This is a genomic window from Pseudomonas furukawaii, from assembly GCF_002355475.1.
Taxonomy (GTDB): domain Bacteria; phylum Pseudomonadota; class Gammaproteobacteria; order Pseudomonadales; family Pseudomonadaceae; genus Metapseudomonas; species Metapseudomonas furukawaii.
This window is the reverse complement of record NZ_AP014862.1, coordinates 2265272-2378153: the sequence shown is the minus strand read 5'-3', so window position 1 is coordinate 2378153 and position 112882 is coordinate 2265272. Positions and strand designations below refer to the sequence as shown.

110 protein-coding genes, 2 tRNA genes and 3 rRNA genes (2 of these 115 cut by a window edge) are annotated in these 112882 nt (G+C 63.4%); 69 read left to right on the top strand and 46 right to left on the bottom strand.

What is annotated here, in order from left to right; all coding sequences use genetic code 11:
- Positions 1-255, bottom strand: the 5' portion of a protein-coding gene (locus KF707C_RS11135) for an IS110 family RNA-guided transposase (protein ID WP_096368014.1). The gene continues 849 nt to the left of window position 1, outside the view; only the first 255 of its 1104 coding nucleotides appear in the window; its start codon is at positions 253-255; its stop codon lies beyond the left edge, outside the window.
- Here KF707C_RS11135 and KF707C_RS29720 point away from each other — a divergent pair.
- From KF707C_RS29720 to KF707C_RS11120, 4 genes are all read left to right on the top strand, one after another.
- Positions 254-697: a DUF5666 domain-containing protein gene (locus tag KF707C_RS29720; RefSeq protein WP_331251407.1), complete on the top strand. Its 444-nt coding sequence runs from the start codon at positions 254-256 to the stop codon at positions 695-697. The two genes, KF707C_RS11135 and KF707C_RS29720, sit on opposite strands and share 2 nt — an antisense overlap.
- 4 nt (positions 698-701) lie before the next feature.
- Positions 702-1280, top strand: coding sequence for a hypothetical protein (locus KF707C_RS29055; protein ID WP_131679665.1), 579 nt, complete (start codon positions 702-704; stop codon positions 1278-1280).
- A 177-nt stretch (positions 1281-1457) separates the two neighbouring features.
- A complete protein-coding gene (locus KF707C_RS11125) occupies positions 1458-2210 on the top strand; it encodes a hypothetical protein (protein WP_036991864.1) in 753 nt (250 codons plus the stop codon).
- A 155-nt stretch (positions 2211-2365) separates the two neighbouring features.
- Entirely contained in the window at positions 2366-2713 is a 348-nt protein-coding gene (locus KF707C_RS11120; RefSeq protein WP_081608047.1) for a mercuric transporter MerT family protein, read from the top strand.
- 153 nt (positions 2714-2866) lie between these two features.
- Here KF707C_RS11120 and KF707C_RS11115 read toward each other — a convergent pair whose 3' ends face one another.
- The 3 genes from KF707C_RS11115 to KF707C_RS11105 are packed head-to-tail and all read right to left on the bottom strand — an operon-like array spanning position 2867 to position 4722.
- Positions 2867-3571, bottom strand: coding sequence for a hypothetical protein (locus KF707C_RS11115; RefSeq protein WP_036991875.1), 705 nt, complete (start codon positions 3569-3571; stop codon positions 2867-2869).
- 12 nt (positions 3572-3583) lie between these two features.
- On the bottom strand, positions 3584-4321 hold the full coding sequence (locus KF707C_RS11110; RefSeq protein ID WP_003449614.1) for a HupE/UreJ family protein: 738 nt from the start codon (positions 4319-4321) through the stop codon (positions 3584-3586).
- A gap of 47 nt (positions 4322-4368) precedes the next feature.
- The gene (locus KF707C_RS11105; protein WP_003449617.1) at positions 4369-4722 is read right to left on the bottom strand and encodes a hypothetical protein; all 354 of its coding nucleotides are present in this window, start codon (positions 4720-4722) and stop codon (positions 4369-4371) included.
- Positions 4723-4823: 101 nt separating this feature from the next.
- Here KF707C_RS11105 and KF707C_RS11100 point away from each other — a divergent pair, with 101 nt between their 5' ends.
- The 8 genes from KF707C_RS11100 to KF707C_RS11060 all read left to right on the top strand — a co-directional run bounded on the left by KF707C_RS11100 (position 4824) and on the right by KF707C_RS11060 (position 9617).
- The gene (locus KF707C_RS11100) at positions 4824-5111 is read left to right on the top strand and encodes a metal-sensing transcriptional repressor (RefSeq protein ID WP_036991877.1); all 288 of its coding nucleotides are present in this window, start codon (positions 4824-4826) and stop codon (positions 5109-5111) included.
- Positions 5112-5117: 6 nt separating this feature from the next.
- Positions 5118-6245 (top strand): nickel/cobalt efflux protein RcnA, encoded by a 1128-nt coding sequence (locus tag KF707C_RS11095; RefSeq protein WP_003449622.1) that lies wholly within the window; start codon positions 5118-5120, stop codon positions 6243-6245.
- Between the two features lie 3 nt (positions 6246-6248).
- On the top strand, positions 6249-6989 hold the full coding sequence (locus KF707C_RS11090) for a TraX family protein (RefSeq protein ID WP_051050698.1): 741 nt from the start codon (positions 6249-6251) through the stop codon (positions 6987-6989).
- A 532-nt stretch (positions 6990-7521) separates the two neighbouring features.
- Complete coding sequence (locus KF707C_RS30145; RefSeq protein WP_003449629.1) at positions 7522-7719, top strand: TlpA disulfide reductase family protein; 198 nt, start codon at positions 7522-7524, stop codon at positions 7717-7719.
- Between the two features lie 6 nt (positions 7720-7725).
- The gene (locus tag KF707C_RS11080) at positions 7726-7890 is read left to right on the top strand and encodes a TlpA family protein disulfide reductase (RefSeq protein ID WP_003449632.1); all 165 of its coding nucleotides are present in this window, start codon (positions 7726-7728) and stop codon (positions 7888-7890) included.
- Between the two features lie 66 nt (positions 7891-7956).
- Positions 7957-8298, top strand: coding sequence for a cytochrome c biogenesis protein CcdA (locus tag KF707C_RS11075; RefSeq protein WP_100244181.1), 342 nt, complete (start codon positions 7957-7959; stop codon positions 8296-8298).
- Between the two features lie 756 nt (positions 8299-9054).
- Positions 9055-9324 (top strand): hypothetical protein, encoded by a 270-nt coding sequence (locus KF707C_RS11065; protein WP_036991880.1) that lies wholly within the window; start codon positions 9055-9057, stop codon positions 9322-9324.
- On the top strand, positions 9321-9617 hold the full coding sequence (locus tag KF707C_RS11060) for a LasR-specific antiactivator QslA (RefSeq protein ID WP_036991882.1): 297 nt from the start codon (positions 9321-9323) through the stop codon (positions 9615-9617). Before KF707C_RS11065 ends, KF707C_RS11060 begins: the two co-directional genes overlap by 4 nt.
- Positions 9618-9821: 204 nt before the next feature.
- On the opposite strand, the gene KF707C_RS11055 is transcribed toward KF707C_RS11060, so the two are convergent.
- A complete protein-coding gene (locus KF707C_RS11055) occupies positions 9822-11585 on the bottom strand; it encodes a PAS domain-containing methyl-accepting chemotaxis protein (protein WP_036991885.1) in 1764 nt (587 codons plus the stop codon).
- A 427-nt stretch (positions 11586-12012) separates the two neighbouring features.
- On the opposite strand from KF707C_RS11055, the gene KF707C_RS11050 reads away from it, so the two are divergent.
- From KF707C_RS11050 to KF707C_RS11010, 9 genes are all read left to right on the top strand, one after another.
- The gene (locus KF707C_RS11050; protein WP_003449640.1) at positions 12013-12525 is read left to right on the top strand and encodes an antirestriction protein ArdA; all 513 of its coding nucleotides are present in this window, start codon (positions 12013-12015) and stop codon (positions 12523-12525) included.
- 430 nt (positions 12526-12955) lie between these two features.
- Entirely contained in the window at positions 12956-13483 is a 528-nt protein-coding gene (locus tag KF707C_RS11045) for a helix-turn-helix domain-containing protein (RefSeq protein WP_036991886.1), read from the top strand.
- Positions 13476-14741, top strand: coding sequence for a type II toxin-antitoxin system HipA family toxin (locus tag KF707C_RS11040; protein ID WP_003449643.1), 1266 nt, complete (start codon positions 13476-13478; stop codon positions 14739-14741). The genes KF707C_RS11045 and KF707C_RS11040 overlap by 8 nt, the downstream gene beginning before the upstream one ends.
- A 602-nt stretch (positions 14742-15343) precedes the next feature.
- Complete coding sequence (locus KF707C_RS11035; protein WP_192817693.1) at positions 15344-15709, top strand: helix-turn-helix transcriptional regulator; 366 nt, start codon at positions 15344-15346, stop codon at positions 15707-15709.
- A gap of 11 nt (positions 15710-15720) precedes the next feature.
- A complete protein-coding gene (locus KF707C_RS11030; protein WP_003449650.1) occupies positions 15721-16548 on the top strand; it encodes a replication initiator protein A in 828 nt (275 codons plus the stop codon).
- 244 nt (positions 16549-16792) lie between these two features.
- Positions 16793-17431 (top strand): ParA family partition ATPase, encoded by a 639-nt coding sequence (parA, locus tag KF707C_RS11025; RefSeq protein WP_003449653.1) that lies wholly within the window; start codon positions 16793-16795, stop codon positions 17429-17431.
- The gene (locus KF707C_RS11020) at positions 17428-17670 is read left to right on the top strand and encodes a hypothetical protein (RefSeq protein WP_003449665.1); all 243 of its coding nucleotides are present in this window, start codon (positions 17428-17430) and stop codon (positions 17668-17670) included. Before parA ends, KF707C_RS11020 begins: the two co-directional genes overlap by 4 nt.
- Positions 17667-18191, top strand: coding sequence for a S26 family signal peptidase (locus tag KF707C_RS11015; protein ID WP_036991890.1), 525 nt, complete (start codon positions 17667-17669; stop codon positions 18189-18191). Before KF707C_RS11020 ends, KF707C_RS11015 begins: the two co-directional genes overlap by 4 nt.
- A gap of 349 nt (positions 18192-18540) precedes the next feature.
- Complete coding sequence (locus KF707C_RS11010; protein WP_003449669.1) at positions 18541-20487, top strand: relaxase/mobilization nuclease and DUF3363 domain-containing protein; 1947 nt, start codon at positions 18541-18543, stop codon at positions 20485-20487.
- 12 nt (positions 20488-20499) lie between these two features.
- Here KF707C_RS11010 and KF707C_RS11005 read toward each other — a convergent pair whose 3' ends face one another.
- On the bottom strand, positions 20500-21354 hold the full coding sequence (locus KF707C_RS11005) for a helix-turn-helix transcriptional regulator (protein WP_036991901.1): 855 nt from the start codon (positions 21352-21354) through the stop codon (positions 20500-20502).
- Positions 21355-21510: 156 nt separating this feature from the next.
- Between KF707C_RS11005 and hemA the strand changes: the two genes are divergently transcribed.
- From hemA to KF707C_RS10960, 9 genes are all read left to right on the top strand, one after another.
- The gene (hemA, locus tag KF707C_RS11000; RefSeq protein WP_003449671.1) at positions 21511-22743 is read left to right on the top strand and encodes a 5-aminolevulinate synthase; all 1233 of its coding nucleotides are present in this window, start codon (positions 21511-21513) and stop codon (positions 22741-22743) included.
- A gap of 1 nt (position 22744) precedes the next feature.
- The gene (locus KF707C_RS10995; protein WP_003449674.1) at positions 22745-23248 is read left to right on the top strand and encodes a GNAT family N-acetyltransferase; all 504 of its coding nucleotides are present in this window, start codon (positions 22745-22747) and stop codon (positions 23246-23248) included.
- On the top strand, positions 23245-24315 hold the full coding sequence (locus tag KF707C_RS10990) for a Gfo/Idh/MocA family oxidoreductase (protein ID WP_003449677.1): 1071 nt from the start codon (positions 23245-23247) through the stop codon (positions 24313-24315). Before KF707C_RS10995 ends, KF707C_RS10990 begins: the two co-directional genes overlap by 4 nt.
- A 22-nt stretch (positions 24316-24337) precedes the next feature.
- Positions 24338-26191 carry an asparagine synthase (glutamine-hydrolyzing) gene (gene asnB, locus KF707C_RS10985; protein ID WP_003449679.1) on the top strand — a complete coding sequence of 618 codons (1854 nt, stop codon included), beginning with the start codon at positions 24338-24340 and terminating at the stop codon, positions 26189-26191.
- A gap of 86 nt (positions 26192-26277) precedes the next feature.
- A complete protein-coding gene (locus KF707C_RS10980; RefSeq protein ID WP_081608049.1) occupies positions 26278-27477 on the top strand; it encodes an MFS transporter in 1200 nt (399 codons plus the stop codon).
- A 13-nt stretch (positions 27478-27490) separates the two neighbouring features.
- Complete coding sequence (locus KF707C_RS10975) at positions 27491-28417, top strand: LysR family transcriptional regulator (protein ID WP_003449688.1); 927 nt, start codon at positions 27491-27493, stop codon at positions 28415-28417.
- Positions 28417-28683 carry a hypothetical protein gene (locus KF707C_RS10970; RefSeq protein ID WP_036991904.1) on the top strand — a complete coding sequence of 89 codons (267 nt, stop codon included), beginning with the start codon at positions 28417-28419 and terminating at the stop codon, positions 28681-28683. Before KF707C_RS10975 ends, KF707C_RS10970 begins: the two co-directional genes overlap by 1 nt.
- An 85-nt stretch (positions 28684-28768) precedes the next feature.
- Positions 28769-29176, top strand: a complete 408-nt coding sequence (locus tag KF707C_RS10965; RefSeq protein WP_036991916.1) for an antitoxin Xre-like helix-turn-helix domain-containing protein — start codon at positions 28769-28771, stop codon at positions 29174-29176.
- Positions 29170-29871, top strand: coding sequence for an RES family NAD+ phosphorylase (locus KF707C_RS10960; RefSeq protein WP_036991906.1), 702 nt, complete (start codon positions 29170-29172; stop codon positions 29869-29871). Before KF707C_RS10965 ends, KF707C_RS10960 begins: the two co-directional genes overlap by 7 nt.
- A 941-nt stretch (positions 29872-30812) precedes the next feature.
- Here KF707C_RS10960 and KF707C_RS10950 read toward each other — a convergent pair.
- Entirely contained in the window at positions 30813-31799 is a 987-nt protein-coding gene (locus KF707C_RS10950) for an IS5 family transposase (RefSeq protein WP_003449698.1), read from the bottom strand.
- On the opposite strand from KF707C_RS10950, the gene KF707C_RS10945 reads away from it, so the two are divergent.
- Both KF707C_RS10945 and KF707C_RS10940 read left to right on the top strand, forming a co-directional pair.
- Complete coding sequence (locus tag KF707C_RS10945) at positions 31798-32574, top strand: DUF3800 domain-containing protein (protein ID WP_081608103.1); 777 nt, start codon at positions 31798-31800, stop codon at positions 32572-32574. The two genes, KF707C_RS10950 and KF707C_RS10945, sit on opposite strands and share 2 nt — an antisense overlap.
- Positions 32575-32704: 130 nt before the next feature.
- Complete coding sequence (locus KF707C_RS10940; protein WP_036993375.1) at positions 32705-33442, top strand: hypothetical protein; 738 nt, start codon at positions 32705-32707, stop codon at positions 33440-33442.
- Positions 33443-33514: 72 nt separating this feature from the next.
- Here KF707C_RS10940 and KF707C_RS10935 read toward each other — a convergent pair whose 3' ends face one another.
- A complete protein-coding gene (locus KF707C_RS10935) occupies positions 33515-34690 on the bottom strand; it encodes a reverse transcriptase domain-containing protein (RefSeq protein WP_231992310.1) in 1176 nt (391 codons plus the stop codon).
- Positions 34691-35645: 955 nt separating this feature from the next.
- Between KF707C_RS10935 and KF707C_RS10930 the strand changes: the two genes are divergently transcribed.
- From KF707C_RS10930 to KF707C_RS10840, 19 genes are all read left to right on the top strand, one after another.
- Positions 35646-39338 (top strand): YobI family P-loop NTPase, encoded by a 3693-nt coding sequence (locus KF707C_RS10930; protein WP_003454154.1) that lies wholly within the window; start codon positions 35646-35648, stop codon positions 39336-39338.
- 223 nt (positions 39339-39561) lie between these two features.
- Complete coding sequence (locus tag KF707C_RS10925) at positions 39562-40383, top strand: hypothetical protein (protein ID WP_051050752.1); 822 nt, start codon at positions 39562-39564, stop codon at positions 40381-40383.
- Between the two features lie 262 nt (positions 40384-40645).
- Entirely contained in the window at positions 40646-42637 is a 1992-nt protein-coding gene (locus KF707C_RS10920) for a conjugal transfer protein TraG (protein ID WP_003454155.1), read from the top strand.
- Positions 42634-43068 (top strand): hypothetical protein, encoded by a 435-nt coding sequence (locus KF707C_RS10915; protein ID WP_003454156.1) that lies wholly within the window; start codon positions 42634-42636, stop codon positions 43066-43068. The genes KF707C_RS10920 and KF707C_RS10915 overlap by 4 nt, the downstream gene beginning before the upstream one ends.
- Positions 43065-44069 carry a P-type conjugative transfer ATPase TrbB gene (gene trbB / locus KF707C_RS10910; protein ID WP_003454157.1) on the top strand — a complete coding sequence of 335 codons (1005 nt, stop codon included), beginning with the start codon at positions 43065-43067 and terminating at the stop codon, positions 44067-44069. Before KF707C_RS10915 ends, trbB begins: the two co-directional genes overlap by 4 nt.
- Entirely contained in the window at positions 44066-44407 is a 342-nt protein-coding gene (locus KF707C_RS10905; RefSeq protein ID WP_036993377.1) for a TrbC/VirB2 family protein, read from the top strand. Before trbB ends, KF707C_RS10905 begins: the two co-directional genes overlap by 4 nt.
- A complete protein-coding gene (locus KF707C_RS10900) occupies positions 44404-44676 on the top strand; it encodes a VirB3 family type IV secretion system protein (RefSeq protein WP_003454162.1) in 273 nt (90 codons plus the stop codon). The genes KF707C_RS10905 and KF707C_RS10900 overlap by 4 nt, the downstream gene beginning before the upstream one ends.
- Positions 44677-44686: 10 nt before the next feature.
- The gene (gene trbE, locus KF707C_RS10895; RefSeq protein WP_003454165.1) at positions 44687-47116 is read left to right on the top strand and encodes a conjugal transfer protein TrbE; all 2430 of its coding nucleotides are present in this window, start codon (positions 44687-44689) and stop codon (positions 47114-47116) included.
- Complete coding sequence (gene trbJ, locus KF707C_RS10890; protein WP_003454167.1) at positions 47113-47847, top strand: P-type conjugative transfer protein TrbJ; 735 nt, start codon at positions 47113-47115, stop codon at positions 47845-47847. Before trbE ends, trbJ begins: the two co-directional genes overlap by 4 nt.
- Before the next feature lie 12 nt (positions 47848-47859).
- Complete coding sequence (locus KF707C_RS10885; protein ID WP_003454169.1) at positions 47860-48045, top strand: hypothetical protein; 186 nt, start codon at positions 47860-47862, stop codon at positions 48043-48045.
- Positions 48042-49217 carry a P-type conjugative transfer protein TrbL gene (gene trbL / locus KF707C_RS10880; RefSeq protein WP_003454171.1) on the top strand — a complete coding sequence of 392 codons (1176 nt, stop codon included), beginning with the start codon at positions 48042-48044 and terminating at the stop codon, positions 49215-49217. Before KF707C_RS10885 ends, trbL begins: the two co-directional genes overlap by 4 nt.
- Before the next feature lie 12 nt (positions 49218-49229).
- Positions 49230-49937 (top strand): conjugal transfer protein TrbF, encoded by a 708-nt coding sequence (gene trbF / locus KF707C_RS10875; protein WP_003454174.1) that lies wholly within the window; start codon positions 49230-49232, stop codon positions 49935-49937.
- Positions 49934-50920, top strand: coding sequence for a P-type conjugative transfer protein TrbG (gene trbG, locus KF707C_RS10870; protein WP_003454176.1), 987 nt, complete (start codon positions 49934-49936; stop codon positions 50918-50920). The genes trbF and trbG overlap by 4 nt, the downstream gene beginning before the upstream one ends.
- 2 nt (positions 50921-50922) lie before the next feature.
- Positions 50923-52197 carry a TrbI/VirB10 family protein gene (locus KF707C_RS10865; RefSeq protein WP_003454179.1) on the top strand — a complete coding sequence of 425 codons (1275 nt, stop codon included), beginning with the start codon at positions 50923-50925 and terminating at the stop codon, positions 52195-52197.
- The gene (locus KF707C_RS10860; protein WP_036993380.1) at positions 52194-52424 is read left to right on the top strand and encodes a DUF2274 domain-containing protein; all 231 of its coding nucleotides are present in this window, start codon (positions 52194-52196) and stop codon (positions 52422-52424) included. The genes KF707C_RS10865 and KF707C_RS10860 overlap by 4 nt, the downstream gene beginning before the upstream one ends.
- Positions 52425-52537: 113 nt before the next feature.
- Complete coding sequence (locus KF707C_RS10855) at positions 52538-52816, top strand: type II toxin-antitoxin system RelE/ParE family toxin (protein ID WP_036993382.1); 279 nt, start codon at positions 52538-52540, stop codon at positions 52814-52816.
- A gap of 15 nt (positions 52817-52831) precedes the next feature.
- Positions 52832-53119, top strand: coding sequence for a HigA family addiction module antitoxin (locus KF707C_RS10850; protein ID WP_003454184.1), 288 nt, complete (start codon positions 52832-52834; stop codon positions 53117-53119).
- 69 nt (positions 53120-53188) lie between these two features.
- On the top strand, positions 53189-53431 hold the full coding sequence (locus tag KF707C_RS30140; protein ID WP_269148419.1) for a helix-turn-helix domain-containing protein: 243 nt from the start codon (positions 53189-53191) through the stop codon (positions 53429-53431).
- A 31-nt stretch (positions 53432-53462) separates the two neighbouring features.
- A complete protein-coding gene (locus KF707C_RS10840; protein WP_036993384.1) occupies positions 53463-53747 on the top strand; it encodes a pyocin activator PrtN family protein in 285 nt (94 codons plus the stop codon).
- On the opposite strand, the gene KF707C_RS10835 is transcribed toward KF707C_RS10840, so the two are convergent.
- Positions 53713-54864, bottom strand: coding sequence for a site-specific integrase (locus KF707C_RS10835; protein WP_003454186.1), 1152 nt, complete (start codon positions 54862-54864; stop codon positions 53713-53715). The two genes, KF707C_RS10840 and KF707C_RS10835, sit on opposite strands and share 35 nt — an antisense overlap.
- A gap of 117 nt (positions 54865-54981) precedes the next feature.
- Here KF707C_RS10835 and dusA point away from each other — a divergent pair, with 117 nt between their 5' ends.
- Positions 54982-55992, top strand: coding sequence for a tRNA dihydrouridine(20/20a) synthase DusA (dusA, locus tag KF707C_RS10830; RefSeq protein WP_081608105.1), 1011 nt, complete (start codon positions 54982-54984; stop codon positions 55990-55992).
- Here the strand turns inward: dusA and KF707C_RS10825 are convergent.
- Complete coding sequence (locus tag KF707C_RS10825; protein WP_003454190.1) at positions 55962-56345, bottom strand: hypothetical protein; 384 nt, start codon at positions 56343-56345, stop codon at positions 55962-55964. The genes dusA and KF707C_RS10825 overlap by 31 nt on opposite strands.
- 248 nt (positions 56346-56593) lie before the next feature.
- Here KF707C_RS10825 and tal point away from each other — a divergent pair, with 248 nt between their 5' ends.
- Positions 56594-57517, top strand: a complete 924-nt coding sequence (tal, locus tag KF707C_RS10820; RefSeq protein WP_003454193.1) for a transaldolase — start codon at positions 56594-56596, stop codon at positions 57515-57517.
- Positions 57518-57619: 102 nt separating this feature from the next.
- Here tal and rssC read toward each other — a convergent pair whose 3' ends face one another.
- A complete protein-coding gene (gene rssC / locus KF707C_RS10815) occupies positions 57620-58102 on the bottom strand; it encodes an anti-sigma factor antagonist RssC (RefSeq protein ID WP_003454195.1) in 483 nt (160 codons plus the stop codon).
- Complete coding sequence (gene rssB / locus KF707C_RS10810) at positions 58099-59283, bottom strand: two-component system response regulator RssB (protein ID WP_003454198.1); 1185 nt, start codon at positions 59281-59283, stop codon at positions 58099-58101. The genes rssC and rssB overlap by 4 nt, the downstream gene beginning before the upstream one ends.
- Before the next feature lie 216 nt (positions 59284-59499).
- Here rssB and KF707C_RS10805 point away from each other — a divergent pair, with 216 nt between their 5' ends.
- Positions 59500-59799, top strand: a complete 300-nt coding sequence (locus KF707C_RS10805; protein WP_003454201.1) for a PilZ domain-containing protein — start codon at positions 59500-59502, stop codon at positions 59797-59799.
- A gap of 61 nt (positions 59800-59860) precedes the next feature.
- Here KF707C_RS10805 and KF707C_RS10800 read toward each other — a convergent pair whose 3' ends face one another.
- A complete protein-coding gene (locus KF707C_RS10800) occupies positions 59861-60562 on the bottom strand; it encodes an MlaA family lipoprotein (protein ID WP_003454203.1) in 702 nt (233 codons plus the stop codon).
- Positions 60563-60858: 296 nt separating this feature from the next.
- Here KF707C_RS10800 and KF707C_RS10795 point away from each other — a divergent pair, with 296 nt between their 5' ends.
- Together KF707C_RS10795 and KF707C_RS10790 are read left to right on the top strand one after the other, a co-directional pair.
- On the top strand, positions 60859-61599 hold the full coding sequence (locus KF707C_RS10795; RefSeq protein WP_003454205.1) for a hypothetical protein: 741 nt from the start codon (positions 60859-60861) through the stop codon (positions 61597-61599).
- A 132-nt stretch (positions 61600-61731) separates the two neighbouring features.
- Positions 61732-61995, top strand: coding sequence for a DUF4404 family protein (locus KF707C_RS10790; RefSeq protein ID WP_003454210.1), 264 nt, complete (start codon positions 61732-61734; stop codon positions 61993-61995).
- Positions 61996-62041: 46 nt separating this feature from the next.
- Here KF707C_RS10790 and queF read toward each other — a convergent pair whose 3' ends face one another.
- On the bottom strand, positions 62042-62872 hold the full coding sequence (queF, locus tag KF707C_RS10785; protein WP_003454211.1) for an NADPH-dependent 7-cyano-7-deazaguanine reductase QueF: 831 nt from the start codon (positions 62870-62872) through the stop codon (positions 62042-62044).
- Between the two features lie 164 nt (positions 62873-63036).
- Between queF and KF707C_RS10780 the strand changes: the two genes are divergently transcribed.
- Positions 63037-63717 (top strand): heavy metal response regulator transcription factor, encoded by a 681-nt coding sequence (locus tag KF707C_RS10780; protein WP_003454212.1) that lies wholly within the window; start codon positions 63037-63039, stop codon positions 63715-63717.
- The gene (locus tag KF707C_RS10775) at positions 63714-65066 is read left to right on the top strand and encodes a heavy metal sensor histidine kinase (protein WP_036993386.1); all 1353 of its coding nucleotides are present in this window, start codon (positions 63714-63716) and stop codon (positions 65064-65066) included. Before KF707C_RS10780 ends, KF707C_RS10775 begins: the two co-directional genes overlap by 4 nt.
- A 45-nt stretch (positions 65067-65111) precedes the next feature.
- On the opposite strand, the gene KF707C_RS10770 is transcribed toward KF707C_RS10775, so the two are convergent.
- Entirely contained in the window at positions 65112-65942 is an 831-nt protein-coding gene (locus KF707C_RS10770) for an undecaprenyl-diphosphate phosphatase (protein WP_003454214.1), read from the bottom strand.
- A gap of 272 nt (positions 65943-66214) precedes the next feature.
- Here KF707C_RS10770 and KF707C_RS10765 point away from each other — a divergent pair, with 272 nt between their 5' ends.
- The 3 genes from KF707C_RS10765 (at position 66215) to KF707C_RS10755 (ending at position 69019) form a co-directional block, all read left to right on the top strand.
- A complete protein-coding gene (locus KF707C_RS10765) occupies positions 66215-67849 on the top strand; it encodes a methyl-accepting chemotaxis protein (protein ID WP_003454215.1) in 1635 nt (544 codons plus the stop codon).
- Between the two features lie 61 nt (positions 67850-67910).
- On the top strand, positions 67911-68477 hold the full coding sequence (pnuC, locus tag KF707C_RS10760) for a nicotinamide riboside transporter PnuC (RefSeq protein ID WP_003454216.1): 567 nt from the start codon (positions 67911-67913) through the stop codon (positions 68475-68477).
- Complete coding sequence (locus KF707C_RS10755; protein ID WP_003454217.1) at positions 68474-69019, top strand: AAA family ATPase; 546 nt, start codon at positions 68474-68476, stop codon at positions 69017-69019. Before pnuC ends, KF707C_RS10755 begins: the two co-directional genes overlap by 4 nt.
- Here KF707C_RS10755 and KF707C_RS10750 read toward each other — a convergent pair.
- From KF707C_RS10750 to KF707C_RS10730, 5 genes are all read right to left on the bottom strand, one after another.
- Positions 68978-69454: a DUF3429 domain-containing protein gene (locus tag KF707C_RS10750; RefSeq protein ID WP_003454218.1), complete on the bottom strand. Its 477-nt coding sequence runs from the start codon at positions 69452-69454 to the stop codon at positions 68978-68980. The two genes, KF707C_RS10755 and KF707C_RS10750, sit on opposite strands and share 42 nt — an antisense overlap.
- Before the next feature lie 63 nt (positions 69455-69517).
- Positions 69518-70837, bottom strand: a complete 1320-nt coding sequence (locus KF707C_RS10745) for a sensor histidine kinase (RefSeq protein WP_003454219.1) — start codon at positions 70835-70837, stop codon at positions 69518-69520.
- A complete protein-coding gene (locus KF707C_RS10740; RefSeq protein WP_003454220.1) occupies positions 70834-71502 on the bottom strand; it encodes a response regulator transcription factor in 669 nt (222 codons plus the stop codon). The genes KF707C_RS10745 and KF707C_RS10740 overlap by 4 nt, the downstream gene beginning before the upstream one ends.
- Entirely contained in the window at positions 71502-71816 is a 315-nt protein-coding gene (locus tag KF707C_RS10735) for a PepSY domain-containing protein (protein WP_003454226.1), read from the bottom strand. The genes KF707C_RS10740 and KF707C_RS10735 overlap by 1 nt, the downstream gene beginning before the upstream one ends.
- A complete protein-coding gene (locus KF707C_RS10730) occupies positions 71816-72124 on the bottom strand; it encodes a PepSY domain-containing protein (RefSeq protein WP_003454229.1) in 309 nt (102 codons plus the stop codon). The genes KF707C_RS10735 and KF707C_RS10730 overlap by 1 nt, the downstream gene beginning before the upstream one ends.
- A gap of 168 nt (positions 72125-72292) precedes the next feature.
- Here KF707C_RS10730 and KF707C_RS10725 point away from each other — a divergent pair, with 168 nt between their 5' ends.
- Positions 72293-73372 (top strand): patatin-like phospholipase domain-containing protein, encoded by a 1080-nt coding sequence (locus tag KF707C_RS10725; RefSeq protein ID WP_003454232.1) that lies wholly within the window; start codon positions 72293-72295, stop codon positions 73370-73372.
- Positions 73373-73404: 32 nt separating this feature from the next.
- Positions 73405-74295: a hypothetical protein gene (locus KF707C_RS10720; protein ID WP_003454236.1), complete on the top strand. Its 891-nt coding sequence runs from the start codon at positions 73405-73407 to the stop codon at positions 74293-74295.
- Here KF707C_RS10720 and KF707C_RS10715 read toward each other — a convergent pair.
- The 3 genes from KF707C_RS10715 to hmpA are packed head-to-tail and all read right to left on the bottom strand — an operon-like array spanning position 74247 to position 76915.
- The gene (locus tag KF707C_RS10715) at positions 74247-75437 is read right to left on the bottom strand and encodes an NnrS family protein (protein ID WP_003454237.1); all 1191 of its coding nucleotides are present in this window, start codon (positions 75435-75437) and stop codon (positions 74247-74249) included. The genes KF707C_RS10720 and KF707C_RS10715 overlap by 49 nt on opposite strands.
- The gene (locus KF707C_RS10710) at positions 75424-75681 is read right to left on the bottom strand and encodes a hypothetical protein (RefSeq protein WP_003454238.1); all 258 of its coding nucleotides are present in this window, start codon (positions 75679-75681) and stop codon (positions 75424-75426) included. The genes KF707C_RS10715 and KF707C_RS10710 overlap by 14 nt, the downstream gene beginning before the upstream one ends.
- Positions 75682-75733: 52 nt before the next feature.
- Positions 75734-76915: an NO-inducible flavohemoprotein gene (gene hmpA, locus KF707C_RS10705; RefSeq protein WP_003454239.1), complete on the bottom strand. Its 1182-nt coding sequence runs from the start codon at positions 76913-76915 to the stop codon at positions 75734-75736.
- Positions 76916-77064: 149 nt separating this feature from the next.
- Here hmpA and norR point away from each other — a divergent pair, with 149 nt between their 5' ends.
- Complete coding sequence (norR, locus tag KF707C_RS10700) at positions 77065-78618, top strand: nitric oxide reductase transcriptional regulator NorR (protein ID WP_003454240.1); 1554 nt, start codon at positions 77065-77067, stop codon at positions 78616-78618.
- Between the two features lie 116 nt (positions 78619-78734).
- Positions 78735-79091, top strand: coding sequence for a 6-carboxytetrahydropterin synthase QueD (gene queD / locus KF707C_RS10695; RefSeq protein WP_003454241.1), 357 nt, complete (start codon positions 78735-78737; stop codon positions 79089-79091).
- A gap of 143 nt (positions 79092-79234) precedes the next feature.
- Here queD and rrf read toward each other — a convergent pair.
- From rrf to KF707C_RS10605, 17 genes are all read right to left on the bottom strand, one after another.
- Positions 79235-79350: ribosomal RNA gene (rrf, locus tag KF707C_RS10690) — 5S ribosomal RNA — on the bottom strand.
- 138 nt (positions 79351-79488) lie between these two features.
- Positions 79489-82379: ribosomal RNA gene (locus KF707C_RS10685) — 23S ribosomal RNA — on the bottom strand.
- Between the two features lie 230 nt (positions 82380-82609).
- Positions 82610-82685 (bottom strand) — tRNA-Ala (locus tag KF707C_RS10680).
- Positions 82686-82717: 32 nt separating this feature from the next.
- Positions 82718-82794 (bottom strand) — tRNA-Ile (locus tag KF707C_RS10675).
- A 65-nt stretch (positions 82795-82859) separates the two neighbouring features.
- Positions 82860-84396, bottom strand: a 16S ribosomal RNA gene (locus KF707C_RS10670).
- Together the 16S, 23S and 5S rRNA genes with 2 tRNA genes alongside form the textbook arrangement of a ribosomal RNA operon.
- A gap of 499 nt (positions 84397-84895) precedes the next feature.
- Entirely contained in the window at positions 84896-86923 is a 2028-nt protein-coding gene (recD, locus tag KF707C_RS10660) for an exodeoxyribonuclease V subunit alpha (protein WP_004422663.1), read from the bottom strand.
- Positions 86920-90552 carry an exodeoxyribonuclease V subunit beta gene (gene recB / locus KF707C_RS10655; RefSeq protein ID WP_004422660.1) on the bottom strand — a complete coding sequence of 1211 codons (3633 nt, stop codon included), beginning with the start codon at positions 90550-90552 and terminating at the stop codon, positions 86920-86922. Before recB ends, recD begins: the two co-directional genes overlap by 4 nt.
- The gene (gene recC / locus KF707C_RS10650) at positions 90549-93965 is read right to left on the bottom strand and encodes an exodeoxyribonuclease V subunit gamma (protein WP_004422659.1); all 3417 of its coding nucleotides are present in this window, start codon (positions 93963-93965) and stop codon (positions 90549-90551) included. The genes recB and recC overlap by 4 nt, the downstream gene beginning before the upstream one ends.
- Positions 93966-94060: 95 nt before the next feature.
- The gene (locus KF707C_RS10645) at positions 94061-94819 is read right to left on the bottom strand and encodes a hypothetical protein (RefSeq protein WP_004422656.1); all 759 of its coding nucleotides are present in this window, start codon (positions 94817-94819) and stop codon (positions 94061-94063) included.
- Between the two features lie 175 nt (positions 94820-94994).
- A complete protein-coding gene (locus KF707C_RS10640; protein ID WP_004422655.1) occupies positions 94995-95360 on the bottom strand; it encodes a SpoIIAA family protein in 366 nt (121 codons plus the stop codon).
- Positions 95361-95475: 115 nt separating this feature from the next.
- Complete coding sequence (locus tag KF707C_RS10635; protein WP_004422653.1) at positions 95476-96303, bottom strand: phytanoyl-CoA dioxygenase family protein; 828 nt, start codon at positions 96301-96303, stop codon at positions 95476-95478.
- A 32-nt stretch (positions 96304-96335) separates the two neighbouring features.
- Positions 96336-97709 carry an amino acid permease gene (locus KF707C_RS10630; RefSeq protein WP_231992308.1) on the bottom strand — a complete coding sequence of 458 codons (1374 nt, stop codon included), beginning with the start codon at positions 97707-97709 and terminating at the stop codon, positions 96336-96338.
- A gap of 103 nt (positions 97710-97812) precedes the next feature.
- On the bottom strand, positions 97813-99285 hold the full coding sequence (locus KF707C_RS10625; protein WP_004422650.1) for an aldehyde dehydrogenase family protein: 1473 nt from the start codon (positions 99283-99285) through the stop codon (positions 97813-97815).
- A 312-nt stretch (positions 99286-99597) separates the two neighbouring features.
- A complete protein-coding gene (locus KF707C_RS10620) occupies positions 99598-100194 on the bottom strand; it encodes a putative adenosine monophosphate-protein transferase Fic (protein ID WP_004422648.1) in 597 nt (198 codons plus the stop codon).
- Entirely contained in the window at positions 100194-100364 is a 171-nt protein-coding gene (locus KF707C_RS10615; protein WP_004422647.1) for a YhfG family protein, read from the bottom strand. Before KF707C_RS10615 ends, KF707C_RS10620 begins: the two co-directional genes overlap by 1 nt.
- Before the next feature lie 79 nt (positions 100365-100443).
- On the bottom strand, positions 100444-101214 hold the full coding sequence (locus KF707C_RS10610; protein WP_004422646.1) for an EAL domain-containing protein: 771 nt from the start codon (positions 101212-101214) through the stop codon (positions 100444-100446).
- A gap of 123 nt (positions 101215-101337) precedes the next feature.
- Positions 101338-101739, bottom strand: a complete 402-nt coding sequence (locus tag KF707C_RS10605; RefSeq protein ID WP_051050796.1) for a hypothetical protein — start codon at positions 101737-101739, stop codon at positions 101338-101340.
- A 374-nt stretch (positions 101740-102113) separates the two neighbouring features.
- Between KF707C_RS10605 and KF707C_RS10600 the strand changes: the two genes are divergently transcribed.
- Positions 102114-103037 (top strand): MurR/RpiR family transcriptional regulator, encoded by a 924-nt coding sequence (locus KF707C_RS10600; RefSeq protein ID WP_004422645.1) that lies wholly within the window; start codon positions 102114-102116, stop codon positions 103035-103037.
- Here the strand turns inward: KF707C_RS10600 and KF707C_RS10595 are convergent.
- On the bottom strand, positions 103034-105493 hold the full coding sequence (locus KF707C_RS10595) for a YbcC family protein (protein ID WP_004422642.1): 2460 nt from the start codon (positions 105491-105493) through the stop codon (positions 103034-103036). The two genes, KF707C_RS10600 and KF707C_RS10595, sit on opposite strands and share 4 nt — an antisense overlap.
- A 27-nt stretch (positions 105494-105520) precedes the next feature.
- Entirely contained in the window at positions 105521-107017 is a 1497-nt protein-coding gene (locus KF707C_RS10590; protein WP_004422640.1) for an NADH-quinone oxidoreductase subunit L, read from the bottom strand.
- Between the two features lie 105 nt (positions 107018-107122).
- On the opposite strand from KF707C_RS10590, the gene KF707C_RS10585 reads away from it, so the two are divergent.
- The gene (locus KF707C_RS10585) at positions 107123-108019 is read left to right on the top strand and encodes a LysR family transcriptional regulator (RefSeq protein ID WP_004422637.1); all 897 of its coding nucleotides are present in this window, start codon (positions 107123-107125) and stop codon (positions 108017-108019) included.
- Positions 108020-108157: 138 nt separating this feature from the next.
- Positions 108158-109150: a TerC family protein gene (locus tag KF707C_RS10580; protein WP_004422635.1), complete on the top strand. Its 993-nt coding sequence runs from the start codon at positions 108158-108160 to the stop codon at positions 109148-109150.
- Between the two features lie 70 nt (positions 109151-109220).
- Here KF707C_RS10580 and KF707C_RS10575 read toward each other — a convergent pair whose 3' ends face one another.
- Entirely contained in the window at positions 109221-110030 is an 810-nt protein-coding gene (locus KF707C_RS10575; RefSeq protein ID WP_004422633.1) for a helix-turn-helix transcriptional regulator, read from the bottom strand.
- Between the two features lie 139 nt (positions 110031-110169).
- On the opposite strand from KF707C_RS10575, the gene KF707C_RS10570 reads away from it, so the two are divergent.
- Positions 110170-111021, top strand: a complete 852-nt coding sequence (locus tag KF707C_RS10570; protein ID WP_100244223.1) for a S24 family peptidase — start codon at positions 110170-110172, stop codon at positions 111019-111021.
- Between the two features lie 573 nt (positions 111022-111594).
- On the opposite strand, the gene KF707C_RS10565 is transcribed toward KF707C_RS10570, so the two are convergent.
- The 3 genes in view from KF707C_RS10565 to KF707C_RS10555 are tightly spaced (at most 45 nt apart) and all read right to left on the bottom strand, a layout consistent with a single transcriptional unit that may run on beyond the window.
- Positions 111595-112242, bottom strand: coding sequence for a peptidase M15 (locus KF707C_RS10565; RefSeq protein WP_036994219.1), 648 nt, complete (start codon positions 112240-112242; stop codon positions 111595-111597).
- Between the two features lie 45 nt (positions 112243-112287).
- Entirely contained in the window at positions 112288-112845 is a 558-nt protein-coding gene (locus tag KF707C_RS10560) for an NADPH-dependent FMN reductase (RefSeq protein WP_197704978.1), read from the bottom strand.
- A 12-nt stretch (positions 112846-112857) separates the two neighbouring features.
- On the bottom strand, positions 112858-112882 hold the end of the coding sequence (locus KF707C_RS10555) for an acetyl-CoA C-acetyltransferase (protein ID WP_036994215.1). 1157 nt of this gene lie beyond the right edge of the window; only the last 25 of its 1182 coding nucleotides appear in the window; its start codon lies beyond the right edge, outside the window; it ends in the stop codon at positions 112858-112860.

The window sequence follows — 112882 nt, the reverse complement described above, 5'->3', positions numbered from 1 at the left end:
CAGGGCCTGCACCTGTCTTGCCCAGGCTTGTGCGCCCGGCCCGGTCTCCAGCAAGACCGTCGCGCCCTTGGCGATCTGGCACAAAAAACTCGTGAACGCCTCGCGCGACTGGAGACGCTTTTCGTACACCAGCTCTCCGTGCGCCTCTTCGCCGGCGATTTGGAACACCTGCTTGGCCAGATCAACAGCGACTGTCGTGCACAGAGAGAGCGTTTCCGGGTGTGCAGCTTGCGGTTTCGTCGTACGCTTTTGCATGGCCTTGCCCTCGCTGTCGGTGGTTATCGTAGGGTGCCACCGTGGCGCGCTCGACGCCTCGGCGAGGGCGAGTCCATCCAATTACGAAGGCCCAATTACCGAGGTCGCCTCGGGAGCCGCGTCGATACGAGTGATGGGGCAGCCCGTTCTAGTCGCTGTCGGCGCGCGCGTGCCACAGGACCTGCGCCTTGGCGAGTCGGTGCGCGTCAGCGGGCTGCGCAATGCCCAGGGCACGGTGGTGGCTAGCCGGATCGACCGCGCGCCGAGCCTGGCCCAGGTCAGTGCGATTGGCGCCATCGTGCGAACCGGTGAACTTCAGGGGCTGTCCTTGAGCAAGCCACTACTGCCAAGTGCCGAAGTGCTCGTGCGGGGTAGCTGGAACGGCAGGCAGTTGACGGTTGCCGAGACCCGCACGGACCCAGGACTACCCTTCGCGGGGTGAGTGCATGACGCGCTGGTGGAAGGCTTGGTACACGGACAGCGAGGAAATCGGATTGAATTCGGGGCTTCACGGCCTATGTCGATCGCAGTACAGCCTATACGGGTGGGCAAGCCGTCGACCTTGCTGTCGACCAACGCATCCGGGTGACCAGCGTGTTTGGCAACGGACGGGATATCCGGGCCACACGCATCGAATTTACGCGGAAAAACCTGCCTCCTCCAGCCAACGGGGTACTGGTTACCACGGCTCATCTACTGGCGAAACCGGGCAGCACGAGGATGGCGGTTCCGGGCAGGACGACCATGCGTCACGTGAGCGGAGCGACGATGGCGAGACCCGGGAGAAAATCGAACGGACACAGGAGTCCGCTTCCGGCGACCTGGAGCGGCGCGTACGGATAGAGACGCGCACGTCCGGTGGCCGCGTGGAAACTCGGGAGCGGATCGAGATTTTCCAGAACGGTGTGCGGGTGGAGCGGATCGAGCGGACGGACCGCGTCGATAACCCCGAACGAATTGAACGCATCGAGCGCGTCGATAAGCCGGAGCAGGTCGAGCGAGTGGACAGGTCAGGTCCCCACTAAGGCCTTGGGCGGCAAGCTCGTGCCCTAGCGGATTGCCGAGAGCCGCCTAAGATTTAGCGGGGCGGGGGTCCCCGTGTACTTGACCGGGGGAACGAGCAATCGGGTTCGTGCAGATTTCTTCGGGGCGGGCAGTGGTTGTGATGTGAACTTCAATGTCTGGATCGCTACGAGGTAAACATGAGAGTTGCTCGCGTGATCTTGCCGGGTCTATTGGTGACTCTGTCCATTCCAGCGCTGGCCGAAGATCTTACGGTTTCAACGGGAGTGGACTACTCGCGAGGACGGTATGGGACCCCGATAACCAGCGGGACCTGGTATGTCCCCGTGATCGCCAAGTATGAAACCGGCCCGATGATCTATAAGTTGACCGTTCCATGGCTGCGCATCACTAACCCCTCAGTGGGGCCTGCTGGAGAACCCTTGCCGGGAGGCTGCGACATCGTTGAAAGTGGCCTGGGCGACACAGTCGCCAGCGCGGACTTCGCGCTGCTGGACGGCAGTCGTGGCGACGGGTTGATGGTGGACCTCGTCGGCAAGGTCAAATTGCCAACGGCCGACGAAGACCATTGCCTTGGAACCGGCAAGGTGGACTACTCCGGCCAGGTCGACCTCGCACAAGCCTTCGGCGCAATCAGTGGCTTCGCCACACTGGGCTGGAGGAAGTTCGGCGACCCCTCGGATACCGATTTCCACGATCCGGTCTTTGCCTCGCTCGGGCTGGTCACCCGAATCGCTCCGGCCACGTCTGTTGGAGCAGCCTATGACTGGCGCCAGAAAGTGACCTCCGATGGCGACGAGTTTCAGGAGTTCACTCTGTTCCTGAGCCAGCGCCTCGGCCCCGACTGGAAGGTGCAGCTTTACGCACTAAAAGGGTTCTCCGATGCCAGCCCAGACTCGGGCGGCGGACTGCTGTTCAGTCATTCGTTTTAAGCTCCGGCAGACTTTGGCTTTCGGCGGCGTAGTCGTCCCCGAAAAGAGCAATCGGCACTGGAGACGCAATAACTCTGAGTCCAACCTCCATCACCGCCCGACATAGGTACAAGATCTAAACTGATTAGTAGGCAGGTTCACTTGTGGTGGATGGTATGGCCATTATCTCCGTGACCCGTGCGCTATTTGCCAGTATTCTAGCTGGAATGGGCGCCTCGGTGTGCTGCTTTGGTCCAGCGGCGCTCCTGGCCCTAGGGCTTGGTAGTGGAGCCTGGACGCTGAGGCTGACCGCGACTGCGCCGTATCGCCCCCTGCTAACTGGGATAGCCGTGCTCTGCCTAGGCTTCGCCTTCAGCCGTGTCTATCTTGTGCCAGCGTACGCGGTGAACTGGTCGCTGGCCGCGAAGTGCGCCCTGAAACGCCAGCGGCGCTGGTTCTGGTCGATTGCTGCCGTAGTGTCCGGTTTTCTGGCGTCGCCTTGGATTTCGTCTCTGTTGCGCTGACGGCTCAACTTCACCTAGGCCAATGTGGGGGGTAGCATGTCGAACATTATCTTCGGCACGAACCTGACATGCCCGAGTGGCACGAAGTGATCCAGTCCTCTTGAAAGTAACAGCAAAAAAGAAACCGGCCCTTTACGCGGCCGGTTCTGTTCTTTAGATCACACGCTTGATGTCTATGTAGTCACCCTGGGTGCGCAGGATCACGGTCACCGGCTTGTTGGTGCGGTTGCGCCAGAACCAGCCGTGCTTACCATCGAAGGCGGCCTCCAGCACGCCGGAGTTCTCCGGGGTGGCGCGACCTTTGCCATAGCCGTGATAGAAGTCGCGTGGTGCGTCGTAGGGGTCGCCGTGGGTGTCGTAGTTCACCACCCCACCATTGGCAATCCACCGGTAGTTCACCTTCGCGCCTTGCTTCATCTCCAGCTTGATCTCGGCGCCCTGATTCGGCATCAGGGTGATGCTCATCTCATGCTGCTGGCCAGTGACCTTCGGCTGAGGTGCAGCCGGTTGGGCCTGATCGGCCGGGGCAGCGTGAACCGGAATCAGAGCGGGCTGGACAGAGGCCGGCGCAGGAGTTGCTGTGGGGGCGGTGCTCGCTGCAGCCACAGCTGGGGCGGTAGCCCCATTCTGGGCTGCAGCTTCGTCGGCGACAGCTTCCTCTGCTAGTTGCAGCTTGATCTCGCCCATCTGGGTCAGGCCGAGTACCCGACCGACTCCTGTCGGGTCGATGGCATATTCCGAGGGCATCACGACGGTAACCAGCAACACGCCGGCAGCGATCAGTGCAATCACTGTCGAGCGCAGCAGTTGGGCCGAGGAAGGCAGTTCGTTGAGGGTCGGAAGCTTAGTGTTAAACATGGTGAGGAGTCCTTACTGGGAAACGAAGAGGCCGGTGAGCTGGTAGCCCATGAGCAAGAAACCGGCGCTCATCATGGCGACGTTAGCGGTGTAGGCATGGCGCCAGAAGCTGGCGGTGCGTCGCCAGTAGCCCATCAGAATGAGGATGGTGCCGAGGGCCAGGAGTTGGCCGATTTCGACGCCGACGTTGAAAGCAATCAGGTTCGGGATCAGGCCGTCCGAGGAAATCTCAAACTCCTGAATCTTGGTCGCCAGGCCAAAGCCATGCAGCAGACCGAAGATCAGCGTGGCGGCACGGGTGTCTGGCTGGAAACCGAACCAGCGCTGGAAGGCGCCGAGGTTGTCGAGGGCCTTGTAGACCACCGAAAAGCCGATGACCGCGTCGATGACATACGAGCTGATGCTGACGTTGCTCAGGACGCCGAACAGCAGCGTGATCGAGTGACCGACCGCGAACAGCGTGACGTACAGCCCGACATCCTTGAGGCGGTAGAGGAAGAAGATGACGCCGAAGAGGAACAGCAGGTGGTCGTAGCCGGTGATCATGTGCTTGGCGCCCATGTAGATGAAGGGCATCAGCAGAACGCCGGTACTTTCCTGGATGAAACCCTTGTCGCCTTCGGGGACGCCGTGGGCGAGTGCGTCGGGCACGACCGCCAACAACAGGGCGATGGCGAGCAACGGTAGGTAGAGCGGTCGACGCAGGCGCGCAACGAGGGCGCCGACGTGACTCGGGAAAATCGAATACATGGATGATTCCTGGATTGCAGTGGTCTGGAGCCGCTGGGCGGCTGGTGTCAGAGCACGTACCGGGCGCGCGGCGGCCGTTCGATCAGGAATACGGGGGCAATGGGAATCGTGAGATGAGGTGACGCAGCCGGCGTGCTGCGCTCCGGCTGTGCCGGTACGGCCACCAGCGCGTTCAAGTGCGCCGTTTCGTGCAGATGATCGGCGGTGAGGGGGGCGTGGAGATGATCCGCAGCAACCCGGTAGGCAGCTGCATCGGGCTCATCGTGCGAATGTCCATGGTTGGCATCGAAGGCCTGGGGGTTGACCGGTGCCAGCAGCGCAGAGGCGTGCCCTACCCAGGCCAGGAACATGGCCAGGAGCAGTGCGAATACCACCTTGGTTGTGACGGCGCGACTGAACATTCCGATCTACCTGCGCAAAAAAGCACGCGAGCATGGGTTTGACCATATCCCCCCCGGGGGGATAGGATGCGGCGATCCATATCGTTGCACGGGGCTTTGCGATGAGCAAGCACGAACACGGTCACCAGCACCAAAGTCATAGCGAAATCGTCAAAAGGTTGAAGCGGGCCGAAGGCCACCTGCGCAGCATCGTCACCATGATCGAGGACGGGCGCGCTTGTGTGGATATCGCCCAGCAACTGCATGCGGTAGAGAAAGCCGTGTGCCAGGCCAAGCGCACCCTGATCCAGGATCACATCGACCACTGCCTGGAACACACCGTGGGTGCCCTCACCAGCGGCGAGCGCGCTCCGCTGGAAGAATTCAAACAGATCACCAAGTACCTCTAAATCACCATGTCCGGCTTCTCCGAACTGCTGCAACAGGGCACGGCTCAAGCCTGGCTCTACTTCCCCAGCGCGATCCTTTTGGGCGCCTTGCACGGCCTGGAGCCGGGACACTCGAAAACCATGATGGCGGCTTTCATCGTCGCCATCCGTGGCACCGTGAAACAGGCCATCCTGCTGGGGTTAGCCGCGACCCTCTCCCACACTGCCGTGGTCTGGCTGGTGGCTGTTGGTGGCATGTACCTGGGCCAGAACCTGGATGCCGAGACCACCGAGCCTTACTTCCAGCTAGCGTCCGCCGCGATCATCGTCAGCATTGCGCTGTGGATGCTTTGGCGCACCTGGCGCGGCGAGCAAATGTGGCGCTTCGAGCATGACCACGACCATCACCACCAGGATGACGAGACCCGCCGAATCGACACGGGACACGGCCGGGTCGAACTGTCCATCTTCGAGGACGGCGTACCGCCGCGCTGGCGACTGAAGGTGCTGAGCGGCCATACCTGGCAGGCCGGTGAAGCGGTCTTGCAGACCACCTGTGCCGATGGCCGGATGCGGCGCTTTGCTTTCGTAGATCAGGGTGGTTACCTAGAGTCCGTAGATGCGATTCCGGAACCGCACGAGTTCAGCGTGCGGCTCAGCCTGGGGCATGGCAATCACTCCCACGACTACGATCTGGACTTCCATGAGCACGGGCACGATCACGCCCATGCCGAGCTGGAGGGGCTGGAGTTGTCGCTGGACGGTTATCAGGACGCCCACGAGCGCGCTCATGCCAATGACATCCGCAAACGCTTTACCAATCGCAACGTCACCACGGGCCAGATCATCCTGTTTGGCCTCACCGGTGGCCTGATCCCTTGCCCGGCCGCCATTACCGTATTGCTACTCTGCCTACAGGTGAAGGAGGTCGCCCTGGGTGCAGTGCTGGTGTTGTGCTTCAGCATCGGCTTGGCGCTAACATTGGTTAGCGTGGGCGCTGCGGCGGCCATTGGCGCTCGGCAGGCCTCCAACCGCTGGCCCTGGCTGGGCACCGTAGCGCGGCGTGCGCCCTATCTATCCAGCCTGCTGATCGTCGGCGTGGGCATCTACGTGGGTGTCCATGGCTGGATGGGGCTGAGCGCCCAGCTCGGCTGAGTCATGGCGGCCGTGCTTCAACACCTGAGTGTGCAGCCGGCGCGCAGCAGCAGCCTGGACCTCATCAAGTGGCTAGCCATGCTGACGATGTTGATGGACCACCTGCGCTATCTCTGGTCGGACGCCGAGTGGCTGTTTGTCGTGGGGCGGATGGCCTTTCCGTTGTTCTGCCTGGGCATCGCCGCCAACGTCGCGCGCAGCCGGCCCGGCGATCTGTACAACGATGGCAACCTCCGCTACCTCGGTTGGCTCATGGCGTTCGCGGTGGTGTCGGAATTACCGTACCGACTGCTTTCCCCGATGAGCAGCACCCTCAATGTGATGCCGACCCTGATGCTGGGCTTACTGGTGGCTTGGGGCATGCATCACCGTGACCGCATGAGCGGGTCGATGGCGGTGGCAGCCTTGCTGATTGCGGGCGTCCTCCACTCGCGCCTGATGTACGGCGCCATCGGTGTGCTGTTGCCCGCTGCATTACTGGTGGCGATCAGCCGCTACCACCGGTGGTGGCTGCTCCCGGCAACAGTGGCGGTGCTGGCGAACACCCGCAATCGTTGGTTGGCCGAATCAAGTCTGTCCCTGGAGACAGTGGCGATTCTGTTGACGGCCTTCGCCACACCGCTACTGGGTCTCTGGCTATTCCGCCAGGCGTGGGCCCCACGTATCTGGGCGGTCCGCCGTTGGGGCTACTTCTTCTATCCCAGCCACTTGGCGGCGTTGCACCTCGTTTGGATCGCCCTGTAGCGATGCGCTGTCTGGTTCTGCGATCTTGAAGCAAAGGCAGATACTGGTGCCTTCGTCTTCGCGGCTGGCCAGGCTGGCTCTGCCCCCGAAGCTGTCCGCCCGGCCAAGCTCAAGCGCGTGGTTAACCTGTTCTATCCGCAGCCCCGTGGATGGGTTTGCCTGGCTGACTTGGGCGGTGTCATCGCGATGGCGGATCACGAGCTGTAGCCGACGAGGGACGGCAAGGGGTCGTACGAGCGGCAGGTAGGCACTGCTATAGTCCCAGTAGCAGCCGTTCTTGGTAACGTGTCCAACCAGAACCAAGCCAGTGGTTCAATGCGAATGCCTCCCGAGGTGTGCCATGAACTGCGCCATCCACCAGCCCGTGAACTGGGTCCCAGACTGGTCTGAGCGCTTGCCGTGTTGCGGTTCTTTCTGGCTGCTGCTGTGCCTGTTACTCCCCTTGGTCGAATCGCCCCTTTCGCTGGGCGCCGAATAGTCTTCTGAAACGAGCACCCGTGCCGGTCTAATCATCTGGCCTGAGTCAAAGCCGGTGGGAGTAGTCCGCTTCCTCGATGGCGAGGGGAAGTCTAGAAGCCTGGCCGACTTTCGGGAAAAAGTAGTGATACTGAACCTCTGGGTCACTTGGTGCGTGCCTTGTCGGCAGGAAATGCCGACCCGGGATCGGCTGCAGGCGCAGCTCGGTGGCCCAGACTTCCAGGTGGTGGAGCTCTCTCTCGACCAAGGCTGACTGGACGTGGTACGCGACTTCTATCGTGAGATCGGCATTCAGCACCTCCAGATCTATCTCGATGGGCAGATGCTGGCCATTCAGAGTTTCAGTGCATTCGGCCTGCCGGCCACGCTGCTGCTGGATCACCAAGGGCGGGAGATCGGACGCAAGCTAGGTGCCGCCGAATGAGACAGTCCGGAGGTCGTGCAGTATCTCCGGGAGGTCATCGCCTCGACGCAGGGGAACTAGCCGGTGATGAGTTTGAGCGGCATTGGCATCCTGAGTACCTTCGCGGGGAGCATGATCTCGTTCCTGTCGCCTTGCGTGTTGCCCCTGGTACCGGGCTACCTATCCTTCATGGCCGGCCGCTCGGTCGACGAGTTGCAGGTGCTGCAGGGGCGCCAGGAGCGCCTCGCTGTGATCGGTCTGAGCCTGAGCTTCGTCCTAGGCTTCGCGACGGTGTTCGTCACACTCGGGGCCAGCGCGACGGCCATTGGCCAGTTACTGATCGCCTACCGGCAGGAAACCAACCTGATCGGCGGTCTGATCGTGATCGCCTTCGGGCTGTTCATGATCGGCCTGGTCAATCCCCGTTGACCGTCCCAAATCAAATGTTGGCGGTAACAGGGCTGCAAGGATTCAGAAAGTGACTTGTGCGATAAGGCTGTGGCAGCAGCGCTTATAGATAGCCATCCCTGGGATACAGCAAACTGCCATTATGCGATGCCCGTCACCTTATCCACTGACGGAGCATGGGTAAAGCCATGCTCCGTGTTATTTAGTAGCCCGGTCAGTTTGCTGGCACGCAGTCCTTGGACATGGGCGTTTTCGCCATATCACCACACCCCGTGCACACCAGACTAATACGCATGCCTGACTGTAATCCCGCCGCATAGTTGGCGTGATCCTCGTCCAACTCGAACTGCGGCTCCATAAACTGGTTTACCCCACCAGCCACGAGATTAACTAGCCCACCTCTCAACCAACTACGCCACAGTAGGTTGCCATCCTGAAACCATCGGGCTAGAGTGCGCCCGTCGTGGTCAATCCCACGGCCGGGCGTCAGAACCCGAACAATCGAGGGTGCGGTTGCGTCATAGCCCAGCGATGGCATGTCAGTGCCTTGTAGTCGCTTTTCTATGGTGAACCGTGCGGGGCAGGCTTTTGCCTGGCCGGTTTCCTCGGTTACCGGATTCTGACCCCCGTACGGTTCGCCACCCTACTGCGTCAGAACGGTTGGTGGCGGCTCCTTAATCAAACCGAGGAGCATAAGGAAAATGCGCTACCTCCTTTTTACCCGAGAGCTCCGCCTTGGGATTCCTGTCTTGTTCACCTCTGTTCCGGAGGTGTGCCATGGCTGAGTTCAAAACCTGCGTTGTACCTTTTCCCTTGCAGCGAAGCCCGCTGCATGAATCCGAACGCTCTCCCCTACCCTCCGAAGCTGCCGCTGAACTGCGCGCAATCATGCTCGGTAATCTGCTGGATCAAATGGCTGAACCTGAGGGACTTCAGCCGCAGGATCTGCGCGCGAGGATCGCTGCATACTCCGCTCTGGATCTGCTCGACGAGATGGTTGTGCTGTTCCGTCGTGCGCTGTCTGAAGCGCGGGGAGGTGCCCGATGAGCGAGGGCGTCATGACTTGCCTTCCGCCACACGATGGCCATCCTGGCATGGAGATCATTTGGGCCGCAGATTGTCGGCAGGCATTCAATCAAGGCGTAGGGCTGGCCCAGACCTGGCTCGACAACGCTCGTAGCGGCTGGCTCTGGGCAATCATGATCGCGGAACGTGATCTTCTGCCCTGCGCGATGGAGAGGCGTGCTTTCGAGGTCGGTTTCCTGAGTCGTATTCACCAGCGCATACGCTCTCACAGATGCTGCGGCCAGTCGGCTAAACCCCTTTCTTTGGAGACTTAAAGCGGATGTTCGCGAGCCGGCCTGCCGGCTCGCGCTAACCGTCACTTGCCGTCAAATTTTGGTAAGGCCCCATAATGCCGGCGCCCTAGAACATGCCGAGAACGGCCAGGTGCATCCATCGAATGGCTACCAAATCAGTAGGTGACAGCGGCTAAATCAGAAGCCAGATGAGGCAATGGGCACATAGGCGCAATTGCCTGGCATCTACGATGAGGACAGCAGGGCATTCAGGGATGCGCTCAAGCGGTCGATTCGTTCGGTGCTTTCGGTGACCAACTGAGTGATCTCTGTTGCTGAATCGGCGGACTGTTGGGCGAGCTTACGAACCTCATCAGCGACCACGGCAAAGCCGCGTCCGGACTCGCCGGCCCTGGCCGCCTCAATGGCGGCATTCAAGGCCAGGAGGTTGGTTTTCTGGGTGATCGAGTTGATCGTTGCGATGATGTTGGCGATCTGGGTGCTCGACTCCTGGACAAGGCGCATCTCGCGATCCGTGACCAGCGAGGCATCATGCTTGGCCTGCTCGTCGATGCCGTAGCTGACCAGGCGCTGAATCCTGCCAATTGAATCGGTGATTGGGCAGACGGCCCCGCTGAATTGGATGGTGCGCCCATCCTTGCCTGGGATCGTATAACCGCCAGCGTATTGTTCGCCCTTGAGCAGTCTCGAAAAGACTTCGCCGCCCAGAATATCGCGAAGGTTGAGCTTGAGGTGCAGCAGCTCCGATGCCTGCTGGAAACCAAGGTGCTGGACCAGGTAATCGTTGGCCGAGTACATCAAGCCATCAATTTCCCATTCAGCTACGGCATTGGTGACGCTGATAGCTTCAAACCGCTTTTCCGACTCAAGGGACAGCTCCTTGGTTTGGGTGATATTGGCCTGGATTGAGATGAACTGCTCGACCTCACCTGCAGCGTTGAAGATGGGATTGATCGCCAGCGAAATCCAGTAGTGCTCGCCCGTTTTCCCGTAGTTCAGGATCTCGTTGTAAATGGGGCGGTTGTTACGCAGGCCGTCCCTGATCTGCGCAACGGTCTCCATGTCAGTGGCCGGCCCCTGCAGGAAGTTGCCCGGTTTCTTCCCGACCGCTTCATCCAGACTGTAGCCGGTGAGCTTGGTAAAGCCCTGGTTCACATACTGGATGAAGCCATCCCTGTTGGTGATGACGATGGAGTTGTCTGTCTCGTTGGCGACCAGGGAGAGCAGCTTGAACTCCTGATTGCGAAGCACCTCGGCGGTGATGTCATTCGCGAACTTAATGACTCGCACAACCTCGCCATCGGAGCTGCAAATGGGGTTATAGGTGGCATGAATCCAGACAGAGCGGCCACTCTTGGTGACCCTCTCGTACTCGGCTGTCTCGAAGTTGCCGGCGCGCAGCTTGTTCCAGAAGTCGGCGTAAGATCTGGATGTGCGCTCGGACTCTCGGACGAAAATCTCGTGCCTCTTGCCGCGAATCTCTGACAGGGAATAGCCCATCAGATTGAGGAAGTTTTCGTTGGCTTCGAGAATCGTGCCGTCAGGGCTGAACTCGATGACCGCCTGTGAACGATTGATGGCCTCCATCTGCGCGCGGATGCGTGCGCTCTCGATCACCTGGGCGGTAACGTCAGTGGCAAACTTGATGATCCGCTGGACCCTGCCGCCACGAATAATCGGGGTGTAAGTCGCCTGAATCCAAACAGGCTCCCCGCTTTTGCTGAGCCGCTTGAACTCTCCAGTCTGAGGCCTGCCTGCCCGCAGATCCTGCCAGAAGGAGCGGTATGCCGGGCTCTGGGCGTAATCAGGGATGGCAAAGATGCTGTGATGGCGGCCGCGAACTTCGTCGAGCGCATAGCCCAACAGGTCCAGGAACTTCTTGTTGGCTCGAATTATTTTGCCGTCAAGATCGAACTCGATGACTCCCTGCGTCTGCTCGATAGCATCAATCACATCCAAGGCAGATCTTTTACGAAATAGATTGAACATCTAGGTTCCTGGCCATCCGGATAATCCTGTTTTTGTGTATCGGCAAGCCGGGGGCGAAATTAAGCCCCGCATGCCACGTCTGGATGCTTTCGTCGGCAGCATCTGGTTGAGGGGCTGCCGCGAGCGTGAGCCATCAGTCGATGACTATCGCCATCGCCCCTGCCAGTCCTCGGGCGTCGTTAACCGGCCAGTTGCCAACGGACAAAACACGTTGCTGTCACCACCCGTGGTGACGCTCTCCCCTTCCAGAGCAGGGGTTCTTGCCCCCTCAAAATCAAGAAAAATAGACGGTTTCCACTCGGCCGCTGCGCGGGGTGGAGCCTCCGCGATTTTTCCTGATTTTTTCACGACCGCCTTAGTCGCCCTAGTCGGCAGGGGTTCATGCGCAGCGCAAGCGCAGAACCCTGAAGACGAAGGAGCGAAAGCCATGAGCGAAGAAATCAGGATCTACGTTGCCGACCTGGCCGCCTACAACGCCGGTCATCTGCATGGTGTCTGGATCAATGCCACCCTGGACATCGACGACATCCTAGCGCAGGTCGACGCCATGCTGGCGGCCTCGCCGACTGAAGATGCGGAAGAGTACGCCATCCACGACTTCGAGGGCTTCGGCGACTACCATCTCGGTGAATACGAGGGGCTGCAAGCCGCCCACGAGATTGCCTGCTTCATTGAGGAGTACCCCGAGTTTGGCGGGGCCCTGCTCGCCCATTTCAACGACCTGGAGCAGGCGCGCAAGGCCGCCGAGGAGGACTACTGCGGCTGCCATGCCTCGCTGGCCGACTACGCTCAGCAACTGACCGAGGAAACCACCAGCATTCCGCAGCACCTGGCCCCCTACATCGACTACCAGGCCATGGCCCGCGATATGGAGTACAGCGGCGACGTATTCACCCTGGAAACCGGCTTCGAGCAGGTGCACGTGTTCTGGAATCGATAGGGTGAACGGAGGGCACCGGGGCGACCCGGTGCCTTGTTTTTTGCGCCCCTGTCCTGTCGGCCACCCGCGCGCCCCACCCCGGGAGACTGATCGGGTGCGGTAGTCACCCTGCGCTCAGCCGGAAACAATCGCCCCTAATGTCGTCACCAGCGACACGAAAACAAAACATGTCGCCAGAATCAAAAACCGCGACACGTTGCGCATACGGGAGCTATCGATCTGAAGTAAGCGTGATGCCAGGCAACATTCCGGAAGCTTCTGGCTATTGGCTCAGACGCACCCACCCCACCACAATGTGAAAATATTTCTTCATTTAATTTCATAAAATTAAGCAATAGCTCTACCAACGAGCTTTCTGCTAGAGAGAAGCGAGAGAGCATGTGCTATTATTCATTCACATACAACCTATTTATGAAAGAATATTTTCAAAATGGCAAAGCGCACCGCCCCATTGCTACCCGTGTCTGATCGACTGCTCGCAGAGCTTGGCGAGCGTCTGATGCTCGCGCGCAAGCGTCGCAAGATCACGGCCAAGCAGATGGCCGAGCGGGCCGGCATGTCTTTGCCGACCCTCAGGTCTCTTGAGCAAGGCAGCGCAGGCGTGACCCTCGGCGCCTACATGGCGGTGCTGCAAGTCCTGGGACTGGAGAAAGACATTGCTCAAGTAGCTCTGAATGATGAGCTTGGGCGCCACCTGCAGGATGCAGCCCTATCACCGTCGAGGAAGAATGCCAGCAAAAACAAGCCGGCCCCGCCAAGCCAGCCCACATCTCAACGAAGCGCCTCAAAACCGGCTGCGGGAGAGCTGATCGAGTCAGCAGTCAGTGAGCCCCAGCGTCCTGCGACGACACGTTCCAAGACCATTGAGCAAGCCCCCTCCAAAGCCAAATCAGTCCGGAAGAAAGTCGTTACCGGCGCCGACCTGGCAGCCCAGTTGATGGAGGAGCTCAATGGCTAGCCAGATCCTGGTCTTCGCCGATTGGGTGGGGCTCGATGGCCCGCAGAGCCTGGGAACCCTGCATTGCCAGCGCACACGCGGTACCGAGCGGTTCGAGTTCGAATTCGCCGACGCGGCATTGGCTGGCCTGGCGCAACAAGCGCTGCTTGATCCGCGGCTCCAGCCATTCGCAGGGCGCCAGTTCTCCGCCCAGGGCGCCGCCAACTTCGGTATCTTCGCCGACGCTTCGCCTGACTGCTGGGGGCGTCTGCTGATGCGGCGTAGACATGAACGGGATGTACGAGTTGGCGTTGCCGTAGAAGGCTCGAAGCTGTTCGAGTCCGACTACCTGCTGGGTGTCCACGATAGCTTCCGCGCAGGAGCCATACGCTTCAAGACGGATGTGAATGGCCCGTTCCTGGATGACCATCACGACCTGGCGGCACCGCCCATGACCAATATGCGCGAGCTTGAAGAGGCCTCCAGGCGCTTCGAACAGGGCGAGGACATGAGTGACGGCCGAGACTGGTTGAAGATGCTGATAGCCCCGGGCGGCTCACTGGGTGGCGCCCGACCCAAAGCCAGCGTGGTAGATCCGGACAACGCCTTGTGGATCGCCAAGTTCCCCAGCAACAACGACGAACACGATGTCGGCGCCTGGGAAATGGTGGTCAATATCCTGGCCAACGCCTGCGGCTTGCGCGTGGCGGAAGCCACCGCGGGGAAATATGCGAGCGACCATCACTGCTTCATGGTCAAGCGCTTCGACCGCACAGCCGCAGGCAAGAGATTGCACTTCGCCTCCGCCATGACCATGACGGAACATGTGGATGGCGATGACCATTCAACCGGCGCCAGCTACCTGGAAATCGCCGAAGTGCTGATACGACACGGAGCCACTCCAGAGGCTGATCTTCAGGAGCTATGGAAGCGCATCGTTTTCAACATGCTGGTCAGCAACACGGATGACCACTTGCGCAACCATGGTTTTATCCTCGTCCCGGGCAAGGGATGGCAGCTCTCCGCCGCCTACGATATGAATCCAGTGCCCTACTCCGATGGGCTGAAGCTTAATGTCTCGGAGTCCGACAACGCTCTCGACCTGGACCTGGCCCGTTCTGTTGCCGGTTACTTCCGACTCAAGCCGCAGGAAGCCCTGGAGATCATTGAAGACTTTCGCGCGAAGGTCCGGCTGCTCTGGCGGCCTGCGGCCAAAAAGCTGCGCATCAGCGCGAAAGAACAGGAACGAATGGCCTCGGCATTTCACCTCGCCGAGTAGATCCAAATCATCACTGGATGCCGGCCCCCCATGGAGATTGGTGGCGAACTGTTCGCCCTGGAAACCGGCTTCGAGCAGGTGCACGTGTTCTGGAATCGCTAGACCAGCGTAGGGCACCGGGGCGACCCGGTGCCTTGTTTCTTGCGCCCCTGTCCTGTCGGCCACCCGCGCCCCGGCAGGCTGATGCAGGGGAACTAGCCCATCGCGATCGGCCTGCAGCCGCTGCGTTGCTGCACCAGCAGATTCAGACCGTTGTGGTCTTACGTTTTTGCTCAAATCCGTAGATCCGTACCCACGGTTTTACGGATCTGTGGGGAAGCGGATTTACGCTTTTACGGATTTACGGAAATCCGCCAATACGGTTTTCAGGTTTTGCGGAAAGCCGTAGATCCGCAAAATCGTAATGCTGCACGCCCGAATCCTTACCTGCCTGTTTATCGCCGAGCGTCGCCCGCCTGGATGGGCGTGTCTGGTCAGCGCTAAGACCGTTCGGGTATCAATTCGCGCGTCTCTCGCCTTCACATTCGCCCGGACCCAACCCGGCATGATCGAGCGCGACCACTGCCGCACGGTGCACCTCCCACATCAACGGAGGACACAGCATGTCGCACTCACCCGATCTCACTCATCACCGGCGTCGCATCGACCTCGACTCCCCGCTGCACCGTAAAGCCGGGCCAACGACGCACGCGATGCGGCCCACAGCAGGGCCTGCTGAGGCGCAAGCGTCGCTGGTCTCCCCTCGCTACCTCACCAACAACGAGGCAGCGGCCTTCCTGCGGCTTTCCCCACGCACGCTGGAGAAGCAGCGGGTGATCGGCGGCGGGCCGCGCTTTCACAAGTTCGGGCGGCGGGTGATGTATGCCCTGACCGATCTCGAAGCCTGGGCCAGTGAGCGCAGTTTCGAGACCACCTTCGATCCCGAGTACCTCGACCGCCACCCGGGAGCTGCGCGTGATGACCAGTGAAGCCCTTGCCCATGAAACCTGGCGTGCTCGATCAATCCGCACAGAGCGAGCAACTGGATCTGTTCCGCGCCCTGCCGGGCGACATGGCACCGCGCGACGCCCAGGACCTGATGGCGCATCCGTTCTTCTCGCTGGCCAAGTCACGGCGCACTGTCCCGATCGATTTCCGCTCCGGCGGCGTGACGGTGCGTGTGGAGGGCACGCTGGAGCACGGCATCGCCACGATCTGGGATGCCGACATCCTGATCTGGGCGGCCAGCCAGATCGTCGAGGCACGCGATGCGGGCATTCCGACCTCGCGGCTGATGCGCGCGACGCCCTACCAGATCCTACGCTTCATCGGCCGCGGGACGTCGCTGCGCGACTACCAGCGCCTCAAGGCGGCCCTGGATCGGTTGCAATCGACCAGCGTCGCCACCTCGCTCCGCGAAACCACCGGCCGGCGCCTGCATCGGTTTTCCTGGATCAACGAGTGGAAGGAGTTGGCCGCACCCGATGGTCGGCCACTGGGGATCGAGCTGATCCTGCCGGACTGGTTCTACCGCGGGGTGCTCGACCAGGCCCTGGTGCTGACCATCGACCCGGCCTACTTCCGCCTCACCGGCGGCATCGAACGCTGGCTGTACCGCCTGGTGCGCAAGCATGGCGGCAAGCAGGAGGATGGCTGGCAGTTCGACTTTCGCCACCTGTACCGCAAGTCGGGAAGCACAGCGCGCTATTCGGACTTCGCCAAGGACCTGCGCACCCTGGTCACTCGCCAGTCGCTACCGGGGTACCACCTGGACATCGTCCGGATGCCGCCTTCGATCGAGCTGCTGGCCTTTCGGCCCGTGCCGTAGACGGCACGGGGATAACCTGCGGAAAAGCTGTGAATTCACTCGTGCTATCAGGCGCAACCGGGCTCGTGCTATCAGGCGCACGACTATCGTGCCATCAGGCGCACAAACTGCTCTGCAAGCCACGGCTGGCGGGGCCTCCGGCCTCTCTTAACTTTACTAACTTAAAAGCTCTAACTTGTTATTGGGCCAGCGCTCATCTGTGGACAGGCGTTGATCAGGGCGACTTGGCTGGGGAGATCCGGCCATGATCATCGCCCTGCTCAACCAGAAGGGCGGGGTCGGTAAGACCACCCTGGCCACCCACATCGCCGGCGAACTGGCCCTGCGCGGGCTGAACGTGATCCTGCTCGATGCCGACCCGCAGGGCTCGGCCCTGGACTGGACTCAGCGACGCAGCCAGCAGGGGTTGCCACGGCTGTTCAGCGCGGTTGGCCTTGCGCGTGAGACACTGCACCAGGAAGCCCCGGAGCTGGCCCGACGCGCCGACCATGTGATCATCGACGGCCCTCCCCGCATCGCCGCCCTCGCCCGCTCGGCGCTGCTGGCGGCCGATCGTGTATTGATCCCGGTGCAGCCCAGTCCCTATGACCTCTGGGCCAGCGCGGAGATGGTCAACCTGATCCGCGAGGCGCAGGTGTTCCGCCCTACCCTGCGCGCGGCATTCGCCATCAACCGACGCATCAGTACCACGGTGATTGGCCGGGAAGCCCGCAGCGCCCTCGCCGACCAGCCACTGCCCGCCCTGCAGGCCGAGGTGCGCCAGCGCATCGTCTTCGCCGAGAGCGTGGCAGCCGGTCGCCTGGCACGCGAACTGGCGCCGGACAGCGCCGCCGCACGCGAGGTCAGCAGCCTGGTGGATGAGTTGTTGAGGTGGTCGACATGAGCAGCAAGCGCATCGGTATCGGTGCACGCCCGCTGGCCGAACCACTGGTCGAGGCCTGGATACGCGAGGGCGCCGCCATCGACCACGGCAAGGTCGAGCGCTACAGCGCTCGGCTGACGCTGGACGTGACGCCGGCGCTGCGCACGCGCATCAAGCGGGCGGCCTTCGACCGAGGCGTGACCATGGCGGAGATGCTGCGCGAGGTGCTGGAGCAGCAGTTTCCGGAGGTCACGCCATGACAGCGGGTACTCGCGGTGCGTGGCGACCACTGGCACTGGTAGCTGGCAGCCTGATCCTCCTGGGATGGGCAGCGCACGCGACGTCGCCGCCACTGCTCGTCTACAACGCGTCCGACAGCGTGCCCATCGGTTGGTACCGCATTGAGCCTGCCCGCTCGATTTCAGTTGGCAACCTGGTGCTGCTCCACCTGCCGCCCGGGGTCATGAGCCTGGCGGCACGACGAGGCTACCTGCCGGCGAACGTACCGCTACTGAAAACCGTGGCGGCCAGGGCAGCGCAGCAGGTGTGCGTGCTGGGCAATCAGGTGCGCATCGACGGCGCGTTGGTCGCCAGACAACTGCGCAAGGATCGACAAGGTCGCGCGCTACCCGCCTGGCACGGGTGTCGGCGCCTGGCGGTCGATGAACTGTTCCTGCTCAGCACCAACCCGGAGTCATTCGACAGCCGCTACTTCGGGCCCGTCCCGGCCAGCACGGTGATCGGTCGGGCGCAGCCGTTGTTGCTGGAGTCGAGTCAATGAACAGGTCGTTCCCATGTCGACCCGACCGCAGTTGGTGTGTGCTCGGGGTGCGCAGTCGAGCGCCGCCACTGTGCAGTTGGTCATGCCCTCGCCTGCCCGTTCAGGCCTGCGCCGAGGCCCGGTCTGTCCTACCTGATCACTGACTCCAGAAGCACCAAGGCCGGGAAAAAGCGGAGGGCAAGATAAAAGGGGGCAGCACTTCGCTGGCCCGGAAAGCAGTCTGCACGGGGGTTGGCGGCGACACCGCGCCGGTGTCGCCAGGTGCCGAAAACGTGTTTTCCCTGCAGAAGCACTGGCCAGAAAGCGTGCCTGTTACGCCGTACTGCGATCAACTTGGAGGAGCCCGAACATGAGCAAGGGAAGCCATCCCGGCGACGAATCGCGCTTTCGTCCGCAGCCGGGCAAGCCGCAGCAACGCGGCCAAGCCTTCGTCAACCAGGTGCTGCGCCAGGCCAACAAGGCGGGCATCGGCAAGCCGCGCAAAGCCGGCCAGCAGCCCGGCGCACGGCTCGGTCGCGGCCATGTCGCCGCACGTTTCAGCAGGCAGCAGCAATCAGCCAACGCCCGTCGGGTCACCATCAAGACGCGCCTGGTGAACCTGCGTCAGGCCGGCAAGCGCTCGACCCTCAGCCACTTGCGCTACATCGAGCGCGACGGTGTGAGTCGTGAGGGGGAGCCGGGCAAGGCCTACGGCCCGCTGAGCGACCAGGCCGACGTGGAGGCCTTCGAGGCACGCGGCCGGGAAGATCGACACCAGTTCCGCTTCATTGTCTCGCCCGAGGACGCCGAACAATTGGATGACCTGCGGAGTTACACCCGCCACCTGATGAGCCGGATGGAGGCCGACCTGGGCACGCGTCTCGACTGGGTGGCAGTCGATCACTGGAACACCGATAACCCACACACGCACATCGTCCTGCGGGGCAAGGACGACACCGGCAAGGACCTGGTCATTGCCCGCGACTACATCGCCGAGGGCATGCGTAATCGCGCTGCGGAACTGGCCACCGAGTGGCTCGGCCCACGCACCGAACTGGAGATCCAGCGCAGCCTGCAGCGCGAGGTGCAACAGGAACGCTGGACCAGCCTGGATCGCACCCTCCTGCGCGAACGCGAGGCAGGCGTGCTGCATGTGAAGACTCTCGCCCACCATCCAGGTCGACAGCTGCTGATCGGTCGGCTGCAACACCTTCAGCGGCTGGGCCTGGCTCACGAAGGTCAGCCCGGGCAATGGGTCATGCGCGACGACACCGAGGCAACGTTGCGCGCCTTGGGTGAGCGCGGCGATATCCTGCGCACCCTGCAACGGGCCATGGGTCGCACGCAGCGGGAGTTTGCGGTCTTCGAGCCGGGCGGCGGCCCGGCGCTGATCGGCCAGGTGGTAGCCAAAGGGCTGGCTGATGAACTGCACGACCGCGGCTACCTGGTGGTGGATGGACTCGACGGCAAGGCCCATTACCTGGCGCTGCCGGCCGGCTCGGAGCTGGCCGACTACCCCATCGGCGCCGTTGTGGAGGCGCGCACGATGAGCGAGCCTCGTGCGGTGGATGGCTCGCTTGTTGCGCTGGCCGTAGACGGCGTATATCGCACCGACAATCACCTCATCCTGGCCAGGTCACGGAGCGGCCAGCAGGAGCCTCCCGAGGCTGAGGTCGAACGCCATGTACGCCGCCTGGAAGCCCTGCATCGCGCCGGCATCGTGGAGCGGTTGGAGGAAGGCGTCTGGCGGGTCCCCGCCGATCTGCCGGAACGGGGCCGGCAGCATGACGCCCAGCGCCGTGTCGATCTGGTCATCGAGTTGCGCACACCGCTCTCGGTGGAGCGGCAGGTCCGTGCCATAGGTGCAACCTGGCTGGATCAGCAGTTGATCGGGGGCAATCAGGGGCTGGCAGATGCTGGTTTCGGCCGGCAGGTCCGCGAAGCGCTCAGGCAACGTGCTGATGTCCTGGTGGAACAAGGCCTGGCCGAACGCCAGGGGCAGCGCGTCGTGCTCGCTCGCAACCTGCTGGGCACCCTGCGTGAACGCGAGCTATCGGTTACAGCCCAGGAGATCGCAGCACAGACGGGCCTGCGGTACCGCCCAACCGCTGACGGTGAGCGTGTCAGCGGGATCTATCGGCGTGCCGTGCAACTGGCCAGCGGGCGCTTCGCGATGCTCGATGATGGCGTGGGCTTCAGCCTGGTGCCCTGGAAGCCGGTAATCGAGCCCCGGCTTGGGCAGCACCTCTCTGCCGTGGTCCGGGGCAACAGCGTGTCCTGGCAATTGGGGCGCCCGCGTGGTCCGGCGATTGACTGAGCGACCGCCACGCTAAGCCAGCGTCGGCTCCTGCTGCAGCCATTGCTCGAAGGAGCGGCTCTCCGGCTGGCCCTCCTTGGCTGCGTAGTAGACCAGGCGCAGGTGGCGATCCTCGTCGATGGTCAGCGTGGTGTGCTCGAACACCATCGGGCCGATCGGCTCGATATGCAGGTGACGAATGCCCTGGCAGGGGCCATGGATGTCCTGCTGTCGCCACCCGGCCTTGAAGTCGGGCGAGGCCTTCTCCAGGTCCTTCACCAAGGCGGCAATCTCCGGATCCTGGGTGGCCCGTACGAAGTCACGCCGAAAGCTGGAGAGGATCTGCAACGCCTGCTCCTCCCAGGGGTTGAACAACACGCGCATGGCCGGGCTGGTGAACAGCATCCACAATAGGTTGCGGCGATCTGCCGGCAGTGCGGAGAAACCGAAGACCCGGTCCGCGGCGGCATTCCAGGCCAGCACATCCCAACGCAGGTTGAGCACATAGGCCGGGCGCATCGGGATGTCCGCCATCAGGCGATGGATCAGCGGCGGGACCACGCACCAGGTGCGTCCGGGCTCCGGCGGCAGGCGCTGATGGGCCAGCAGGAACAGGTGACGACGCTCGGTGGCATCCAGCTTGAGCGTCCGCGAGAGGTTATCGAGGAAGGTCGCGGACACGCTGATGTCCCGCCCCTGTTCCAGCCAGGTGTACCAGGACAACCCCACCCCCGCCAAAGCGGCGACCTCCTCGCGACGCAGGCCCGGTGTGCGCCTTCGGCTGCCAGCGGGCAATCCCACCTCTTCCGGCGAAATGCGTTCGCGGCGACTACGCAGGAACTCGGCCAGCTCTGCCCGAGTGCGTTCGAGTGTGCGAGGTGCGCTCATCCGATTACCTCCAGTAACAGCATAAACAGTCAAATTGTAACCCCCATAAATCGCGAGAAGAATACCCCGGCCCTGCCGCAAACGCGCGTGCCAGGGCACTTGCTTGATGAGGAAGCACACATCGACGTGTCATCAATTTGCTAAGGAGACAAAGGGATGTACCAAGCACTTCTTCGAGAACAACTGGAGACATTGAAGTCCTCCAACCAGTACCGCACCTTCACCACCCTCAGCCGCATCTGCGGCCAATTCCCCCTGGCCAGACTGGAAGGCCACGACCAGGAGCCGGTGGTCGTCTGGTGCAGCAACGATTACCTCGGCATGTCGCAGCACCCGGTCGTTCGGCAACGGATGCACGAAGCGCTGGAAACCTACGGCGCCGGCTCGGGCGGTTCGCGCAATATCGGCGGCTCGCACGAAGTGTATGCCCGCCTGGAGGCCAGCCTGGCCGACTGGCACGGCAAGGAAGCGGCGTTGGTGTTCCCCACCGGCTTCGGTTCCAACGACGCGACCATCCAGTGCCTGCTGAGGCGCCTCCCCGACTGCGTGGTGATCAGCGACGAACTCAACCACGCGTCGATCGTCAACGGCATCCGCTCGACGCCAAACCCGCGGCAGATCTTCCGCCACAACGACGTCGAGCACCTGGAGCGGATCCTCGCTGGCTATCCGCTGGACCACCCCAAGATCGTGGTGTTCGAGTCGGTCTACTCCATGGATGGCGACATTGCGCCCATCGCCGAGATCGTCAAGGTCGCCAAGCGCTACAACGCCCTCACCTACCTCGACGAGGTCCATGCCGTGGGCATGTACGGCCCACGCGGCGCGGGCATTGCCGCCGAGCTTGGCCTGGCCGATCAGGTGGACATCATCCAGGGCACCATGGCCAAGGCCATCGGCGTGATCGGCGGCTACATCGCCTCGACCCAGGTGATCGTCGACGCGGTGCGTTCCTTTGCCACCGGCTTCATCTTCACCACCTCGTTGCCCCCGGCCGTCACCGCCGGCTGCCTGGCCAGCGTCGAGCACCTGAAAGCCAGCAGCGGCGAACGCGATCGCCTGCATGCGCAGACGGCCAAGTTGCGCGAACGTCTCAGGCATTACGACGTTCCGGTCATGCCCTGTTCGCAGACGCACGTGCTGCCGGTGCTGGTGGGTGAGGTGAATCGCTGCAAGGCCGCTGCCGAGCGCTTGCTGCATACCCACCGGGTGTACCTGCAGCCGATCAACTACCCGTCGGTGCCGGTGGGCACCGAACGTTTCCGGGTCAACGCCACGCCGAACCACAGCGATGCGCAGATCGAACACCTGGCGTCGTCGCTGCGCGAGACCTTCGAGCACTTCTCGATTCCGCTGGCCTCCCAGGCATTCAGCGCGGAGGTGGCTTGAGATGGAGCACGCCTTCTTCACCGTGCGCCCGGCGACACTGGCTGACCTGGACAGCCTGATTGAGCTGCGCGCCTACCTACTGGATGGCACCACCGCCCGCTATTCGAGCAAGACGCCGGAGGAAGCGGCGCGCTGGCGGACGGCCTATCGCAGTTGGCTGGGCAGCCGCCTGGACGAGAGCGACTGCGTGCAGATCCTCACCGCCGAGCACAAGGAATCCGGCCAGGTGCTGGGTTGCGCGACCGCCATCATCGACCAGCGTGCGCCGGCACCGGGCTGTCTTAACGGCCTGTCCGGCTGGGTGCAGTCGGTGGTGGTGGAGCCGCAATGGCGTAACCGCGGCATCGCCCGCCAGCTGATGCAGCACCTGCTGCGCTGGTTCGCCAACCGCGGCGTCGACCACGTGGTCCTGCAAAGCACCGAATCCGCTGGCACCTTGTACCAGGCCCTGGGCTTCACGGTCAGCGACGAGCGCCTGCTGATTCGCCAGGAGGCCTCGGCATGAAGATCCTGATCGTCGGCCTGGGCTACGCCGGCAATCGTTACCGCCGCACCTTCGAACACATCGCCACCAGCACCGGTATGCCGCTGTCGTTGGCCTATGTCGGCCGCCGGCAGAAGACGACCGAGCTGCCCTACTTCGACAACGTCGACCGGGCGTTGCAGGTATTTGAGCCGGACATCGTGGTGGTCAGCGTCAACGACCACAGCCATGCGCCTGTGCTCAAGCAGCTGGCGGGCTACTGGGGCTTCGTGCTCTGCGAGAAGCCACTGGCCACGCCCGGTGACGACTTGAAGGAGCTGCTCAGCTCACTGGAGCAGGTCGGCGGCTTTGCCCTCGACCTGGTTGAGCGCTACTCGGAAGTAACCCAGCAATTGCGTGACTGGGTCGAGCGTCACGACTGGCAACTGGTACGCGCCAGCTTTCACTGGGGCAAGGATCGTATCAACGACTACCGCCCCACCTGCGGCGTGACCAGCGAGGTGATCCATGCGCTGGATCTGGTCGGCTGGATCTGCCCGCGCGCCGGCCAGCTCCAGCTCGATGGTGTGCTCGGTGTGCGCTCGGACTTCTCCATCTCCGGCGCAGAGGTGCTCGACACCGTGCAACTCACCGCCAGCCTGGGCGAAGCGCGGATCACCGGTTACGCCAGCTTCGTCAACATCGTGCGTCAGCGCACCGTGGATTTCAGCTTCGTCGACCGCGACGCCCGGCTGATCCATGCGCGCCTGGTGTTCGACACCCCGCGCTGGGATCACGACCAGCTGCGCATCTGGACGCGCGGCGCCAACGGCGCCGAGGAGCTGTTGCACGAGTTCGCCACCGCCCCCGACGAGCCAGGCCTGGATACCCTGCACAAGCTCTCGCGGCTGTGCCGGCAGGTGGTGCGCGCCGTGGCGCTCAAGGAACCGCCCCGCCAGCCCTTCGCCGGTCTCGACACCGCCGTGGCGCTGCAGCGCCTGCTCAACGAGCTCGACAGCCACGCCCAAACCCCAGCACCGGCGCGCTACGTCCATGGCGAGACGCGCGTGCTGCTGGCCGAGGACAACGACCTGGAAAGCCTCGGGTAACTCAATCACAAGGAGAACGACTATGTGTGGAATCGCTGGATGGCTGTCCTACAGCCAGAATCTGGAAACGCAACGCGACACCCTGCAGCGCATGACCGACACCATGGCCCTGCGCGGGCCGGATGCCGGCGGACTGTGGATCGACGGGCCGGTAGGCCTGGGTCATCGGCGCCTGTCGATCATTGATCTGGAAGGTGGTCGCCAACCGATGACCACCATGCACGGTGGCCCGCGCGAGGTCGCCGCGATCACTTACAGCGGCGAGGTCTACAACTTCCGCGAGCTGCGCACCGAACTGCAACGACTTGGCCACCGTTTCGAGACCCGCAGCGACACCGAGGTGGTGCTGCGCGCCTATGTCGAATGGGGCGAGGCCTTCGTCGAGCGGCTCAACGGCATGTATGCCTTCGCCATCTGGGACCTGCGTTCGCAGGAGCTGCTGCTGATCCGTGACCGCATGGGCGTCAAGCCTCTGTACTACTTCCCCACCTCCGACGGCGTGGTGTTCGGCTCAGAACCCAAGGCGCTGCTGGCCAACCCGCTGGTGCCGCGCAAGGTGCGTGCAGACGGCCTGCGCGAGATCCTGGAGATGGTGAAGACGCCAGGCCATGCCGTGTTCGATGGCATGCGCGAGGTGATGCCGGGCGAGATCGTGCGCATCAACCGTCAGGGTCTGGGCCGCCGCCACTACTGGAAGCTAGAAGCACGCGAGCACGAACACACGCTGGACGAGACCATCCGCCATACCCGCGACCTGCTGGAGGACATCGTCGACCGCCAGATCGTCGCCGACGTGCCGCTGTGCAGCCTGCTCTCCGGCGGCCTGGACTCCTCGATCATCACCGCGCTGGCCTCGAAGAAGCTGCTCGCCGCCGGCAAGGAGAACATCCGCTCCTTCTCCGTCGACTTCGTCGACCACGGCAGCGGCTTCACCGGCGATGCCGTGCGCGGCACGCCGGACGCACCCTTCGTGCGCGACCTGGTGGAGACGATCCGCTCCAGTCACCAGGAGATCGTCCTCGACAGCCGCGAGCTGGCCGATTCGGCGTTGCGTGCGCAGATCGTCCGCGCCCTCGACCTACCGCCGGCGTTCTGGGGCGACATGTGGCCATCGCTCTATCGGCTGTTCCAGGAGGTGCGCAAGCACTCGACGGTGGCACTGTCCGGCGAGAGCGCGGACGAGGTGTTCGGTGGCTACCGCTGGTTCCACGATCCGGAGGCGATCCAGGCCGACACCTTCCCCTGGCTGGCATCGGTGACCGGTAAGTACTTCGACGGCAAGACCCTGTTCGACCCGGGCCTGCTGGCCCAACTGGACATGCACAGCTTCCTTCGCGACAGCTACGCCCAGGCCATCGCCGAGGCGCCGGTACTGCCCGGCGAAAGTGTGGTCGACCAGCGCATGCGGCAAATGAGCTACGTCAACCTGACCCGCTTCGTGCAGACCCTGCTCGACCGCAAGGATCGCATGAGCATGGCGGTCGGCCTCGAGGTGCGTGTGCCCTTCTGCGACCACCGCCTGGTCGAGTACGCCTTCAACATCCCTTGGGCGATGAAGGCCTTCGACGGGCGGGAGAAAAGCATCCTGCGCGCGGCGACCCGCGACCTGCTGCCCGAATCGATCAGCGAGCGGGTCAAGAGCCCCTACCCCTCGACCCAGGACCCGGCCTACGAGCAGGCGCTGCGTGATGCCCTGGCCGCCATCCAGGCGGACCACAACGCGCCGGTGACGCCCCTGCTCGACAGCGGCCGTATCCAGCAGACCCTGGCCAAGCCGCTCGGCAGCGTCTCGCCCATGTACGAACGTATGGGCATGGAGCTGGCGGTCGGCCTCAACACCTGGCTGAGCGAGTACGACGTCAGTCTCGAGCTCTAGCCCCCCAACCGGATGTGGCCCCGTTGCGGGGCCACGTCCATCAGCTGTACCACCCACGCGTTCCTGCAACGCAAGCGAGTCCGAGCATGCACACACCCAACCAATCACCCATCTACCTCATAGCGCTGGGGGCCTTTGCCCTCGGTATGGCCTCCTATGTCACCGCCGGGTTGATCCCGATGATCGAGGCCTCGTTCGCGGTCTCCGTCGCGGTAGCCGCGCAGTTGGTTACCGCCTTCACCCTGGCCTACGGCCTGGGTTCGCCGATCTTCGTTGCCCTGACACCGGCACATCGTCAGCGTGCCGGCCTGTTGCTAGCCCTGGGCCTGTTCGTCATCGCTAACGCCGCCAGCGCGCTGGCCGAGAGCTTTACTGCGCTGATGGTCTGGCGCGCCATCGCCGGTATCGGCGCCGGCGTCTACCTGGCCATGGGCATCGGCGCCTCGGCCGCCGTGTCCACCCCGGAGCGCCGCGGCAAGGCCATCGCCATCATCATGGGCGGCATGGCCAGCGGCGTGGTGCTCGGCGTTCCGCTCAGCCTGCTGATCGCCGAACAGCTGGGCTGGCAGGCCGCACTGTGGCTGGTCACCCTGCTTGGCCTGGTGGCCTTCTTCGGCCTGCTGCTGAAGCTCCCTTCATTGCCGGCGGCAACTGCCACAACGCTGGGCCAGAAGCTGGCGATCCTCGGCGATGGCCATGTGTTGGTCATCCTGCTGGTGTCGCTGCTGGCCGCCATCGCCAGCCTGGGCATGTACACCTTCATCGCCCCACTGCTGGCTGACCCGGCCTACGGCGCGGTGCGCTCGGTCACGCCCTACCTGTGGGTCTGGGGCATCGGCGGCGTGCTGGGCAGCTTCCTGATCGGCCCGCTGGTGGATCGCATCAAGGGTCCGGTGCTGACCTTCGCCATCATGCTGATCCTCGCCGTGTCGCTGTTCGTGCTGCCGCTGGCGGCTGCCCTCAGCACCTGGCTGGTGATGCTGCCCATAGCCCTGTGGGGCGCGGTCGGCTGGGCGCTGCAGGTGCCGCAGAACAACGAGCTGATCCTGGCACGCCAGGCCCAGGGCGACGGCAACCTGGCCATCGCCCTGAACGAGTCGGCACTCTACCTGGGCAGTGCCATCGGCGCCGCGGCCGGCGGCTTCGTGCTGCTGTTACAGATGCCCACTTGGACCCTGGCCGCCAGTGCGGGTGGTGTCGCCGCGCTGGGCGCGCTGCTGCAGATTGTCAATCTGCGTCGCCAACCGACCTGGAATGGTGACGTGCAAGCCGAACCCTACAACTGACGGAGGAAAGGCCGTGGAACTGCGCCACCTTCGCTGTTTCATCGCCGTTGCAGAAGAGCTGCACTTTGCGCGCGCGGCCGCGCGCCTGCACATCGAACAGTCGCCCCTCTCCCGGATCATCAAGGAACTGGAGTATCGCCTCGGCGTCCAGCTGTTCGAGCGCACGACGCGCCGCACGCGCCTGACCTGGGCGGGCAAGGTGTTGCTGGAGGAAGCCCGCCGCGTGCTGGCGGTCGTCGACCAGGCCAAGGCCAGCGTCAAGAGCGCGGCGGCTGGGTATCGCGGACGCATCCGCGTGGCCCTGTCGGACGGCATCCCGCAGGCACGCCTGGCCGCCCTGCTCGCCCAATGTCGCGAGGAAGAGCCGGAGGTCGAGATCTGCCTGTCGGACGTCACCTTCAGCGAACAGGTCCGAGGTCTGAATGACGACCTGTTCGACATCGGCCTGGCACAGTCGGATGAGGTCGGTGATGGGCTGATGGCCGAGCCGGTCTGGTTCGATCCGCTGGTGGTGGCAGTGCCGACCCGCCATCCCCTGCTGAGCTATCGGCGCGTGCCACTCGAGGAGGTCGTGCGCTACCCGCTGGTGCTCTGCGATCCGAAGGTCTGTGAAGGGTTCTGGCAGCAATTGCAGCGTGTGCTGGGCGCCGTGGATACGCGCCTGACCATCGCCGACCGTGTCCCCACCCTGGACCTGATGATGGCGCTGGTGGCGGCAGGTTACGGGCTGGGATTCTCCAGCCTGGCGCGCATCACCGAACTCAACAATCCGGACGTCGTGGCCCGGCCGCTGGCCGGCTGTCCCGCGATGCTGACCACCTACCTGATACGGCGACACGGTGAACCGGCCGAGCAGTTGGCGCGGTTTATCGGGAGGGTGAGTCCGGAAGCAAACCAGGCGTTGCTGCCTGATCACAGCTCACAGAAGGAGATCGCTTGATGAAGAAGATGTCGTTGTTGCTGGCCACATTGGTGTTGGGTGCATGTGAAAAGCCAATGCCGTTTGAATCGGCTGAAGTGCTTGCTGAAAAGCCTGAAAGGCTGGAGGAGCTACAACGTCAGTGCAGGGCGGACTGGGACAAGCTGGGTAACGCTCAATGCAATGCCGTGGCCGAGGCGGCGCGAATACGCTTTATGGGCAAAGGCACGCCTTACACTCCGTACCCGGTCAAGTTCTTCCACTCGGGCACCGAAGATGGACGCTAGCCAAGGCGTCGGTGCGGCTGCCACACTGATCCACAGATTCAAATATGCTAAATTTGTCTCTGTAGACGATATCAAGGGGCTCCCCATGACGGCAGCAGCAATCCAAGCCCAAGACTTTTCGAAGAGCCAATGCACCGCCGGACTGCGTGCAGCATTGAATATCCTGGACAAGTGGAAGGCCTCCTGTGAGCAGGCTTGCCGCGTGCTGCGGATCTCCCGCAGCACCTATACCCGTGCCAGCCAGAAGGATTCGGCCTGGGCAGTGAGCCTCGACGCCGACCAGATGCAGCGCATCAGCCTTGTGCTGAATATTCACGCGGTCCTGCGGTTAGTGTTCGACAACCCAGAGAACGTCTATGGCTTCCCCTCGATGGAGAACCGCAACGAGTTCTTCAATGGGCGTACGCCGCTCGAGATCATGGCGCAGGGTGACATGATCTCGCTGTACGAGACGTTCCGGCGGATTGATGCCCTGCGAGGCGCGCAATGGTAAGGCTCAGCGACCTTCCTGCGCTGGAAGGTGAGAGCCTGCAGGCCTGCCGTTTGGTCAACTCCAAGTTTCCGCCCATAGCCCTGTTCGATGATGTCGCCGACGCAGGGGACTTCGAAGCCCTCTATCAAATCCAGGCGCTGACCAATCCACGGCTGCAAAACGAGATTGGTCGCCTGGAACTGATCCCTCGCGACCAGATTCCTTTCGGCATTCCTGGGTGCTCGTATGCGACAGCACCCTTCACCCATGTGAACCCTGCCGGCTCGCGCTTCAGCGACGGAAGCTTCGGCGTGCTTTACCTGGCCGACAGAATGGAAACGGCGATTGCCGAGGTGCGTCATCATCAGGAGCGCTACTGGTCGAATGTGCCGGATCTGAACTACGAGCGCTTTGTCTTCAGGGGGCTCACCGCCAGCTTCAGCGATGCCGGGGTGAGGGACGCCACGACCGTGCCGCTTTCAGACCCGATCTATGCACCTGACGATTACGCGTACTCCCATATCTTGGGCACCGAGGCCAAACGAACCGGGGGCCCAGGCCTTCGCTACAACTCGGTGCGCCTCCCGGGGAGGGTCTGCTGGGCACTGATGACCCCACGGCCGGTTACCTCAATCATCCAGACAGCGCATTTTGAGATGATCTGGAGCGGACAAATCATCAGCGTAAATCAGATCACGACGCTGCCAGCCGGATAGCTACGGGCGCAGAAGGTAAGTCTGCCCTCAACCATGACTGCAGGCTCGCCGATGATCACGAAGTGCTGTTTGCAATAGGCAGAAGTCGGCCGATTCTGTTGAAAAAGTCCCTCTGCGATTTCTGCCTTCGAAAGTAGGCCGCTGACGTTGAAATCTGAAGCAGTTCCGCTCCCGATCTGCTTCAGATTTCGCGGAGCAACACTAAAACCGTGCATTTTTTGAACACTCGAAAGGCGTCTCTAGCAAAGACCGCCTTTTTCAACAGAATCGGCCATTTGCGGTCACTCAGCATCAACGTTGTAGCTCGTCCCCGCTTGTTCTGAATAAAGGTGGGTGGCCGGAGGCTGACTATTGACGCGTCCCGAATGCAGGACAATGATGGCGATTGGCCAATGCCTGGTAGAGGAAGGGATTCATATGAACGAGATAGCGATCATTGCTACCGAAGACCCGGATGAAGAGGCACAGCTTCAAGCGCTGGAGAAGAAAGGCAAGGACAAGGAAGCAGAAAAACTTAGGGTGCTATCCGCCATTGCGAGTAATAGCCCTACTCGAGTCATAGATAGAGTTGCTTGGATCTTAAATCACTATCCTCAGGCGCGAGACTCTGACGTAAAGTGTCAAATTCTCTATTGGAAAACCTTCCAGGCTGACTTATATAGCGGGGGAGATATCTCATTTGAGCACTACCCTAAACTACAGCGCCTACATTCCATAGCCAGAGCAAGGGCGATGGTGCAAAACGTACTGGGTCTATTTATTGCCTCGCCAGAAGTTCGAAAATATCGAGGAAAACTGGAGGAGGAAGAAAAACAGCGCGCTTTAGGGAAACTCCGAACAAGTCAGCGACGGGCAGCCGATTGGCGACCGAATCGATTTTTAGCCCGGTCTTCGGCGACAGACTTCACCAGAAACCCGGCTTTTGACCGGGTTTCTGCGTTTTACAGGCGCACCTCTCCCGTTTCAGCCAGCAACTCTCGGCGGGCCATCCATAGATTCGACAGGGCGAACAAGGTGACCAGTTGCGCAGTGTTCTTGGCCAGGCCCCGGAAGCGCACTTTGGTGTAGCCGAACTGCCGTTTGATCACCCGGAATGGATGCTCGACCTTGGCCCGCACCTGCGCTTTTGCCTTCTCGATCTTGCGCCTCGCCTTGTACAGGGCACTGCGTTTGCTCAGTTGTTTGTAGGTGCTGCGCCGGGCGGCGATCTGCCAGATGACCTCACGCCCGGCATGCTCGGGACGTTTCTCCACCCCGGTGTAGCCCGCATCGGCACACACCACGTTCTCCTCGCCGTGCAGCAGTTTGTCGACCTGGGTGACATCGGCCACGTTGGCCGCCGTCCCCACGACGCTGTGCACCAGGCCGGACTCGGCATCGGCGCCGATATGTGCCTTCATGCCGAAGAAGTACTGGTTGCCCTTCTTCGTCTGGTGCATCTCCGGATCACGCTTGCCTTCCCGGTTCTTGGTCGAACTCGGCGCATGAATGATCGTGGCATCAACGATGGTGCCCTGGCGCAGTGACAACCCGCGCTCGCCCAGGTGGTCGTTGATCACCGCCAGGATGCCCGCGGCCAATCCGTGCTGCTCCAGCAGGTGGCGGAAATTCATGATTGTCGTGTCTTCCGGGATGCTGCCCTGGGTCAGCGACAGCTGGGCGAACTGACGCAGCGAGGTGATCTCGTACAGCGCTTCCTCCATCGCCGGATCGCTGAGAGCGAACCAGTTCTGCAGCAGGTGGATGCGCAGCATGGTTTCCAGCGGATACGGCGGACGGCCATTGCCCGCCTTGGGGTAGTACGGCTCGATCAGCGCCAACAGCCCGGCCCAGGGCACCACTTGCTCCATCTCCGCCAGAAAGCGCTCGCGCCGGGTCTGTTTGCGTTTGCCGGCGTACTCGGCATCGGAAAAGCTCATCTGGGTCATGCGGCAGGGCTCAGGTTCTGCGGGGGCGTCATTTCAGCAGATCGGTCGGGACTTTTCCGGAGTTTCCTTAGAGGTCAGACCTGCCTACCCGGTGTATTGCATATACGCAGACGAAAGTGGAAAGACTGGTAAATACTTGCTAGTAGGTAGTCTTTGGGTACTTCGCAGCTACGACACGATGAAAATAACCAGCGCGATTAACCATAGAAAGAAAGAGCTAGATTTTAAGGGGGAAATACACTTCAAGGAAATCAATAAGGGGAATCTAAAAACATATCTATCCCTCTTAGGGGCCATAATTCAAAATTCTTCCGCGATCTCTTTCAAAGGTCTTGGTGTGCTCAGAAGCGGGCTCTACAGTGTAGACGATACTTTAAATAAGCTTTTCTATCACATGGTAATCCAAGGTGTTGCTGAGGAAAATAAGTCAGGCAGAGCAGTTCTTCCAAGAAACCTTCAATTTAGAAAAGATACCGAGGAGCTCTCCAAGGATAAACTATCAATCATGGAGATAGAGTTGCAGCTTCAAAATGCCTCAAAGAGCATATTTAACGACAATTTGTATGTGGATGTGGTTGAGGTAGAGGATTCAAGTATTTCGCCACTTATGCAGGTCGCCGATCTTTTTGTTGGTTCTATCTCTAGGCTTTTAAACAAGGAAGAAGGTAAAGAAGGGCCTAAAGATATTTTTGCCAAGACTTTCCTTGAGGCGTTTGGCGTGGACACTAAATCAGAGGCACTAGAAGGTCTGAGCGAGTGCGTAAGATTTTCATAGCGAGAATCTGACTTGGCCGATCAGTTGACTACTTTGATGGTTCACTGTTGGCCGACTCGGGCCCATCGCGCCAGACTGAAATCAGCCAGAAGCAGTCATTCGAATCGACTACAAAAGAGGGGGCGATTCATTGTTTATCCCGAGCTGTGATAACAGAGAGGATGCCATTAGATCTCTTGCTGAAATCTATGCAGTTCCCACTGAGGAAGTCGATAGAGTTCTTCGAAATCCTGAAGTGCAACAAATCGCTGAGGTTTATTCTGAGATTGATACGAGGGGGTTCCATTTTTTTGTATGCCACCTGCTTAAAGCCTCTCCTCGCACTGATATCACCCAAGCTTATTACTACCACTCGACAAGCTACGATGGCTGCACTTCATGGTTTGATGAGGGCCTCCTAGGTTCGTCGCAAGGTGTAGAGCGCTTCTTAGAGAAAATCACCGAGTGGATTCCCCCTGAGAAGCAATCACTTGCGAAGCAGGTGGCTAGGGGAATCGTTAAGCGTCGCAGCGAGTTTGAGGGCTCCGCACCCGAGATGTGTGGCCCCTACGCTTGGAATACTTTCACCGCTGCCAGCTCTAGCTCAAATGGAATTCGCTATCGGGTTCCAGAGGCTATTCAGGATCTGTGGTCTTCCAGCTTTTGTGGTGGTGGAGGGGTGGTCGACTTGTCGGAAATCATCGAGGAGAGGCTGAGGCCCGTTGTAGTCAAGTTCAAAGGAGGAGTCTCGAACATTGACGACTACTCCGCCACGCTCTGGGCCTATCTATTATCAGATGATGGTGAGTGCCACCTTAAACATACCTTTACAGGTAATGGGCTTGCTATACCTCGCGAGGACATTGCTGACCTCATTGACGTCGGTTAATTGCGGCTTAGGAGAAGCTGGCTGTATAGGCGCGGCTGCCCATGGGGGCAGCTCTCGGGCATCAGGAGCAATTTAGCCTTGGATGTCAGTCAGGAGGCGTACGCCCAAGATTCTTCTTTGCGCTGCGCTGTCGGACTTGGCCAGAACAGCAGTCTTCTCTGCTTCAAGCTGAGCAAGTTTTTTTGAAATAAAATCATCCAGCGCGCTCATGCTGTGAGTGCCATTGCAAAACGTGAAAGCTTTTCCCCACCCTAGGATGATTTTGTCGATCCGGAAAAGAGCGGATGAGTATGCGTACTTCCCGTCGCCGTCGTGGTACTGGGCGTTATAGCGTAGGGCATGTGAAGCAGCGACGAACTCGGCGTCCAACTTTGCCCTGAATCGTTTGCGTGTCGCTTCGCTAGGCTGTACCAAACCCGGAGAGACATTGCAGCCCAAGAAATCGAACCCCTTCTGGGTGGCTCCACGGGAGGCCTTTGCTTTGTCTGTCCGTGGGTCGTAAGCCTCCAGCCCAATCTTGCTCAGCACCTTCAACGATCTGTTGAATGCTTTGTCTACATCACTAAGAGTTGCCCCAAGCAGCAAAAAGTCATCGATGTAGCGTAGGCATGTAATGCCGTCTGAGTTCATTTCTAGATCGAAGTCGGCCAGGTAGATGTTGGCTATCAGGGGGGACAATGGAGATCCTTGAGCCACTCCCTCGATTCCGATTGGAAAAATCTCGGCCAGCCCCTTCCTTCTGAGGTCGTCGATATTGGCTAAGTCCGTTTTGATGGCTTCCTCAAAAAGCTTGAGGGTAGCCTCACAGTTCAGATGCGGCCGCAGAAGCTCTAGAACCCGGTCTTTGTTGATTTTGGTGAAGAAGGCGGGGATGTCTGACCGAATGTGGAATCGTGCACCCGCACGCATTGCTTCTCTCGCGTCAGAGATGGCCATGGCTACACGTTTTTCGGGAATGCCACCATAGCTTGTGGAAGTACCAAGAACTCGCTTAACAAAGCGGACGCGTCGCTGCAAAACGTCGAGAATGGCTCGCTGGACAATACGATTCGGGATAGGAGCTAGAACCAAGGGGCGGGATTTCCCGCCTGGCTTCTTCTGTGCGACGCCAGTTTGCTGGAGGAATATGAATGCTTGTTTCGATAGGGCGCGCTGAATATCGATCAAGGAGTCAGGGAGCCGACTTTCGAAATCTTCAGCCTCCCGTTTGATTTCATCAGAGGAGGAGAAGATGGCGCTACTGCGCACCTTCCTCCAGGCGCCGTAAAGCGTTCGTTGGCTGCAAATGTCCTTATATAGCCTACTCAAAGCTACTCCTTGTGTTGTTGGGCAACACCAGTTCGCTCTCACCCAACTGCTACAGGGACTCACTACCTACGGGAGACCCAGATACCAGAACGGCTATCTTGGTCGCGACCCGAACAGCGCCCTCCGAAGAGAGATCGCTGCCGTCTGGCAAACTGGGTTCACCGCCGCCTGGCGGCTCGACCAGCAAGCAAACGAAGCAGAGGGCAGCTAGAAACAGCTTGGCTGCCGCGCGCGCCGAATTGGCACGTTTTTGCATGGGCGCATCTTGGCCTCCTGGGCGTCTGGGGCACGATGAATCGTACCTTTTTCGGCCCCTCGGTCAACCACGCCTCACGCGGTCGGACAACGAGCGCCGCACTGAAAATAAAGCTGCCAACCGTCTGGCGTGCCCATTGAAAGGACAGAGTTACGGTCGTTGAAGCAGCAGTCGGGCGACACTCACTACCTACGGGAGACCCAGATACCAGAACGGCTATCTTGGTCGCGACCCGAACAGCGCCCTCCGAAGAGAGATCGCTGCCGTCTGGCAAACTGGGTTCACCGCCGCCTGGCGGCTCGACCAGCAAGCAAACGAAGCATCACCACAATAGCTATCGCGAGGAGTTCGCGCAATGAGTAGCCCTTGGCTGCTGTAAGGGCTGCTTGTGGCCGCTGCTAAAATCGGGCGCAAGTGGCCGAGCAAAGTGTCACTTCACAAGCAGGTAAACTGAGAGGCCTCCGTTTTGATAGCCCCATATGAACGTCCGCTCCTGGCCGGTTTCTGCCTGCCGCGATAGGCCGGAGTCGGCCAGGAGCGGACGGCCAGCCCAATAAATAAATCTGCCTCCTTTCACCGCGGTTTTTTGGCAAGATGGGTAGTATTGCTTCAATCTAGGACAGTTCGTCAGGAGGACATGTGGTCTGTCATCTTTTACGCGGCATCTGTAGTCGTGTTCGGGGCATCTTCTGTTCTGAACAGGGACCTGCCAAGGAGGCGTGGAAGCTGGTTCCGCTTACCCCTGAGTACTTAGTTGAAGAGCATAGTGGCTATGTCGCTGCTATCGAAGCTGCCCTCGCGAACGATCAGATCAGCAACATAGCGTTGTCCGGCAATTACGGGGTCGGTAAGAGCAGTATCATGCGGGAAGTCGCTCGGCGGCAGGGCAATCGTATCGTGGAGTTATCGCTCTCGACGCTTGCACCTATCGAGGCTTCCCAGCTTGATGACTCGGTGCCTATCCAGGCCACAACCCCGACCAACCGTATCCAGCAGGAGATCGTCAAGCAGCTGCTCTATCGAGAATACCCGAGCAGAACTCCTGGCTCACGGTTTCGGCGTATTGAGCGTTTCCGATGGTGGCGGACGATCGGAACTTCGGTACTGCTGGGCTTTATCGTTGGTGTAATCTTCCTGCTGACTGGATGGACGTTAAAGATTACTTCTGTGCTCACACCATATGTGGATATTGGTGTTTGGGCCCACCCTGTCGTTTGGGGCGCTGCTTCGCTGATTATCCTGCTGGTGAACTGGTTGTTCTATGGGAAACTGCATATACAGCAGCTCTCCACAGGGGCGGCAACCGTTACGCTCAACGAAAGCTCCGTTTCGTACTTTGATCAATACCTCGACGAAATCGTCTACTTCTTTGAGGTTTCAGGGCGCGACGTAGTTCTATTCGAGGACATCGACCGGTTCAACGACTCGCATATCTTCGAAACGCTTCGGGCGCTAAACACTTTGCTCAACGCTTCGCCCCAGATCGAGAAGCCGATCCGATTCATCTATGCCATCAAAGATAGCATCTTCGATCGCATCGGCCTGGAAATTGAGGGGCGAGTGCGTAATACAGAAGTGCTTACGACGGACGACCCTGCACAGGTCGAGGCTATACGTGCCAACCGCACGAAATTCTTCGACCTGGTGATCCCAGTAGTTCCCTTTATTACGCACCGGAGCGCCCGCAACTTGGTTCTGCAGCTGCTTAGTCAAGTCGAGCACAAGGTAGCTCCGGAGCTACTCGACTTGGCGGCGCAGTATGTGCCAGATATGCGGCTGCTAAAGAATGTTCGCAACGAATTCATAGTCTTTCGCGACCGGATCTTCTCCGGGGACGGCAAGCAGCTCAATCTGAATGAGACCGACCTATTTGCGATGATGCTCTACAAGAGCACGCACCTAGCAGACTTCGAGACTATCCGGCTCGGCCATAGCAAGCTGGACATACTTTACAAGGTCGGCCGTGAACTGGTGACTGAGAACATCAAGCGAGTCGAGGGCGAACGTCGTGTGCTTCTCCAGCAGATTGCACGGATCAACGGGGCTGCCACCCGCAGTGCTCGGTTGGGCGAGCGCCTGCTGGCGCACGTGCAGCGGACAGCTCAGGCTGCGGGCTACAGGACCCAGAAAGCAACGTACTTGTATGCGGGCGAAAGTAAGTCTCCGAATGACCTCAAGGGAGCGCAGTTCTGGACAAACTTCGTCTCGGCAGACGGCGACTCGCCGCTTCAATGGCGCAATGACTATGGTCAGACGCTGTCGTTCAGCCGTGACAGTCTTGTAGATTCGCTTGGTGATCCGTTGGACGCCGAGAGCTGGGACAACTCGGATCGTGACGCTCTCACTGAACAAATCGATGAGAAGACGGAGGACATCAAGTTCCTGCGGAGCGCTGATCTTGGTGATCTCATCAAGCGACCGGAGTTCGTAGTCCAGCACAAGGGGAGCAACCAGTCCTTCGATGTAATTGCGAAGTTGATTCTAACGCCTGGCTTGGCTTACCAAATCGTCCGTGCCGGGTATATCAACCGAAACTTCACGCTCTACACGTCGACCTTCCACGGGGATCGCGTGGGTTCCGCTGCAACAAACTTCATCATCCACCACGTCGAGCGTGACCTGATGGACGAGCACTTCGAGCTTGACACGGATGACGTGGATGCAGTTGTTCGCGAGCGAGGCAAGAACGCGCTGAAGGAGCCTGCTCTTTACAACATCGCTATCCTCGACCGCCTTTTGGCCACCGACGCCGACGCGGCCGACATCATGATCCGCTCCCTAGTTGGTCTCGGGGAGCGTCAGGCTAGTTTTCTGAAGGCGTACCTTACCGCAGGAAACGAGCGCCTGCAGTTCATCGAAAGGTTCACGGTCGCGTCTCCACGAGTGCTCACTTATCTTGTGGGGCAAGCGGACCTAGATGACGCTTCACGGCTAGAGATGGTAGATGTGGCGCTGGCATGTCTTACGTCTTCTAAACAGCGGACAGATTCTGTGGTGTCGTCGTACCTGTCGGCACACTACGCTGAATTCACGGCGCTTACGTCTAACGCGACCGTGCCGGTCCAGGCCGAACGTATCGGTGTGCTCTTCGGGGATGCCGGCATTACCGTGCCTCGTTTGGAGCCGCTAGGCCAGCATACTCGTACGTCGTTTGTGTCACGCAATTTATATGACGTCACGTACCAGAATCTCGCGATTGCCATAGACAACACTGCAACCTTGGCGCTCGACGTCATCCGTGCGAGTAGCCAGACGGTGTACGGCTATGTGCTCAGTCATTTGACCAGGTACTTGGATGCTATTGATGGCACTTCGGCGACAATAGATGCGAACGAGAACTTCCTTGCGGTGATTGAAGATGTGCTCTCGATAGAAGCACCTCGCCTAAGTGATGTGATTGAGCGTGCGGCCTCAGGTTGTGAGGTTATAGATCTCACAGATGTTTCTGAGGGCGCTTGGCCAGCCTTGGCTGAACATAGGCGTTTCCCCGCAACGTTTAACAACGTTAGCAATTACGTCATGGCTCGCGGGGAGGTTGATGAGCATCTAGCTACAATCCTGACGTCCACTAGAAAGATTGCTGACGCTAACACTGCTGAAGAGAAGTCTAAAGCAGCGTTGGCGGTCGCAATCCTGGCGACAGCAGATCACCTCCCATCCGCAGCTCTACGTGCGGAGCTAGTCGACAGTTTAGGCCTGGAAGACTATCTCTCCGTTGACAAAATCGCCGCAGAAGCTGGCGATCTCTTCGCGCAGTTGGTCAAGTACAACCTCATTGCGGATGACGCGGCGTCTTATGGGTACCTAGCCAGCACGGACTGGCCGACGCGCCAAGCGTTTATTCGAGAGTCGCGGAAGTTTTCGAGCTACATGACCCCAGCGTTGGTTAGGGAGGACCTGGCGGCTCTTCTAGAGAGCGGTGAGATTGTTTCGGCGGTCAAAAATGTAGTTCTCGAGCAAGCTGCAAATTATGCAGAGGTGGCCGATTCTCGAGGGCTGAACGAATTGGCGCGATTTGCTACCAACTCCGGAAGCGAACTCTCGCCTGATGTTGTACAGAAGATGGCACAACAAAATGTCTCAGCGCAGCAGATCATTCTGCTACTAAAACCACATCTAGATGTGATTAGTCGTGACCAGCTCTTCACTATCCTGCAAGGACTTGACGGTGATTACCCTAAGCTCACAGAAGTGGGCCGCAGTAGGCTACGCGTGCCAGATACGCTTGCTGATCGCGAGCTCCTGAAGCGTCTTCAACGGGAAAAGACTGTAAGTAGCTACGACGTCAGAAAGGGAATGATTGAGGTAAATAGGAAGCGTAAGCAAGGCTGAGCTTTAAATCTTCGAACCAACGATCTCGGATGGAAACGGCGAACCTTGCGTGGACGCCGTAGTTCGATCGTAGGGCGCCTTTGGCCGATCCTAGCCTGTTGTGATGGGCCAGGAGCAGACGTTTACTAAGGCTCGGTTTTGAGGCTTGAACGAGTCTACGAAACCAGGAGCGACTCATAGAAGCCGCTGGCATAATTATCAAATTCGAATAGGGAACATCAGGATGTACGAAGAGCGGTTCATTGCTTTTGTAGATATTTTGGGATTTGGCAAGCTAGTAGAGAGAAGCGCCGTTACACCTAATCTTCCTCAGAAGATACTTGATGCCCTGATGGCGATGCATCCGACACAGATTGAAGCTGAGCTTTTCACTACCGTTAATGTAGAACTAATCCCTGCGGAAGAGCTAGAGCGGGTTCGAGAAACCGCTCGATACATGTCAACAATCCAGCAGCAAATGCATCCAGTTAGCATTAACTACTTTTCTGATAGCTTGGTTTTATCAGCCCGCGCTGATGATGTGATTGCGTCGCAAATGGTTCTGGATCTACTCACTAAAATCAGCACAATGATGTGGATGTCACACAGCCTATTGCTTCGTGGTGGTGTGACAGTCGGGGAGCTAGTCCACATCCAAGGTGGCCCTATGTTCGGGCCAGCAATGAATCAAGCATATTTACTTGAGTCCAAGAAGGCCGACCATCCTAGATTCTTGATTGACAAGCACTGTATCGAACGTTACAGGACTGTTGATACATTTAGACTGTTCGAGTCGTTCATCCAAGAAGATGGTGATTACTACTACGCCTCTCTTGCTACTGCTTTCAGGCACATTTTGAATGACAGTTCACTGGTCATGTCCGGTGAGAAAGTTCTTCGAAAGTTCCGGCAAGCGATGCTGAATGCTCCAGCAGATATCGAAAAACTGCGGGAACAGTTCAAAGACGACGACAGAGTACGCCCAAAATATGAATGGCTGACCAAGGAGTTTGAGGCACGAATTCCTGAAGTGAATCCGCCGTATCCGTGTGAGGATGACGATTGAGTCGCCCCAGATTTTGCAGACACTCCATGACCGCTTTTGGCCGGTCTCTGCCCATATCAACTGGCAGCTGTGGTCGACGTCTGCCAGCAGGGCACGCCGTACCCTGTTGATTCCCTACCCCAGCCCCCGCAGCCAGAACAGTTGTCGCCTCGATCTTAATTACCCGCGAATCGGTCTTTGACCCCTCCCCCGCCAATGCCGAACCTCTCGCCCGCGGCACATCGGCGTGCCGAGTGCTTGATCGGAGAGGTTGGGTTCAGGGATGCAAGCGACGACGGTGCTGTACGGCCAGGTGCTGGTGGTGTTGGCCATCACCCTGTCCGGGGTGTGGGGTGCCACACAGTGGACGGCTGCCGAGCTTGGCTACCAGTCTCGCCTGGGAGCGCCCTGGTTCGAATGGCTGGGCATGCCCGTCTATCACCCTTGGCGTCTGTTCGAGTGGTGGTTTTTCTTCGATGCCTATGCGCCGGATGTCTTCAACGTCGGCGGCAGCATCGCCGCCTGCAGCAGCCTGCTGGCCTTGGTGGTGGCTATCGGCATGGCCCTCTGGAGGGCGCGCCAGGCTCGGCAGGTCACGACCTACGGGTCGGCACGCTGGGCCGATGCGGATGAGGTGCGCCGCGCCGGGCTGACCCAACCGGCGGGGGTATTCCTTGGCCTGTTCGAGGAGCAGTACCTGCGCCATGAAGGCCCGGAGCATGTGCTGGCCTTCGCACCGACGCGCTCTGGCAAAGGTGTCGGCCTGGTAGTCCCCACCCTCCTCTCCTGGCCGGCCTCCGCCGTCATCCATGACATCAAGGGTGAGAACTGGAACCTGACCGCTGGCTGGCGTTCGCGCTTCTCCCATTGCCTGCTGTTCAACCCCACCGACCCGGCTTCGGCGGCCTACAACCCGCTGCTGGAGGTACGTCGCGGCACCCACGAAGTGCGAGACGTGCAGAACATCGCCGACATCCTGGTCGACCCGGAGGGCGCGCTGGAGCGCCGCAATCACTGGGAAAAGACCAGCCATGCACTGCTGGTCGGCGCCATCCTGCATGTGCTCTATGCCGGCCAGGACAAGACCCTGCGTGGCGTCGCCAACTTCCTCTCGGACCCGTCCTGTACCTTCGAGCTGACCCTGCACCGGATGATGAGCACACCCCACCTGGGCGACGCGCCTCATCCGGTGGTGGCCTCCGCCGCGCGGGAGGTGCTGAACAAGAGCGAGAACGAGCGTTCGGGCGTGCTGTCGACGGCCATGTCCTTCCTCGGCCTATACCGTGATCCGACGGTCGCCGAGGTCACCTCGCGTTGCGACTGGCGGATCGCCGATCTCATCTCAGCCGAGCATCCCGTATCCCTGTACCTGGTGGTGCCGCCCTCGGACATCAGCCGTACCAAGCCGCTGATTCGCCTGCTCCTCAACCAGATCGGCCGGCGCCTGACCGAATCACTCGATGGCACCGACGGCATCGAACGCCGACACAAGCTGCTGCTGATGCTCGACGAATTTCCCGCGCTGGGGCGGCTGGATTTCTTCGAGTCGGCGCTGGCCTTCATGGCCGGCTACGGACTGCGCGCCTTCCTCATCTCGCAGTCGCTCAACCAGATCGACAAGGCCTACGGCCAGAACCATTCGATCCTCGACAACTGCCATGTGCGGGTGACCTTCGCCACCAACGACGAGCGCACCGCCAAGCGCATCTCCGAAACGCTGGGCACCGCCACCGAGCTGCGCGCACAACGCAACTATGCCGGCCATCGCCTGGCGCCCTGGCTGGGGCACCTGATGGTCTCGCGCCAGGAGACGGCTCGCCCGTTGCTGACTCCGGGTGAGGTGATGCAACTGCCCACCGACGAATCGGTGGTGATGCTCTCCGGCCATGCGCCGATCCGGGCCAAGAAGTTGCGCTACTTCACCGACACCAACTTCCAGCGTCGGGCACTGCCAGCGCCACGGCTAGGGCCTGGTCGCTACGCCGACGCACCCACCGCGCGACCGGACGATTGGAGTGGCTTGGCCGTCCCCTCGGCCATTGACGCTCCGCAGACAGGACCGGCCAGCGGCGAGTCCCTCGAGGACGGCGGCCCCCGCCGCCAGCCCGAGCTGGCGGAAATCGCCCAGTTGCCTGACCTCGACGAGCTGGCCAGCGACCTGCTGTTGCTCGATGAGGACGACACCCCGGCCCTCTTCCCTACCCAGCCCGATCCGCGCCTGCAGCGCGCAGCGCGGCTGGCCGCCCTCGACCCTGACGATGGAATCGCCCTATGAGCCGAACCCGCCTGAACCTGTTCATCCAACCCGAACACGCCAAACGCCTGAACGAGCTGGCGATCACCAAGGGGGTGTCGAAGTCCTCGATCATCGCCGCAGCCCTCGCTTCCTGGCTGTCACCAGACTCCGGGGAACAGCGCGAGGTGGCCATGGCCAAGCGGCTGGATCGGCTGTCGCGCCAGTTCGAGCGACTGGAGCGCGACCAGAACATCCTGATCGAGACCGTCGCGCTCTACGTGCGCTACTACCTCACCGTCAGCACGCCAGTGCCCGAGGCTCATCAGGACGCGGCACGCGCGCAGGGCAAGCTGCGCTTCACCCAGTTCGTCGAGCAACTGGGGCGCCACCTGCAGCGCGGGCGCAGTCTGGTCAGTGACCTGCATGAGGCCGCTCCGTCAGAAGCCCAGGCTGCGGGGGACCGTCCATGACCACCGCCTCCCCGATGCGGAGCGCAGCAGCGGCCTCCCTGGATCGCCGAGCCCGCATGCTGCGCACGGCGATGGGCCCACTGATCGCCGCCGCCCTGGATGATCCGGATGTGGTCGAGGTCATGCTCAACCCCGACGGTGTGCTCTGGCTGGATCGCCTGTCCAACGGCCGCTCGCGACTGGGCACGCTGCCCGCCGCCGACGGCGAGCGGATCATCCGCCTGGTTGCCGCGCATATCGGCGTCGAAGTGCACCGGGGCAAGCCCCTGCTCAGCGCCGAGTTGCCGGAGTCCGGCGAGCGCTTCGAAGGTGTACTGCCGCCCGTGGCAGTCGGGCCGACCTTTGCCCTGCGCAAACGTGCCGCCAGCGTCATTCCCCTGCAGCAATACGTGGCCGACGGAGTCCTCGACGCCGCACAAGCCGACTACCTGCGTGTCGCCGTGCGCGACCGGCAGAACATCCTCGTTGCCGGTGGTACCAGCACCGGCAAGACCACCCTGGCCAACGCCCTGCTGGCCGAGGTGGCCGGCACCGGTGACCGCGTGCTGGTCCTGGAGGACACGGTCGAACTGCAATGCCCTGCCCTCGATCATGTCGCCCTGCGCACCAAGCCCGGCGTGGTGTCCATGGCCGACCTGGTGCGCTCCACCCTGCGCCTGCGCCCCGATCGGGTGGTAGTCGGTGAGGTACGGGGCGGCGAAGCCCTGGACCTGGTCAAGGCCTGGGGCACCGGCCACCCCGGCGGTATCGCCACCCTCCACGCCAGCTCCGCCCAGGGCGCCCTGCTACGCCTGGAACAACTGATCCTGGAAGTCGCCCTGACCGCGCCACGGGCCCTGATCGCCGAGGCCATCAACCTGGTGGTGTTCCTTGCCGGGCGCGGCCGCGCCCGCCATGTGCAGCAGATCGCTCGCGTCATTGGCCATGACGAGCGCGGCTATCAGCTGACTTCGATCGACGCCCTACTTTCTCCTTCATCCACGACAGGGAATCAGCCATGACTCTCCTCCATACGTTCGTTGCTTTTCGTCGTCGTGCCGCCAGCGCACTCCTACTGGGCGCACTTTGCCTGGGCGTGTGCGTTCCGGTATTCGCCGCAGGCTCCGGCATGCCCTGGGAAGGGCCACTGCAATCGATCCTCGACTCCGTGCAGGGCCCGGTGGCACGCATCGTCGCGGTGATCATCATCATCACCACCGGCCTGACGCTGGCCTTCGGCGATACCAGCGGCGGCTTCCGCAAGCTGATCCAGATCGTCTTCGGCCTGTCCATCGCCTTTGCCGCGTCGTCGTTCTTCCTCAGCTTCTTCAGCTTCTCCGGCGGGGCGGTGGTTGCATGAACGGCGAGCGCACTCTCATCCCCGGTTTCGAAGTGCCGCTGCACCGCGCACTGACCGAGCCAATCCTGCTCGGCGGCGCGCCACGCAACGTGGCCATCCTCAACGGCACCCTCGCGGCCGTGGTCGGCCTGGGCCTGCAGCTATGGATTCCGGGCCTGGTGCTCTGGCTGGTCGGCCACTCGCTGGCCCTCTGGGGCGCCCGCCTCGATACGCAGTTCCTGCAGGTCTTCGCCCGGCACATCAAGCAACCCCCGCTGTTGGACGTATAAGGGAGCCGCCATGCTGAACCTCACCGAATACCAGCGTCGTCCCACGCAGCTGGCCGACTGGCTGCCCTGGGCCGGGCTGGTTGCCCCGGGCGTGGTGCTGAACAAGGATGGCGCCTTCCAGCGCACCTTGCGTTTTCGCGGTCCGGACCTGGACAGCGCCACCCAAGGCGAGTTGGTGGCCACCTCGGCGCGCCTGAACAATGCCCTGCGCCGACTGGGTTCGGGCTGGGCGCTGTTCATCGAGGCCGAGCGCCTGGCGGCGGCGGGCTATCCCGACAGCGACTTTCCCGAGCCGCTGTCCTGGCTGGTGGACGAGGAGCGCCGTGCCGCCTTCGAGGCCCAAGGCCGACACTTCGAGAGTGCCTACCACCTGACGCTGCTCTACCTGCCGCCGGAAGAGTCACGCTCCCGCGCCGCCGGCCTGCTCTACGAGCACCGGGCGCATCGCGGCGTCGACTGGCACGAGCGGCTGGCCGCCTTCATCGTCGAGGGAGATCGCTTCTTCGACCTGCTGGACGGGGTGATGCCCGAGCTGGCCTGGCTCGACGACAGCCAAACGCTGACCTACCTGCACGCCACGGTGTCGACGCACCGCCAGCGAATCGAGGTGCCGGAGGTGCCTTTCCACCTGGATACGCTGCTGGCCGACTGTCCGCTGGCCACGGGTCTGGCACCGCGACTAGGCGAGCAGCACCTGCGCGTGCTCTCGGTTCGCGGCTTTCCCACCTCGACCTGGCCGGGCCTGCTGGATGACCTCAACCGCCTGGGCATCCCCTATCGCTGGTCGACCCGCTTCATCTGCCTGGACAAGGACGAGACCGAGAAGGAGCTGGTGCGCCTGCGCCGGCAATGGTTTGCCAAGCGCAAGGGCGTCCTGGCGCTGCTGCGCGAAGCGCTCTTCCAGCAGGAAAGCCCCCTGCTCGACAGCGATGCGGCGAACAAGGCCAGCGACGCCGATGGGGCGTTGCAGGAACTGGGCGCCGACCAGGTCGCCTTTGGCTACCTGACCGCCACCGTGACGGTGAGCGACTGCGATGCCCAGGTCGCTGACGAGAAGTTGCGACTGGTGGAGCGGGTGATCCAGGGACGCGGCTTCGTCACACTTGCCGAGAGCCTCAACGCCGTGGAGGCCTGGCTGTCGTCCATCCCCGGCAATGCCTACGCCAATGTGCGGCAGCCGCTGGTGTCCACCCTCAACCTGGCGCACCTGATGCCGGTGTCGGCAGTCTGGGCCGGCCCCGCGCGCAACCGTCACCTCGACGGTCCGCCTCTGGTAGTGACACGCACGGATGGCGCAACGCCGTTCCGGCTGGTCACCCATGTCGGCGACGTCGGCCACACCCTGGTGGCCGGCCCCACCGGCATGGGCAAGTCGGTGCTGCTGGCGACCCTGGCCCTGCAGTTCCGTCGCTACCCGGGCGCGCGCCTGTTTCTCTTCGACATGGGGCGCTCGCTGCGCGCGACGGTGCTGGGCCTGGGCGGCGAGCACTACGAGCTGGGCGGCGATGGCGACCTGGCCTTCCAGCCCCTGGCGCGCATCGACCAGGCCGGCTACCGCGCCTGGGCCGCCGAGTGGCTGGAGGCGCGCCTGCTGCAGGAAGGGGTGGCCGTCGGCCCCGAGCAGAAGGCTGCACTTTGGACGGCGCTGGACAGCCTGGCTGGTGCGCCCGAGGCGCAGCGCACACTGACCGGCCTGTGCGTGCTTCTTCAGGACAACGCTTTGCGCCAGGCGTTGCAGCCCTATGTGCTGGGTGGAGCCCACGGCCAGTTGCTGGACGCTGATCGCGATCGGCTGGGCATGGCCGATGTGCAGTGCTTCGAGATGGAGGAGCTGATGCACAGCAAGGCGGCGGTGGCCGCCGTGCTGGGCTACCTGTTCGCGCGCTTCGAGGAACGCTTCGACGGCGCGCCGACGCTGCTGATCCTCGACGAGGCCTGGTTGTTCCTCGACGAGCCGCTGTTCGCCGCGCGCATCCGCCAATGGCTCAAGACCCTGCGCAAGAAGAATGTCTCGGTGATCTTCGCCACCCAGTCGTTGGCCGACATCAAGGATTCCAGCATCGCCGCGGCGATCATCGAGAGCTGCGCCAGCCGCATCTTCCTGCCCAACCCGCAGGCCAGTGAGCCGCAGATCCGCGGCATCTACCAGGGCTTCGGCCTCAACGACCGGCAGATCGAGATCATCACCCAAGCCACGCCCAAGCGCGATTACTACTACCAGTCGCGTCTGGGCAATCGGCTGTTCGACCTTGACCTCGGGCCCGTGGCGCTGGCCTTCGCTGCCTCCGCCAGCCCGGCCGAGCAACGAGCAATCAGCCGGGTCCTCCAGGAGTCCGGTCCAGCGGATTTCGCCGCCGCCTGGCTACGCCACCGCAGCCTGGACTGGGCCGCCGACCTGCTCGCCTCCCATCCCACACCACGCAAGGAGTGCCTGCCATGACGCTTCGTAATTGCCGTTTCTCACACGCGGCCCTGTTGATGCTGGGCCTGCTGGCCTTCCAACCGGCCAGCGCGCTCACCGTGATCGACCCGACCAACCTCGCGCAGAACACCCTGACCGCTGTGCGTGCGCTGGAGATGGTCAACAACCAGGTCCGTCAGTTGCAGAACGAGGCCCAGATGCTGCTGAACCAGGGCCGCCACCTGGCGACCTTGGACTACAACGTGGTCAATCGGCTGCGCAGGAACCTCGCCACCACGTCGCGCTTGTTGGCGGAGGCCCAAGGACTCGCCTACGAAGTGCAGCGCCTGGATCAGGAGTTTGCCCGCCTGTATCCAGCCGTCTACGCGAACAGCGTCACCGGCGAACGAATGGCGCAGGAAGCGCGTGAGCGCTGGAAGCAGGGTCTTGAGGGACTGCACACCGCCATGCGGATACAGGCACAGGTGGCGCAGAACCTGGCCCAGGACGAGAACGTGCTGGCCGACCTCGTGCAGCAAAGCCAGTCGTCCGGTGGCGCGCTGCAGGCGGCCCAGGCCACCAACCAATTGCTGGCCTTGCAGGCCAAGCAGTCGATCCAGGCGCAGCAGTTGCAGATCGCCCAGAACCGCGCCATCGCCCTGGAGCTCGCCCGGCAGGCAGCGGCAGCCGAGGAGGCCCGGGAGTTGCGGCGACGCTTCATGGGTAGCGGCACGCCCTACACCCCTTACCCCGTGCAGTTCTATCGGTAGGGAGGCCGCCCCATGAAAATCCTGGCGTTGCTGCCACTACTGGCACTGGCCGCCTGCGGACGTGGCGACGATGACGTTGTGGCGCGGCAATACGACTCGACCGAGCGTTTCTACTCCGGTTGCGCTCGCCCCGGCGAGTTCCTCACCCCTGAGACCCTGCCCGCCATCCCGCCGAGCTTCGACGAGAACGTGCCATGAACGATGTCAGCGTGATCGACCGCTTCCTCGACGTCTTCGGGCTGTATATCGACACGGGCTTCGGCCTGCTCGGCGGCGAGGTGGCCTTTCTCACCCTGACCCTGGTGGCCATCGACATGACCCTGGCCGGGCTGCTCTGGGCCATGGGCGGCGAGGACGTCAGCACCAAGCTGATCCGCAAGATCCTCTACGTCGGCGCCTTCGCCTTTATCATCGGCAACTTCAACGCGCTGGCGAAGATCCTCTTCAACTCCTTCGCGGGGTTGGGCCTGCTGGCGGCGGGCTCGGCGCTAAGCCCTGCCGAGTTCCTGAAGCCGGGGCGGTTGGCCTCCATTGGCGTCGATGCAGGAGGCCCCCTCCTTGAGCAGATCAGCACGCTCAGCGGATTTCCAGGCGTCTTCGAAAACCTGCACAGCATCACGGTGCTGTTTCTGGCCTGGTTGGTGGTGATCGTCAGCTTCTTCTTCCTGGCCATCCAGCTGTTCGTCACCCTGATCGAATTCAAGCTGACCACCCTCGCCGGCTTCGTCCTGGTCCCCTTCGCCCTCTGGAACAAGACGGCCTTCCTCGCCGAGAAGGTCCTGGGCAACGTGGTGGCGTCTGGCATCAAGGTCCTGGTACTGGCGGTGATCGTCGGCATCGGCAGCGGGTTGTTCGCAGAGTTCCAGGCCGTTCCGAACAAACCCTCCATCGACCATGCCCTGGTGGTCATGCTCGCCGCGCTGGCCTTGCTGGGCCTGGGCATCTTCGGTCCGGGCATCGCCACCGGGCTGGTCTCCGGCGCCCCGCAACTGGGGGCCGGTGCAGCCGCCGGTACTGCTCTCGGTGTTACGGGCATGGCCGCAGGCGCAGCCGCGGTGGCGACGGGCGTCGGCAGTGCCGTGCTGGCCGGCGCCCGTATGGCACCTGGTACGGCACGCCTCGCCATGGGTGGAGCCCGTTCCTTGGCTGGCATGCCTTCTGGGTCGGCCGCTGGCGGTGCAATGACTGGTGGCTCGCCAACTACTGACAGCCCATCCATGCCCCACGCCAAACAGCCCGACTGGGCCAGGCGCCTGCAACGCAAGCAGCAGCTCACCCAGGCTGCTACCACGGTCGCGCACACCCTGCGTGCTGGCGATGGTGGTGGCTCATCCCCCGGGCCGCAGATCCGCGACCCATCGAATTCGTAAAGGAGGACGAAGATGCGTTTCAAACGTCCGCGGGTGCGCTACAGCGACACCCCGCAACCAGTAACGCCCTACCAAGCCGCGGCGCAGGCCTGGGACCGACGCATGGGCAGCAGCCTGGCGCAGGCACGCAACTGGCGACTGATGGCCTTCGGTTGCCTGGGCCTGGCCCTGCTGATGGCCGGCGGCCTGCTCTGGCGCTCAGCCCAGTCGGTGGTCACGCCCTACGTGGTGGAGGTCGACAACACCGGCCAGGTGCGTGCCGTGGGCGAGGCCGCCAGCCCCTATCTACCGCAGGATGCGCAGGTCGCCCACCATCTGGCGCGTTTTATCGAGCGGGTGCGCTCGCTGTCCATCGACCCGGTGGTGGTGCGGCAGAACTGGCTGGAGGCCTATCACTTCACCACCGACCGCGGCGCCGCCACGCTCAATGACTACGCCCGTGCCAACGATCCGTTCACCCGCGTGGGCAAGGAGTCGGTGACGGTGGAGGTCACCAGCGTAGTGCGCGCCAGCGACAGATCGTTCCAGGTGCGCTGGAACGAGCACCGCTTCGTCAATGGGGCGACCGCCGGACTGGAGCGCTGGACGGCGGTGATCTCGGTGGTCCTGCAGCCTCCGCGGACCGAGGAGAAGTTGCGCCGCAACCCGCTCGGCATCTACGTCAACGCCCTGTCATGGAGCCGTGAACTGGACACTACGGAAGGAGCCAAGAAGCCATGAAAACCTCCCTGAGCCTCTGTATCTGCCCTCTGCTGCTAAGCATGATGGCCGGCTGCGCCAGCCAGGAGCCGCCGGTTATCGCCCTGGACGAACCGGTGGAGGCGCAGCGCCTGCCGGAGCCGCCCAAGCCCATCGAGGTGGTGGAGATGCCCAAGCCATTAGCCCTGCCGGCGCAGCTCAAGCCGCTGGCGGAAACCATGGCCGATAAGCCGACCGCAGAACCGGCCGATGAGCGCACGCGCGTCTCGCGCGCCAACCGCGACGCCCGGGTCGCACCGAGCCGGGAGGGCTATATCAACGCCATCCAGGTTTGGCCCTACTCCGACGGCGCCCTGTACCAGGTGTACACCAGCCCGGGGCGAGTCACGGCAATCAACCTGCAGACCGGCGAGGAACTGGTCACCGTGGCCGCCGGCGACACGGTGCGCTGGATCGTCGGAGATACCTCCAGCGGCAGCGGCGATGAGTTGCGCACCAGCGTGCTGGTCAAGCCGACGCGGGTCGACCTCAAGACCAATCTGGTAATCACCACCACACGGCGCACCTACCTGATCGAACTGACCTCCACCGAGCAAGCCTGGATGGCTTCGGTGTCCTGGGACTACCCCAAGGACCGCATGCTTGCCCTGCAGCGCCGCGCCATGGCTGCGAAAACGGCGGCCCCAGTCGATGCTGGCCTCAGGTTGGAGCAGTTGCGCTTTCGCTATGCCATCAGCGGCAGCAACCCGCCCTGGAAGCCGCTTCGCGCCTTCGATGACGGCAGGAAGGTGTACATCCAGTTTCCCGCCGGCATCGCCCAGGGTGAGTTGCCGCCTTTGTTCGTGATCGGCTCGGAAGGTGATGGTCAACTGGTCAACTACCGCTTCCGCTCGCCCTACTACATCGTCGACCGCCTGTTCGGGGCGGCCGAGCTGCGCCTGGGCGCCGACAAGGGCGACGTGGTACGAATCGAGCGCACCGATGGCGTGGCACGGAGGCCCTGAGCATGACGGCCAAGGACGACATCCAAAGCCCGGCTGAATCGCTACCGCCGAAGGAGGCACCTGAATCGCTGGAGCTGCGCGCCAAGCCGCGCCCTGTCACTCGCCTCAACCCACGCATGCTGGCGGTAGTGGTCGGCGGCCTATCGGCTGCGGTACTTGGAGCCATGCTGTGGTCGCTGCAGCCGCTGCAGCCGCAGCAGCGCCGCCAGGGCGACGAGCCGAACGAACTGTACAACGTCGACCGCGTGGCGCGGTCCGAGGGGCTGGAGCAGCTACCGGCAGATTACTCTCAGTTGCCGCCTGCCCCTGCTCCCGAAGTGCCGCAACTGGGGCCGCCGCTGCCCGGTGATCTGGGCGGGCCGATCCTCAGGGCCGAGCAGCAGGCACAGGGCTATGGCCATGGTCCGGACGCCGCTGAAGCTGAGCGCCTTGCCCGGCTCAAGGAAGCCGATGAAGCAGCGCACTCCTCGGTGTTTTTCCAGACCGGCAGCGCGAGGAACTCGAATATCGCCTCCACTGGGGGCGCTCAACTCGATCCCACGGCTCTGAGTATGGCTTCGTCAGGCGCAGTAGCCGCCGCTGCGGGAACACCAACCCAGCAAGAGCAGAACGACGCGTTTCTCAGTAGATCCGCAAATGCGCAAATCCGTAATTCCGGATTGCTGCAGATGCCCGACTCGCCCTACCAAGTGATGGCCGGCACCGTCATCGCAGCGGCACTGGTCACCGGTATCAAGTCGGATCTACCCGGCGACGTGATCGCCACAGTGACCGAACCGGTCTACGACAGTGCCACCGGCCAGCACGTGCTGATCCCTCAAGGCGCGCGTCTGCTGGGCCGCTACAACAGCCAGGTGAGCTACGGACAAAGCCGCGTGCAGGTGGTGTGGCAGCGGGTGATCCTGCCGGACACCTCATCCTTCCAGCTCGACAACCTGGTCGGTACCGACGCCGCCGGCTATGCCGGCCTGGAGGATGGCGTCGACTGGCATTGGGATCGCATCGTCGCTGGCGCAGCCATGACCAGCCTGCTGGGCATCGGCGCAGAACTGGCCGCGCCGGAGAATCGCACCGACGGTAATCGGATCATCATCGCCGGGCGCGACAGCCTGCAGGACACGGTGAACCAGGTCGGCCAGGAGGTCACCCGTCGCAACCTCGATATCCAGCCCACGCTGACCCAGCGCCCAGGCCTGCCCCTGCGGGTGATCGTCAACCGCGACCTGGTGCTGCGCCCCTATCAGCCCTTCACAACTCAACAAAGGAACCTGCCATGAGCACGACCAAGCTGCGTCTCGGCCCCTTGCCGAAAACCGAGAACCTGAAGCTGACCTTCACCTGCCCGGCTAGCCTGAAAGCCGACCTTGAGCGCTACGCGGCGCTGCACTCGCAAACCTACGGCGAAGAGGTCGATGCTCTGACGCTAATCCCGCACATGCTGGAGGCGTTCATGGCCCGGGATCGGGGGTTCAGGAGAGCCAACGCTAGGGCAGACGGGGGGTAGTTGATAGTCCTCATGCGCACGTCCCAGCAAACCCCAGGCGAACGACAGAATGCCGCAGCAAGACTATCCCTTCACGGTTGAAAACCGTGACCTAACACATCACACTTAATGCCATGATCATAAGCTTCCGGCACAAAGGCCTGCGCATCTTTTACGAATCTGGTTCCACCAAAGGCATCCGAGCCGACCACGCCAAGCGTCTGGGCCGAATGCTGAGTTTAATGGATCGTGCCCGCGAGCCAGCCGATCTGGACATACCTGGCTGGCGGCTACACCCGCTCAAAGGGGAACGGGAAGAATTCTGGTCGCTCATGGTCAACGGCAATTGGCGCGTGATCTTTCGCTTCGTGGGTAACGACATAGAACTCGTCGATTACCTTGACTACCATTGAACAGAAGGGGTCCCCATGGTCATGTTCAACCCGCCGCATCCTGGCGAAACCCTGCTCGAGGATGTGCTCCCCGCTCTAGGTATCAGCATTGCAGAACTGGCACGACGTCTTGGTTTTGCACGTGAAACCCTGTCGCGGATCCTGCATGGCCGTGCACCAATCAGCCCAGATCTGGCCGTTCGCCTGGAAATGGCCGGGATTGGCAGCGCTCGGGTCTGGCTGGGCGTACAGGCCGACTACGACCTGTGGCAAGCCAGGCATCGCGAACAACCGCCCATTGAACGATTTGCCGCGATCGCCTGATGGCGTCCAGGTCATTGCGGCAGTGAAGCTTGTAGGCGCTTTTCACCACCAGGCTGGAAATCAGCCCCTATCGAGGCCTGCTGGCACCATGCTCAGGAGGCGCGACTCGCACAGAACCTCTCCCGCAAGTCCCTGGCGCAGATGGCAGGAGTTTCCGAATCGACTATCAAACGGTTCGAGTCCAATGGACAGATCACCCTCGATGCCCTGGTGCTCATCGCCACGGCACATGGCGCCACACGCCAAGCCCCCTCCTCCACGCCATCGTGCGACACAGGTGGTTTGCCACTGAGTAAAGCGACCATAGCCTGAACCCACCGGAATAGTGCGATGGCATGGAGCAATGAAAACACTGTTTTTGCTGATGGCGCAGTACGACGGGCAGGCAATAATCCCGCTGGATCGAGTCTGTCAGGACTACTTTTCACATCTCAGTCCCGACATGTTTCAGCGCAAGGTCCTAAGTGGTGCACTGAAAATCCCCATTGTGCGCATGGAGCAGAGCCAAAAGTCTGCCAGGGGAGTGCACATTCAGGATCTGGCCAATTACCTCGACAGCCGGCGTCTAGAGGCGATCAGAGAGCGTGACCAACTCAGCGGCGGCCACCGCGTCGGGAGAGGCCATTGAGCGTCCGATCTCCGAACTTCACGCTTGAAGCCAATATCTTCGGAAGCCAAACCCATTCGGCGTACGGGTCACCCCTTCCATTCAGATGGGTATAGCGTCGCAGTGAATTCCAATCCCTGTGGCCGGAAACGCTCGCTACCCGAGGGATGTCCCAGCTCATCTCAAACAGTCGACTGACGCCGTCGTGTCGAAGATCGTGAAAGTGAAGATCCTTCACTCCAGCACGCTCGCATGCCCGACTCCAGGAAGCGGACACCGATTCACTGTTGTAAGGGAAAATCTCGTCGCATACACGCGGCATGCTTTCAACGATCGCCCATGCTTCATCAGGCAGGTGGCACCACACGTTGTTGCCAATCTTGTCGCCAGGATTCTTCATATCCCGAACCAACACGGCTTGCCGCGACTCATCCAGATCATCCCAGCGAATACGGCAAATTTCCTCTTGTCGGCGCGTTGAGAAGATGGCGAAGCCCGCAACCTTCAACATATTGATCGTGCTTGGTCGACTGCACAGGACTTTCTCGAGCTCCGTGAAAATCAGGTCAAGCTCCTCAAGAGAAGGTCGGCGGTCACGCTCTCGACTCTTCAGTCTGTACCCCAGTTTGGCCAGCACTTTTCGCGCATCCGCCATCGCATGCGGTTCGATGCTGGCCCCCCAGGCAGGGCGGGCGACAGCGAGCACAGCACCTAGGTGAGCGAGATCATTACCAACGGTCTGCGGCTTTACTCCGCCCCCCTCCGCACTCATTCGCCATAAAGCGTAATCGACCAGCACTTGCGAGGTGATGCCGCGATCCTCGTACTCGCCCAGGTAGCTCTTTGCAATAGCCTCAAGGGTTGCCTTCTTGGTTTTACCAATCGGCCTGGCCTTGGCGTGCTCCCGAAGGTAAGTCTCAATCATCGATGCAACTGTGACCCCGGGACGATTCGCACGCTCTATCGCACCCGGCTCGCTAAGCTCAGTCTCTCGTCGCCTGGCCCAGGCCTGCGCAGCCTGTTTGCGAGAGAATGTCTGGCTCTCTTGGTAGACTTGCGCCCCATTCTTCTTGATCCGGATTTGCACGGTGTAGCGGAGCGAGCCGTCCGCACTCTTTCGGGCTCGGATGGTTGCCACGGCAGTCTGCCCTCCTGGCTGGTGGTACAAGAAATTTCTCAGGTGGTACATTTTACCACCCACTTGAAATTTATGCCCGAAAACCCCTGAAAACACGTTGAAAACGCGACACACTAAATGCCCCTAGAATCAGCTTCCGCACCAGCAACCACGCGCCCTGCCCTATCCCGCCGCTTCTCCGTTGCGCCGATGATGGATTGGACAGACAGGCATTGTCGCTTCTTCCTGCGCCAGCTTTCCCGGCAGGCCCTGCTTTACACCGAGATGGTCACGACAGGGGCGCTTTTGCACGGAGACAGGGAGCGCTTCCTGCGACACGACGAGACGGAGCATCCGCTGGCGCTGCAGCTCGGCGGCAGCGTGCCGCAGGACTTGGCGGCGTGCGCGAGGATGGCCCAGGACGCGGGTTACGACGAAGTGAACCTGAACGTCGGATGCCCCAGCGACCGAGTGCAGAACAACATGATCGGCGCCTGCCTGATGGGGCATCCCGCTCTGGTGGCCGATTGCGTGAAGGCGATGCTGGACGCGGTGGAGATTCCGGTGACGGTGAAGCATCGCATCGGCATCAACGGCCGGGACAGCTACGCGGAACTCTGTGATTTCGTGGGACAGGTCCGCGAGGCCGGTTGCCAGAGCTTTACGGTGCATGCGCGAATCGCCATCCTCGAGGGCCTGTCGCCCAAGGAGAATCGCGAGATTCCGCCGCTGCGCTACGAGGTGGCGGCGCAGTTGAAGCAGGACTTCCCGGACCTGGAGATCATCCTCAACGGCGGCATCAAGACCCTGGACGAGTGCCGCGCGCATCTGGAGCACTTCGATGGCGTGATGCTGGGCCGAGAGGCGTACCACAATCCCTACTTGCTGGCCGAGGTGGATGCCGCCCTGTTCGGCAGCGATACGCCGCCCATCGGTCGCGCCGAGGCGCTGGAAGCCATTCGGCCCTATATCGAGCGCCATCTCCGGGAAGGCGGCGTCATGCACCATATCACCCGGCATGTGCTTGGCCTGGCTCAGGGGTTTCCCGGCGCCAGACGCTTCCGCCAGCTTCTCTCGGTGGACGTGCACAAGACCACTGATCCGCTGGGCCTGCTGGATCAGGCGGCCGAGTTGCTGCGCGGTCGCTGATCACCGGTCGGGGCCAGATTGGGCGCCAGACGGTAGCGATGAGCCCCCTCGGCGATCACCAGGCCGCTGTCCACCATGCGCCCCAGGACCTGGCGTACGCTCACCAGGGTGAGGGGCTCACCGGCGTCCTGCAGCCGCTCGTGGAGCCGCCGACTGGACAGTTCACCCCCTTCCCATGAAGCCAGGTAAAGGATCTCGAGGACCTTGAGGCGTGGCATGCTGGTCTTCAGACCGGCGCGCCTGAGCATCTCCCGAAGCCGACGCGGGTCCGGGGCCAGCAAGGCATCCTTGTCCATGGCGCGTAAGGGCGTGGGAAGCAGCGGTTTGGCCTGGACGTTGGCGCGTACTTGCATGTGGGTCTCCTTGTTGGTCGACAGCTCGGCAACTCCGACCTGCTTTCCCGGAGTTTTTCGGGCTCTCAGCTATGAAGACGGACGAGCGCGGATAAACCGCAACGAAAATGTGTAAATCTTTTCTTTACGGAACCTCCGGGGTCCTTTTCGTGGTCTGTACCCATGGACGCAAAAAGCCCTGCCGTCCCCGTTGAGCGGCCCCGGCCGCTCGGGTAAGGTCAGTTCATCCGTCACGACAAGGTTTCGCCATGACCTCCAAGCTGGACCAACTCAAGCAATACACCACTGTGGTCGCTGACACCGGCGACCTGGACGCTATCGCCCGCCTGAAACCGGTGGACGCCACCACCAACCCCTCCCTGCTGCTCAAGGCCGCCGCCATGCCGCGTTACGCCGAGCTGCTGGACAGCGCCGTCGCCGCCAGCGGCACCGACCTGGGGCTGGCTTGTGACCGCTTCGGCGTGGCCGTGGGCCAGGAGATCCTCAAGGTGATCCCCGGACGCATTTCCACCGAGGTGGACGCGCGCCTGTCATTCGATACCGACGCCACCCTGCGCCGCGCAGAGCGCCTGATCAGTCTGTACGAGGAGGCGGGCATCGGCCGGGAACGGGTACTGATCAAGATCGCCTCTACCTGGGAGGGGATCCGTGCCGCCGAACGGTTGGAGCGGAGTGGCGTCCAGACCAACCTGACGCTGCTGTTCAACTTCGCCCAGGCAGCGGCCTGCGCCGATGCGGGTGTGTTCCTGATCTCCCCCTTCGTCGGGCGTATCTACGACTGGTACAAGAAGGCCGAAGGTCGCGACTACAGCGGCGAAGAGGATCCGGGCGTGCAGTCGGTGGCGCGGATCTACCGCTACTACAAGGCCAATGGCTACGGCACCGTGGTGATGGGCGCGAGCTTCCGCAACCTTGGCCAGATCGAAGCACTGGCTGGCTGTGACCGCCTGACCATCAGCCCCGAACTGCTGCAGAAGCTGGCGGACGACCAGGGGCCGCTGGAGCGCAATCTGATGCCCGGCGAGGGCGAGCCCCGCCAGGTACTGGATGAAGTCAGCTTCCGTTGGCAGTTGAACGAAGACGCCATGGGTACCGAGAAGCTGGCCGAAGGTATTCGCCTGTTCGCCCGCGACCAGGAGAAGCTCGAAGCCCTGCTTGCCGCTCGCCGCTGATTCCGCACCAGGCGTGGCCAGCGCCGCGCCGGAAACGACGAACGCGCGCCATCCGAATGGAGGCGCGCGTTCTTTTCTATGGGCGTTGAGGAAAGGTGGGCGTCAGCCGCGTTCCAGGGCACTGACGAGATCGTGGAAGGCTTCGCGGTTGGACTCGTTGAGCCCCATCAGAATGCGGTGGGCTTCCAGCACCTTGTTACGCACCACGTCCTCGGTCTGGTCCTGGGGCGGCAGGTCCTCCAGGCACTCGGGACAAGGCAGCGGCTTGCCGACGATGTTGAATACCTGATCGAACCCCATCGACTGCAGGAGCCTGGTGATATCCGGGTGGGTGGTCACCACGGTGGGCAACAGGCCTACCTTCTGCCGCGAGAGGATCGACAGCTTGGCCAGGAGGCCCAGCGTGGTACTGTCGATGCTCTGGGTTTCCGTAAGATCGATGACGATCGCCGAAAAATTCAGCGCCGAGAAGATCTTTTCAATGGTCGCATCCAGGGCAGAGCACAGGGTTAGGCGGATTTCTCCGACGAACTTGAGGACGAAGGTTCCTTCCTGCTCGGCGAACTGGATTTTACCGGTACTCATGCAAGGTTCCTGCTCAACACCAGCAAGGCGATATCATCCGGCATCTCGCCCAGGCTGGCCAGCCCAAATACTTGTCGCAAGCCATCCAGACTGCCACCTGCCTCGCATACCAGCTTCGGCAGCGCGGCTTCCTTATCTTTGAGGGTTTCGCCGGGCAAAAGGTCCAGGATTCCATCAGACAACAACGTCAGGCTGTAGGACGACGGCAGGTCGATGACTCGATCATCATAGCTCGCCTCTTCAAACAGCCCCACTGGCAGCCCCTTGCCTTCCAGGTAGGCGGCCTTGCCATCGCTGTAGAGCACCGGCAACGGGAGATGCCCGCCGATGCTGTACGTCAGCTGCCCCGTCTCCGTATCGATGACGCCACCCAGCATGGTCACGTGCTTGCCCAGCCGCGTGTTGATGAGGCTACGGTTTATGTGGCCGAGCACCTCGGAGGGCCTGAACTCGGGCAGCGTGCCATTGCGTCGGGACTCGTAGAGCAGGCGCGTGGTCATGAACTTGAGCAATACGGTAACGAAGGCCGAGGAGGCTCCGTGACCCGACACGTCGGCCAGGTAGAAGGCGACACGCCGCTCATCCACCCTGAAGTAGTCGACGAAATCGCCCGACAAGTACAGGGACGGAATGATCTGGTGGGCGAAGTGCAGGCCATCCGCCTCCCAGGGTGTGACCGGCAACATGTTCATCTGGACCTGGCGACCAGCGTTCTGGTCCTCCTGCAGCAGGTGCAGGCTGGCCTGGAGCTCACGGTTGGCCGCTTCCAGCTTTTCGCGGTAACGGCGGTTCTCCAGGCGCAGGGCCGAACGGTCCAGGGCCCGACGCACCGAGTGCTCGAGTACGGCCAGGTCTTCCAGCGGCTTGATCAGGTAGTCGGCAGCGCCCAGGCGCAATGCCTCCACCGCGTCACTCATGACGCCGGCACCGGATACCACGATCACCGGGGTTTCGGATTCCAGGTCGGAGATGCGACGGATCAGCTCGAGACCATCGATCTGGGGCATGCGCAGATCGCAGATCACCAGGTCAGGGCGCTCATGCTCGAAAATCTGCAGCCCCTGCAGGCCGTTGCTAGCCTGTCGAACGCTGAATCCACTGTCTTCCAGATAGGCCGCGAGGCTCGCGCGCACTACCTCGTCGTCGTCAATAATCAGCAGCTTGGCACTGGGATTGTGCATGGAGTATCCAGGCAAACGGCGCCAGGGATGGGTTGTTGTAGCACCCGACCTAAGGCCCGAGCACAAGTACGGGGGTTCGCTTTACGGCGCAGACGGTACTCCCATCCGCAGGGCGATTCAAGCTTGCAGCGCGCACGGAACTCTGCCTTTACACCTGAAATCACCGGAAGTTATAAGAGGTTCAGCCCCGCTCCCAGACAACAGAAGGATCCACGCATGAGCCTGGACGACCGCAACTACAGCGAGAAACGCGACTTCATCCGCATGCAGGTGCAGACCAGGGCGATCCTGGAGCACGCGGGCCAGCGCTACCCCGCCCTTTGCCTGGACCTGTCCAGCAGCGGCATGCAGCTGGAAACCGAGGCTCCCCTCACGGTGGGCGACCGCGTGCGGGTGCTTATTCCCTCCGAGCACAGCGCGCTCAAGGGCCTGGAGGCCGAGGCCGAGGTGATCCGCATCGGTGAAGCCGACGGTGGCCGAAAGACGCTGGGCCTGACCGTCCTGAGCATGCGCTAGCACTGCAAAAGATAGAAACGAAAAAGGCGACCCAGGGTCGCCTTTTTCATGCCGCAGCGGCTTAGAAGTCGTCTTCGACTTCGCCGTCCTTCACCTTGAACTCGCGATTCTGCAGGTAGGCGTTGCGGATGAAGATGTACTTGTCACCGCTGATCAGCTTCTCCGCCGAGAGCAGGCTGGCGCGCGTATCCACCACGTCCACGGCACGGGTCACATTGCGGGTGGGCACGTGATCCATATGAGGATAGGGCTCGAGGAAAGCGTCCGGGATCTTGCCGCCCGCGTCCCGGACGGTGCTGGGGCCAAGGAACGGAATCACCAGGTACGGGCCGCTTTCCACGCCCCAGTAGCCCAGGGTCTGGCCGAAATCCTCGTCGTTGCGCTGCAGGCCCATCGGCGTTGCCACATCGAAGAAGCCGAGCAGGCCGAAGGTGGTGTTGAACACCAGGCGGCCGGTATCCACGCCAGCGTTGTGGAGCTTGAGCTGGAACAGGTCGTTGGCCAGGTTGCCCACGTCGCCGATGTTGTTGAAGACGTTGTGCACGCCGTCTTCCAGGAATTGCGGGGTCACCGCCTGATAACCCTTGGCGATGGGCTTCAGCGCGTAGGTGTCGAGGGTGTCGTTGAAACGGAACATCGCACGGTTGAAGCCCTCCCAGGGGTCTTCCTCCGACGCGGTGGCGGCAACCGGAAGCACCGCCAGGCTGACGCAGGCCAGGACACGGCCCAGAAGATCGAGCCACCGAGCACCGATCAATTGCATTGCAGACTCTCCTTCGGAAAAGTGGTGTGGCGGCCGGCCGCCCCGAGCAAAGGCGCGCAGTATAAGGCCAACGCCCGCTCAGGGCAGCATAGCGGACCGTCACAATGCCGGAAAAAACCTTGCTTCTTGTTGCCTGTCCCCTCGCCCGCCGAAGGCGATGGACCGTTGGGGTCGCGCCAACACCTCGCCCGATGACCGGTGGGGCCACGCGGGGGCGGGGAAGACCTGGTCATGGGCGTAATCTCGATGTCATGAGCACCGACTAACCTGGGCCAGACCTCGTCAGGACGACGCAGATGCCCCAGACTCGACCGCCCGCCTTCACCGCCCTCCTCTTCGGGCTCCCCGGCTGCCTCGTGGATTTCGGCGCCCGAACCCTGCCACTTGCCCTGAGCCGCCTGCTGCCGGAGCTTCCTCCACAACGCCTGGCCGAAGTTTCCACCCTGCCCCCGCGTGCCGCTCTGGACCAGGCCCTGGGTACCACCGCCAGCGACACCCAGTACGACGCTTTCCGGCTTCAATTGCTCGACGCCGCCAGCGAGCAGGCTGAAGCGGTCGCTGGCCTGGAGCGACTGGCCGAGGTCACGGACGGAGGGCGCCTCCCCTGTGCCTGGCTCGACGAGCTTCCCGCCGAGGTCAGCCGGCGCCTGGCGACCCCCTTGCCGGCCTGGCTCGGCGGCACCGATAGCACAGGCGCGCGCCCCTGGCCGGCACCGGATGGCTGCTGGCAGGCCCTGGCCCAGTTGGGCGTCGCACGACTGGAAGGTGCGGTTCTGATAAGCGCCAACCCGCGCCTGCTGCACGCGGGACTCAACGCCGGGCTCTGGACCGTTGGACTCGCCACCAGCGGCCCCCTCTGCGGCCTGGCCCCTGCCGACTGGCAGGCCCTCGCGGGCGTCGAACGTGATCGCCTGCGAGCCGCCGCCACCCTTGAGCTCTATCGGCTGGGCGCCCATTCGGTGGTGGACCACCTGGGCGAACTGGCGCCGTGCCTGGCCGATCTCGCCAGCCGCCGTGACAAGGGTGAGAAGCCCTAGCTTCCGCGCATTTGTTTCAGGTTTGATCCGGATCAGGCAAGGCCGTCGCGCCTGGATTAATCTCTAGAACATGAGGGACCTTTGCGCCTGCGCCAGGGTCCACTCCTGAGACATTCGCAAAGGGAGAACGACATGCCTGAACGCCTGCAGCAGCAACTGCAACAACTGCGCGACCAGTTGGCCCAGGAACCGCCGCTGGATGCGGAGGAGCGCGCATCGCTGATCGAGTTGATGCAGGAAATCGAATTGCGCCTGGCCGCCGAAGCCGCCGCGGCGCCGGACGCCACCCTGGTGGACGGCGTCAACCTCGCCGTCGAACGCTTCGAAGCCAGTCATCCCACCCTTGCCGGCACCTTGCGCAACATCATGCAGAGTCTGGCGAACATGGGCATCTGACCCCATCCCACACACAAAAACCCCGACGTTCACGTCGGGGTTTTCATTACTGCCGCACCAGTCGGCGATTGTCCACCCGGCACTCATGGGTGCTGCGGCAGGGATTGATATCCAGCCCACCGCGCCTAACGTAGCGCGCATAGACGGTCAGGCGCTCCGGCATCAGCAAGCGCTGGAGGTCGAGAAAAATGCGCTCCACGCACTGCTCATGGAAGTCCGCGTGCTGGCGGAAGCTCACCAGGTAGGCCAGGAAGCTGGCGTGATCCAGACGGTTCGGCCCCTTGTACTCCACGGCTACGGTGCCCCAGTCCGGCTGGCCGGTGACCGGGCAGTTGGACTTCAAGAGGTGGCTGTACAGCGCCTCGTCCGCCGCAACCGGCTCGACCTTGAGCAGTTCGGGGTGGGGATGGGAGTAGTTGTCGATGACCAGGTCCAGTTCGTCGATGCAGACACCGGCGAGCGGCGCGACGCCTTCGGCCTCCACCTCGGCGAGGCTGCGCACACGCACGGCGACCGGCGCGCCAGCTGCAGCGGAGAGGTCTCGCTCCAGCACCCGCGCCAACGCCTCGGCGCCCTCGAACACCGACTGGTTCAGGGAGTTCAGGTAGAGCTTGAAGGACTTGGACTCGATGATGTTGGGCGAGTCAGCGGGGATGGCGAACTCGCCGATGGCCACCACCGGCTTGCCCGATGCGGTCAGCCAGGAGAGTTCGTAGCAGTTCCAGTAGTCGACGCCTTTGTAAGGCAGGGTCTCGGCGGTCAGGCCGAGCTCGTTCCACTTGGTCTCCCGGGAGATGGGGAACAGCAATTCGGGGCTATAGCTGCTGACGTATTCACTGGATTTGCCCAGCGGGGAATGTTCGGCGGGGTGCTGCATGGACGCGGACCTGCAAAGGTGACAATCGCGCAATTGTATACAGCCCGGTCCTCCCGGGAAAATCCACGGCACCAGCGGCGCGGTGCGCATTACAACGGTGTCAGTTTCCCCTGCGGAGGCGCCGGGCGCGGTATAAAGCGCCGAAGCAGCCCGTGAGTCCCAGCATGAAGCTCCTGATAGTCGAAGACGAACCCAAGACCGGCCAGTTCCTCCGCCAGGGCATGGCCGAAGCCGGACTGGCGGCCGACCTGGTCACTGATGGCCTGAGCGGCCGCGAGCGCGCGCTGTCCGGCCACTACGACCTGATCATCCTCGATGTGATGCTTCCCGGCCTGGACGGCTGGCAGGTACTGCGAAGCCTGCGGGAAGCCGGCTCGCCGGTGCCGGTGCTGTTCCTCACCGCCCGTGACGCCATCGACGATCGCGTGCAAGGGCTGGAGCTGGGTGCGGACGACTACCTGGTGAAGCCGTTCGCCTTCGCCGAGCTTCTGGCCCGGGTGCGAACCCTGCTGCGCCGTGGCGTCGTCCCTCCCCAGGAAACCCAGCTCGAACTGGGTGATCTGCACCTGGACCTCTTGAGCCGCCGGGTGGAGCGCGGCGGCCGGCGCATCGACCTCACCACCAAGGAATTCGCCCTGCTGGAGTTCTTCCTGCGTCGGCGGGGCGAAGTGCTGCCCAAGTCGCTGATCGCCGCCGAGGTCTGGGACATGCATTTCGAAAGCGATACCAACGTCATCGAGGTCGCCGTGCGTCGCCTGCGGGCCAAGCTGGACGACGCCTTCCCCACGCGCCTGATCCACACGGTACGTGGCATGGGCTATGTGCTGGAGGAGCGGGACGACTGATGCGCGGACTCTCCCTCACCGCCCGGCTCGGGCTCTTGTTCGCCGCCTGCACGGCCACCGTCTCGCTCCTGGCCGGGGTGCTCTTCACCCGCGCCAGCGAGGCCCACTTCATCGAACTGGACCAGCAACTGCTGGATCGGCGCCTGGCGGCCTTCCGCACCCTGGTCGGAGACCTGCGCGCCCCGGATGACCTCGCGCCGCGACTGGAAGCCTTGATGGCGGAGCTGCGCCTGCACCCGGACCTGGCCCTGCGCCTGGAAGGTGCCGATGGCCAGTACTGGTTCAACAGCGCCGAGGGATTGCGAGCGCCTGGGCGCGATGGCCTGCAGGACTGGCAGCAGGAGGGTGTCGACTACCGCGTCTACGGGGCACCGCTGCGCCCGGGCGACCCGAGCTCGCCTCGCCTCAGCCTCGCCCTCGACATCACCCATCACCAGCACTTCCTGGAGCGCATGCAGCGGCTGATCTGGCTGACCGTGGGGCTCTCGGCGCTGGCCACCGCCCTGCTCGGTGCCTGGGCGGCCCGCAGCGGCCTGCGCCCACTGCACCGCATGGCTGATGTGGCCTCCGGCGTGTCCGCCCGCTCCCTCACCACCCGCCTCGACGAACAGGACGTGCCCGGTGAACTGGTGGAGCTGGTGCGAGCCTTCAACGCCATGCTGGGTCGACTGGACGATGCCTTCCAGCGACTCTCCGCCTTCTCCGCCGATATCGCCCACGAACTGCGCACGCCGCTTTCCAACCTGCTGACCCAGACCCAGGTGATCCTGGCCCAGGATCGTCCCCTGGAGGACTACCGCGAGGCCCTGCACTCGAACCTGGAGGAATTGCAGCGCCTGGCGCAAATGGTGGGTGACATGCTGTTCCTGGCCAAGGCCGAGCATGGCTTGCTCACCACCCGACGACAGCCCCTCGAGCTGGCCACGGAACTGGACGCACTGCTGGACTACTTCGCCGCGATCGCCGAAGACCGACGGGTGACCCTCGTCCGAGAGGGCGACGCGCAGTTCCTGGCCGATCGGGACATGCTGCGCCGTGCCCTCTCCAACCTGCTGGACAACGCCCTGCGTTTCACACCGCCGGGCGGGCTCATCCGGCTCGACCTGGCCACCAGGTCCGATGGCCTCTACCTGACCGTCGCCAACAACGGCGAAGACATTCCCGCCGAGTTCCTGCCCCGCCTGTTCGACCGTTTCTTCCGCGCCGACCCGGCACGCCGGGAGGGCCGCGAGCATGCCGGCCTGGGCCTGGCCATCACCCGCTCCATCGTCCAGGCCCACGGTGGCGAGATCCACTGTGAGTCCTCAGGCGGCTGGACCCGCTTCATCCTGCGCTTTCCGGCCACCTGAAACGAAGAAGGCGCCCCAGGGGCGCCCTCTTGAAAACCGCTCCAATCAGCCTTGGGCGGTGGACCAGTCGATCACGCCCAATTGCCAGGTCAGCAGGATCAGCAGGCCGAAACCGATGCGGTACCAGGCGAACGCCGCATAGCTGTGGGTGCCGATGAACTTGAGCAGGCCGCGCACGGCGATCATGGCGAAGATGAAAGACACCACGGAGCCCAACAGGAACACCGGCAGGTCGCTGGGCTGGAACAGGTCGCGGTACTTGTAGCCCGAGTAGACCGCCGCCCCCACCATGGTGGGCATGGCCAGGAAGAAGGAAAATTCGGTGGCCGCCTTGCGCGACAGCCCGAACAGCAGGCCGCCGATGATGGTGGCACCCGAACGCGAGGTACCCGGAATCAGCGCCAGGCACTGGGCGAACCCCACCTTCAGCGCGTGCGTCCAGTTCATCTCGTCCACGGTCTCGGCCTGGATGCGATGGGCGCGCTTCTCCGCCCAGAGGATCGCCACGCCGCCGACCACCAGCGCCGAGGCGACGGTGATGGGGTTGAACAGGTAATGATGGATCAGGTCCGCGAAGGCGATGCCGAGGACGACCGCAGGGAAGAAGGCCACCATCAGGTTGACCGTGAATCGCTGGGCACCGCGCTGGGTGGGCAGTCCGACCACCACGTCGAAGATCTTGCGGCGGAACTCCCAGACCACGGCCAGGATGGCCGCCAGCTGGATGATGATGTTGAAGGCGATGGCGCGCTCGCCGGTGAAGCCCAGCAGATCCGCCACGACGATCTGGTGGCCCGTACTGGAGATGGGCAGGAACTCGGTCAGGCCCTCGACTATCCCCAGGATGATGGCCTGCATGGCCGTCCATAAATCCATCGAACAACTCCCCCAAAGCGTGCCTCTCAGGCGCGCCCTTGCATGCGTGATGTAGTAGTGGCTGACACCCTGCGGATGCCGCTCGGCGATGAGACCGGGGCTCCGATGAACGGGTTCCGGGGATGAATGACCTTAAGCTTTGCCCCGGCGGGCCGAAATGCTAACAGAGCGTCAGGCGGAAATCGCGGCCAAAGGCGGATTGCCAGTCGCCGCATCCGCTGCCCGGCTTCCGCCAATGCGCCCCATAACAAGAAGACAGGAGTTCCCAGCCCATGCACAGCTTGCGCAACCTGCCGATCAGCCGCCGGCTCTGGCTGATCCTCATCGTCGCGGTCCTCATGCTGGTCGCCCTCGGCGTGGTGATGCTGCAGCAGATCCATCATGACCTCTACCAGGACAAGGAGCTGAAGACCCGCCACGTGGTGGAAACCGCCGCCGGCGTCCTGAAGTACTACCAGGGCCTGGAAGCCGCCGGCACCCTCAGCCGCGAGCAGGCGCAGAAGCAGGCCATGGAGGCCATTCGCGCCCTGCGCTACGGCCAGGGCGACTACTTCTGGATCAACGACCTGACGCCACGGATGGTGATGCACCCGACCAACGCCAAGCTGGAGGGCCAGGACCTGTCCGGCTACAAGGACCCCGACGGCAAACCGCTGTTCAATGACATGGTGCGGGTCGCGCGCGACCAGGGCGCCGGCTTCGTCGACTACCGCTGGCCCAGGCCGGGTTCCAGCGAACCGATCCCCAAGGTCTCCTACGTGCAGTTATTCCAGCCCTGGGGCTGGGTGCTGGGTTCGGGCATCTACATCGACGACATGCTCGGCGAGTTCCGAGCCCAGGCCATGCGCGCCTCGCTGGTGGGGCTGGCCATCGCGGTACTGATGGCGCTCCTGGTGATACTGATCGCCCGCAGCATCACCCGACCACTGAACGAGGTGGTGGCCGCCATGGCGGATATCGCCAATGGCGAAGGCGACCTCAGCAGAGGCCTGGACACCCACGGCCGTGACGAAATCACCGCCCTGGGCGGGCACTTCAATGCCTTCACCGGCAAGTTACGCGGCGTGATCCGCGAGTCCCTGGATGCCGCCGGAGCGCTGGACCGGGCCGCCGGCGACCTGGACGGCATCGCCAGCCAGGGCCTGCGCCAGAGCGAACAGCAGTCCCTGCAGATGGAGCAGGTAGCCACCGCCATCAACCAGGTCACCTACGGCGTGCAGGACGTGGCGAAGAACGCCGAGCACGCGGCTGGCGAAGTCCGCCAGGCCGAGGAGCAGGCACGCCTTGGCCAGGAGAACATCGACAGCAGCCTGCAGCGCATCGACCAGCTCTCCGCCACCATCGGCAAGGCCGTTGGCGTTATCCAGTCCCTGGCCCAGGACAGCGCACAGATCGGCAGCGTGCTGGAGGTCATCCGATCCATTGCCGAGCAGACCAACCTGCTGGCCCTGAACGCGGCCATCGAGGCCGCTCGCGCCGGTGAACAGGGCCGGGGCTTCGCCGTGGTAGCCGACGAGGTGCGCCTGCTGGCCCAACGCACGCAGAAGTCCACGGAAGAAATCCAGCAGATGATCCTGCGCCTGCAGGAAAACTCGGCCGCCGCCGTGGCGGTGATCGACGAAAGCAGCCAGGCGTCCCGCGCCACCGTGGAGCAGGCCAGCCAGGCCAGCGAAAGCCTGGGGCAGATCGCCCAGGCCCTGCGTACGCTCACCGGACTCAACGCTTCCATCGCCAGCGCGACCCTGGAGCAGTCCCACGTGGTGGAGGACATCAACCAGAACGTGACCCAGGCGGCGGGGCTGGCCCACGACAGCGCCACCGCCGCCGAGCAGACCACCGGTGCCAGCCAGCGACTGGGGCAGTTGGCCGAGCAACTGAGCCGGCTGCTGGGGCAATTCAGGGTCTGAAGGCGACCGGATCCGGGGTGAGCCGCTACAATCGGCGGCTTTCACCACTGGAGCCGGCCCCTTGTCCCCCTTCGAACTCATCGCTGCAGCCCTCGGCGTGCTCGCCGTGTGGCTCACCGTGCGGCAGAACCCCTGGTGCTGGCCCATCGGCCTGGTGATGGTGCTGATGTACAGCTGGGTGTTCTTCGAGGTGAAGCTGTATTCGGACATGCTGCTGCAGCTGGTCTACGCGGCGCTGCAGCTCTACGGCTGGTGGCAATGGACCCGGGGCGGCGCCAGCCACGACGGGCGCGAGGTCAGCCGCCTGGCCGCCGCCCCGCTGGGCCTGGGGCTGGCCTCCGGGGCCATGGGCGGCGTGCTGCTGGGTTATGGCATGGCCACCTGGACCGATGCCGCCGCCCCCTGGCTGGACGCCGGCCTGACCGCCTTCAGCCTGGTGGCGCAGGTCTGGATGGCGCAGAAGCGCCTGGAGTGCTGGCTGCTCTGGATCCTGGTGGATGTGCTCTTCGTGCTGCTCTTCCTGGACAAGGCCCTCTACCTCACCGCCGCGCTGTACGCCCTCTTCACCCTGCTGGCGATTCAGGGCTGGCGGACCTGGCGGCGCGATCTGGAACCGGTCCCGGCATGAAGGTCCTGGTGCTGACGGGGCCCGAGTCCAGCGGCAAGAGCTGGCTGGGTGCGGCCCTGCGTGACAGCTTCGGTGGCCTGTTGGTGGGCGAATATGTGCGTCACTTCATCGACCGGGAGCAGCGCGACACCTGCTACGCCGACATCCCCGCCATCGCCCGGGGCCAGCTGGAATGGGAAGACCACGCCCGCGCCGAAGCGCCACCGCTGCTGGTGCTGGATACCCATCTGCTGAGCAATATCCTCTGGAGTCGGAAGCTGTTCGGGGATTGCCCCGAATGGCTGGAGGAAGCGTTGCTCTCCCGGCGCTATGACCTGCACCTGTTGCTGAGCCCTGAAGGTGTGCCCTGGGTCGGAGATGGCCAGCGGTGCCAGCCCGCGTTGGCCGATCGCCTGGCATTCTTCCGGGAAAGCCAGGCCTGGCTGGAGGCCAATGGTCAGCGCTACGAAATCCTCGGGGGCGATTGGGGCCAGCGCCGCGCCCGGGCACTGGCCAGCGTGTCAGCCTGGCTGGACGAGCATCAGGCCTCCCCAGGCCACTAGCAGGCTGGTCACCACGCCGAAGGTGAGCGGCAGGCGCAGCGCCGGATACCAGCGCGGCGCCAATCCCAGCCTTACGGAACGCAGGTCAGCCAGGTAAAGGCCGATGAAGGCGAGGATGAACAGCACCACGGCCAGACCGGCGGGCAGCCCGACAGAAATGACCACCCAGCCGACCAGCGCCGGAATCACGGAAAGCCCCAACTGCATCTGCGTGCGGGTATCCTCCGGCCCCGCGCGCATGGCCAGGCCCCAGTGGATGGCGCCCATGAAGGCCAGGATGACCGCGGCGTAGTCCAGCAGCGCCGACAGCACGAAGGGTCGCCAACCCAACGGCGTCAGCCAGATGCCGAGGGCGGCGCTGACGAAGGGGATCAGCCCGGCGAAGCCAAGCAATCGGGCAAGGCGCGGCGGATGGGAAGCGTCGAAGTCGTACATGGGGGAGTCCTTGATGCGTTGCCATCAGACTAGACGGCATCCGGCCGGTCGTGCCGTGCTCGATCAACGACGAGGGGCCGGCAGATCCACCAGCACCCGCAAGCCGCCCAGCGGACTGGCGTCCAATCGCAGGCTGCCGCCCCAGGCTTCGATGATGTCACGCACGATGCCGAGACCCAGCCCGTGCCCGGCGACCTGCTCGTCCAGCCTGGTACCACGTTCGAGCACCGCGTGCCGATGCACCTCGGGGATGCCGGGGCCATCGTCATCGATGCACAGACGATAACCCTCGGTCGTTCGGGCGATTCCCAGCAATACCTGGGTTTCCGCCCACTTGCAGGCGTTGTCCAGGAGGTTTCCGAGAAGCTCCAGCAGGTCTTCCCGATCCCAGGGGAGGCGCAGACCAGGCTGGACGTCCCAGTCCAGATCCAGCTCGCTGCCGTGAATCAACGACAGGGTGTTGAAGAGGGTCGGCAATTCGCTGTCGCAGTCGAAGTGGGCGCCAGGCAGTGCTTCCCCGGCCAGGCGCGCGCGCCCCAGCTCTCGCGCCAGGCGCTGCTGGATCTGGTCCAGTTGCTCGGCGAGCGTCGCCCGGAGGTCGGCGTGATCGCGCAGCTCATCGCGATGCTCGAGGCTCACCAGCACCGCGAGGGGCGTCTTGAGGGCATGCCCCAGGTTGCCGAGGGCGTTGCGCGAGCGTCGCAGGGTATCCTCGGTATGGGCCAGCAGGTGATTGACCTGCCCTACCAGAGGCACCAGTTCCAGCGGCACCTGGGTATCCAGCTCGTTGCGCTGCCCTTCCTGCAACTGGGCGATCTGCTGGCGCACGTCTTCCAGCGGGCGCAGCGCACGCCGCACGGTTAACCGCTGGAGGGCGAGGATCAGCAGCAAGGCGCCGGCGCCAAGACCGATACCGATCCACTGCACTCGGCGGAAACTCTCCAACAGGGGGGTGTAATCCTGGGCGACGACGATCTTCACGTTTCGACCGAATCGTCGATAGTCTCCGCGCCAGGCCAGCAACTGCTGACCGCCCGGCCCTGTCAGCAGGCCCTCGGCCAGCCCCTTGCCGGACGGCAACGCCAGTTCGGCATCCCAGAGGGACCGGGAGCGCCAGGTTTCCTCCCCGAGGTCGATGAGGAAGTAGCGTCCGGAATAAGGCGCCTGATGCGCCGGGTTGAGGCGCTGCTCGTCCAACTGGATTCCCCCGGGACCCCGCACCAGGGCGCTGAGCAGCAGCTCCGCCTCGCTGCGAAGGCCATCGGCCAGGTAACGGCGCAGCCCCAGGTCGAACAACCAGAGGCTGGTCTGCGCCAGTACCAGCCCCACCAGCAGCAGCACCCCCACCAACCCCAGGCTGAGCCGGCGCTGAATCGACTTCATTGGCCCTCACCGGTGAAACGGTAGCCCTGGCCACGACGGGTTTCGATCACCTCACGACCCAGCTTGCGACGCAGGTGGTTGACGTGGACTTCGATCACGTTGGAATCGCGCTCCGTCTCACCGTCGTAAAGGTGTTCGGCCAGATGGCTCTTGGAGAGCAACTGGCCGGAATGGAGCATGAAGTAGCGCAGCAGGCGGAATTCCGCAGCGGTCAGCTGGATTTCCTCCCCGCCCCGGCTGACGCACTGGCGCCCTTCATCCAGTTGCAAGCCTGCCGCCTTCAACTGGGGCTGGTTGGCCAGCCCCTTGGCGCGACGGAGCAGGGACTGAATGCGCAGCGCGAGTTCCTCGGGGTGGAATGGCTTGGTGAGGTAGTCATCCGCCCCGGCCTTGAGGCCTTCGATACGCTCCGCCCAGGAGTCCCGCGCGGTAAGCACCAGCACGGGAGTGACCAGCCCGCCGGCTCGCCACTCCTGGAGCACCTCCAGTCCCGGGCGACCGGGCAGCCCGAGATCGAGGACGATCAGGTCGTAGGGTTCGTTCATGCCCTGGTGGGCGGCATCGCGCCCGTCGGCCAGCCAGTCCACGGCATAACCCTGGCGGGCCAGGCTGGCCAGCAGCTCATCGGCCAGGGGCACATGGTCCTCTACCAGCAACAACCGCATCAGTCGTCTTCCTCGTCCTTCAGAATGCGCCCGTCGCGGGCATCCAGTTCCAGCTCACGAACCGTACCATCGGCGGTCAACAGCTCCACCTCGTAAATGTAGACGTCATCCTCTTCCTCCAGCTCGGCCTCCAGCAGGCGAGCCCCGGGGTAGAGCCCCAGGGCGCTGCGCAAGAGTTGGTCGAGGGGCAGGATGACGCCTTCCTCGCGAAGGCGGTAGGCCTCGTCCTGGTCCAGGTCCCTGGCCACCGCCTCGAGGGCGAAGATGGCCAGGACCAGGGCGATGATCCCGCTGTAGCGAAGGATCCAGTGCATCAGTCGTCCTGGTGGTTCTTCAGAACCTGGCCGTTGGTGGCGTCGAGTTCCAGGTCCCACTGCACGCCCTTGGCGTCACGCAGCTCCACCTGGTAGATGTAGCGGCCATATTCCTCTTCCAGCTCGGTTTCATTGATGGTGCCGCCCGGGTGCTGGGCCAGGGCTGCGGCATTGAGCTTCTCGAAGGACTGGATGGTGCCGGCGTCGCGCAGCTTCAGGGCCTCGTCCGGTCCCAGGTCGCGGGCCTGGGCAATACCGGCGGTAGCGGCGAGGGTGGCGATGGCGAACAGGGCTGTCAGTTTTTTCATGATCCGTCTCCTTGGGAGTGGTCGTTTTCGATGGGCTCAACATACAGAGAACGACTTAACTCAAGCTGAATTCGCCTTAAGTCTTCGGAAGAATCATTCACGCGCTGAAGCCGCTTGGCCTTGACGGGGCCAACACTATAATCGCTGCCTTGCTTCAAGGAGAGCCGCATGAGCGCCGTCCAGATCAAGTTCCCCGCCCTCAGCCTCCGTGCTGGCCATCGCGCCCTGGCGCGCATCCGGGAGTGCGGCCTGAGCCCCGCCGATATCGGCATCCTGCCCGGCGCTGCGGGCGGTCCCAAGGCATTGGGCATCCAGGGGCTGGACCTGGCGCTGTTCGGCGACTGGCTGCCCCGCGCGCCCCGCGAACGCGCACTGATCGGCGCCTCCATCGGCTCCTGGCGCTTCGCCAGCGCCTGCCTCCCCGATGCAGCCGCCGGCATCCGCCGCCTGGGCGACCTCTACACCCGCCAGCGCTTCCCCAAGGGCGTGAGCATGGCGGAGGTCAGCCGTCTCTGTGGCCTGATGCTGGACGAGTTGCTTCAGGGCCAGGACGAACAGGTGCTGGCCAACCCCCACTACCGCCTCAACGTGGTGGTGGTGAAAAGCCACGGGCTGCTTGCCGAGGATCGCAAGGGTGCGCTGGGGCTGGGCCTGTCCTCGGTGATCGGCAGCAACCTGCTGGGCCGCCCGCGCCTCGGTCGGCACTTCGAGCGGGTGATACTCCATGACGCCCGCCAGGCACCGCCACTGGCGCCACTGTCCGACTTTCCGTCGCGCTACCACGCGCTGGATCGCGGCAACCTGCGTCACGCCCTGCTCGCGTCCGGCTCCATTCCCATGGTGATGGAAGGCGTTCGCGACATACCCGGTGCCGGCCCGGGTACCTATCGCGACGGCGGATTGCTGGATTATCACCTCGACCTGCCCTACAACCCTGGTGGCGTGGTGCTCTACCCTCACTTCACCGACAAGGTGGTGCCCGGCTGGTTCGACAAGGGACTGCCCTGGCGCAAGGGCGACGCCGAACGCCTGCAGGACGTGCTGTTGCTTTCGCCCTCCCGCGAGTACCTGGCCAGGCTGCCCCACGGCAAACTGCCGGACCGCAAGGACTTCAAGCGTTACCTGAGCGACGACGCCGGCCGCGAGCGCTATTGGCGCAAGGCCATGGCGGAAAGCCAGCGCCTGGGAGACGAATTTCTCGAACTGGCGGAGTCCGGCAGGCTCGGAGAGCGCCTTCTTCCCCTCTGATCGACAGCCCAAGGAACCCGGGGAGTACAGGGATGAAACTCGCGGTCGCCATCATCCATGGCATCGGCAACCAGCAGGATGCGCAGGACAGCGAAGGCCAGCATCGCTTCGCCCAGCACCTGATCAGCGGCTTGCGCAGGCGGCTGGGGCCGGAGGCCTCGCAGGTCGCCTTCCAGTCGCTCTACTGGGCCAGCGTGCTGGACAGGCGCGAGCTGGCCTACCTCGAGGATCTGGAGCGGGAGCCCGTGCGCTGGCGCTGGGCCCGACGCCTGGTCACCCTCTTCCTCGGCGATGCCAGCGGCTACCGCAAGGTCAGCCAGGCCTACGACACCACTTACGAGCAGGTACACCAGTGCGTCCGCAACGGCCTCAATGCCCTTCGCGCCCAGGTGGGTCCCGACACGCCCCTGGTGGTGCTGGCGCATTCCCTGGGTGGACACATCATCTCCAACTACATCTGGGACCAGCAGAAGCTCAATCTCACGCCCAGTTGCCCCAAAGACCCATTCCTGGCGATGGAGACCCTGGCCGGCCTGGTGACCTTCGGTTGCAACATCCCGCTGTTCACCTTCGCCTACGACCCGGTACAGCCCATCCGTTTTCCCGGCCACTGCCTGGAGGAATCGCTGGTGGCCGCCGCGCGCTGGCTCAATGTCTATGCCCCAGCCGACCTGCTGGGCTACCCGCTGCGGCCGGTACAAGGCTATGACGCCGTGATCCAGGAGGACCGGCCCATGGCCGTGGGGCCCTGGTACAAGCGCCATACGCCCCTGAGCCACCTGGAATACTGGGAAGACCGGCGCTTTCAGGACTACATCGCCCACCACCTCCGCGAGCTGCTGCGGGCCTGCCCCGGCGCGCCGCGCCAGGCCGCTCAACCGGGCCGGCCGTCCACCCTTGGTGTGCAAAGCAGCACCGCGTAGTGGCGCAGGAACAGGCCGAACGCCGCCGCCCAGCAGATCGCCGCCAACCAGTAACCCATGCTGCCCGCAAGGGGTAGCACCATCACCCTGGCGCAGGCGCCCAGGTTCAGGAGGGCGAAGGCGGCGCCCATGGCCCGCGGAGCCTCGAGGGGACGTCCGCTATGACCCAGGCTGACGCGGGCGATCATCGCCAGGATCAGTCCCCCCATGGCACCAACTCCCAGGGCATGCTGGGCAAGACTGGAATCCTCCAGCCATCCCAGATGCCAGGCCGCCAACCCAAGGGGCGCGAGGGCCAACCAGGCGAAGGCCAGGTGCAACGACCACAGCAGCGAAACGCGCCAGATGCCGGCGTCGTACCAGCGCAGCAGGCGCCAGAGATTGCCCAGCCCCAACGGGACGCACAAGGCTGCCAGCACGGGATTGGCGGTCAGGCCGGCGCCACTGGCGAACGCCGCCGCCAGCGACAGGGCCGCCAGCAAGAGGCTCCAGTCCAGCCAGGGTAGCGCCTTGACCTGCGTCGTCCGCCCCAGTCCACGCTGGGTGAAGAAGGGGATCACCCGGCCCCCGATCAACCCCATCAGGGCCGCTATCAGCCAAAGCGCCGCCAGGACGCCTTGCCGTTGCATGTCGTCACTGCCAGTGACCAACCCGCCGATGGACAGCGCATCCGCCAGCGCGAGCAGGATCAGCACCAGGACCACGGGGTAATTGCCACGCTGGTGCACGCGCCACAGGCTGCGCCCCAGTATCAGTGCCACCGTGGGCAGGAACCCCAGTTCCAGGGGCACCAGCAATACGCTAGGCGCGCCCAACAGCCAGGCCAGTCGTGCCGCCAGCCAGAGGGTTGCGAGCCAGGCCAGGCCTCGACCCCGCAAGCCTGGATGACCGGTCCAGTTCTGCACCGCCGTCAGGAGGAATCCGGCGATGATGGCGCCGCCGAAGCCGAAGACCATTTCGTGGCGATGCCAGGCCAGCCAGCCGCCTGCGGGTTGCCAGGGCACGGCATGGCCGACCAGCGCGGCCAGCCAGATCAGCACGGCCAACAAGGCGAAGGCCGTGCCGAAGAGAAAGAAAGGCCTGAAACCCAGCCGCCAGAGAGGGCGAATCGCCAGTTCCCTGGCCGCATCAAGCAACTGCACAGGCCAACTCCCTTTCTTCCTGGCGCATCTGGTAATGGGCGGTCAGGCGCATCACGTAGCCCAGCTTGATCAGGGTCGGCCCGAGAATCACCAGGCCATGGGCGGAGACCTGCGCAAGCAGCCCAAGCTGGGCGTCGAGGCAATAGGCGCCGGCGATGCCCAGCAGCAATTGGCCAACGCCGGTCCAGAGGAAAAGGTGGGACAGCTGCAGCAGACGTTGGGGACTTCCAAACAGGCTGGTCATGAACGCTCACTCCTCATGGAAGGCCCGGCGCCACCGCGCCGGGCTGTCAGGGTCAGGCCTCCAGGGCGCTGGCCGGTCCGAAGAACTCGTAATGACTCTGCGACTCGGGAACACCCAGCTCGCGCAGGTGCTTCTTCACCTGGACCATGAAGCCCTTGGGTCCGAGGAAATAGGCCTCGACATCGCGATCGGCAGGGAGCCATTCAGCCAGGTGCTCACGGGTGAGCAGTCCCGTGGCATCCGCAGCGTCACCGGTATCGGGCTCGCTGTAGCAGAAGAAATGGCGCAGGTTCCGGGCGCTGGCTGCCACTTCTTCCACCCAGTCGCGGAAGGCATGGACCGCACCATTACGAGCACAGTGGATGAAGTGGATCGGACGCTCGCCATGGCGCTCCGCCTCCAGCATGGCCAGGGCGGGCGTAATGCCGACGCCGGCGGTGATCAGCACCAGTGGCTTGCGGCTCCGGCGCAGGGTGAAGTCCCCCGTCGGAGCGAAGAGCTCCAGCGCAGCGCCTTCCTGGACGCGATCATGAAGGAAGTTGGAGACCTTGCCGCCCTGCTCGCGCTTGACGCTGATCCGGTAGCTACGGCCATTGGGCGCTGCGGAGAGGGAATAGTTGCGGCGCACTTCCTCGCCGTCGATGTGCAGGCGCAGGCCGATGTACTGGCCCGGGGAGAAATCCATCACGGCGCCGCCATCTTCCGGCACCAGGTAGAAGGAGGTGATTTCCGCGCTTTCCACGTCCTTGCGCTCGACACGGAACAGGCGAGCCCCCCGCCAGCCCCCGGGGGCTTTGGCGCTCGCGGCGTAGACTTCTTCTTCGGCACCTATCAGCAAACCGGCCAGAAGATTGTAGGCCTCTGCCCAGGCAGCGATGACTTCATCGGTGGCGATCTCCTCGCCCAGCACTTCGCGAATGGCCCGAAGCAGGCAGGTACCGACGATCGGATAGTGCTCCGGCAGGATCTGCAAGGAGACATGCTTCGCCACGATACGGCTCACCAGCGGGCCCAACTGCTCGAGTTGATCGATATGGCGTGCATACATGAGGACGCCATTGGCAAGCGCGCGGGCCTGGTCGCCGCTGGCTTGGTGAGCCTGGTTGAACAGCGGGCGAACTTCCGGGTATTCGGAAAGCATCAGCTTGTAGAAATGGGTGGTCAGGGCTTCGCCGCCTGTTTCCAGCAGGGGGACAGTGGACTTGACGATGGCACGAACTTGGCTGGACAGCATAGGAACTCCGTTTTTGGGGTTGGATCAGTCTGGCTTTCTTATTCCAGTTTTCGTGCCAACTTTTATTCCTTATAAATCAATGACTTGTATATATAGAGGTTAATATGACTACACTTCATTAAGAGTCATATCGACCACCAGGAGTCATAATGACAGCAAACCCCCTGTTACAGACGCTGATCCCCCTGGTCAGCGACCTGTCTCGCGATCTGCCCGAAGGGGAGCGCTACCGCCGCTTGCTGGGAGCCCTGCGCGGCTTGCTCCCCTGCGACGCGACCGCCCTCCTCCGCCTGGACGGCGACCAGCTGGTGCCCCTGGCAGTGGACGGCCTCAGCCAGGACACTCTCGGCCGTCGCTTCAAGGTGGCGGAGCATCCGAGGTTGCAGGCCCTGATGGAACACCGGGGCATCACCCATTTTCCGGCCGACTGCGGGCTGCCCGATCCCTATGACGGACTGGTGGAGGGGCGTCAGGAGCATCTGGAGGTCCATGACTGTCTTGGCTGCACCCTCTACCTGGACGACCGGCCCTGGGGCCTGCTGACCCTGGACGCCTTGGACCCTTCGCGCTTCGGCACACAGGACCTGGAGATGCTGGAAGGCTTCGCCAGCCTGGCGGCGGCCACGGTCAAGGCGGTGGAACGCATGGACAGCCTGACTCGCCGCGCCGAAGACGAACAGCACCTGGCGGAGGTCTATCGGCAGGCCGCCGGTCAGGTCAGAGCCCGTGAAATGATCGGCCAGAGCAGCGCCCACAAGGCCCTGATGGAAGAGATCAACCTGGTGGCCGGGAGCGATCTCACGGTACTGGTCAGTGGCGAAACCGGCGTGGGCAAGGAGTTGGTGGCACAAGCCATCCATTCACGCTCGCCCCGCGCCCCGCGCCTTCTGATCAGCCTCAACTGCGCAGCGCTACCCGACACCCTGGTGGAAAGCGAGCTGTTCGGACACGTTCGCGGCGCGTTCTCGGGTGCGGTAAGCGAGCGCAAGGGCAAATTCGAGCTGGCCGATGGGGGAACCCTGTTCCTCGACGAAGTGGGCGAACTGCCCCTGGCGGTTCAGGCCAAGCTGCTTCGAGCGTTGCAGAGCGGCCAATTGCAGCGGGTAGGTTCGGATCGCGAGCATCAGGTGAACGTCCGGGTGATCGCCGCCACCAACCGGGATCTCGCGGAAGAGGTGCGTGCCGGACGCTTCCGTGCCGACCTCTATCACCGCCTGAGCGTCTACCCATTGCGGGTTCCGCCCCTGCGGGAACGCGGTCGTGACGTACTGCTGCTGGCGGGCTACTTCCTCGAAGACAATCGTGCGCGCCTCGGCCTTCGCAGCCTTCGACTCGGTCAGGAAGCCCAGGCCGCCCTGCTGCGTTACGACTGGCCGGGCAACGTCAGGGAACTGGAACACCTGATCGGCCGTGCCGCCCTGAAGGCCCTTGCCGCCTGCGCGGAGCGTCCGCGCATCCTCACCCTCACAGCGACGGACCTGGCGCTGCCAGACGCCCAGACGAAGGCTTCAGCCAATCAACCAGACGCCTCACCCAGCGAGCTTCCTCAAGGCGATCTGCGCACAGCCGTGGACCAGTATCAGCGCCAGATGGTGGTGGCCTGCCTGGATCGTCATCAGCAGAGCTGGGCCGCAGCAGCCCGCGAACTGGGCGTGGATCGCGCCAATCTGATGCGCCTCGCCAAGCGGCTCGGCATCAAGTAGAGCAGTCGCTTCGTCCGGCGGCCTGGACCCGTTCGGCCAGGCCGCCGGATAACTGGTAAAATCCTCGCTTTCCTGCTTTGGCCGGACGCCCGGCCGTCATCTCAAGAGCGTTCTCAGTGGAAATCTTCAAAGAATTCGTCTTCGAAGCCGCACATCGGCTTCCCCACGTGCCTGCGGGCCATAAATGCGGTCGCCTGCACGGCCACTCCTTCCGTGTCGCCATCTACATCGAGGGTGAGCCCGATCCCCATACCGGCTGGATTCGCGACTTCTCCGAGCTCAAGGCCATCTTCAAGCCGCTTTACGAGCAGCTCGATCACAACTACCTCAATGAGATTCCCGGCCTGGAAAATCCCACCAGCGAAGTGCTCGCCAAATGGATCTGGAAGTCGCTCAAACCGCTGTTGCCAGAGCTCTCCCGCATCCGCATCCATGAGACCTGCACGAGCGGCTGCGAGTACCGCGGCGACTGACCGCCAGCGCCCACAGATACCAAGGCCACCCTCAGGTGGCCTTTTTCATGACTACGGAATGGGGTGCAGAACGCCCTGAACTTTTTTCGCGCCCAAAGACAAACCCCCGACACGCGTTAGCGTATCGGGGGTTTGGGATAGGAGCTTGACGATGACCTACTCTCACATGGAGAAGCTCCACACTACCATCGGCGATGCGTCGTTTCACTGCTGAGTTCGGGATGGGATCAGGTGGTTCCAACGCTCTATAGTCGTCAAGCAATTCGGTTGGGGTATCGTCTGGGACGCTACCCCGAATCAGGTATGTGACAGTTTTGGCTTTGCGGTTCATGCGAACTTTCGGTTCACATCGACTTCACCAGTCGCACCCACAATCACCAGATTGTTTGGGTGTTATATGGTCAAGCCTCACGGGCAATTAGTATTGGTTAGCTCAACGCCTCACAGCGCTTACACACCCAACCTATCAACGTCGTAGTCTTCGACGGCCCTTCAGGGGATTCAAGATCCCAGTGAGATCTCATCTTGAGGCGAGTTTCCCGCTTAGATGCTTTCAGCGGTTATCTCTTCCGAACATAGCTACCCGGCAGTGCCACTGGCGTGACAACCGGAACACCAGAGGTTCGTCCACTCCGGTCCTCTCGTACTAGGAGCAGCCCCTCTCAAATCTCAAACGTCCACGGCAGATAGGGACCGAACTGTCTCACGACGTTCTAAACCCAGCTCGCGTACCACTTTAAATGGCGAACAGCCATACCCTTGGGACCGGCTTCAGCCCCAGGATGTGATGAGCCGACATCGAGGTGCCAAACACCGCCGTCGATATGAACTCTTGGGCGGTATCAGCCTGTTATCCCCGGAGTACCTTTTATCCGTTGAGCGATGGCCCTTCCATACAGAACCACCGGATCACTAAGACCTACTTTCGTACCTGCTCGACGTGTCTGTCTCGCAGTCAAGCGCGCTTTTGCCTTTATACTCTGCGACCGATTTCCGACCGGTCTGAGCGCACCTTCGTACTCCTCCGTTACTCTTTAGGAGGAGACCGCCCCAGTCAAACTGCCCACCATACACTGTCCTCGATCCGGATGACGGACCAGAGTTAGAACCTCAAGCATGCCAGGGTGGTATTTCAAGGATGGCTCCACGCGAACTGGCGTCCACGCTTCAAAGCCTCCCACCTATCCTACACAAGCAGGCTCAAAGTCCAGTGCAAAGCTACAGTAAAGGTTCACGGGGTCTTTCCGTCTAGCCGCGGATACACTGCATCTTCACAGCGATTTCAATTTCACTGAGTCTCGGGTGGAGACAGCGCCGCCATCGTTACGCCATTCGTGCAGGTCGGAACTTACCCGACAAGGAATTTCGCTACCTTAGGACCGTTATAGTTACGGCCGCCGTTTACCGGGGCTTCGATCAAGAGCTTCGCTTGCGCTAACCCCATCAATTAACCTTCCGGCACCGGGCAGGCGTCACACCCTATACGTCCACTTTCGTGTTTGCAGAGTGCTGTGTTTTTAATAAACAGTCGCAGCGGCCTGGTATCTTCGACCGGCATGGGCTTACGGAGCAAGTCCTTCACCCTCACCGGCGCACCTTCTCCCGAAGTTACGGTGCCATTTTGCCTAGTTCCTTCACCCGAGTTCTCTCAAGCGCCTTGGTATTCTCTACCCAACCACCTGTGTCGGTTTGGGGTACGGTTCCTAGTTACCTGAAGCTTAGAAGCTTTTCCTGGAAGCATGGCATCGACCACTTCGCTTTCTAAAAGAAAGCTCGTCATCAGCTCTCGGCCTTGAACACCCGGATTTGCCTAAGTGTTCGGCCTACCACCTTAAACTTGGACAACCAACGCCAAGCTGGCCTAGCCTTCTCCGTCCCTCCATCGCAGTAACTAGAAGTACGGGAATATTAACCCGTTTCCCATCGACTACGCTTTTCAGCCTCGCCTTAGGGGCCGACTCACCCTGCGTCGATTAACGTTGCGCAGGAACCCTTGGTCTTTCGGCGTGGGAGTTTTTCACTCCCATTGTCGTTACTCATGTCAGCATTCGCACTTCTGATACCTCCAGCAAGCTTCTCAACTTACCTTCACAGGCTTACAGAACGCTCCTCTACCGCTCGTCTTGCGACGAACCCGTAGCTTCGGTGTGTAGTTTGAGCCCCGTTACATCTTCCGCGCAGGCCGACTCGACTAGTGAGCTATTACGCTTTCTTTAAAGGATGGCTGCTTCTAAGCCAACCTCCTAGCTGTCTAAGCCTTCCCACATCGTTTCCCACTTAACTACAACTTTGGGACCTTAGCTGACGGTCTGGGTTGTTTCCCTTTTCACGACGGACGTTAGCACCCGCCGTGTGTCTCCCACGCTGACACTTCCAGGTATTCGGAGTTTGCATCGGTTTGGTAAGTCGGGATGACCCCCTAGCCGAAACAGTGCTCTACCCCCTGGAGTGATACGTGAGGCGCTACCTAAATAGCTTTCGAGGAGAACCAGCTATCTCCGAGCTTGATTAGCCTTTCACTCCGATCCACAAGTCATCCGCTACCTTTTCAACGGGAGTCGGTTCGGTCCTCCAGTCAGTGTTACCTAACCTTCAACCTGCTCATGGATAGATCGCCCGGTTTCGGGTCTATACCCAGCGACTAAACGCCCTATTAAGACTCGCTTTCGCTACGCCTCCCCTATTCGGTTAAGCTCGCCACTGAATATAAGTCGCTGACCCATTATACAAAAGGTACGCAGTCACCTAACAAAGTAGGCTCCCACTGCTTGTACGCATACGGTTTCAGGTTCTATTTCACTCCCCTCTCCGGGGTTCTTTTCGCCTTTCCCTCACGGTACTGGTTCACTATCGGTCAGTCAGTAGTATTTAGCCTTGGAGGATGGTCCCCCCATGTTCAGACAAAGTTTCACGTGCTCCGTCCTACTCGATTTCACTTCCAAGAACCTTTCATATACGGGGCTATCACCCACTATGGCCGCACTTTCCAGAGCGTTCTATTAGATTCAAGGAAGCTTAAGGGCTAGTCCCCGTTCGCTCGCCACTACTAAGGGAATCTCGGTTGATTTCTTTTCCTCAGGGTACTTAGATGTTTCAGTTCCCCTGGTTCGCCTCTTGCACCTATGGATTCAGTACAAGATACCTAGGTTATCCTAGGTGGGTTCCCCCATTCAGAGATCTCCGGATCAAAGTCTGTTTGCCGACTCCCCGAAGCTTTTCGCAGGCTACCACGTCTTTCATCGCCTCTGACTGCCAAGGCATCCACCGTATGCGCTTCTTCACTTGACCATATAACCCCAAGCAATCTGCCTGCGATCATGGTGTGAAGACGACATTCGCCGAAAATTCGCGCTTGAACTCGCAAATTTTGCCTTGAGTTGCTGAATGCAGTGAAACATTCAACAAGTCACTTCTATCACATACCCGAATTTTTAAAGAACGATTCTGAAGCAAAGTCCAGAATTCAATATCCAACCACGGATACTCAATTCTGCACTCTTGGCTGCCTGACTGGAGAGTGGTGGAGCCAAGGAGGATCGAACTCCTGACCTCCTGCGTGCAAAGCAGGCGCTCTCCCAGCTGAGCTATGGCCCCAATGTCGGCCGGTCATTCGACCCCGCGACAATTGGTGGGTCTGGGCAGATTCGAACTGCCGACCTCACCCTTATCAGGGGTGCGCTCTAACCAACTGAGCTACAGACCCAATCGCCTTCGCAATTGAATCAAGCAATTCGTGTGGGAACTTATGAAGAAGCTGATGTCTTCGATTAAGGAGGTGATCCAGCCGCAGGTTCCCCTACGGCTACCTTGTTACGACTTCACCCCAGTCATGAATCACTCCGTGGTAACCGTCCCCCTTGCGGTTAGACTAGCTACTTCTGGAGCAACCCACTCCCATGGTGTGACGGGCGGTGTGTACAAGGCCCGGGAACGTATTCACCGTGACATTCTGATTCACGATTACTAGCGATTCCGACTTCACGCAGTCGAGTTGCAGACTGCGATCCGGACTACGATCGGTTTTATGGGATTAGCTCCACCTCGCGGCTTGGCAACCCTTTGTACCGACCATTGTAGCACGTGTGTAGCCCTGGCCGTAAGGGCCATGATGACTTGACGTCATCCCCACCTTCCTCCGGTTTGTCACCGGCAGTCTCCTTAGAGTGCCCACCATAACGTGCTGGTAACTAAGGACAAGGGTTGCGCTCGTTACGGGACTTAACCCAACATCTCACGACACGAGCTGACGACAGCCATGCAGCACCTGTGTCTGAGTTCCCGAAGGCACCAATCCATCTCTGGAAAGTTCTCAGCATGTCAAGGCCAGGTAAGGTTCTTCGCGTTGCTTCGAATTAAACCACATGCTCCACCGCTTGTGCGGGCCCCCGTCAATTCATTTGAGTTTTAACCTTGCGGCCGTACTCCCCAGGCGGTCGACTTATCGCGTTAGCTGCGCCACTAAGATCTCAAGGATCCCAACGGCTAGTCGACATCGTTTACGGCGTGGACTACCAGGGTATCTAATCCTGTTTGCTCCCCACGCTTTCGCACCTCAGTGTCAGTATTAGTCCAGGTGGTCGCCTTCGCCACTGGTGTTCCTTCCTATATCTACGCATTTCACCGCTACACAGGAAATTCCACCACCCTCTACCATACTCTAGCCCAGTAGTTTTGGAGGCAGTTCCCAGGTTGAGCCCGGGGATTTCACCTCCAACTTGCTGAACCACCTACGCGCGCTTTACGCCCAGTAATTCCGATTAACGCTTGCACCCTTCGTATTACCGCGGCTGCTGGCACGAAGTTAGCCGGTGCTTATTCTGTTGGTAACGTCAAAACAGCAAGGTATTAACTTACTGCCCTTCCTCCCAACTTAAAGTGCTTTACAATCCGAAGACCTTCTTCACACACGCGGCATGGCTGGATCAGGCTTTCGCCCATTGTCCAATATTCCCCACTGCTGCCTCCCGTAGGAGTCTGGACCGTGTCTCAGTTCCAGTGTGACTGATCATCCTCTCAGACCAGTTACGGATCGTCGCCTTGGTGAGCCTTTACCTCACCAACTAGCTAATCCGACCTAGGCTCATCTGATAGCGTGAGGTCCGAAGATCCCCCACTTTCTCCCGTAGGACGTATGCGGTATTAGCTCGAGTTTCCCCGAGTTATCCCCCACTACCAGGCAGATTCCTAGGCATTACTCACCCGTCCGCCGCTCGCCGGCATCCCGAAGGACCCGCTGCCGCTCGACTTGCATGTGTTAGGCCTGCCGCCAGCGTTCAATCTGAGCCATGATCAAACTCTTCAGTTCAATACTGCTTGGGTTTTGAGAAAACCCTAAACTTGGCTCAGCAATCGCAAATAAACTCTCGAATTCACGAGTGTTACTTGTGATGCTGATAATCAGTTGACTATCAGTCTTACCTCACAAGCACCCACACGAATTGCTTGATTCAGTTGTTAAAGAACGTTTCGATCAAGTCTTTCGTCTCAACCGAGGCCGCGCATTCTACAGCAGCCTTTCTTACTGTCAAGCTGTTTTTTCGAAAATTTCTTTTCTACTCAACCGCTTGCGCTTTCGATCCGATTCACTCTTCTCGTCAGCGGGAGGCGCATTCTACAGGATTCAATCCCGCCGTCAACACCTCACTTCCGAGCCTTTCGCTTTCAGCTTAACCCTTTGATTCTCAAGGAGTTTCGCTTGGCGACTGCGCCGGAAGTGGGGCGCATTATAGGGATGAGAAATCTGCCGTCAATACCCAATTCAAATAATCGGTAAAAGTCTGCTCTCATATAAAGGACGCACGCACTCAACCTTCCAGCGCTTCCCGCAATCCACTGCGGCGCTCGACCCGTCGTTGCACCGCCTGTTCGAAGATCCCCGCACGCGTCTCCACCAGGCTGAACCAGCGACGCGCCCGCGTGATGCCGGTGTAGACAAGCTCCTTGGTCAGCACCGGGTTCAGGTTGTCCGGCAGGATCAGCGCGCAGTGGGCGAACTCCGAGCCCTGGGACTTGTGGACCGTCATGGCGAACACCGTCTCCACCGCCCCCAGCCGGCTCGGCAGGATATGCCGCAGCGCGCCGCTGCCGTCGTTGCGCGGGAACACGACCCGCAGCACCTGACGGACCGTCGCCCCGGGGAACTCAGGCGGCTCCGGCAGGCGCAGGGTGATGCCGATGTCGCCGTTCATCAGGCCCAGGCTGTAGTCGTTACGGGTCACCAGCACCGGCCGGCCTTCATACCAGCCGTGATCCTGCTCCAGCAGGCCGCGGCGCTGCAGGGCCTGGGCGATCCGCTCGTTGAGCCCCTCCACGCCCCAGGGCCCCTTGCGCACCGCGCAGAGCAACTGGAACTGGTCGAACGCCGCCAGCACCCGGCCCGCCCAGCCATCCCAGGCCTGGAGATCCTCGCCTTGGCCGGGTCGCTCCGCCTGCATCAGTTCCAGATAGTGCGCATACCCCTGCGGACCGGCCCCGGCCTCTCCCAGCCCGCTCAGTAGCAGCCGTTCCAGGGCGCGATCCTGCTCACCGGACAAGCGCAGTACATGCAGGTCCTCACTGCCAGCCGCCAGGGTGCTGCGCGCGCCCTGGGCATCCGCACGGTTCACCGCACGGGCCAGCCGGCCGATGCCGGAACCGCTGCCGAAGCGCCGGGAGTGCCTCAGCATCACGATGTGCTGGGCCAGCGGCTGGTCGCCCGGCAGCAACGACGGATCGGCCAGAGGCTCGCCGGTCCGGGCCTCCAGCCAGGCACGAGTGGCCTCGCTGTAGCCACCGGTTTCCGCCTCCCGGCACAGGTCGCCCAGCACCGCACCGGCTTCCACGGACGCGAGCTGGTCCTTGTCGCCCAGGAGGATCAGGCGCGAGTGAGCCGGCAAGGCGTCCAACAGGTTGGCCATCATTTCCAGGTCGATCATCGAGGCCTCGTCCACCACCAGCACATCCAGCGGCAAGGGATTGCCCGCGTCATGACGGAAGTGACGGCTGTCGGGGCGACTGCCCAGCAGCCGGTGCAAGGTGGTCACCTTGCTGGGGATCTGCGCCCGCACCGCCTCAGCCACCGGCAGCGACGCCACCTGGCCACCGATGGACTCGGTCAGTCGCGCAGCCGCCTTGCCGGTGGGCGCCGCCAGGCTGAGACGAAGGGGCGCGCCGGCCGCCATCGCCGCTTCCTGCAACAGCGCCAGCAGGCGCACCACCGTCGTCGTCTTGCCGGTTCCGGGACCTCCGGTGATCAGGGTGAAACGGCCCCGCGCCGCCAGGGCGCAGGCCAGCTTCTGCCAATCGGTCAGACGCTCGCCCTCCAGCACCAGGGGCTCCGGAAAAAGCGTCGCCAGGCGCGAAGACAGCTCGGCCGGCGCGTCGGCGATGGCCTGCAACCGCTTGGCGATATTGCCCGCGACCCGCCGCTCGTAGTCCCAATAACGGCGCAGATAAAGGCAGGGACCGGAGAGGACAAGGGGCGCCCCCTCCGCCTCGAGCAGGGCACTTCCGCGGCATGCGGCCAGCCAGGTCTCCAGGCTGAGCCCTGCCAGCACCTGGGAGGGCAATAGCGTCGCCTCCTCCGGGTCCTCCCCTTCAGGCGGCAGGGAAAGCGTGAAGTCCGGATGGGCCAGGGTGGCCGCCAGGTCCAGGCAGACGTGGCCCTGCCCCAATTGGTGGCTGGCCAGGGCGGCGGCGAGGATCAGCAGCGGCGAAGCGCCAGGGTCCAGTTCGGCGAGGAAACGCGCCAGGGCGCGGTCGAGCTCCCGCAGCCAGCCACGCTCGCTCCAGGCCTCCAGCAGGTCGAACAGATCGGCACGCTCGCGCAGCGCCAGGGACAGTTCGTTGCTCATGCCACAGCCTCCACGGACTCGCCCAGGAACAGGGCATCCAGTTGTTCGATCAGTTCGCGCGGCGGCCGCGCCAGGTAGACGCCCGGCCCCGGCGCACGCAGGAAGAGGTAGAGCGCCCCCCCGAGATGACGGTCGTAGTCGTAAGCCGGCAGACGCAGGCGCAACTGCCGGTGCAGCGCCAGCACATAGAGCACGTACTGCAGGTCATAGCGATGACCGGCCATGGCCGCCGCCATCGCCTCGCGGGTGTAGGCGGCATCATCGGCGCCCAGCCAGTTGGACTTGTAGTCCGCCACGTAATAACGCCCCTCATGCTCGAACGTCAGGTCGATGAAGCCCTTGAACATGCCGTTCAGGGTATCGGCCCGCAGAGGCTGGCGAGGAAGTCCCGGCAACTCGTGCCGCTGCACCAACTCATCCAGCCGCTGCACATCGACATGCCGGGCCTCGAACCAGAACTCCAGCTCCGGCTGGTACTGCGTCAGCTCCGCCAGACGCACCGAGCGGCCGTCGCCCAGCGACAATGGCTGTTCCAGCAGCGCCTGCAACCATTGGTGCAGGGGGTCGATCCAGCTTTCCAGGCCGCGGCGCTGGCAACGTCGCGCCAGGGCTTCGCGCAGGACACCCGGCTCCGCCACGCAGCGGGCGAAACCTTCCTCGGCGGCCAGTTCCAGCAGGCCGTGGAGGAAAGTGCCGGGGTTTGGGCCGCGCGGAAAGCGGTGCAACCCCTGGGCGGAAGCCGGCAACGGGGCCTGGGCCAGCTCCGGACTGTCGTCATCGGTGGAGTTCTGCATCGCCAGGCTGTCAGGTGCAACGTCTTCGTGGCGACTGGCGGGCGTAGGAGCATCCTCATCCAGGCGCAGGGCGCTGTAGGACGCGATCCACCAGTGCTCGGCCGCGCGCCGCGCCGGCGTGCGCCAGCGAGGCTCGAAGCGGGCGTCCGCCAGGGGACGGTAACGCTGCTCCGTCGCCTCGGGTGCGGGCAGCACGCTACTGCGCTGGGGATCGGCGAAAGGCGACAGCCATTCGGCGAGCTGCGCACTGCTGGCCAGCGGCACGCCGCCCCCCAGCAGGTAGCCCAGGGCGGACTCATGGAGCCGCGATTTCTTCACATTGCCGATCTTCAGGTCCGTCACTCCCAGCCAGCAGGCATGGCGGGCGCGGGTCAGCGCCACGTAGAGCAGGCGCAGGTCCTCGCCCAGGCGTTCGTGTTCGGCGCGCTGCAGGGTGTCGGCATCCGCCTTGAGGACCAGCCGGCGGCGTTCGCCGTCGTGGACCTGAAGGGGCTTCTTGTCGTCCACCGGGCGGAAGGCACAGATGAAAGGCAGGAAGACCAGCGGATACTCCAGGCCCTTGGATTTGTGGATGGTCACCACCCGCACCAGGGCCTCGTCGCTCTCCAGGCGCAGCACCTGCTCCTCGACGGCCTGGCCCTCCCCCGCCAGCAATTCGCCCAGGTGGCGGATCAGCGCCAGCTCGCCGTCCAGCTCGGCGGCGGCCTGTTGCAGCAGTTCGGCCAGGTGCAGCAGGTTGGTCAGCACCCGCTCGCCATCCTCGCGTCCCATCAGCCGCTGGGGCAACGCGAAGTCCTGGAGCAACTGGCGCAGCATGGGCAGCACGCCCTGGCGCTGCCAGCGCAGGCGGTAGTCGCGGAACTGCATGACCCGGCGTTCCCAGATGCGCTCGTCGAGGTTGATCCGCTCCAGCTCCGCCAGGTCAAGCCCCAGGGTCGCACTGGCCAGGGCGGCCCGCAGCGGCCGGTCCTGGTCCGGCTCGGCGCAGGCGCGCAGCCAGAGCAGCAGGTCGCGGGCCTCCTGGGCGGCGAACACCGAGTCCTTGTCCGACAGGTAGACGCTGCGCACGCCGCGGGAGGCCAGTTGCCCGCGGATGGACTGGGCCTCGTTGAAATCCCGCACCAGTACAGCGATATCGCTGGGCCGCAAGGGGGTCAGCACGCCATCCCGGGTGAAGCCGGCGCGGCCCTGCTGGCCAAGGTCCAGCAGGCGCACGATCTCGCTGGCCGCTGCCTGGGCCAGGCTGTCCAGGTAGCCGCCCTTGGCCACTGGCTCCTCGCTGGCCAGTTGCCAGAAGGTCAGGGCGGCCTGGGACTCGCCGTCCAGGGTCCAGCACTCCTTGCGCCCCTGGGCATCCACCGGAATGAAGGGCAGATCATCGCGGAAGAGGAAGGCCCCTACCCCGCCCTCGCGGTTCTCGGCGCGAAGGAACAGGCCGTTCACCGCGTCCACCATGTCCTGGCTGGAGCGGAAATTGCGCTCCAGGTTGTAGTGCCGCCCGACGGTGGCGCGGCGCGCCCGCAGGTAGGTGTGAATGTCCGCACCCCGGAAGGAATAGATGGCCTGCTTGGGGTCGCCGATCATGAACAGGCCACAGTCGTCGCGGTTCGCCTCCACCTCGTAGAGGGTGTCGAAGATGCGGTATTGCAGTGGGTCGGTGTCCTGGAACTCGTCGATCAACGCCACCGGAAACTGCCGGCGGATCACTTCGGCCAGGCGCGGACCGTTCTCGCTCTGCAGCGCGGCGTCCAGGCGGGTGAGCATGTCGTCGAAGCCCATCTCGGCCCGCTGGCGTTTCTCCCGATCGAAGCGCTCGCGCACCCAGGCGGCGGCATGGTGCAGCGCAGCGTCGCCGGCATCGGACAGCCCCTCCAGCGCCGCCTCTAGGCCCACCATCGCATCCAGCGCCGGGTGCGTCGGCGGCGTCCCCTTCCAGGCTTCGGCCAGGCCGTCCGGGGTCAGGCGGGTGAAGCCGGTGCCCAGGTCCAGGCGCGCCTCCTCACCCTTGGCCCAGTTCAGCAGCTTCTCCAGCCAGGGGTTGTAGTAACGCGCCTGGATCTTTCGGGCATCCACCTGCTTGTCGGCCACCGCCCGGTCCAGCAACCCACGCAGCTCATCCGCCCAGGCCGCCCAAGGGGCCTTCAATGCCGCCAGCTCCCGCTCGCGATCGGCCAGGGCACGCTCCAGCAGCGCGCCCAGGGGTTGCGGGTCCACCGCCCCCGGCTCGCCCAACAGGGGGCGCAAGCGGGCGCCGAGACCGGCCGGCGTGCCCCAGTTCCCGGCCACCCAGGACAGGGCCGCGCCCTGAAGCGGGTAGCAATGCTGCCGCCAGTAGTCCCGCACCACTTCGGCCAGCAGCTCGCTGTGGTCGGTTTCCAGGGTCTGGCTGAACAGGCTGCCGCTGTCGAAGGCATGCTCCCGCAGCATCCGCTGGCACCAGCCGTGAATGGTGGAGACAGCCGCCTCGTCCATCCACTGCGCGGCCAGTTCCAGGCGGCGGGCACAATCGGACCATGCCGACTCATCGAAGTCGGCCCGCAACTGGTCCAGCAGCGGATCCGGCTCACCGTCGCCACGGAAAACCGCCGCCGCCTGCACCAGCCGCGCGCGGATGCGGTCCCGCAGTTCGCGGGTGGCGGCATCGGTGAAGGTCACCACCAGGATCTGCGGCGGCAGCAGCGGCTCGCGAAAGGCCGCGTCACTGCCGTGCCTGAGGATCAGCCGCAAGTAGAGCGCGGAGATGGTGAAGGTCTTGCCGGTGCCGGCGCTGGCTTCGATCAGCCGGCTGCCATGCAGCGGAAAGCGCAGGGCCAGGGGACGTGGAGACAGGCTCATGCCGCTTCCTCCTTGAGGGCGATGGGGTGGCTGGCCAGCAAGGGGCCGTAGAGGCACTCGCTCCAGGCGGGGAAACGGCCATCGGCGGTCAGCGCCGCGTAGTCCGGGAACTGCCGCGCCAGGCTGGCACTGCCGACCACTTCGCCGGTGAGGTTGTAGCCGCCTTCGTAGACGCCACGGGCCTTGTCGTCGTTCTCTTCCTGCAACCAGGCCAGGGAGGTCTTTAATGCCACCGGCAGCGGCGCCTGCATGCCCGAGGTCCAGGCCTCCAGCCAGGCCGTCAGTTGCTTGCCGGCCGACTCCTGCGACAGCGGTTCGAGGGCCAGGGACTGGTCTTCGCCCACCAGCAGCGTGGTGATGGGCGCGCCGCAAGCCGCTGCGATCACATGCAGTACATAGGGCCGCAGCAGGCGATGCCATTTCCAGCCCTTCTCCTTGGCCAGGCCGCCGGGCAGCAGCTCCAGGCGCGCCAGGCTGCCGTCAGCCTTGCGCCGCAGCCCACCCAGCCAGCCCTCCAGCTGCACGCCGGAGGCCGCGAAGCTCAGGCGCACGGGCGACTCCAGCAGCTCGGGCCAGAGCAGGCAGAGCCCGGCATGGCGCTGCAACTGATCGGGCAAGGGCTGCAGCAAGCCGTCTCGGTACTGCTGGCCAAACCCCGCCAGCGGCAGTACGCCAGCACGCTGCAAACGGTCGGCCGCCGTCATCAGGGCTCGCGTGAAGTCTCCGTCGGGCGCCTGCACGGCGGACTTCAGCAAGTGGTCCTGCAACTGGTAGCGCTCCAGGCCATCGAGGCTGAAGGGCTCGCTGTCCAGTTGCGCCTGCTGCTCCTCGTCCAGATGGACCTTGAGGCGGCGGGTGAAGAAGCACTTCACCGGATCCCGCAGGAAGCCCTGCAGCATCTCGGGGCTGATCTCCCGCCCCTCCTCCCAGGCCGGCAGAGGCGCGGCGTCCTCACGGGGTACCGCCCCGCCATGCAGCGCCGCCCACTCATGGACGTAGCTGAACAGCCCCGGCTGCTCGTCGAAATAGCGGCGACTGAAGGGCTGCAGCGGGTGCTCGGTGGTCAGCGCATGAAGCAGGTCGCCGCCTCCTGCCAGGGTCCAGGCGCTGGCGAGATGGTCACGCAACTGCCCCACCAGAACCGACGGCGGACGCTCGCTGTTGTCGCGGATGCTGCGCCCCACCCAGCTCACGTATAGGCGGTCGCGCGCAGCCAGCAGCGCCTCCAGCAGCAGGTAGCGATCATCCTCGCGGCGGGAGCGATCGCCGGGGCGGTAATCGCCGGCCATGAGGTCGAAATCCAGCGGCGCCTGGCTGCGGGGGTAATCGCCGTCATTCATGCCCAGCAGGCAAACATGGCGGAAGGGAATGGCGCGCATGGGCATCAGGGTGCAGAAATTGACCGCGCCCGCGAGAAAACGCTGGCTCAGGCGCCCCTGGTCCAGGTCGCCAAGCCAGGCCTCGCGGACCACCGGCAGCGGCAGCGACTCGTCGAGTCCGGCGGCCTCGCAGAGTTCCAGCCAGGCGTCCAGGGCGTCGAGCAACTGGGTACGCAGCACTTCCTCGCGCTCACCCTGCGGCAGGAAGAAGGTCTCCAGCAGATTCCGCAGCCGCTCGCCCCAGGCCACCGGCGTCGCCGGCGCCTTGAGGGTCTCCAGCTGGCGGTCCAGGGCTTCCAGCAGCCGGGTCAGCGGACCGATCAGGGCGGCGTCCAGGCCGCCGATCTCGTCGTAGGGCTCGATGTCGGCATAAGCCCCGGCGGCGCCCACGGCGTAGCCCAGGAGCATGCGGCGCAGGCCGAAGCGCCAGGTGTTCTGCTCCAGGCCTTCGCCGAGCCCAAGGGATTCCCGCTGCCGAGCGTCCAGGCCCCAGCGGATGCCGGCACCTTCCAGCCAGCGGCGCAAGGTGGGCAACTCGTCTTCCCTGATGCCAAAGCGTGCGCGCAGGGCCGCCACGTCCAGCAGGTCCAGCATTTCGCTGACGCTGAAGCGGCTATCCGGCAACTTCAGCAGGTGTTCCAGGGCGATCGCCAGCGGTTCCTTGCCGCGCAAACCCTGGTCCGCCAGTGTGAAGGGAATGAAGCGCGGGTCGTCGCCGGCGAATTGGCCGAACACCGCCTGGATATGCGGTGCGTAGGTGTTCACGTCCGGCACCATGACGATGACGTCGCGGGGGCGCAGGTCCGGATCGGCGCTGAACGCCGCCAGTAGCTGGTCATGCAGCACTTCGACTTCGCGCTGGGCGCTGTGGGCGATGTGGAAACGCAGGGAGCTGTCCCGCGACGGGTCGACCGGCGGCCAGGTCTCGCGGGTTTCCGCCAGCGGCCTCAGGTCGAGGATGTCGTTCTGCAACTGCCCCAGCAGGCCATCGCCCGACGCCGGGCTGAACAGGTCGATGCGGTCGAACTCTTCGCGGTAGCGCTCGGGGTCGTCGTACTGGTCCAGCAGGTTGATGTAGTCGCGCCCCTGCTTGCCCCAGGCGGCCAGCAAGGGCTGGGCGTGCTGGTGCATCCGGGACTCGTCGAACAGGCCGAGCTGCCCGGCCGCCACGCCTTTGCGCTGCTGGCGGCGGTACTCGTGGCGCAGCAGGTCCTTGTCTTCGACGATGTCGCCCCAGTGGTGCTGGCAGGGGTTATGGACATAGAGCATCACCTGGCTGAAGCGCGCCATCGCGGCCAGGGCCTCCAGCATCTGGGCCGGCAGCGAGGAAATGCCGAACACCGTGATGCGCCGTGGCAGGCCGCGCGGCGGCGCCTCCAGTTCACGCATCCGCGCGACGAAGCGCGGGTGAACGCCCGCCCGGCTTTCCGCCAGGTGCTCCTCGCCCACATCCGCCAGCAAGGCCCGCCAAAGCGCCGGCTGCCAGCGCGAGGCCTCGTCCAGCGCCCGCTCGCCGCCCCGGGAGGTGCGCAGGCTGTCGCGGCCCTCGGCCCAGTCCGCCAGCCAGTCGGCGCGGTAGACCTGGTACTGGTCGAAGAGGTCCGCCAGCCGCTCGGCCAGTTGGTGACGCTTGCGCAGGTCGCTGTCATCGGCGAGGAAACGCCGCAGCGGCGCGAAAGCCTCGTCCGCCAGCAGACCAGGCAGCAGGCGCATGAGGCGCCAGGTCAAGGGGGCCTTGTCCAGGGGGGACTGCTGGGGTATCGCGTCCTTGCCGAGCACACCGCGGTAGGCCTGCCAGAGGAAACGCGCCGGCAGGTCCACGTCCAGGGCCGCGGCGATGCCGCATCCCTCGCGCTCCGCCAGGGCCAGCTTGAGCCACTGGGCGATGCCGTTGCTCTGCACCAGCAGCACCTCGTTCTCCAGCGGCCGCAGCGGATGGCGCCGCATCCATTCCACCGCCAGGGCGCGCAACTCTTCCAGGTGGTTGCCGTGGATGACGATGAGGCCGGGGGACAGCTCCGGGCTTTGGGGCATCGACTGACTCCTGTCGAAAAAACCGATGGCGAAGTTTGCCAGCATTTCGCGACAAGGTGCGTCGTGGTTGCGCTGCCGCCAACCAGCCGATTCGATCAGGACAGGGCGTCCGCCGGCACGAAGATCCAGCCTTCCCGCTCGGGCACATCCTGAGCCGGGTGCGCCAGGGCTTCCGGCTGGCAGTGGAACAGCCAGGCGAGCAAGGCGCAGGTCAGCGCATCCCGCAGATCGGCATGGGACAGCGACGGGTCGTCCAGGTAGTCTCGCTGCAGGGTCGTCACGCTGGCCGACTTCCGACAAGCCGACGGATAGGCCTCGATCGCCCGCAGCCGGCTTCCGTCGGTCCAGACGCCGCAGCGCTCGAGGGTCGGCGCGAAACGCGCCAATACATGCATGCCTTTGGTGGCCTGGCTGCCGATCATGTCCTTCACCGCCGAGAGCGGCGTGATCCCCCGCTCGAAGAGGAAGCGTTCGGTCCGACGAAACAGATAGGGGTTGCTGGCCGAGCCCTCGATGCCCTCAACCGCCCTGCCCTCCACCAGCAGCTGCACGAAGGCGCTGGAAAACGCCAAAGGCGTGTCGATGGCCAGTACCACCGGCAGCCCCGCGAAGTCCTCCGCCTCGAGGCCGCACAGCGCCAGCAGGCGGGCAACGAAACCTGCGGTATCCGCCGCCTGGTTGATGGGCCGCCGCAGGTTGCCGCGCCAGGGCGTGCCCAGCATCCGCCGCCCGGCATCCAGCACCACCAGGGCGTCGCGACTGGCGGGGTTCTTGTCGCAGTTCCAGCCGCCGACGTCCCAGCCGATGAACAGGGCCGATGCATCTGCTGCCGACGGCTCGTTGCCTTGCTTCACGCACTCATCCTTCTTGCTGTCTTGGCGAATTTCCGGGCTCTGCCGGGAAAGCCGCACATCATGCCCGAATCACGAACCGCCGGAATGCCGGCCCCGGTCATTCAGGGCATGAAAAAGGGCGATCCGAGGATCGCCCTGTGAAGGCTGCAGCAGAGGGAACGGGCCTATCGGGCCACTAGCGGAAGAGCCACTCCTGTGCCTCGGACTCATGGTCAGGATCGAATGCCCTCACCGTCAGCCCGGGAATCAATGCCCCCTCCACTTCACTCACCTTGCGAATCCAGGACTTGTCGGCCACCACCGCCATCCGGTCGAAGCGCTTCACCAGCCGGAACAACTCGGGAAGATGGGAAAACTCCTCGGCCACGGCGCCCAAGGTCGGCATCTCGAAACTGTTGATCCGGTAGAGCATCCGGCCGTGGGAGATTCCCTCGGACTGTTGCGTGAGCTGCGCGATCACCGCGCGCATGTCATCACGATCCAGCTTTCCAGCCAGGTTGATATCGACGCGGTTCTCGCCGTTTCTCATGATCTGGAACATGGCAGCACCTCCTTGGGGAGCGTGCTTTCCACGATACGCCGCAGATGGGAAATGAAAAGAGCCCTCGGGCGGTTGGCGCAGCCAGGACGATCCATGGGTGAAGGGGTCGAGGCCCTTACCCCCTCGGCCACACCTGCGGAAACAGCCGATGCGCCATGGGCGCCCCAGCCGGCAGTTCGTCCGCCAGGCCCGGAAATTCCGGAGAGGTCTTCCATTGTCTGGGCGCGTGGACCATGTCTTCGCCCAGGAAGCGCAGGGAGAAGGCCCGGCGCCGGCGGTCACCGCCAACGCCCCCAGACGCGTGGAGGGTGAGCATGTGGAAGAATACCGCGTCGCCCGGCTCCAGTTCCCAGCCGAGTATGTTCCAGCGCGAGCGATCGTCCTCGATGTCGGGGAGATCGGCCAGGGTGCCTTCGGGGAACCAGCGGGCCTGATGGTCGAGGAAGCTGCGGGGCATCAGCCAGGGCCCCTGGTGGGAACCGGCGACGAACTCCAGGGTGGATTCACGCGCCACCGGGTCCACCGGCATCCACATGCTGCAGTTCTGCCGGCCCTCGACGTTGTAGTAGGGCTGGTCCTGGTGCCAGGGCGTGGGCTGGCGGGTATTGGGCTCCTTCACCAGCAGGTGATCGTGGAACAGCCGGGCGTTGTCGCACCCCATCAGTTGCGCTGCCACCGCCCCCACGCGGCTCTCGAAGATGAATCGGCGGTAATGGTCATTCTCCCGCCAATTGCAGAAATCCTCGAAGAACCAGCCCGGGTCGTCCTCGCGGCTGGCGACCTTGGCACGCTCGCTGGGATTGGCGAGGTTCTCCTCGATGCCCCGCTCCAGCAGCTCCACCTCCTCGTCCGTGAAGAGTTGGCGGATGCAGACGGCGCCGTCGCGCTGGAAATCCTCGATCAGTTCAGGCGCGAGTTCGAATCCTTGGGTGTGATGCCTCATGCAAATTCTCCTTCTTCCTGCAGGCGGCGGGTTCAGGGCCGCTCCGGCTCGGTGCGTTCGTCGGCATCGGGCCTCACCCACAGCCAGTAGGCAGCCGTGAGGATGAGCAGCCAGGAACCGCCGGCATAGAGGGCCTTGCGGGTGTCGGGGAATAGCCCCAGCACCACGAAGATGAAGGCCATGAACACCACGGCGAAGTACTGTCCATGAGGCCAGGCGGGGACCGGAAAGCCCAGTGAGCGGACCTCCTCGGGGACCATCGCACGGCGCATGGCGATTTGCGACAGCAGGATCATCAGCCACACCCAGACCACCGAAAAGGTGACCAGGGAAGCGAAGGTGAGGAACAGCTCATCGGGCAGCAGGTAGTTCAGCAACACGCCCACAAGCAGGGTGGCGGCCATCACCAGGACCGTCAGCCAGGGCACGCCATGGCGGGACAACCGGGCGAATTCCGCCGGCGCCTGCCCGTTCCCGGCCATGCCGTAGAGCATGCGCCCGGTGCTGAAGATGTCGCTGTTGATGGCGGAGATGGCTGCCGAGATCACCACCAGGTTGAGGATGCTGGCCGCCGAGGCGATTCCGAGGCCGCTGAACAACTGCACGAAGGGGCTGCCCTCGCTGCCGATGCGCGGCCAGGGGTAGATGGCCATCAGCACCAGCAGGGTGAGCACGTAGAAGAGCAGGATGCGCAGCGGCACCGAGTTGATCGCCTTGGGGATCATCCGCCGAGGATCCTTCGCCTCCCCCGCCGTCAGGCCGATCACCTCGATGCCGCCGAAGGCGAACATCACGATGGTGAAGGACGCCACCATGCCCTCCAGGCCATTGGGGAAGAAGCCGCCGTGAGCCCAGAGGTTGGCGAACGCGGGCGCGCCGGAGGAGCCATCGCCCAGCGGAATGCCCAGCAGCAACACCCCGAATCCGGCGACGATCATGGCGACGATGGCCACCACCTTCACCAGCGACAGCCAGAACTCCAGCTCGCCGAACACCCGCACGGCGCAGAGGTTGAGCCCGGCGATGAACAGCACGATGCCCAGCACCCAGATCCAGCGGGGCGTGTCGGGAAACCACAGCCCCATGTAGACGCCAAAGGCGGTCACGTCCGCCAGGCAGACCATCAACATGGAGAATGCGTAGGTCCAGCCGGTGAGGAACCCCGCATAGCGGCCCAGGTACTGGCTGGCGTAGTGGCCGAAGGAACCCGCCACCGGGGAGCGCACCGCCATCTCGCCGAGGGCGCGCATCACCAGGTAGACCGCCAGCCCACCGATGACATAGGCCAGCAGCACCGAGGGACCGGCCCGCTGGATGGCCGCCGCCGATCCGTAGAACAAGCCGGTGCCGATGGCGGAACCCAGGGCCATGAAGCGGATATGCCGGGCGTTCAGGCCTCGGCGCATGATGGAGCCTTCCATTGCCACACCTCGTCTCTGTCGTGATGGCGGCGCAGAGTCGCCTCCCGCCCCCCTTGAAATAGCCGGGTTGCCGGGAGATGCACGCGGCTCATGGGGTGTACCAGCCCCAGGGCTCGGAGCTGTGGTAGCGCGTCACCTGCTTCACCTCCAGGTAGTTATCCAGCCCCCAGCGGCCGAGCTCGCGGCCAATGCCGCTCTGCTTCAGGCCGCCCCAGGGCGCCTCGACGAAGGTGGGTTGCGAACAGTTGATCCAGACGATGCCGGCGCGCAGGGCATTGGCCACGCGGGTGGCGCGCTCCAGGTCGGCGGACATCACGGCGGCGGCCAGTCCATAGAGACTGTGGTTGGCCAGCTCCAGGGCTTCGGCCTCGGTTCGGAAGCGCTTCACGCAGAGCACCGGGCCGAAGATCTCCTCGCGCCAGAGCAGGCTGCCGGTATCCGGCTCGTCGAAGATCGTCGGCTCGATGAAATAGCCGACTGGCAGGTGCGCCGGGCGCTGGCCGCCGGTCAGGAGAGCGGCGCCGTGCTTGCCCAGCTCGATCAGGCTGCTGACCCGCTGATGATGGGCGGCGCTCACCAGGGGCCCCAGTTGCACGCCCGACTCCAGCCCGGGGCCGATGCGAATGGCGCGGGCCGCTTCCACCAGGCGGTCCAGCAGGCGCGGCGCGAGGCGTTCCTCCACCAGCAAGCGCGAGGTGGCGCTGCACACCTGCCCCTGGTTGTAGAAGATGCCCAGCATGATCCACTCCACCGCCGCATCCAGGTCCGCGTCGTCGAAGACGATGCAGGCGGACTTGCCCCCCAGCTCCAGGCTGATGTTGCGGATATCGGCCGCCGCCGCCGACATGATCTTCGACCCCGTCGGCACGCTGCCGGTAAAGGCCAGCTTGTCCACGCCCGGGTGCCGGGCCAGGGCATGCCCCGCCTCGTAGCCAAACCCCGGAACTATGTTCAGCACCCCGGCGGGCAGGCCGATGCGGTCCGCCGACATGCCCAGCTCCAGGGCGCTGAGCGAGGTGAGTTCCGAGGGCTTGAGTACGCAGGTGGCGCCTGCCGCCAGGGCCGGCGCCAGCTTCCAGGCGGCCATCAACAGCGGGTAGTTCCAGGGAATGATCTGCCCCGCCACGCCCACCGGCTCATGGCGGATATGGCAGCTGAAGCGCGCATCCCCCACTTCCAGGGGCTCGTCCTGACGCTCATCCAGTTCCCGCGCCAGGCCGGCGTAAAAACGGAAGCAGCCGATGGCATCGGCTACATCGCACTGCGCCTCCGGCAGCGGTTTGCCGTTGTCACGCACTTCCAGCACCGCCAGGGCGTTCACGCGCTGCTCCAGGTCGTCGGCCAGCGCCTCCAGGTACAGGGCACGCTGGCGGCCGGTGGTCCGCCCCCAGTCCACCTCGAACGCGACACGGGCCGCGTTCACCGCCCGGCCCACATCCGCCTCCCCGGCGGCGGAAAGGCTGGCGAAGCGCTCCCCGCACGAGGGATCGATGCAGCTGATGCGCTTGTCGTCCTGCGGCGCGACCCAGCGCCCATCGATGTACAACGTTGGCTGCTTCATGGTGACTCCGTCACTCCTTGTCCGGTGCGGTCCAGCCCGGCGTCAGCGCCTGGCGGTCCATGGCCCTGGGGTACTGGATGGGCCAGGGGCCCCGCTCGCGTAACGGAACCCACACGATGGACCGGGGCTCGCTGGCCGATTCGGCTCGATGGCGATAGGCGACGAGCGGCCTCCACGCTATCAACGGCCACACGCGGATGTTTATCCCCCGGGGGGTAGTGTCACTGCGGCGGGTGGTAGGAGATTTCCTAGAGCCAGCGTGAAGGACGAGGCCAGGACGGCGCTCGCGGATGGATCTGACGATGCCGCGCTTCAGCCGATGGGACGACCGATGCAGCGCCCGAAAATGCGCATCAGGGCGTCGTAGTCGCAGAACACCGCGTCGATGTTGGCCCGCAACCACTCCTCCTGGTTCACCGGCCACCAACTGATCTCGAAGCCGGCGTTGATGATCAGGTGCTCGAAGAGAATGCGCTGGGCGCGGCCGTTGCCGTCACGGAAGGGGTGGATCATGTTCAGATCGCCGTAGAACTCGGCGGCGGCGCGGATCAGCTCATCGCGCGCCAGGCCCTCCAGCCAGTCGGCGCGTGCCAGGGTGGCGAAGATCTTGTTGGCCTCGGGTTCCACCCGGCTTTCGACGCAGAAATGCGTGTCGCCCCGGGAGATGTCCAGGGTACGCAGTTCACCCGCCCAGTCGTAGAGATCAGCGAACAGCTGACGGTGGATGCGCCGGAGCGCGGGCAGATCATAGGGCGGCGGGGAGAACTCGATCTCGCTGGCGGCGATTTCAGAGAGGTTGCGCTCGGCCTCGTTCAGCCGGTCCTCGTCCATCAGCGCCAGGCGATTGCGCAGCACCGCAGTCCCCGGGTAGCAGTACGGGTCCTGGCCGGTTCCGTAGATGCCGGCCATCAGCCTTGCCTCGCGCGGCAGGCGCCGAGGACGGACTCGCGGGACGGCAGCTTGCGCCCGGCATCCTCCGGCGCCACGTCGAACCCCTCCAGCCGCAGGCTGGCGACGTAATTGGACCGCCGCACCTTGGCGCAATAGGCCCTCTTGGCCTGCAGGGACGGAGTTGGCATGGGCTGGCCCTCTCTCGTTGCGTACCGCGGGATTATAGCGAACGGGGCCCGGGGCACCCCGCCCGGGGCGGTCCCGGCGTCAGGCGGGCCAGTTGACCGGCGGCAACTGCTCGAAGCCAGGACGGGCGAACAGATAACCCTGGAAAAGGTTCACCCCCAGCCCACGCAGGCAGGCCAGCTCTTCCGGCGTTTCCACCCCCTCGGCGATCACCTCGATGGACAGGGCCTGACACACGCCCAGAATCCCGCGCACGATGGCGTCTCGCACCGGGTCCCGGTCGATGTTGCGGATCAGCGCCATGTCCAGCTTGATCAGGTCGGGCTGGAATTCCGCGAGGAGATTGAGCCCCGAGTAACCGGCACCGAAGTCATCGATGGCGGTCTTGAAGCCCTGCTTGCGGTACTCGGCGATGATGCTTTTCAGGTGAGCCTTGTCCACCAGTTCCTCCCCCTCGGTGATCTCGAAGATCAGGCGATTGGTGGGGAAACCGAAGCGCCGGGCCGCCTCCAGCGTCGCCCGGATGCAGGTCGCCGCGGAATACACCGCATTGGGGAGGAAGTTGATGCTCACCTGGCAGGGAATGGCCAGCCGCGAGGCCAGCTCCACCGCCTTGACCCGACAGGCCTGATCGAAGGCATAGCGATTGTCCTCATTGACCCGCCCCAGCACCTCGGCGGCGCCACCTCCCTTCGCGGTCCTGACCAAGGCCTCGTAGGCGAAGAGGCTGTTGTCGCGAAGGTCGACGATCGGCTGGAACGCCATGCTGAAGTCAAACCCCAGGGATTCGCCTTCGCGGCAGTGGGCGCAGGGCGTGACGGTTGGAACATCGGAATCGGAGGGCATGCCCATGATGAGGGGGACTCTGGCTCGAAATGGCGTGATGAACACGAACGGAATGCAATGCTAGCCGCTTTGCCAGCATCGGTGCATGACTCCTGAACGGCTGGTGCCCAAAATGCCGGACTGCCCTCCTCAGGCAGAGGCGCGATGTGGGCAGCGACCCGCGGTTGAGTGCGTTGCACCTGATTTCCGGGGGGCGCGCCTCGCCGGTGACACCAGCAGCTCCGGCGCCAGGTGAGTTGCCAGCATCCGCCTGGTAAGGACCACTTCCAGGCACAGCCTCCGATCACCTTCCGGCCAGCACACGAAGTAGCCACCCGCGTTGCGGTCTTTCAGGCGAAAGCGCCACTCGCGCTCGACGATTCGGTCAAGTCCACTCCAGGGCTCTGCCAGCTCTATCACCGCGTAGAAACCGGCGCCGGTCTGCACCCGCTCCCGTACCAGCGCCCGATCCCTGATAAACCCAGGTTCCGGATGGCTCTGGTCATGCAGCAGCTTGTTCAGGGCGAAGCATTCGAGCGGCGTCAGTTCCATGGTTCGGCCCTCGGTGACCGCTCCAGCGGACAAGTCGGCCACAGCGGTGTGGCCGAATGGGAAATGCAACGGGGTCGCACCAGGCCCAGTGGGCTGCTGATGTCAATCGGGGTGCCAGGAATCGTCCGCATGCTCATCCGCTTCCGCTCGTGTTCTGAAAGGGGCTGCAGTGCCCCTTCGGCAGGCCGACTGTATGACTCATAATTTTTCATGTAAATATATTTTTGAATATTTTCGTTTCACCCGGCAACCAACCTGACGCCCGGCTCGCGCGAGCGGCCGGGACCGCGCGCCTGCACAGCGCTGACGGTGATTCGCACATGCATCCGGCAACCCATACACTGGCGCCCCTGGCCCAAGGACCCACCTGACTCATGAGCCGAGCCCCGCGTGACCAATCCGTCTATACCTCCCCCATCATGCGCAAGCTGGCGTCGGCCTCCCCGGACCTGCCGCCCTCCCTGCGCAAGGTGGCCGACTTCATCCTGCGCCACCCCCTCAAGGCCGCCACGCTGACCATCGAAGAGCTCGCCCAGGAAACCGGCACCTCGCCGGCGGCGGTGAACCGGCTGGCCCGGGCGCTCAAGCTCAGCGGTTTCAGTACCTTGCGCAGCACGCTGGTGGGCAACCTCCAGGACCTGGTGTCGCCGGTGGACAAACTTCGCCAGGAAATGGCCCAGCGCCCCGATGGCGGGTTCGGGCTGCACGAACAGCTGCAGGCGGCGGAAGGCAATCTGAGCGCTACCGTCAGCGGCAACGCCCCGGCGGCGTTCGAGTCCTTCGTCGGCGCGCTGTGCCAGGCCCGCCGCATCCACGTGCTGGGCTTCGGCAACAGCGCCTACATGGCCGGCCTGGCGGCCGCCAACCTCATGCCCTACTGCCCGGACGTGATCGCCATCAGCATGGAAGGGGGCAACGAGAACGCCGCCTACCGCCTGGCCGCCATCCGCAAGGAAGATGTGCTGCTGGCGATTTCACTGCCGCGCTACTCCCTGGACACCATTCAGCTGGCGCGCTTTGCCAACGAGCGGGGCGCACGGGTCCTGAGCATCACCGATTCGCCGGCCTCTCCGCTGGTGCCATTGTCCGAACAGGTGCTCTTCGCACCCGCCGATCACCCGGTGCTGATCAGCTCCAACGCTGCGCTCCTGGCGGTCATCGAAGCCCTGGTCGCGGCGGTGATGACCCGCAACAAGGAGGCTGTGCGCCTGGCCGCGGAGCTCACCGAGAGCGTCATGTCCTACCTTCACCTTCCCCGGGATCGGGCTGCCGGCAAGGGTCGCCAGCGCAAGGACTAGCCGCGCCAGCCCGGGTCTGCGTGGGGCTGCCAGCCAGCTGCCGAGCGCCGCTCCAGCCGTGCGGACTCGCCCTCCAGGCGGAACAGGTGCAGCCACTGGTTGTCCACCAGGTCGCGCACCACGGCGGATCGTTCGATGACGGCATCGATCATCGCCCTGGGCGCCTCGATCACCACCACGAGCCGCAATGGCGTGTGCATCCAGCGCTGGCCGTCGTGGACCGACTGCTGGGCAAGGCCGATGCGCAGGTCGCCACCGTTGCCCTCGAACACGCCGATGCGCCCGCCCACCACGTTGTGCAGCACCTTGTTGCCGCTGCCGAAATGGCGGTTGTCGGTGGTGGAGGCGAAGTACTGCAGGTTGATCCAGTGGGCCACCACCATGGGCGCGGTCATGATCAGCTCCAGCACGCGTCCATCGCCATCGCGCCGCCACTGGTAATCATGCAGGAAGGCACGCCCGTCCAGGTCGAGCCCACGGGTACGTGCCCGGGGCGCGGCGATGAAGGCGGCGTTGTTCGCCAATCCCCATTCGGGCCGCGTCTCGGACCAGTCACGAGCCCGCCTGTGCAGGGCCCGCCGCAGCGCCTCGGGAGCCTCGGCCAGGTGCGCCAGCCCCAGGCTCGGCGCCCGCTCGCACCGCACCCGTGCGCCAGCCTCGGCCAACGCCTGCTCCAGGTCCTGCAGGGATGGCACCAGCGGCGCCGGCACCTGCTCGCGTCCGAACAGCTCGACCTCATCGGTGAGGGTGTTGTGCAGGCCGGCGATGAAATGGCATGACGCGGGGATGGCGATGCCCCGTCCACCCAGACCCTGCCGCACCTCAGGCTCGTTCAGCAGGGCCGCCAGCAGCCGCGCATTGATCTCGCCGCTGCGGCCGCAGCAGGCGCCGCAGTCCAGGCCCGCCGCCTGGGGATTGTTGGTGCTCTGGCTGCCATGCCCGAGCAAGACCACCAGGGGTGGGAAGTCCAGCGTCAGCCCCATGACCGTCAGCACCCGGGCGGCCAGGTCGATCCGCTGTTCGACAGGCAGGGCGTCGAGCGAGGGATTCAACGCCCGCGCCTGGCGCGCGGAGAGGCCCGCCAGATGGGGCCCCGGCGCCGCCGGCGCCAGGCGGAAGTGCTTGCCCAGCAGCGCCCCGGCGTACCCCAGGCCCAGGCTTTCCACCAGGCTGAAAGCCGACGCCGGCAGACGCTGGAACAGGCGCCAGCCATCGGCACGGGCCAGCCGTTGGCGACGGCTGCGGACCAGGCGCCGGTCTCGTTGGGGGTCACCACAGCTGTCCGCCACCGTCAGCTGAGGCGCCAGCAGGCCGGGCAACTGCGGCCAGACGGCGTCGGTCCCCAAGGGCTGGTAGGCGATGGGCAGCCCGAAGAATCCGGCGAAGCCGCTGGTTTCGATGTCCGGGCGCACCCGCTCCAGGCAGCGCCGCAACCGCTCCGAACGCACATCGATGCAGAAGTACAGGCGGGCAAGCGGCGCGGGGCCGTCGGCAACCTTGGCTCCCCCCTGGGCCAGGCGCGTGAACAACTGTTCCTGCCAGGCCAGCTCGTCCGCACGCTGCCAGCACTGCAGCGCCTGCCAGGCCTCGGACGGCACCGCCGCCCGCGCGCCCTGCCAGGCCTGGGTCCAGCGACTCCAGCGGCTGCCGGGGCCGCGCTGGCCATCGTCCACCACGCACTCCCAGGCCGCGCGGATGGCGAGCAGATGAAGCAGCGTCTCGTCATCCGCCCCGGCCATCCGCGCCTGCCAGCGCCGGTAGGCACACCAGGACGCCCAACCCAGGCTGCGCAGCAACAGCGCGTCGAACCAGTCCTCCAGCATCTCGGCGGCCAGCCCCAGCTGCGCCGTGGCACGCAGCAATGCGGCCTCGGGCTCGTCCGGCAGCTCGCGAATGCGCTCGGACAGATCCGGCAGGCGGCAGAGGATGCCGAGCCCCCGGTCATGGACCAGGCTGTCGCGCCACGCGCCATAGAGGCTCGCCCGGCGATCCGGATGCCAGTCAGCCTGGGCCTCGTCGAACCAGGCGGCGCAGAACTGCCCGATCTGGTTGACGATCAGCTCGGGCCAGCGGGGCTGACCGCCGGCGTCCTCGTCCTGGTCCTCCAGCAGCGGCAGGCCGCCGGGCGCGTCAGGGCCATCCAGCAGCGCCACCAGGCGCGCGGGGGAAAGGTCCAGGCCCCGCTCCGCCAGCGCCGCAGCCAGGTGGCGCTCGGCGATTCGCCCCGCCGCCCAGGCTTGCCGGTAATCCTCCGGTTCCAGGGTGAGGCGGCAGCCGCCGCGTCGCCACAGCTGCTCAGCCACGACCGACCAGGGTTGGCCGCGACGCTCCCACAGCGGGTTGACCGCGATCGAGCGATCCAGCGGCCAGGCCGGTGCCACGCGCTGGCAGGCGCTCCGGGCGGCCTCCAGCACGGCCTCGCATTCAAGGTTGGGGTAAGGCTGCAGCGCGGTCATGGGGCATCTCCTTGGGCAGGGCCGGGCTCACTGGGCACGCACGGGCCAGAGGCGGAAGGTCAGTCGGGTGAAGTACTCGTCGAGGTGGAAACCGGCGAAGGCCCTTTGATGCAGGCGCCGAGCGAGCGCGCCATGGGGGTGGCCGGTGATCCAGGCCTGCAACAGGTAGAGGCCGATGAACAACATCACCACCAGCGCAGCGAGCGCTTCCTGATAGGGGCCCGGGCGCGGAGTCCCCGCCAGCAGGCCCGCGGCGGCCAGGTGCCAGAGCAGGTAGGCCACCAGCAACACGCCACTCACCAGCACCCCGTGAACCCAGGACGCACGCCGGATGCACCAGGGCGCCAGGCCCACGGCCAGCAACGCCAGCGCCGCGGCGGGCAGCGCGTGCTGCGGCAGGAACGAGGTCCAGAGCCCATGCAGCGCCAGCACCCAGAGGCCCGCGAGCGGCAGCGCCAACAGCGTCTGGCCCAGGCCCGGAGCTCGCTCCGGCACATAGAGCGCGTGGCGGTTCACCTGACCCACCACCTCGCCGGCGGTCAGGAAGGCGTGGGCCTTGTAGAGCGAGTGCGCCAGGAGGTGGACCAGCGCCAACTCGTAGAGGCCGAGCCCACACTCCATCAGCATGAAACCCATCTGCGCGCAGGTGGACCAGGCCAGGCGCACCTTGATGCTCACCCGGGTCATCATCACCAGCGCCGCCAGCACCGCCGTCAGCCCCCCCACCAGCACCAGCAACGTCTGCGCCACCGGCGCCTGGGACAACAGTGGCGCGAAACGCAGCAACACGAAGCCCCCCAGGTTGACCAGCCCGGCGTGCAACAGGGCGGAAACCGGCGTGGGCGCCTCCATCACCTGGATCAACCAGCCGTGTACCGGCAACTGCGCGGACTTGAGGATGACTGCCAGCACCAGCAGTACCAGCGCCAACTCCACCGGCCAGGCCAGCCCGCCGCCGGCCGATGCGGCGGACGCCAGGCGTTCGACGATCAGCGGCAGATGGTGGCTGCCGGCGGCCTGGATCAGCAGCGCCGCAGCGGCAATCAGGCAGGCATCGGCCAGGCGGCTGGCGATGAACTTCTTGTGGGCGACGATCACCGCCGCCGGCCGGTCGCGGTAGAAGGTCAGCAAGGGGTGCAGGCACAGGCTCGACAGGATCCAGGCCCCCACCAGCAGGTAGAGGTTGCCGGTACTCACCACGGTCGCCACCGAGGCCAGGGTACCGAGCAAGGCGAGGATGAAGCGGCGCTGACCCGGCTCACCTCGCAGGTAGCGCTCCGAGTAGTCGAGGATGACCAGGCCCAGCAGGCTGACCAGCGCCGCCATCACTAGGCCCAGCCGGTCGTTTTCACGGCCGTCGAGCAGCGCCAGCAGCAGCGCGACCACCACCAGCAGCGCGCCACCGTATCCGGCCAGGCGGGCCAGCGCCCAATGGCGCGCATGCGCCCAGGGGAACAGGTTGGCCAGCAAGGCGGCCCCGTAGCACAGGGGGAGAAGCCACAAGGGCTCGGCAAGGGGAAACATCGGGGCGACCCTCCGCAATCATCGAATGCGAAAAGTCTCCGTGAGCCGACCAATTAATTAAAATAGATTGATCAGAACCAACCCATACCAAAAACAGAACGACGCATGAGACGCCTCAACTTCCGCCATCTGCACTACTTCTGGGCCGTCGCCAAGGAAGGCAACCTGACCCGCGCGGCCGAGTCGCTGCACGTTGCCCAGTCGGCGCTGTCCACACAGATCCGCGCGCTGGAGGACCAGCTCGGCCACGAGCTGTTCATCCGCTCCGGGCGCAACCTGCTGCTCACCGAAGCTGGGCAACTGGTGCTGGACTACGCGGAGAACATCTTCGCCCTCGGCAACGAACTGCAGATGACCCTGCAGGGCGGCACGCTGGCCGGACAGCGATTGCGCATCGGCGCCGTGGCGACCCTGTCGAGGAACTTCCAGGAGAACCTGCTCCGCCCCTTCCTCGGCCGGCGGGACATCCACATCACCCTGGAATCAGGCAGCCTGGAAGAGCTGCTGCAGCGCCTGTCCCTGCACAAGCTCGACATCGTCCTCACCAACCGCAGCGTCAGCGCCGACCTGCACGGCTCCTGGCGCTGCCGCCTGCTGGACCGGCAATCGGTGTGCCTGGTGGGGCCGCCCCGGCCATCGGCGGCGCCCTTCGACCTGTACCGCGACCTGAAGCAGTCCCGGCTGATCGTGCCGGGACGCAGCAGCGACATCCGCAGCCAGTTCCAGCTGTTCTGCGACAGCCACGCCCTGACTCCCAACATCGGCGCCGAGGTGGACGACATGGCCATGCTGCGCCTGCTGGCCCGGGACTCCGGCGACCTGGCGATCCTGCCCAGCGTGGTGGTGCAGGACGAGCTGCGCAGCGGCGCCCTGGCGCTCTACGCAGAGATCCCCGGCGTCACCGAACAGTTCTTCGCCGTCACCCTGCAGCGCCACTTCAATCTCCCGGTCCTGGACGAGTTGCTGGAATCGGCTGGATCGCCGCCGCAGGCCACCGGATAAACTTTGTAAAAATCCGCCCCTTGATCGGCGGGCGCGATTCCAGAATTCTCTCGCCCCGTGACGCCGGGCCCCTCTGACGGTCAGTAGCCGCCATGTCGGAGTCATAGTTGGTACAACTACGACTGAAAGGAGGGGCTCATGACTGCCCTTGAATCGTTCCTCTTCGCCGACCTGCTCGGCACCGCAACCTGGCTGTGGCTGACCTTCTTCGCCGTGGTCATCACCCTGCTCGCCCTCGACCTCGGCGTACTCCACCGCGATAACCGCGAAATCGGCGTGAAGGAAAGCCTGCTGCTCTCCGCCGGCTACATCTCCATGGGCCTGTTGTTCGCCATCTGGGTGTTCTTCCAGAAGGGTGGCGACGCCAGCATGGACTACCTCACCGGCTTCCTGATCGAGAAGTCGCTGTCCATGGACAACGTCTTCGTCATCGCCCTGATCTTCAGCTTCCTGGCCATCCCCCGCGAGTTCCAGCACCGCGTGCTGTTCTGGGGAATCATGGGCGTGATCGTCCTGCGCGCCATCATGATCGGCCTGGGCGCCGCCCTGATCAGCGAGTTCAGCTGGATCCTCTACGTGTTCGGCGCCTTCCTGCTGCTGACCGGCGTGAAGATGCTCTTCACCCGCATCGACGACGAACCGGACCTGGAGAACAACCGCTTCGTGAAGTACCTGCGCAGCCACCTGCGCATCACCGACCGCCTTCACGGCCAGCGCTTCTTCGTGCGCCAGCCGGACGCGACGGGCAGGAGCGTGCTCTGGATCACCCCGCTGTTCCTGGCGCTGATCCTCATCGAGTGTGCCGACCTGGTGTTCGCCGTGGACAGCGTGCCCGCCATCTTCGCCATCACCCAGGACCCCTTCATCGTCTACACCTCGAACATCTTCGCCATCCTCGGCCTGCGCGCCCTGTACTTCGCCCTGGCGGCCATGATCCATCGCTTCGCCTACCTGAAGTACGCCCTTGCCCTGGTGCTGGTGTTCATCGGCGGCAAGATCTTCCTCCACGACATCGTGGGCAAGATCCCGGCCGTGATCTCCCTCAGCGTCACCCTCGGCCTGCTGGGCGGCGGCGTGGTGCTGTCGCTCTGGAAGACCCGCAACCCACCCAGGCAAGAACTGGAAAGCTGAGCGGCCACGCGCCACCCTCCGGAGCAACCGGCGACCCCGACAGGGGGCGCCGGCCCCGTCCCCGGCCAGGTCAGCGAGTACCCGACGACCCCGCGCCACGCCGCAGTCCCCGCACGAACAGGCCGAACAATTCGGACTGGCTGCCGATCCCCAGCTTGTCGTAGAGGTTCTTGCGGTGGACCTTCACCGTACCCGGGGTGATGGCCAGCAACTCGGCAATGGCGCTACTGGCGTAGCCCTTCAGCACCAGCCGCGCCACCTGCCTCTCGCGGGGACTGAGCAAGCCTTCGCCGAACCGCTCGATCGCCTCGCACACGCGCCGATCCAGCTCGTAGGCCACCTGCGGCTCCTGACGCAGATGACGCATCCAGGCCGAACGCACCACCTCGTCCACCACCGGCACCGCACTGCGCAACAAGCGCCGCTGCCGGCGACTGTAGTCGCCCCGGCCGCGCCGCCGCATCAACGACAACACGGCCCGGCCCCGCCCCTCCAGTTGGGTGAAGAAGCCCAGTTCCTCGCCCAGCCCCAGCCGCCGGTAATAGCCCTGCACATACTCGCTTCCGGCAAAGCCGGCGGGCGCCAGCCGCTGCAGACTGTGCAGCCCCTCCACCTCGCCGCCTTCGCAGGCGAGGAAGAACGGATCCAACCTGTACGCCCCCGCCTGGTACTCCTCGACGAACAATGGCCGCAGGTGCGGCGGTACCGTGTCGAAGAGCGGCAATGGCAGGTAGCGCCCCTCGTAGACGAACAGCACGAAATGATCGACCAACCCCAGCCGTCCCAGCCAATCCGTCAGGGCCTGGAGCTGCGGCGTACCCGGCGGCTGGGCCAGGACGTGGGTGATGTCGCGGGTCCATTGGGGGAGCTTTCCATGCATGGATCGGTTTCCTCGGTTCCAGCCAAGGGGCTGTGCTGCCACACAGAAGCGGAGCACCTGAGAACGACGCGAGAAGTTTAGAAAAATACACCGACCATCACAAAGAATCTAAACAATCAGCTGTTTAGCATTCTCAACCATGGACTTTTCTGATCGCGTCAAATCACGCATGCAAGCGCTCAACCTCGGCCCATCGGAACTGGCCGACATGGTGGGCGTCACCAAGAGCTCGGTGAGCCACTGGACCAGTGGCGCCAATCAGTCAGGCGGCAAACATCTGGTCGCGCTGGCCAGGGCCTTGGAGTGCGATGTCGCCTGGCTGGCCACGGGTGAAGGACGCGCCACCGACGCCGTTGCGATCAGCAGCTACAGCAAGGCCGCCGAATCCCGAGCCCGCGAGGAAGCCGCCGCCGTCATTCTGGAAATGCTCAAGAAGCATGCCGGCAAAAGCCTCAACAGCGCGGCCAAACAGCGGGTCGCCCAGGCGGTGGCCGCCAGCCTCGAAACCAACCTCTACAAGGTTCGCGACGGCGACGCTCCCCTCCTCCCGAATGAAGCGGCAGGAACCCTGGAAATCCGTATCCCACACCTGGACCTCGACGCCCTGGCCGGCGACGGCACAGCCCCCAACCATCACCCCGGCTCCGTCCGCAGCCTGTCAGTGAGCGAGCCCTACCTTCGTGCCCTCGGCCTGCGTTACTCCCACCCCGAGAACCTGGCCGTCGTCACCCAGTGGGAGTCGAGCATGGAAGGCACGATCGAAGACCGCGCACCCGTGATTGTCGACCGCGGTATCACCACCTTCGTCGGGGACGGCGTCTACCTGCTCAGTTGGGCCGGGCACCTGATGATCCGGCGACTGCAACTGGCGGGCGCTGATCAACTGGAACTGAGCAACGACCAACCCCCGCACACGCCGCGCAGGGTAAACCCGGAGGAGCTGGCCATCCACGCCAGGGCGCTGCTGGCCTGGGAGCTGAAGCGACTCTAGGGCTGAGCGGCGTGCCTCGGGGCGGTCCTGCGCAAAGGAACCGAGGCTGGCATCGGAGCGCTTGCGGCCAAGCCCGGACCGACGGGATAGGCCTCAAGCCTGCCGCGGCTCTCGCTGGAGGCGTCCTGGTCAGGTGATGTTTCGATGCGACGCATGCCACCCCAGCAATCGGGACTCGATGCGCTCAATCGCCTTGAACAGGATGACGCCGAGCAGACACAGCAGCGACAGGCACCCGCGCACTCCGATTCCAAATGTGGCACCCAAAGACGATCATCCTTTCGACCAGATATCACGCTGATTGCAAGCCTGAACGGCATATGCGGCGAGCTCCATCGCCCCACTCTCTAACCGATGTCGATGTGCAGCCCGCCAGGTCGGTCACCCGTGACCGGGGGTTGCATCCCCGCCCACTTCCAGCGGGCACATCTGCAAGACAGGTCGCCCTGCTGGACGCACCAATAATGGGCGTGCATACAGGTCAACTTTTCAGGCGGGTTTGGGCGATGACGCGCACGAGGAGGCTGAGCCAATGAGCCTCTGCCAAGGTATGCGTCAATTATCGGTGCAGACTCAGCCGAGACTGATGAGCCAGGGCTCGACAATGCGTTTGCGCTGGTCGAGGCTCAATGCAGCAACGCCTCCCTTCACCAGGGCCGTCCGGTCTCCCGTGTGTGGGTTGATGACGTAGGTGCCAATGCTCGGCAACGTGCTGGGATTGCCACTCCAGCGCAAATTGAATGCGGCCAGCTTGGGGAACCAGAATTGACTTGCGTAGGGCAGATTGTCGTGAATCCACCAGGCCAGTGGTGTCCAGTCGCCCTTTTGGTCGTACCAGGGCAGCAACGCCGGAACCACGATGCAGGCAGTGGCGCCCAAGTAGCCGTCGGCATCGGGGTAATCCCAGATGTGCGAAGCGTAATTCTTCTCGTTGGCGGCACAGCTGTACTGGTTGTTGTTCTCGGCGCCTTTGGCGTTGACTGCCGGTGCGCGGTAGGCCGAACGAATAACCAGTCGACCGAAGCGGTCCTGCAGCGGCTCCAGCAGTCGCTCGCAAAGCTGGCGCCCGGCTTCAATGGCCCGATCCGGATAGTCCGGAATGTTGGGGATTCGCTCTATCTGGCTGATTTCCGAATAGAGGAAGTCACGCATGAAGAAACTCTTCGATAGCCGCACTCGCCCCAGGTCTTCCAGGGCCCGCACGGAGGAGGGCTTATTCATATTTTTCAACTCGGATGCATTGCGTCAGCTATCGCTGTCCGCTGTTTATAGTTGAGGGATCATCGCTCGAAGCTCCAGCAACCCCTTCTCCAGAAACTGCCGCACGGCGTCATCCACCAGCCGCCCCTGAGCAATCTTCGAGCCCACGCCACCAATTACGATCTGGGGGTAGCGGACCAGTTCCACCGGGATAGCCCAGAGCGTTTCGTTGAGCTGTTGCTGGGCGCGGACTCCGCCAGTGAAGGCAGGAGAGGCCGTGAAAGTGAGCACGGGCTTGGCCTTGAGCACCGACTGGCCGTGGGGGCGGGACAGCCAATCAAGTGCGTTCTTCATAACGCCCGACATGCCATGGTTGTACTCCGGAGATCCAATCACCAGGCCATCCGCCTCCAGGACTGCCTGGCGAAGCCGGCGGACCGCCTCGGGCGCCTTGGCACCGTCGCCATCCAGGTCCTCGTTATACAGCGGAATCTCGTGAAGACTATGGACGACCAGTCGGGTATCCACCGGCACCAGCTCTTCGGAAATCGTCCGAAGAATCACGTCGTGGACCGAGCTGGCCCTCAAGCTTCCCGAAAGCCCCAAAAGTTGTACCGTTCTCATCCTCATGCCTCCTCAGCCTCGCTCCAGGGCAAGTGCA

Bases quoted from the DNA above. Each gene is read 5' to 3' on its own strand.
- KF707C_RS29720 (WP_331251407.1), top strand. From the start codon at position 254: ATGGCCTTGCCCTCGCTGTCGGTGGTTATCGTAGGGTGCCACCGTGGC.
- KF707C_RS29055 (WP_131679665.1), top strand. From the start codon at position 702: ATGACGCGCTGGTGGAAGGCTTGGTACACGGACAGCGAGGAAATCGGA.
- KF707C_RS11125 (WP_036991864.1), top strand. From the start codon at position 1,458: ATGAGAGTTGCTCGCGTGATCTTGCCGGGTCTATTGGTGACTCTGTCC.
- KF707C_RS11120 (WP_081608047.1), top strand. From the start codon at position 2,366: ATGGCCATTATCTCCGTGACCCGTGCGCTATTTGCCAGTATTCTAGCT.
- KF707C_RS11115 (WP_036991875.1), bottom strand. From the start codon at position 3,571: ATGTTTAACACTAAGCTTCCGACCCTCAACGAACTGCCTTCCTCGGCC.
- KF707C_RS11110 (WP_003449614.1), bottom strand. From the start codon at position 4,321: ATGTATTCGATTTTCCCGAGTCACGTCGGCGCCCTCGTTGCGCGCCTG.
- KF707C_RS11105 (WP_003449617.1), bottom strand. From the start codon at position 4,722: ATGTTCAGTCGCGCCGTCACAACCAAGGTGGTATTCGCACTGCTCCTG.
- KF707C_RS11100 (WP_036991877.1), top strand. From the start codon at position 4,824: ATGAGCAAGCACGAACACGGTCACCAGCACCAAAGTCATAGCGAAATC.
- KF707C_RS11095 (WP_003449622.1), top strand. From the start codon at position 5,118: ATGTCCGGCTTCTCCGAACTGCTGCAACAGGGCACGGCTCAAGCCTGG.
- KF707C_RS11090 (WP_051050698.1), top strand. From the start codon at position 6,249: ATGGCGGCCGTGCTTCAACACCTGAGTGTGCAGCCGGCGCGCAGCAGC.
- KF707C_RS11075 (WP_100244181.1), top strand. From the start codon at position 7,957: ATGAGTTTGAGCGGCATTGGCATCCTGAGTACCTTCGCGGGGAGCATG.
- KF707C_RS11065 (WP_036991880.1), top strand. From the start codon at position 9,055: ATGGCTGAGTTCAAAACCTGCGTTGTACCTTTTCCCTTGCAGCGAAGC.
- KF707C_RS11060 (WP_036991882.1), top strand. From the start codon at position 9,321: ATGAGCGAGGGCGTCATGACTTGCCTTCCGCCACACGATGGCCATCCT.
- KF707C_RS11055 (WP_036991885.1), bottom strand. From the start codon at position 11,585: ATGTTCAATCTATTTCGTAAAAGATCTGCCTTGGATGTGATTGATGCT.
- KF707C_RS11050 (WP_003449640.1), top strand. From the start codon at position 12,013: ATGAGCGAAGAAATCAGGATCTACGTTGCCGACCTGGCCGCCTACAAC.
- KF707C_RS11045 (WP_036991886.1), top strand. From the start codon at position 12,956: ATGGCAAAGCGCACCGCCCCATTGCTACCCGTGTCTGATCGACTGCTC.
- KF707C_RS11040 (WP_003449643.1), top strand. From the start codon at position 13,476: ATGGCTAGCCAGATCCTGGTCTTCGCCGATTGGGTGGGGCTCGATGGC.
- KF707C_RS11035 (WP_192817693.1), top strand. From the start codon at position 15,344: ATGTCGCACTCACCCGATCTCACTCATCACCGGCGTCGCATCGACCTC.
- KF707C_RS11030 (WP_003449650.1), top strand. From the start codon at position 15,721: ATGAAACCTGGCGTGCTCGATCAATCCGCACAGAGCGAGCAACTGGAT.
- parA (WP_003449653.1), top strand. From the start codon at position 16,793: ATGATCATCGCCCTGCTCAACCAGAAGGGCGGGGTCGGTAAGACCACC.
- KF707C_RS11020 (WP_003449665.1), top strand. From the start codon at position 17,428: ATGAGCAGCAAGCGCATCGGTATCGGTGCACGCCCGCTGGCCGAACCA.
- KF707C_RS11015 (WP_036991890.1), top strand. From the start codon at position 17,667: ATGACAGCGGGTACTCGCGGTGCGTGGCGACCACTGGCACTGGTAGCT.
- KF707C_RS11010 (WP_003449669.1), top strand. From the start codon at position 18,541: ATGAGCAAGGGAAGCCATCCCGGCGACGAATCGCGCTTTCGTCCGCAG.
- KF707C_RS11005 (WP_036991901.1), bottom strand. From the start codon at position 21,354: ATGAGCGCACCTCGCACACTCGAACGCACTCGGGCAGAGCTGGCCGAG.
- hemA (WP_003449671.1), top strand. From the start codon at position 21,511: ATGTACCAAGCACTTCTTCGAGAACAACTGGAGACATTGAAGTCCTCC.
- KF707C_RS10995 (WP_003449674.1), top strand. From the start codon at position 22,745: ATGGAGCACGCCTTCTTCACCGTGCGCCCGGCGACACTGGCTGACCTG.
- KF707C_RS10990 (WP_003449677.1), top strand. From the start codon at position 23,245: ATGAAGATCCTGATCGTCGGCCTGGGCTACGCCGGCAATCGTTACCGC.
- asnB (WP_003449679.1), top strand. From the start codon at position 24,338: ATGTGTGGAATCGCTGGATGGCTGTCCTACAGCCAGAATCTGGAAACG.
- KF707C_RS10980 (WP_081608049.1), top strand. From the start codon at position 26,278: ATGCACACACCCAACCAATCACCCATCTACCTCATAGCGCTGGGGGCC.
- KF707C_RS10970 (WP_036991904.1), top strand. From the start codon at position 28,417: ATGAAGAAGATGTCGTTGTTGCTGGCCACATTGGTGTTGGGTGCATGT.
- KF707C_RS10965 (WP_036991916.1), top strand. From the start codon at position 28,769: ATGACGGCAGCAGCAATCCAAGCCCAAGACTTTTCGAAGAGCCAATGC.
- KF707C_RS10960 (WP_036991906.1), top strand. From the start codon at position 29,170: ATGGTAAGGCTCAGCGACCTTCCTGCGCTGGAAGGTGAGAGCCTGCAG.
- KF707C_RS10945 (WP_081608103.1), top strand. From the start codon at position 31,798: ATGCGGCAGGGCTCAGGTTCTGCGGGGGCGTCATTTCAGCAGATCGGT.
- KF707C_RS10950 (WP_003449698.1), bottom strand. From the start codon at position 31,799: ATGACCCAGATGAGCTTTTCCGATGCCGAGTACGCCGGCAAACGCAAA.
- KF707C_RS10925 (WP_051050752.1), top strand. From the start codon at position 39,562: ATGTACGAAGAGCGGTTCATTGCTTTTGTAGATATTTTGGGATTTGGC.
- KF707C_RS10920 (WP_003454155.1), top strand. From the start codon at position 40,646: ATGCAAGCGACGACGGTGCTGTACGGCCAGGTGCTGGTGGTGTTGGCC.
- KF707C_RS10915 (WP_003454156.1), top strand. From the start codon at position 42,634: ATGAGCCGAACCCGCCTGAACCTGTTCATCCAACCCGAACACGCCAAA.
- trbB (WP_003454157.1), top strand. From the start codon at position 43,065: ATGACCACCGCCTCCCCGATGCGGAGCGCAGCAGCGGCCTCCCTGGAT.
- KF707C_RS10905 (WP_036993377.1), top strand. From the start codon at position 44,066: ATGACTCTCCTCCATACGTTCGTTGCTTTTCGTCGTCGTGCCGCCAGC.
- KF707C_RS10900 (WP_003454162.1), top strand. From the start codon at position 44,404: ATGAACGGCGAGCGCACTCTCATCCCCGGTTTCGAAGTGCCGCTGCAC.
- trbE (WP_003454165.1), top strand. From the start codon at position 44,687: ATGCTGAACCTCACCGAATACCAGCGTCGTCCCACGCAGCTGGCCGAC.
- trbJ (WP_003454167.1), top strand. From the start codon at position 47,113: ATGACGCTTCGTAATTGCCGTTTCTCACACGCGGCCCTGTTGATGCTG.
- KF707C_RS10885 (WP_003454169.1), top strand. From the start codon at position 47,860: ATGAAAATCCTGGCGTTGCTGCCACTACTGGCACTGGCCGCCTGCGGA.
- trbL (WP_003454171.1), top strand. From the start codon at position 48,042: ATGAACGATGTCAGCGTGATCGACCGCTTCCTCGACGTCTTCGGGCTG.
- trbF (WP_003454174.1), top strand. From the start codon at position 49,230: ATGCGTTTCAAACGTCCGCGGGTGCGCTACAGCGACACCCCGCAACCA.
- trbG (WP_003454176.1), top strand. From the start codon at position 49,934: ATGAAAACCTCCCTGAGCCTCTGTATCTGCCCTCTGCTGCTAAGCATG.
- KF707C_RS10865 (WP_003454179.1), top strand. From the start codon at position 50,923: ATGACGGCCAAGGACGACATCCAAAGCCCGGCTGAATCGCTACCGCCG.
- KF707C_RS10860 (WP_036993380.1), top strand. From the start codon at position 52,194: ATGAGCACGACCAAGCTGCGTCTCGGCCCCTTGCCGAAAACCGAGAAC.
- KF707C_RS10855 (WP_036993382.1), top strand. From the start codon at position 52,538: ATGATCATAAGCTTCCGGCACAAAGGCCTGCGCATCTTTTACGAATCT.
- KF707C_RS10850 (WP_003454184.1), top strand. From the start codon at position 52,832: ATGGTCATGTTCAACCCGCCGCATCCTGGCGAAACCCTGCTCGAGGAT.
- KF707C_RS10840 (WP_036993384.1), top strand. From the start codon at position 53,463: ATGAAAACACTGTTTTTGCTGATGGCGCAGTACGACGGGCAGGCAATA.
- dusA (WP_081608105.1), top strand. From the start codon at position 54,982: ATGCCCCTAGAATCAGCTTCCGCACCAGCAACCACGCGCCCTGCCCTA.
- KF707C_RS10825 (WP_003454190.1), bottom strand. From the start codon at position 56,345: ATGCAAGTACGCGCCAACGTCCAGGCCAAACCGCTGCTTCCCACGCCC.
- tal (WP_003454193.1), top strand. From the start codon at position 56,594: ATGACCTCCAAGCTGGACCAACTCAAGCAATACACCACTGTGGTCGCT.
- rssC (WP_003454195.1), bottom strand. From the start codon at position 58,102: ATGAGTACCGGTAAAATCCAGTTCGCCGAGCAGGAAGGAACCTTCGTC.
- rssB (WP_003454198.1), bottom strand. From the start codon at position 59,283: ATGCACAATCCCAGTGCCAAGCTGCTGATTATTGACGACGACGAGGTA.
- KF707C_RS10805 (WP_003454201.1), top strand. From the start codon at position 59,500: ATGAGCCTGGACGACCGCAACTACAGCGAGAAACGCGACTTCATCCGC.
- KF707C_RS10800 (WP_003454203.1), bottom strand. From the start codon at position 60,562: ATGCAATTGATCGGTGCTCGGTGGCTCGATCTTCTGGGCCGTGTCCTG.
- KF707C_RS10795 (WP_003454205.1), top strand. From the start codon at position 60,859: ATGCCCCAGACTCGACCGCCCGCCTTCACCGCCCTCCTCTTCGGGCTC.
- KF707C_RS10790 (WP_003454210.1), top strand. From the start codon at position 61,732: ATGCCTGAACGCCTGCAGCAGCAACTGCAACAACTGCGCGACCAGTTG.
- queF (WP_003454211.1), bottom strand. From the start codon at position 62,872: ATGCAGCACCCCGCCGAACATTCCCCGCTGGGCAAATCCAGTGAATAC.
- KF707C_RS10780 (WP_003454212.1), top strand. From the start codon at position 63,037: ATGAAGCTCCTGATAGTCGAAGACGAACCCAAGACCGGCCAGTTCCTC.
- KF707C_RS10770 (WP_003454214.1), bottom strand. From the start codon at position 65,942: ATGGATTTATGGACGGCCATGCAGGCCATCATCCTGGGGATAGTCGAG.
- KF707C_RS10765 (WP_003454215.1), top strand. From the start codon at position 66,215: ATGCACAGCTTGCGCAACCTGCCGATCAGCCGCCGGCTCTGGCTGATC.
- KF707C_RS10755 (WP_003454217.1), top strand. From the start codon at position 68,474: ATGAAGGTCCTGGTGCTGACGGGGCCCGAGTCCAGCGGCAAGAGCTGG.
- KF707C_RS10750 (WP_003454218.1), bottom strand. From the start codon at position 69,454: ATGTACGACTTCGACGCTTCCCATCCGCCGCGCCTTGCCCGATTGCTT.
- KF707C_RS10745 (WP_003454219.1), bottom strand. From the start codon at position 70,837: ATGAAGTCGATTCAGCGCCGGCTCAGCCTGGGGTTGGTGGGGGTGCTG.
- KF707C_RS10740 (WP_003454220.1), bottom strand. From the start codon at position 71,502: ATGCGGTTGTTGCTGGTAGAGGACCATGTGCCCCTGGCCGATGAGCTG.
- KF707C_RS10735 (WP_003454226.1), bottom strand. From the start codon at position 71,816: ATGCACTGGATCCTTCGCTACAGCGGGATCATCGCCCTGGTCCTGGCC.
- KF707C_RS10730 (WP_003454229.1), bottom strand. From the start codon at position 72,124: ATGAAAAAACTGACAGCCCTGTTCGCCATCGCCACCCTCGCCGCTACC.
- KF707C_RS10725 (WP_003454232.1), top strand. From the start codon at position 72,293: ATGAGCGCCGTCCAGATCAAGTTCCCCGCCCTCAGCCTCCGTGCTGGC.
- KF707C_RS10720 (WP_003454236.1), top strand. From the start codon at position 73,405: ATGAAACTCGCGGTCGCCATCATCCATGGCATCGGCAACCAGCAGGAT.
- KF707C_RS10710 (WP_003454238.1), bottom strand. From the start codon at position 75,681: ATGACCAGCCTGTTTGGAAGTCCCCAACGTCTGCTGCAGCTGTCCCAC.
- hmpA (WP_003454239.1), bottom strand. From the start codon at position 76,915: ATGCTGTCCAGCCAAGTTCGTGCCATCGTCAAGTCCACTGTCCCCCTG.
- norR (WP_003454240.1), top strand. From the start codon at position 77,065: ATGACAGCAAACCCCCTGTTACAGACGCTGATCCCCCTGGTCAGCGAC.
- recD (WP_004422663.1), bottom strand. From the start codon at position 86,923: ATGAGCAACGAACTGTCCCTGGCGCTGCGCGAGCGTGCCGATCTGTTC.
- recB (WP_004422660.1), bottom strand. From the start codon at position 90,552: ATGAGCCTGTCTCCACGTCCCCTGGCCCTGCGCTTTCCGCTGCATGGC.
- recC (WP_004422659.1), bottom strand. From the start codon at position 93,965: ATGCCCCAAAGCCCGGAGCTGTCCCCCGGCCTCATCGTCATCCACGGC.
- KF707C_RS10640 (WP_004422655.1), bottom strand. From the start codon at position 95,360: ATGTTCCAGATCATGAGAAACGGCGAGAACCGCGTCGATATCAACCTG.
- KF707C_RS10635 (WP_004422653.1), bottom strand. From the start codon at position 96,303: ATGAGGCATCACACCCAAGGATTCGAACTCGCGCCTGAACTGATCGAG.
- KF707C_RS10630 (WP_231992308.1), bottom strand. From the start codon at position 97,709: ATGCGCCGAGGCCTGAACGCCCGGCATATCCGCTTCATGGCCCTGGGT.
- KF707C_RS10625 (WP_004422650.1), bottom strand. From the start codon at position 99,285: ATGAAGCAGCCAACGTTGTACATCGATGGGCGCTGGGTCGCGCCGCAG.
- KF707C_RS10620 (WP_004422648.1), bottom strand. From the start codon at position 100,194: ATGGCCGGCATCTACGGAACCGGCCAGGACCCGTACTGCTACCCGGGG.
- KF707C_RS10615 (WP_004422647.1), bottom strand. From the start codon at position 100,364: ATGCCAACTCCGTCCCTGCAGGCCAAGAGGGCCTATTGCGCCAAGGTG.
- KF707C_RS10610 (WP_004422646.1), bottom strand. From the start codon at position 101,214: ATGGGCATGCCCTCCGATTCCGATGTTCCAACCGTCACGCCCTGCGCC.
- KF707C_RS10605 (WP_051050796.1), bottom strand. From the start codon at position 101,739: ATGGAACTGACGCCGCTCGAATGCTTCGCCCTGAACAAGCTGCTGCAT.
- KF707C_RS10600 (WP_004422645.1), top strand. From the start codon at position 102,114: ATGAGCCGAGCCCCGCGTGACCAATCCGTCTATACCTCCCCCATCATG.
- KF707C_RS10595 (WP_004422642.1), bottom strand. From the start codon at position 105,493: ATGACCGCGCTGCAGCCTTACCCCAACCTTGAATGCGAGGCCGTGCTG.
- KF707C_RS10590 (WP_004422640.1), bottom strand. From the start codon at position 107,017: ATGTTTCCCCTTGCCGAGCCCTTGTGGCTTCTCCCCCTGTGCTACGGG.
- KF707C_RS10585 (WP_004422637.1), top strand. From the start codon at position 107,123: ATGAGACGCCTCAACTTCCGCCATCTGCACTACTTCTGGGCCGTCGCC.
- KF707C_RS10580 (WP_004422635.1), top strand. From the start codon at position 108,158: ATGACTGCCCTTGAATCGTTCCTCTTCGCCGACCTGCTCGGCACCGCA.
- KF707C_RS10575 (WP_004422633.1), bottom strand. From the start codon at position 110,030: ATGCATGGAAAGCTCCCCCAATGGACCCGCGACATCACCCACGTCCTG.
- KF707C_RS10570 (WP_100244223.1), top strand. From the start codon at position 110,170: ATGGACTTTTCTGATCGCGTCAAATCACGCATGCAAGCGCTCAACCTC.
- KF707C_RS10565 (WP_036994219.1), bottom strand. From the start codon at position 112,242: ATGAATAAGCCCTCCTCCGTGCGGGCCCTGGAAGACCTGGGGCGAGTG.
- KF707C_RS10560 (WP_197704978.1), bottom strand. From the start codon at position 112,845: ATGAGAACGGTACAACTTTTGGGGCTTTCGGGAAGCTTGAGGGCCAGC.